Annotated in this window: 91 protein-coding genes, 2 pseudogenes and 1 riboswitch (2 of these 94 cut by a window edge); of the genes and pseudogenes, 74 read left to right on the top strand and 19 right to left on the bottom strand. The window is 47.5% G+C overall.

Annotated elements, in window-relative coordinates:
• Nucleotides 1-859: the 3' portion of a 5'-3' exonuclease gene (locus tag ACQ5BJ_RS20205; RefSeq protein ID WP_289356156.1), read on the top strand. Its footprint begins 32 nt before the window's first position; 859 of the gene's 891 nt are visible here — the last part of the coding sequence; its start codon lies beyond the left edge, outside the window; the stop codon is at nucleotides 857-859.
• A gap of 105 nt (nucleotides 860-964) precedes the next feature.
• On the opposite strand, the gene ACQ5BJ_RS20200 is transcribed toward ACQ5BJ_RS20205, so the two are convergent.
• A complete protein-coding gene (locus tag ACQ5BJ_RS20200) occupies nucleotides 965-1,261 on the bottom strand; it encodes a DUF3055 domain-containing protein (RefSeq protein ID WP_005548491.1) in 297 nt (98 codons plus the stop codon).
• 275 nt (nucleotides 1,262-1,536) lie between these two features.
• Between ACQ5BJ_RS20200 and ACQ5BJ_RS20195 the strand changes: the two genes are divergently transcribed.
• Nucleotides 1,537-2,592 carry an HRDC domain-containing protein gene (locus ACQ5BJ_RS20195; RefSeq protein WP_005548490.1) on the top strand — a complete coding sequence of 352 codons (1,056 nt, stop codon included), beginning with the start codon at nucleotides 1,537-1,539 and terminating at the stop codon, nucleotides 2,590-2,592.
• A 138-nt stretch (nucleotides 2,593-2,730) separates the two neighbouring features.
• On the opposite strand, the pseudogene ACQ5BJ_RS20190 reads toward ACQ5BJ_RS20195, so the two are convergent.
• Nucleotides 2,731-3,825 (bottom strand): annotated as a pseudogene (locus tag ACQ5BJ_RS20190) (LLM class flavin-dependent oxidoreductase).
• A gap of 142 nt (nucleotides 3,826-3,967) precedes the next feature.
• On the opposite strand from ACQ5BJ_RS20190, the gene ACQ5BJ_RS20185 reads away from it, so the two are divergent.
• Both ACQ5BJ_RS20185 and ACQ5BJ_RS20180 read left to right on the top strand, forming a co-directional pair.
• Nucleotides 3,968-4,336, top strand: coding sequence for a winged helix-turn-helix transcriptional regulator (locus ACQ5BJ_RS20185; protein WP_005548487.1), 369 nt, complete (start codon nucleotides 3,968-3,970; stop codon nucleotides 4,334-4,336).
• A 72-nt stretch (nucleotides 4,337-4,408) separates the two neighbouring features.
• The gene (locus tag ACQ5BJ_RS20180) at nucleotides 4,409-5,089 is read left to right on the top strand and encodes a VOC family protein (RefSeq protein WP_430112123.1); all 681 of its coding nucleotides are present in this window, start codon (nucleotides 4,409-4,411) and stop codon (nucleotides 5,087-5,089) included.
• A gap of 134 nt (nucleotides 5,090-5,223) precedes the next feature.
• Here the strand turns inward: ACQ5BJ_RS20180 and corA are convergent, their stop codons facing one another.
• Nucleotides 5,224-6,159: a magnesium/cobalt transporter CorA gene (gene corA, locus ACQ5BJ_RS20175; protein ID WP_005548485.1), complete on the bottom strand. Its 936-nt coding sequence runs from the start codon at nucleotides 6,157-6,159 to the stop codon at nucleotides 5,224-5,226.
• Between the two features lie 549 nt (nucleotides 6,160-6,708).
• Nucleotides 6,709-6,837, top strand: a riboswitch (SAM riboswitch).
• Between the two features lie 164 nt (nucleotides 6,838-7,001).
• On the opposite strand from corA, the gene metA reads away from it, so the two are divergent.
• The 9 genes from metA to ACQ5BJ_RS20130 all read left to right on the top strand — a co-directional run bounded on the left by metA (nucleotide 7,002) and on the right by ACQ5BJ_RS20130 (nucleotide 19,456).
• Nucleotides 7,002-7,946, top strand: a complete 945-nt coding sequence (metA, locus tag ACQ5BJ_RS20170; RefSeq protein WP_268599000.1) for a homoserine O-acetyltransferase MetA — start codon at nucleotides 7,002-7,004, stop codon at nucleotides 7,944-7,946.
• Complete coding sequence (locus ACQ5BJ_RS20165) at nucleotides 7,943-9,136, top strand: aminotransferase class I/II-fold pyridoxal phosphate-dependent enzyme (protein WP_268598999.1); 1,194 nt, start codon at nucleotides 7,943-7,945, stop codon at nucleotides 9,134-9,136. The genes metA and ACQ5BJ_RS20165 overlap by 4 nt, the downstream gene beginning before the upstream one ends.
• A complete protein-coding gene (locus ACQ5BJ_RS20160; RefSeq protein WP_005548482.1) occupies nucleotides 9,129-10,319 on the top strand; it encodes a trans-sulfuration enzyme family protein in 1,191 nt (396 codons plus the stop codon). The genes ACQ5BJ_RS20165 and ACQ5BJ_RS20160 overlap by 8 nt, the downstream gene beginning before the upstream one ends.
• Before the next feature lie 43 nt (nucleotides 10,320-10,362).
• Entirely contained in the window at nucleotides 10,363-10,521 is a 159-nt protein-coding gene (locus ACQ5BJ_RS20155; protein ID WP_430112119.1) for a hypothetical protein, read from the top strand.
• Between the two features lie 20 nt (nucleotides 10,522-10,541).
• On the top strand, nucleotides 10,542-11,681 hold the full coding sequence (gene mqnC, locus ACQ5BJ_RS20150) for a cyclic dehypoxanthinyl futalosine synthase (protein WP_430112259.1): 1,140 nt from the start codon (nucleotides 10,542-10,544) through the stop codon (nucleotides 11,679-11,681).
• 183 nt (nucleotides 11,682-11,864) lie between these two features.
• Entirely contained in the window at nucleotides 11,865-12,788 is a 924-nt protein-coding gene (gene ytxC / locus ACQ5BJ_RS20145) for a putative sporulation protein YtxC (protein WP_005548477.1), read from the top strand.
• A gap of 497 nt (nucleotides 12,789-13,285) precedes the next feature.
• On the top strand, nucleotides 13,286-15,259 hold the full coding sequence (thrS, locus tag ACQ5BJ_RS20140) for a threonine--tRNA ligase (RefSeq protein ID WP_005548475.1): 1,974 nt from the start codon (nucleotides 13,286-13,288) through the stop codon (nucleotides 15,257-15,259).
• Nucleotides 15,260-15,461: 202 nt separating this feature from the next.
• Nucleotides 15,462-17,699: a M1 family metallopeptidase gene (locus tag ACQ5BJ_RS20135; protein ID WP_430112118.1), complete on the top strand. Its 2,238-nt coding sequence runs from the start codon at nucleotides 15,462-15,464 to the stop codon at nucleotides 17,697-17,699.
• Nucleotides 17,700-17,980: 281 nt separating this feature from the next.
• Complete coding sequence (locus ACQ5BJ_RS20130; RefSeq protein ID WP_430112116.1) at nucleotides 17,981-19,456, top strand: ammonium transporter; 1,476 nt, start codon at nucleotides 17,981-17,983, stop codon at nucleotides 19,454-19,456.
• Nucleotides 19,457-19,783: 327 nt separating this feature from the next.
• Here the strand turns inward: ACQ5BJ_RS20130 and ACQ5BJ_RS20125 are convergent, their stop codons facing one another.
• Nucleotides 19,784-20,458, bottom strand: coding sequence for a helix-turn-helix transcriptional regulator (locus ACQ5BJ_RS20125; protein WP_268598995.1), 675 nt, complete (start codon nucleotides 20,456-20,458; stop codon nucleotides 19,784-19,786).
• Nucleotides 20,459-21,058: 600 nt separating this feature from the next.
• Here ACQ5BJ_RS20125 and ACQ5BJ_RS20120 point away from each other — a divergent pair.
• The 33 genes from ACQ5BJ_RS20120 (at nucleotide 21,059) to ACQ5BJ_RS19960 (ending at nucleotide 60,191) form a co-directional block, all read left to right on the top strand.
• The gene (locus tag ACQ5BJ_RS20120; RefSeq protein WP_430112114.1) at nucleotides 21,059-22,120 is read left to right on the top strand and encodes a PTS sugar transporter subunit IIC; all 1,062 of its coding nucleotides are present in this window, start codon (nucleotides 21,059-21,061) and stop codon (nucleotides 22,118-22,120) included.
• Between the two features lie 66 nt (nucleotides 22,121-22,186).
• A complete protein-coding gene (gene sdaAB, locus ACQ5BJ_RS20115; RefSeq protein ID WP_430112112.1) occupies nucleotides 22,187-22,894 on the top strand; it encodes an L-serine ammonia-lyase, iron-sulfur-dependent subunit beta in 708 nt (235 codons plus the stop codon).
• Nucleotides 22,879-23,748, top strand: coding sequence for an L-serine ammonia-lyase, iron-sulfur-dependent, subunit alpha (gene sdaAA, locus ACQ5BJ_RS20110; protein ID WP_005548466.1), 870 nt, complete (start codon nucleotides 22,879-22,881; stop codon nucleotides 23,746-23,748). Before sdaAB ends, sdaAA begins: the two co-directional genes overlap by 16 nt.
• A gap of 272 nt (nucleotides 23,749-24,020) precedes the next feature.
• Complete coding sequence (locus ACQ5BJ_RS20105; protein ID WP_430112110.1) at nucleotides 24,021-27,959, top strand: SdrD B-like domain-containing protein; 3,939 nt, start codon at nucleotides 24,021-24,023, stop codon at nucleotides 27,957-27,959.
• A gap of 169 nt (nucleotides 27,960-28,128) precedes the next feature.
• Nucleotides 28,129-29,661, top strand: coding sequence for an MDR family MFS transporter (locus ACQ5BJ_RS20100; RefSeq protein WP_289356150.1), 1,533 nt, complete (start codon nucleotides 28,129-28,131; stop codon nucleotides 29,659-29,661).
• The gene (locus ACQ5BJ_RS20095) at nucleotides 29,662-30,276 is read left to right on the top strand and encodes a PadR family transcriptional regulator (protein WP_289356149.1); all 615 of its coding nucleotides are present in this window, start codon (nucleotides 29,662-29,664) and stop codon (nucleotides 30,274-30,276) included.
• Nucleotides 30,277-30,565: 289 nt separating this feature from the next.
• Entirely contained in the window at nucleotides 30,566-31,213 is a 648-nt protein-coding gene (locus tag ACQ5BJ_RS20090; protein ID WP_412102513.1) for a 3D domain-containing protein, read from the top strand.
• A gap of 138 nt (nucleotides 31,214-31,351) precedes the next feature.
• Nucleotides 31,352-31,570 (top strand): hypothetical protein, encoded by a 219-nt coding sequence (locus ACQ5BJ_RS20085; RefSeq protein WP_163977745.1) that lies wholly within the window; start codon nucleotides 31,352-31,354, stop codon nucleotides 31,568-31,570.
• A gap of 238 nt (nucleotides 31,571-31,808) precedes the next feature.
• Nucleotides 31,809-32,864 carry a cell wall-active antibiotics response protein LiaF gene (gene liaF, locus ACQ5BJ_RS20080; RefSeq protein ID WP_289356148.1) on the top strand — a complete coding sequence of 352 codons (1,056 nt, stop codon included), beginning with the start codon at nucleotides 31,809-31,811 and terminating at the stop codon, nucleotides 32,862-32,864.
• Between the two features lie 7 nt (nucleotides 32,865-32,871).
• Nucleotides 32,872-33,990 carry a HAMP domain-containing sensor histidine kinase gene (locus ACQ5BJ_RS20075; RefSeq protein ID WP_005548453.1) on the top strand — a complete coding sequence of 373 codons (1,119 nt, stop codon included), beginning with the start codon at nucleotides 32,872-32,874 and terminating at the stop codon, nucleotides 33,988-33,990.
• Nucleotides 33,983-34,648 (top strand): response regulator, encoded by a 666-nt coding sequence (locus ACQ5BJ_RS20070; RefSeq protein WP_005548451.1) that lies wholly within the window; start codon nucleotides 33,983-33,985, stop codon nucleotides 34,646-34,648. The genes ACQ5BJ_RS20075 and ACQ5BJ_RS20070 overlap by 8 nt, the downstream gene beginning before the upstream one ends.
• A gap of 284 nt (nucleotides 34,649-34,932) precedes the next feature.
• Nucleotides 34,933-36,567, top strand: coding sequence for a S1C family serine protease (locus tag ACQ5BJ_RS20065; RefSeq protein ID WP_005548450.1), 1,635 nt, complete (start codon nucleotides 34,933-34,935; stop codon nucleotides 36,565-36,567).
• 179 nt (nucleotides 36,568-36,746) lie between these two features.
• Nucleotides 36,747-37,433 (top strand): response regulator transcription factor, encoded by a 687-nt coding sequence (locus tag ACQ5BJ_RS20060; RefSeq protein WP_040736178.1) that lies wholly within the window; start codon nucleotides 36,747-36,749, stop codon nucleotides 37,431-37,433.
• Between the two features lie 4 nt (nucleotides 37,434-37,437).
• The gene (locus ACQ5BJ_RS20055) at nucleotides 37,438-38,907 is read left to right on the top strand and encodes a sensor histidine kinase (RefSeq protein ID WP_005548446.1); all 1,470 of its coding nucleotides are present in this window, start codon (nucleotides 37,438-37,440) and stop codon (nucleotides 38,905-38,907) included.
• Between the two features lie 81 nt (nucleotides 38,908-38,988).
• Complete coding sequence (locus tag ACQ5BJ_RS20050) at nucleotides 38,989-39,939, top strand: 4-hydroxy-3-methylbut-2-enyl diphosphate reductase (protein WP_430112256.1); 951 nt, start codon at nucleotides 38,989-38,991, stop codon at nucleotides 39,937-39,939.
• A gap of 476 nt (nucleotides 39,940-40,415) precedes the next feature.
• Nucleotides 40,416-40,829 (top strand): hypothetical protein, encoded by a 414-nt coding sequence (locus ACQ5BJ_RS20045; RefSeq protein WP_430112106.1) that lies wholly within the window; start codon nucleotides 40,416-40,418, stop codon nucleotides 40,827-40,829.
• Between the two features lie 19 nt (nucleotides 40,830-40,848).
• Nucleotides 40,849-41,184: a hypothetical protein gene (locus ACQ5BJ_RS20040; RefSeq protein ID WP_430112105.1), complete on the top strand. Its 336-nt coding sequence runs from the start codon at nucleotides 40,849-40,851 to the stop codon at nucleotides 41,182-41,184.
• A 198-nt stretch (nucleotides 41,185-41,382) separates the two neighbouring features.
• The gene (locus ACQ5BJ_RS20035; RefSeq protein WP_262866633.1) at nucleotides 41,383-42,165 is read left to right on the top strand and encodes a hypothetical protein; all 783 of its coding nucleotides are present in this window, start codon (nucleotides 41,383-41,385) and stop codon (nucleotides 42,163-42,165) included.
• Between the two features lie 193 nt (nucleotides 42,166-42,358).
• Entirely contained in the window at nucleotides 42,359-43,123 is a 765-nt protein-coding gene (locus ACQ5BJ_RS20030; protein ID WP_430112103.1) for a hypothetical protein, read from the top strand.
• A gap of 307 nt (nucleotides 43,124-43,430) precedes the next feature.
• Entirely contained in the window at nucleotides 43,431-43,835 is a 405-nt protein-coding gene (locus ACQ5BJ_RS20025; protein WP_197268137.1) for a BlaI/MecI/CopY family transcriptional regulator, read from the top strand.
• A gap of 193 nt (nucleotides 43,836-44,028) precedes the next feature.
• Nucleotides 44,029-44,793 carry a hypothetical protein gene (locus ACQ5BJ_RS20020; RefSeq protein ID WP_430112101.1) on the top strand — a complete coding sequence of 255 codons (765 nt, stop codon included), beginning with the start codon at nucleotides 44,029-44,031 and terminating at the stop codon, nucleotides 44,791-44,793.
• 25 nt (nucleotides 44,794-44,818) lie between these two features.
• Complete coding sequence (locus ACQ5BJ_RS20015) at nucleotides 44,819-45,556, top strand: hypothetical protein (RefSeq protein ID WP_430112100.1); 738 nt, start codon at nucleotides 44,819-44,821, stop codon at nucleotides 45,554-45,556.
• Nucleotides 45,557-45,582: 26 nt separating this feature from the next.
• Complete coding sequence (locus ACQ5BJ_RS20010; RefSeq protein ID WP_430112098.1) at nucleotides 45,583-46,551, top strand: DUF5643 domain-containing protein; 969 nt, start codon at nucleotides 45,583-45,585, stop codon at nucleotides 46,549-46,551.
• A 257-nt stretch (nucleotides 46,552-46,808) separates the two neighbouring features.
• Nucleotides 46,809-47,870: a 3-deoxy-7-phosphoheptulonate synthase gene (gene aroF, locus ACQ5BJ_RS20005; protein ID WP_268598988.1), complete on the top strand. Its 1,062-nt coding sequence runs from the start codon at nucleotides 46,809-46,811 to the stop codon at nucleotides 47,868-47,870.
• 594 nt (nucleotides 47,871-48,464) lie between these two features.
• The gene (gene glnA / locus ACQ5BJ_RS20000; protein ID WP_005548421.1) at nucleotides 48,465-49,889 is read left to right on the top strand and encodes a type I glutamate--ammonia ligase; all 1,425 of its coding nucleotides are present in this window, start codon (nucleotides 48,465-48,467) and stop codon (nucleotides 49,887-49,889) included.
• Between the two features lie 214 nt (nucleotides 49,890-50,103).
• Nucleotides 50,104-51,399 (top strand): maltose ABC transporter substrate-binding protein, encoded by a 1,296-nt coding sequence (locus ACQ5BJ_RS19995; RefSeq protein WP_262866632.1) that lies wholly within the window; start codon nucleotides 50,104-50,106, stop codon nucleotides 51,397-51,399.
• Nucleotides 51,400-51,477: 78 nt separating this feature from the next.
• Nucleotides 51,478-52,794, top strand: a complete 1,317-nt coding sequence (locus ACQ5BJ_RS19990) for an ABC transporter permease subunit (RefSeq protein WP_430112095.1) — start codon at nucleotides 51,478-51,480, stop codon at nucleotides 52,792-52,794.
• The gene (locus ACQ5BJ_RS19985; RefSeq protein WP_430112094.1) at nucleotides 52,795-53,628 is read left to right on the top strand and encodes a sugar ABC transporter permease; all 834 of its coding nucleotides are present in this window, start codon (nucleotides 52,795-52,797) and stop codon (nucleotides 53,626-53,628) included. It abuts the gene before it with no gap.
• A 62-nt stretch (nucleotides 53,629-53,690) separates the two neighbouring features.
• Nucleotides 53,691-55,442 (top strand): glycoside hydrolase family 13 protein, encoded by a 1,752-nt coding sequence (locus ACQ5BJ_RS19980; RefSeq protein WP_430112093.1) that lies wholly within the window; start codon nucleotides 53,691-53,693, stop codon nucleotides 55,440-55,442.
• A 116-nt stretch (nucleotides 55,443-55,558) separates the two neighbouring features.
• Nucleotides 55,559-56,473, top strand: a complete 915-nt coding sequence (locus tag ACQ5BJ_RS19975; RefSeq protein WP_005548411.1) for a LacI family DNA-binding transcriptional regulator — start codon at nucleotides 55,559-55,561, stop codon at nucleotides 56,471-56,473.
• 206 nt (nucleotides 56,474-56,679) lie between these two features.
• The gene (locus ACQ5BJ_RS19970) at nucleotides 56,680-58,026 is read left to right on the top strand and encodes an alpha/beta hydrolase (protein WP_268621621.1); all 1,347 of its coding nucleotides are present in this window, start codon (nucleotides 56,680-56,682) and stop codon (nucleotides 58,024-58,026) included.
• Nucleotides 58,023-59,366 carry an alpha/beta hydrolase gene (locus tag ACQ5BJ_RS19965; protein ID WP_430112091.1) on the top strand — a complete coding sequence of 448 codons (1,344 nt, stop codon included), beginning with the start codon at nucleotides 58,023-58,025 and terminating at the stop codon, nucleotides 59,364-59,366. The genes ACQ5BJ_RS19970 and ACQ5BJ_RS19965 overlap by 4 nt, the downstream gene beginning before the upstream one ends.
• A 27-nt stretch (nucleotides 59,367-59,393) precedes the next feature.
• Nucleotides 59,394-60,191, top strand: coding sequence for a hypothetical protein (locus tag ACQ5BJ_RS19960; RefSeq protein WP_430112090.1), 798 nt, complete (start codon nucleotides 59,394-59,396; stop codon nucleotides 60,189-60,191).
• A gap of 82 nt (nucleotides 60,192-60,273) precedes the next feature.
• Here the strand turns inward: ACQ5BJ_RS19960 and ACQ5BJ_RS19955 are convergent, their stop codons facing one another.
• The gene (locus ACQ5BJ_RS19955; protein ID WP_005548405.1) at nucleotides 60,274-60,420 is read right to left on the bottom strand and encodes a hypothetical protein; all 147 of its coding nucleotides are present in this window, start codon (nucleotides 60,418-60,420) and stop codon (nucleotides 60,274-60,276) included.
• A 143-nt stretch (nucleotides 60,421-60,563) separates the two neighbouring features.
• Between ACQ5BJ_RS19955 and ACQ5BJ_RS19950 the strand changes: the two genes are divergently transcribed.
• From ACQ5BJ_RS19950 to ACQ5BJ_RS19920, 7 genes are read left to right on the top strand one after another with little or no spacing between them, the layout of a single operon-like run.
• A complete protein-coding gene (locus tag ACQ5BJ_RS19950) occupies nucleotides 60,564-61,139 on the top strand; it encodes a sigma-70 family RNA polymerase sigma factor (protein ID WP_268621630.1) in 576 nt (191 codons plus the stop codon).
• Nucleotides 61,129-61,959 (top strand): hypothetical protein, encoded by an 831-nt coding sequence (locus ACQ5BJ_RS19945; protein WP_005548401.1) that lies wholly within the window; start codon nucleotides 61,129-61,131, stop codon nucleotides 61,957-61,959. The genes ACQ5BJ_RS19950 and ACQ5BJ_RS19945 overlap by 11 nt, the downstream gene beginning before the upstream one ends.
• A gap of 29 nt (nucleotides 61,960-61,988) precedes the next feature.
• The gene (locus tag ACQ5BJ_RS19940) at nucleotides 61,989-62,828 is read left to right on the top strand and encodes a carbohydrate ABC transporter permease (protein ID WP_430112088.1); all 840 of its coding nucleotides are present in this window, start codon (nucleotides 61,989-61,991) and stop codon (nucleotides 62,826-62,828) included.
• 13 nt (nucleotides 62,829-62,841) lie between these two features.
• The gene (locus ACQ5BJ_RS19935) at nucleotides 62,842-63,720 is read left to right on the top strand and encodes a carbohydrate ABC transporter permease (RefSeq protein WP_268621632.1); all 879 of its coding nucleotides are present in this window, start codon (nucleotides 62,842-62,844) and stop codon (nucleotides 63,718-63,720) included.
• A 20-nt stretch (nucleotides 63,721-63,740) separates the two neighbouring features.
• Complete coding sequence (locus ACQ5BJ_RS19930; RefSeq protein ID WP_262866631.1) at nucleotides 63,741-64,898, top strand: efflux RND transporter periplasmic adaptor subunit; 1,158 nt, start codon at nucleotides 63,741-63,743, stop codon at nucleotides 64,896-64,898.
• Nucleotides 64,899-64,949: 51 nt separating this feature from the next.
• Nucleotides 64,950-66,278, top strand: a complete 1,329-nt coding sequence (locus tag ACQ5BJ_RS19925; protein WP_430112085.1) for an ABC transporter substrate-binding protein — start codon at nucleotides 64,950-64,952, stop codon at nucleotides 66,276-66,278.
• A 23-nt stretch (nucleotides 66,279-66,301) separates the two neighbouring features.
• The gene (locus ACQ5BJ_RS19920) at nucleotides 66,302-66,958 is read left to right on the top strand and encodes a hypothetical protein (protein ID WP_005548392.1); all 657 of its coding nucleotides are present in this window, start codon (nucleotides 66,302-66,304) and stop codon (nucleotides 66,956-66,958) included.
• A gap of 418 nt (nucleotides 66,959-67,376) precedes the next feature.
• On the opposite strand, the gene ACQ5BJ_RS19915 is transcribed toward ACQ5BJ_RS19920, so the two are convergent.
• Nucleotides 67,377-68,525 (bottom strand): oxalate decarboxylase family bicupin, encoded by a 1,149-nt coding sequence (locus ACQ5BJ_RS19915; RefSeq protein ID WP_430112083.1) that lies wholly within the window; start codon nucleotides 68,523-68,525, stop codon nucleotides 67,377-67,379.
• 468 nt (nucleotides 68,526-68,993) lie between these two features.
• On the opposite strand from ACQ5BJ_RS19915, the gene ACQ5BJ_RS19910 reads away from it, so the two are divergent.
• Both ACQ5BJ_RS19910 and ACQ5BJ_RS19905 read left to right on the top strand, forming a co-directional pair.
• On the top strand, nucleotides 68,994-69,863 hold the full coding sequence (locus tag ACQ5BJ_RS19910; RefSeq protein ID WP_289356128.1) for a lipoate--protein ligase family protein: 870 nt from the start codon (nucleotides 68,994-68,996) through the stop codon (nucleotides 69,861-69,863).
• 143 nt (nucleotides 69,864-70,006) lie between these two features.
• The gene (locus tag ACQ5BJ_RS19905) at nucleotides 70,007-70,699 is read left to right on the top strand and encodes a LysR family transcriptional regulator (RefSeq protein ID WP_430112081.1); all 693 of its coding nucleotides are present in this window, start codon (nucleotides 70,007-70,009) and stop codon (nucleotides 70,697-70,699) included.
• A gap of 276 nt (nucleotides 70,700-70,975) precedes the next feature.
• Here ACQ5BJ_RS19905 and cydB read toward each other — a convergent pair whose 3' ends face one another.
• Complete coding sequence (gene cydB, locus ACQ5BJ_RS19900) at nucleotides 70,976-71,992, bottom strand: cytochrome d ubiquinol oxidase subunit II (RefSeq protein ID WP_005548382.1); 1,017 nt, start codon at nucleotides 71,990-71,992, stop codon at nucleotides 70,976-70,978.
• Nucleotides 71,976-73,384, bottom strand: a pseudogene (locus ACQ5BJ_RS19895) (cytochrome ubiquinol oxidase subunit I). The gene cydB and the pseudogene ACQ5BJ_RS19895 overlap by 17 nt, the downstream one beginning before the upstream one ends.
• 454 nt (nucleotides 73,385-73,838) lie before the next feature.
• Here ACQ5BJ_RS19895 and ACQ5BJ_RS19890 point away from each other — a divergent pair.
• The 4 genes from ACQ5BJ_RS19890 (at nucleotide 73,839) to ACQ5BJ_RS19875 (ending at nucleotide 83,502) form a co-directional block, all read left to right on the top strand.
• On the top strand, nucleotides 73,839-75,287 hold the full coding sequence (locus ACQ5BJ_RS19890; protein WP_430112079.1) for a PLP-dependent aminotransferase family protein: 1,449 nt from the start codon (nucleotides 73,839-73,841) through the stop codon (nucleotides 75,285-75,287).
• 190 nt (nucleotides 75,288-75,477) lie between these two features.
• The gene (locus tag ACQ5BJ_RS19885) at nucleotides 75,478-79,008 is read left to right on the top strand and encodes a discoidin domain-containing protein (protein ID WP_430112077.1); all 3,531 of its coding nucleotides are present in this window, start codon (nucleotides 75,478-75,480) and stop codon (nucleotides 79,006-79,008) included.
• A gap of 347 nt (nucleotides 79,009-79,355) precedes the next feature.
• The gene (locus tag ACQ5BJ_RS19880; protein WP_005552228.1) at nucleotides 79,356-80,396 is read left to right on the top strand and encodes an efflux RND transporter periplasmic adaptor subunit; all 1,041 of its coding nucleotides are present in this window, start codon (nucleotides 79,356-79,358) and stop codon (nucleotides 80,394-80,396) included.
• 1 nt (nucleotide 80,397) lies between these two features.
• The gene (locus tag ACQ5BJ_RS19875; protein ID WP_430112075.1) at nucleotides 80,398-83,502 is read left to right on the top strand and encodes an efflux RND transporter permease subunit; all 3,105 of its coding nucleotides are present in this window, start codon (nucleotides 80,398-80,400) and stop codon (nucleotides 83,500-83,502) included.
• 96 nt (nucleotides 83,503-83,598) lie between these two features.
• On the opposite strand, the gene ACQ5BJ_RS19870 is transcribed toward ACQ5BJ_RS19875, so the two are convergent.
• Complete coding sequence (locus ACQ5BJ_RS19870; protein WP_289356122.1) at nucleotides 83,599-84,516, bottom strand: serine hydrolase domain-containing protein; 918 nt, start codon at nucleotides 84,514-84,516, stop codon at nucleotides 83,599-83,601.
• A 459-nt stretch (nucleotides 84,517-84,975) separates the two neighbouring features.
• Between ACQ5BJ_RS19870 and ACQ5BJ_RS19865 the strand changes: the two genes are divergently transcribed.
• The 9 genes from ACQ5BJ_RS19865 to serC all read left to right on the top strand — a co-directional run bounded on the left by ACQ5BJ_RS19865 (nucleotide 84,976) and on the right by serC (nucleotide 97,980).
• Complete coding sequence (locus ACQ5BJ_RS19865; RefSeq protein WP_005552223.1) at nucleotides 84,976-85,767, top strand: alpha/beta hydrolase; 792 nt, start codon at nucleotides 84,976-84,978, stop codon at nucleotides 85,765-85,767.
• Nucleotides 85,764-86,726, top strand: coding sequence for an ABC transporter permease (locus tag ACQ5BJ_RS19860; protein ID WP_005552222.1), 963 nt, complete (start codon nucleotides 85,764-85,766; stop codon nucleotides 86,724-86,726). The genes ACQ5BJ_RS19865 and ACQ5BJ_RS19860 overlap by 4 nt, the downstream gene beginning before the upstream one ends.
• A 15-nt stretch (nucleotides 86,727-86,741) precedes the next feature.
• Nucleotides 86,742-87,644 (top strand): carbohydrate ABC transporter permease, encoded by a 903-nt coding sequence (locus ACQ5BJ_RS19855; protein WP_005552221.1) that lies wholly within the window; start codon nucleotides 86,742-86,744, stop codon nucleotides 87,642-87,644.
• Between the two features lie 345 nt (nucleotides 87,645-87,989).
• The gene (locus ACQ5BJ_RS19850; RefSeq protein WP_005552220.1) at nucleotides 87,990-89,585 is read left to right on the top strand and encodes an extracellular solute-binding protein; all 1,596 of its coding nucleotides are present in this window, start codon (nucleotides 87,990-87,992) and stop codon (nucleotides 89,583-89,585) included.
• Nucleotides 89,586-89,854: 269 nt separating this feature from the next.
• The gene (gene bglX / locus ACQ5BJ_RS19845; protein ID WP_430112072.1) at nucleotides 89,855-92,020 is read left to right on the top strand and encodes a beta-glucosidase BglX; all 2,166 of its coding nucleotides are present in this window, start codon (nucleotides 89,855-89,857) and stop codon (nucleotides 92,018-92,020) included.
• A gap of 124 nt (nucleotides 92,021-92,144) precedes the next feature.
• Nucleotides 92,145-95,540 (top strand): GH36-type glycosyl hydrolase domain-containing protein, encoded by a 3,396-nt coding sequence (locus tag ACQ5BJ_RS19840; protein WP_430112070.1) that lies wholly within the window; start codon nucleotides 92,145-92,147, stop codon nucleotides 95,538-95,540.
• A 177-nt stretch (nucleotides 95,541-95,717) separates the two neighbouring features.
• Complete coding sequence (locus ACQ5BJ_RS19835) at nucleotides 95,718-96,683, top strand: LacI family DNA-binding transcriptional regulator (RefSeq protein WP_005552215.1); 966 nt, start codon at nucleotides 95,718-95,720, stop codon at nucleotides 96,681-96,683.
• Nucleotides 96,684-96,770: 87 nt separating this feature from the next.
• On the top strand, nucleotides 96,771-96,917 hold the full coding sequence (locus ACQ5BJ_RS19830) for a hypothetical protein (RefSeq protein ID WP_163979111.1): 147 nt from the start codon (nucleotides 96,771-96,773) through the stop codon (nucleotides 96,915-96,917).
• Nucleotides 96,889-97,980: a 3-phosphoserine/phosphohydroxythreonine transaminase gene (gene serC / locus ACQ5BJ_RS19825; RefSeq protein WP_430112067.1), complete on the top strand. Its 1,092-nt coding sequence runs from the start codon at nucleotides 96,889-96,891 to the stop codon at nucleotides 97,978-97,980. The genes ACQ5BJ_RS19830 and serC overlap by 29 nt, the downstream gene beginning before the upstream one ends.
• 103 nt (nucleotides 97,981-98,083) lie before the next feature.
• Here the strand turns inward: serC and ACQ5BJ_RS19820 are convergent, their stop codons facing one another.
• The 4 genes from ACQ5BJ_RS19820 to ACQ5BJ_RS19805 form a co-directional block, all read right to left on the bottom strand.
• Nucleotides 98,084-98,668 carry a DUF3238 domain-containing protein gene (locus ACQ5BJ_RS19820; RefSeq protein WP_430112066.1) on the bottom strand — a complete coding sequence of 195 codons (585 nt, stop codon included), beginning with the start codon at nucleotides 98,666-98,668 and terminating at the stop codon, nucleotides 98,084-98,086.
• Nucleotides 98,669-98,800: 132 nt separating this feature from the next.
• Nucleotides 98,801-99,511, bottom strand: coding sequence for a response regulator transcription factor (locus ACQ5BJ_RS19815; protein WP_005552212.1), 711 nt, complete (start codon nucleotides 99,509-99,511; stop codon nucleotides 98,801-98,803).
• Nucleotides 99,512-99,772: 261 nt separating this feature from the next.
• Complete coding sequence (locus ACQ5BJ_RS19810; RefSeq protein WP_430112064.1) at nucleotides 99,773-102,934, bottom strand: MMPL family transporter; 3,162 nt, start codon at nucleotides 102,932-102,934, stop codon at nucleotides 99,773-99,775.
• Nucleotides 102,931-103,380 carry a MarR family winged helix-turn-helix transcriptional regulator gene (locus tag ACQ5BJ_RS19805; RefSeq protein WP_005552210.1) on the bottom strand — a complete coding sequence of 150 codons (450 nt, stop codon included), beginning with the start codon at nucleotides 103,378-103,380 and terminating at the stop codon, nucleotides 102,931-102,933. Before ACQ5BJ_RS19805 ends, ACQ5BJ_RS19810 begins: the two co-directional genes overlap by 4 nt.
• A gap of 211 nt (nucleotides 103,381-103,591) precedes the next feature.
• Here ACQ5BJ_RS19805 and trmL point away from each other — a divergent pair, with 211 nt between their 5' ends.
• Nucleotides 103,592-104,056, top strand: coding sequence for a tRNA (uridine(34)/cytosine(34)/5-carboxymethylaminomethyluridine(34)-2'-O)-methyltransferase TrmL (gene trmL, locus ACQ5BJ_RS19800; RefSeq protein WP_430112063.1), 465 nt, complete (start codon nucleotides 103,592-103,594; stop codon nucleotides 104,054-104,056).
• 144 nt (nucleotides 104,057-104,200) lie between these two features.
• The gene (locus tag ACQ5BJ_RS19795; RefSeq protein WP_005552205.1) at nucleotides 104,201-104,449 is read left to right on the top strand and encodes an AbrB/MazE/SpoVT family DNA-binding domain-containing protein; all 249 of its coding nucleotides are present in this window, start codon (nucleotides 104,201-104,203) and stop codon (nucleotides 104,447-104,449) included.
• Between the two features lie 187 nt (nucleotides 104,450-104,636).
• Here the strand turns inward: ACQ5BJ_RS19795 and ACQ5BJ_RS19790 are convergent, their stop codons facing one another.
• From ACQ5BJ_RS19790 to ACQ5BJ_RS19775, 4 genes are all read right to left on the bottom strand, one after another.
• Nucleotides 104,637-104,936, bottom strand: a complete 300-nt coding sequence (locus tag ACQ5BJ_RS19790; protein ID WP_005552202.1) for a 50S ribosomal protein L25 — start codon at nucleotides 104,934-104,936, stop codon at nucleotides 104,637-104,639.
• A gap of 37 nt (nucleotides 104,937-104,973) precedes the next feature.
• Nucleotides 104,974-105,183 (bottom strand): sporulation protein Cse60, encoded by a 210-nt coding sequence (locus ACQ5BJ_RS19785; RefSeq protein WP_005552201.1) that lies wholly within the window; start codon nucleotides 105,181-105,183, stop codon nucleotides 104,974-104,976.
• A 427-nt stretch (nucleotides 105,184-105,610) separates the two neighbouring features.
• On the bottom strand, nucleotides 105,611-106,678 hold the full coding sequence (locus ACQ5BJ_RS19780; RefSeq protein WP_268621661.1) for a phosphodiester glycosidase family protein: 1,068 nt from the start codon (nucleotides 106,676-106,678) through the stop codon (nucleotides 105,611-105,613).
• 17 nt (nucleotides 106,679-106,695) lie between these two features.
• Nucleotides 106,696-107,106: a hypothetical protein gene (locus ACQ5BJ_RS19775; protein WP_005552197.1), complete on the bottom strand. Its 411-nt coding sequence runs from the start codon at nucleotides 107,104-107,106 to the stop codon at nucleotides 106,696-106,698.
• A 199-nt stretch (nucleotides 107,107-107,305) separates the two neighbouring features.
• Here ACQ5BJ_RS19775 and ACQ5BJ_RS19770 point away from each other — a divergent pair, with 199 nt between their 5' ends.
• Both ACQ5BJ_RS19770 and ACQ5BJ_RS19765 read left to right on the top strand, forming a co-directional pair.
• Entirely contained in the window at nucleotides 107,306-109,678 is a 2,373-nt protein-coding gene (locus tag ACQ5BJ_RS19770; protein WP_005552196.1) for a sensor histidine kinase, read from the top strand.
• A 452-nt stretch (nucleotides 109,679-110,130) separates the two neighbouring features.
• Nucleotides 110,131-111,342: a PLP-dependent aminotransferase family protein gene (locus ACQ5BJ_RS19765; RefSeq protein WP_005552195.1), complete on the top strand. Its 1,212-nt coding sequence runs from the start codon at nucleotides 110,131-110,133 to the stop codon at nucleotides 111,340-111,342.
• Nucleotides 111,343-111,610: 268 nt separating this feature from the next.
• Here the strand turns inward: ACQ5BJ_RS19765 and ACQ5BJ_RS19760 are convergent, their stop codons facing one another.
• Together ACQ5BJ_RS19760 and ACQ5BJ_RS19755 are read right to left on the bottom strand one after the other, a co-directional pair.
• The gene (locus tag ACQ5BJ_RS19760; protein WP_430112059.1) at nucleotides 111,611-111,790 is read right to left on the bottom strand and encodes a hypothetical protein; all 180 of its coding nucleotides are present in this window, start codon (nucleotides 111,788-111,790) and stop codon (nucleotides 111,611-111,613) included.
• 76 nt (nucleotides 111,791-111,866) lie between these two features.
• Nucleotides 111,867-112,763 carry a DUF2161 family putative PD-(D/E)XK-type phosphodiesterase gene (locus tag ACQ5BJ_RS19755; RefSeq protein WP_268621668.1) on the bottom strand — a complete coding sequence of 299 codons (897 nt, stop codon included), beginning with the start codon at nucleotides 112,761-112,763 and terminating at the stop codon, nucleotides 111,867-111,869.
• A 270-nt stretch (nucleotides 112,764-113,033) separates the two neighbouring features.
• Between ACQ5BJ_RS19755 and ACQ5BJ_RS19750 the strand changes: the two genes are divergently transcribed.
• Together ACQ5BJ_RS19750 and ACQ5BJ_RS19745 are read left to right on the top strand one after the other, a co-directional pair.
• Nucleotides 113,034-114,929 (top strand): PrkA family serine protein kinase, encoded by a 1,896-nt coding sequence (locus ACQ5BJ_RS19750; RefSeq protein WP_289356108.1) that lies wholly within the window; start codon nucleotides 113,034-113,036, stop codon nucleotides 114,927-114,929.
• A 301-nt stretch (nucleotides 114,930-115,230) separates the two neighbouring features.
• Nucleotides 115,231-115,343: the 5' end (the start) of a DUF2199 domain-containing protein gene (locus ACQ5BJ_RS19745; RefSeq protein ID WP_268623034.1), read on the top strand. The gene runs 430 nt beyond the window's last position; the window shows 113 of its 543 coding nt (coding positions 1-113); the start codon lies at nucleotides 115,231-115,233; the stop codon falls past the right edge of the window.

Below are 115,343 nucleotides of genomic sequence, written 5' to 3'. Positions count from 1 at the left end.
GCGCTTACTGCTCGTTGATGGAATGGCGCTCTTATTTCGCGCCTATTTCGCTACAGCATACGGCGGTTCGATTCGCCGAATGAAGGATGGAACACCAACAAATGCGGTGTATGGTTTCATGAGATATTTTTGGGATGCAGTTGAGCGGTTCGAGCCGACGCATATTGCTTGCTGCTGGGATCTCGGAAGTAAAACATTTCGTTCAGAGCAATTCACAGACTATAAAGCAAATCGTCCCGATTGTCCAGAAGATTTAGTGCCTCAATTTCAACTGATTCGGGATGTGATGGATGGATTCGGCATTCCTAATATATCGGCTGAAGGCTATGAGGCAGACGATTGTATCGGAACCTTGGCGCGCCTATTCCGTGAAGATATGCATGTGTATGTATTGACAGGCGATCATGATATGCTGCAACTGGTACATGACAAGACTACGGTTGTCATCATGAAGAAAGGGCACGGTAATTACGCAGTATACTCCCCGTTGTCACTGCTGGAAGAGAGACAGTTGACTCCAGAACAGGTTATTGATGTGAAGGGGCTTATGGGGGATACAGCGGATAATTATCCTGGCGTTCGAGGTATCGGTGAAAAAACTGCACATAAGCTGATTCAACAGTACAGCAGCATTGAAGGGATCTTGGAAAATTTATCGGAGCTGGCGAAGGGTGTGCGAACGAAGATTGAAGCAGACCTTGATATGCTTCACTTGTCGCGTCAGCTTGCACGCATTCAATGCGATGTGCCGGTGGAATGCAAGGTAGATGTATGTGTATTTGCACCAGAACGCGAATCTGTCAGCGAAATATTTGAACGGCTTGAAATGAAGAGTATGATTTCGTATGTTGGCTTGTAGTCAATGGTGTGCAGCGACTAAATGAAAGGGAGGGGCAACGGCTCCTCCCTTTTGGCATATTTGATCCGTATAAAGTGCAAGATACCGAAAATAATTGCGCAAGTCTTAATCTGTAAATTGTGCCTCGCCAATCACCATGTACAGGAAGCCGCGCAGCTCTTCTCCCTCTTCCTCAGACAAACGATAAAAAGATTCCAAGTATCCTTCTTCCTTGAGATCGTCCTGACCAAGTATTGCGGTTAGCCCGCTTTGTAAATCGGTAACGAGCTTCTTGCCGTAAAAACGGCCTGTTGATGTAATCGCGAGGTCAAAGCGGCGATAGCTGTGCCCAACGAAGGTGACGAAGCGAGTCGTTGTCGTCTCTGTGGTGTCTGACAAAAAATCAAGATCGTGCTTGCTCATTTGTTAGCCTCCCTTAACTGCTGTTCCAATAAGAATGACTTTATTATATAGTAGCGTCCAACATTTAGAAATAGAAATACAGGAATTGACACTTGTGAGAAGCATGCTATAATGGTAATAAATTCATAACTAGGACGAGGAAGCACCTCATTGCGATACGTATGTACGTATTGTGATGGGGTGCTTTCTTTTTTTGTCCGAGAAATGAATAGAAGAACACAGCAGTAGAGGATGTTAACTCATTATCGATCCTATTGACTAAGGAGGCGTAGTTAATGCAGATTGTATGGATGGCTAGGCTGGAGCGAATGAAGCTGGAAGGAGTTGATAAGGTTCTGGATAAGAGAGATTCGGGAGATGAGTCTCGTCAGTATAGTACATATGGATTAGTGACTGCAGGAGAGGATGAAGGGAAATGGATTGTCCTCTGGGAACCGGATGGGCAGCCGTCTGAAGTATGGTTTGAGGGAACAGTATGGGCGGAAATGCGTGCGGCGATGCGATGCGGATTGGCGCGTCTGCTCCATTCCGGGTATCGACTGTCGATAGGATTTGTACCGGAAGCTGATATACATGAGCGAAGAATGAAGGAGCGCAATGAGTGGATCGCTTGTTACGCGGATTTGTATGCTCGTTCCGAGGTGTATGAACAGCTTGCGAAATGGCGCAGGGATGTTGCGAGCAAGCTGCGGCGAGCTCCATACTGGATTGCGACTAATCGCATGCTCCGTATGGTTAGCGCTCTGCTACCGCAGACCTTAGAAGAACTGAAACAGCTCCCTGGATTTGGTGAGGCGAAGCTGAACGCCTATGGTGAAGATATTATTGCGATTGCCAAGCAATTCGAACGGACGACGACCTTTCCGCCGGATTGGATATCCACAGTTGTGTCACAAGAGGAGTTCGCGAAGTGGGTATATTCGGAATGGGAGTCGAAGCAGAACCAAGAGCTTTCCAAGCTTACAGATCGGCGCGTATTGCTAGAAGGACTGCAGCAGCAGCTTTCTATTGAGCAATTAATGGAGCGTCTACAGGTGGATCGGCGTGAATTGATCATGCGCATTGAGACGGTAGAGCGTGATGGCTACAATGTGAACAATCTGGCTGAATCAGAGCTCTGTTCGATGCCGGAAGAACAGAGAGCAGTCATTGAGCAGGCTTTTGCTGAACTGGGTGAAGAGTACTTGAAGCCAATTTATGTGCGGGCATTTGGCGAGGAAGCGCTGGATGGTTCCTATACTGAGGTGCAGGCGAACTATGAGCGTATTCGCCTCCTTCGGCTTCTCTATCGCAGTAGAGTGAGGAACAGTACCACGCAGGCAGCGAGCTGAGAGAGCGAATATCGCGTGTTTCAGGCGGCAATCGTTTGATGCTGGATATGTGTTGAATGGAATTACCGTTATGACTTGCAACACCCCGTTCCACAATTTAACATGGAACGGGGTGGATGTATTTTATATAGTTCCGATTCATTGGTGGATATGCGTGGTTGCTCGGCGAATGGCGGGTGCCACCTCAGCGGCCAACAGTTCGATGGCTGCAGCGACTTGTGAGAAAGGGAGGCCGCCGATATCTATCTGGGCAATAAAACGGTTATGGCCGAACAATTCATGCTGATGGAGTATCTTCTCGGTGATTTCTTGTGGGCTTCCTACAAAGAGGCCATGATTTGGAGCGGCAAGTTGCTCGAAGTCGCCAAGGGTTATGATGGACTCGCGGCCGCTGCGTCGCATGAAGTGCTTGCAGTAATTCGCGAAATAAGGATAGAATTCATCTCTTGCCTGCTGTGAGGTCTTGGCGACGTAACTGTGATCTGTTACGGCGATTTGGAGAGTTTGCGGGTTGTGGCCAGCCTTTACCCCTGCTTCTCGATATATTTCCACCAGCGGCTTGAATTTGGCGTATTCGCCCCCTAATATCGCAAGTGCCATATTCGCTCCCAATGTTCCGGCACGTTCGGCACTTTCTGGCGAACCGCCAACGCCGACCCAAATGGGCAGTGCCTGCTGCACTGGACGCGGTGCTATTTCGGCATCGTTAAGAGGCTTGTGAAGTCTGCCGTTCCAAGTAATGCGTTCTTTGTCGTTAAGTTGAAGCAGCAGTTCAATTTTCTCTGCGAACAATTTTTCGTAGTCTGCCTGATCGTAGCCGAACAAAGGAAACGATTCGACGAGCGCTCCTCAACCGGCGATAATTTCGGCCCGTCCGTTCGAAAGTAAATCAAGCGTGGCGTTATCTTCGAACACGAGCACAGGATCTGAACTGCCGAGCACCATGGTTGCGCTCGTCAACCGAATTTGCTCGGTGACGGAGGCAATTGCCCCCAAGACCACCGGTGTAGCGGATACAGCAAAATCCAGCCTATGGTGTTCGCCGACGCCGAACACATCGAGGCCCACCTCGTCAGCTAACTTGGTCGCGGCTACAATCTCCTCAAGACGTTGTCGCGGGCTGATGACGCGTTCGGTCAGCGGATCTTGAATGACGTCCCCAAATGTATACACCCCGATCTCGATACCGGAATGGCTCTTGCTATTTCGCGAGATGTTCTTCTTCAATCCCATTTCACCTCATATGATTTAGTTGAAACTATGCACTGGATTCTGTTCGTTGCAATTCGAATTATGATGTCTCTTGAGGAAATTGAAAAGTAGGCACTATAAAGTGGTATAGTATTGTTGAGGATACCATTGATGGGAAGGAATTGTGATTTTGGAAACAAAAGGGGAGTGTCCCGGAGCCAATTCCGCTATAGATGTTATTACGGGGAAATGGAAACCGAGAATCTTATATCGATTGTCGCAGTCTGATTCCGTGCGCTTTAATGAACTACGACGATTCATACCGGAAATAACGCAGAAAATGTTGACAGCTCACTTGCGAGAGCTTGAAGAGCATGGGGTTGTTAGTCGGGAAATATACCCTGAAGTACCGCCGCGAGTAGAATACTCGCTTACGGAATATGGACAAAGTATTATTCCGATCCTGCAATCGCTCCAGGATTGGGGAATGAATCACTTGTCTCGCTTGCAACAGAACCATGATGGATCGACTGGTACACGTACTCAAATGTAGTGATATGCTTTTTTTATAACAACTGGAACATAGATCGATTGTGATAGGAAACATGAGAGGGAGGGTGAATGCATGCGGATTGCGGAAATCACATTGCAGACGGATCGTCTCCATGAAATGAAGCAGTTTTATAGTGTGGTGTTGGAATTCCCGATTGAGGAAGAAACAACAGAGTCGTTCACTGTGCAAGCTGGACAATCGCGGCTAATCTTCCAGCAATCCTTTTCCAGTAAGGGATTTTATCATTTTGCATTTACGATTCCAGCGAACCAACTCGAAGAGGCAGGACAATGGGTTCAGCGTAAAGGTATTTCCTTGTACACGAAAGATATTAAAAACCAGTATTTTTTTGAAGATTGGAACGCAACGGCCTCTTACTTTTATGATCCTCAAGGCAACTTAGTTGAATTTATAGCGCATCACGCACTGCAAAATGCGGCACAGTCTCCTTTTGGAGCGCACAGCATGATTAGAATTAGCGAAATAGGTCTACCACTCTACCAATTTGAGAAAGGACTTGCGCGCATTTGTGAAGATTTTTCCTTACAGGTATGGCGAGGTGATGGCAAGCAATTTGCTGGAGTGGGTGACGAAGAAGGATTGTTCATCCTGATTGATATGACTCGTCCTTGGTTTCCTGACGGCAGAATGCCTGTTGTGGCTCCTGTAAAAGTCGTTATCGAAGGGAAAGCAAATCATTTCGTAGAGCTTTCCGGTTTGCCTTACCATCTTGGCAGCGCAACAGTCCATTGATAATGAGATAGGCTGCATGAACACTAAGTATAGTTAACTGCTTTGCTAGGAAAATGAGAATATCGATGCATAGAACAAATAAGGGGTGATTCCAAAGCCATCGTTCATGACTTTGGAATCACCCTCGCCAGTTGTTAGATCCAATCTTTTTTGCGGAATAAGTAGAACATAAAAATACCTAATGCAAGCATGAATCCGATCATATACAGGGAGCCATACTCCCAGTCCATAATCGGAATATATCCGAAGTTCATGCCGTAAATACCTGTAATGAGTGTTAGCGGCATGAATATGGTTGTAATGGCTGTGAAGACTCTCATAATATCGTTCGCGCGATTGGCTATGCTAAGCTGATACGATTCCCGCAAGTTTCCCATAAGGTCGCGGAATGTTTCGAATGTCTCTGATACCTTGACGGCATTTTCATAAATATCCTGGAAGTACTTCTGCAGGTCGTCGCCGATCAAGCGCAATTCCTTGCGGTACAGGACAAGAAGTACCTCTTTTTGAGGGCCAAGCCCCTTCTTCAGCCATAGAATTTCACTGCGCAAACTTATGATTTCATTCAGATGTTCTTTCTTTGTGCTCATAATGAGCTCTTCCTCAAGCTTGTCGATCTTCGCTTCAATACGATCCGCTACCGTGAAGTAGTTGTCTACGACCAAGTCAATGAGCAGGTAAAGCATAAGGTCTGGTGTGCTTGCTTGCTGCTCCCACAATACGGGCTTCACCATGCGGAGCTCATTAATCTTCTGCTTCGTTACAGTAATAATGAAATGCTTGCCGAGGAAAATGTTCAATGAGCGTAAAAAGATCTCTTCATCGTCAAAACGGATGCTGTTGAACACGATGAAGTAGTGACCTTCATAAATCTCAATTTTGGGGCGCTGTTCTTCTTCACTCATACAGTCCTCTACAGCTAAATCATGCATGTGGAACAACGGTTGTAGAATAGCTAGATCCTCAACGTCAGCATCGATCCAGTAAAAGCCGTTCTCTGGCGGTGTTAAGGTGACATTGATATCTTCCTCAGTCGTGAAGACGCCCTCATTGACCAGACGGATTTTCATTGCACTCACTCCTTGGCGCTGTCGCCATTGCGACATGCGCATCGTCTAATGTTAGCAGACGATTCGAACAAGGCTGGTGCAGCATGCGCAGTCCGTCGTTCGCGCACGTGATATAAGCCTAGGCACAATGCTGAGCTAGGTTCTCTTCGGAGGCACGAGTCCCGACAGAGGACTGCGAACTTGCCGCTGCCTGTCGAATCGTTATATTCGGTTGTACGTACGTACTACGGAACGACCTCGGGTCGCCATCCATCCGAACTCACCTCAACTTGAATAATTGTACGTGGCATTATGCACCATGCGTCTCGTTAGGGAACCATGAGCTCCCAGCTAATCATAGATGGTTAAGGCTTTGACGCACCTTGTTAAGTATAACGCTCGTACTTGATCCTTTCAAGACTAAATCCATTGGCGGAATTCGTCAGTAATTAGCCTATGCGATGGTGTTTGAATGGTGATTTTTTTTGTTGTGTTCACCCTCTTGACGAACAGCTTCTCTTTGCCGTACATTATTACCAAGGCCAAATCAAATGAATATTCATATAAGCAATCTTATCAAGAGTAGGTGGAGGGACAAGCCCGATGAAGCCCGGCAACCGGCAATGCACACGTATATTACGTGTGACGCACGGTGCTAATTCTTGCAGGACGATGGAAGTCGTTACTGACAGATGAGAGAGGCTCATGGGAACGTACAGCATGACCTTTCTCAAGTCGAGGAAGGTCTTTTTTGCGTCCTCCAATTAGTCAGCTAATGCAAGGCAGGCCGAGTTGCGGAATGGCTCTATGCATTATGTTAGCCATCACCGAGTACATTATCCAATTTCGAGGGGGAGAGCGTCATGCCGATTAAAATTCCGGATCATTTGCCGGCCAAAGAAATATTGACCCAGGAGAATATTTTCGTCATGGACGAAACGAGAGCCTATCATCAGGACATTCGTCCGCTGCGAATCATCATTCTCAACTTGATGCCGACGAAAGAAACGACGGAAACCCAATTGCTCCGATTGGTGGGCAATACGCCATTGCAAGTCGAGGTGACGCTTCTTCATCCAGCGAGCCATACATCCAAAAATACATCTGCTCAGCATTTATCTTCCTTCTACAAAACGTTTGAAGATATCGAGGGAGAGCAGTTTGACGGCATGATTATTACGGGAGCGCCTGTCGAACAGATGAAGTTCGAAGAGGTAAACTATTGGGAAGAGCTGTGCCGCATCATGGATTGGTCCAAGGAAAACGTTACTTCTACGTTCCATATTTGCTGGGCATCCCAAGCGGGTCTCTACCATCACTATGGCATCCCGAAATATGGGCTTGATCAGAAAATATTCGGTGTCTATGAGCACGTGCTGACCAAGGAAAATGTGAATCTGACACGAGGTTTTGATGAGATGTTCCTTGTCCCGCAATCCCGCCATACAGAGGTGCGGAAAGAGGATGTCGAGAAGGCTTCCGAGTTAGAAATATTAGCGGAATCGGAAGAAGCAGGTGTGTATTTGGTTGCGACACATGATGGAAAGCAAATTTTTGTGACCGGCCATTCCGAATATGATCCCTGTACCCTGAAATGGGAGTATGACCGCGATATCGCCAAAGGGATGGAGATGGACATTCCGAAAAACTATTTCCCGAACAACGATCCGTCCCGCAAGCCGTACTCCACTTGGCGTGCACATGCTAGCCTTCTTTTCTCCAATTGGCTGAACTACTACGTATACCAAGAAACACCTTACGAATTGGGCAAAGCCGTACCGCGCAAGGAAGGAGCTCATGAATTATGATCGAACGTAATGAAGAGAACTACCGCATCGAAAGTCAGCTAGCTCAAATTGGATCGGTTCATGAACCGAAGACTGGAGCTATTAATTTCCCTATTTATCAAGCGACCGCATTTAGGCATCCGAGACTTGGCCAAAGCACAGGGTTTGATTATATTCGAACGAAGAGCCCTACGCGGAGCGTGCTTGAGGAAGCGGCTGCAGGATTGGAGCAAGGGGATGCAGGATTTGCTTGCAGCTCGGGGATGGCTGCCTTGCAGACATTGTTTGCGATGTTCGGTCAAGGTGATCATCTGATCGTCTCCTTGGATCTGTATGGCGGAACATATCGTCTGCTGGAGCGGATTATGTCTCGCTTCGGCGTTACGGCTTCCTATGTAGATACGAATGACTTCGATGCGCTTGAGTCTGTTCGTACACCGCGGACCAAGGCTGTTTTCATAGAGACGCCTACCAACCCGCTGATGATGATTACAGATATTGAGAAGGTAGCGTCATGGGCAAAAGTGCATGGTATTCTTACTATCGTTGATAATACACTGCTAACACCATTTTTCCAGCGCCCGATTGAGCTCGGTGCAGATATTGTTGTTCATAGCGCAACGAAGTATTTAGGAGGGCACAATGATGTTCTCGCTGGTCTCATCGTGACAAAAGGCAAGCAGTTATCGGAGGAAATCGCCTTCCTGCACAATTCGATTGGCGCTGTGCTGAGCCCGTCAGACTCCTATCAATTGATGCGCGGCATGAAGACACTCGCTTTGCGCATGGAACGGCATCAATATAATGCGATTAGGATTGCAAATTGGCTTTTGGAACACCCTGCTATAGATACTGTATATTATCCTGCGCTTGAACAGCATCCAGGATACGAAATACAGCGGCGTCAATCAACAGGAAATACAGGGATTTTCTCCTTCCGTTTGAAGAATGCTGCCTATGTAGAACCGATTTTGCGCCACCTGAAGTTAATCGCCTTCGCGGAAAGCTTGGGTGGAGTAGAGTCGCTCATGACGTATCCGGCGGTACAGACTCATGCGGACATTCCGCAGGAAATTCGGGATCAGATTGGTGTTGATGATCGACTGCTCCGATTCTCGGTTGGAATTGAGCATGTTGAGGATCTGATTGCCGATTTGGAGCAAGCGATTCAAGCGGCTAGAGTAGAAGTGGAGGATAAGGGACATGAGTGAACACAATTCGATTCAATCATCGGATGACCATGCTGGCAAGCAATCGCGACGTTTTGCGACGAAGTTGATCCATTTTGGCGGCGAAATCGACGCTGGAACGGGAGCTTCAAGTGTGCCGATCTATCAAGCAACGACGTTCCATCATGAGGATATCTACAACCCTCCTCAATTTGACTACTCCCGTTCAGGAAATCCGACACGTGAGGCATTGGAGCAATATATCACTCTGCTGGAAGGCGGGACAAATGGCTTCGCCTTCGCATCAGGAATGGCGGCTATCTCTTCAACGTTTCTTTTACTGTCAGCAGGCGATCATGTCATCGTAACGGAAGACGTATATGGCGGGACTTATCGACTGTTGACTGCAATTTTAAATCGTTTGAACATTGAATCTACCTTCGTGGATATGACCGATATGGAGCAGGTGAAGGCAGCACTTCGTCCGAATACGAAAGCTGTCTATTTAGAGACGCCGTCCAATCCTACGCTTAAAATTACGGATATTGCAGAGATTACAGTATGGGCGAAGGAGCATGGACTGCTTACGATGCTTGATAATACCTTTATGACTCCATATCACCAGCGCCCGATCGAGCTGGGGGTTGATCTGGTTCTACATAGTGCGACCAAGTTCTTGGGCGGGCACAGCGATGTGCTCGCAGGTCTGGCCGTTACAGCGAATGAGAGCTTGGGTCGCCGTGTGAAGCAACTGCAAAATGGACTGGGCACCGTGCTTGGCGTACAGGACAGCTGGCTGCTGATGCGTGGAATGAAGACATTGGAAGCGCGTATGAATCATAGTGAGCAAAGTGCCCGTCGTCTTGCTCAGTGGCTAAGCGAACGATCGGATATTGCTGCCGTTTATTACCCAGGCTTGGCGAATCACCCTCGCCGTGAAGTGCATGAGAAGCAGTCTCAAGGATACGGAGCAGTGGTGTCGTTCGATGTTGGTTCAGATGAGCGGGCGATGAAAGTGTTGAATAAAGTGTCAATCCCGCTTGTTGCAGTTAGTCTTGGTGCAGTTGAAAGCATCCTGTCTTACCCTGCAATGATGTCTCACGCAGCTATGCCGCGTGACGTCCGCCTGCAGCGCGGGATTACGGACGGGTTGCTTCGCTTCTCTGTAGGCCTTGAACATGTCGAGGATCTGATTGCCGATCTGGAGCAGGCGTTGTTATCATGATCCAATCTACCAGCACCCTTCTCTTGGGAGGGTGCTGTTTTTTATGGGCAAGTTATGTTACGATTATTTAGTGAAGCTGCTTCTTTGGACCGATACAATGGACAGCATTGATGCTGAAGCGGCGTATGCAATAATCCTTACAATTCAACCCTGCCATGCGCAGGGCTACTTCGCTTTATATACGAGCATTAAGGCATTTTGAGAGGGGAAGTGACTGTGACGATGTCACCGATAGACCGCATTTTGGACAAAGCGCTTCGTGGCGAACGAATCAATACAGACGAATGCGTGACCTTGTTCGAATCTGATCAGATCGAGAAAATGGGGGCAGCAGCCGACCAAATCATGAAGAAATGGCATCCGGATCCGATTGCTACATTTGTAATTGGGCGTAATGTCAACTATACGAACATCTGTGATACGTATTGCAGATTTTGCGCCTTTTATCGTGCCCCTGGCTCGAAAGAAGGATATGTGCTCCCAGATGAGGTTATATTTCAAAAAATTCAGGAAACGATAGATGTAGAAGGTACGGAAATTTTGATGCAAGGCGGCACAAATCCAGAGCTTCCGTTCAGCTACTATACGAATCTGCTTCGAGAAATTAAGAAGCGGTTCCCGAATATTACGATGCATTCCTTCTCTCCTGCAGAAATTATGAAGATGAAGGAAGTGTCAGGCGGATTGTCTTTGGAAGAAGTGATCCGTCAAATCCATGAAGCAGGTCTCGATTCGCTGCCAGGCGGCGGCGCTGAAATATTGGATGACCGCACTCGCCGGAAGATCAGCCGCCTGAAAGGCTCTTGGCGTGATTGGATGGATGTAATGCAAACGGCTCATAAGGTCGGCATGAACACAACAGGCACAATGGTTATTGGCTTCGGAGAGTTGCTTGAAGAGCGTGCGCTTCACTTGGAGCGTATTCGCACGGCCCAAGATGAATGCATGCAGAACGGCTATCCTTCCAAGGGTTTCCTTGCGTTCATTCCGTGGACATTCCAACCGGATAATACGAATATGAAGGCAGAGCGTGTATCGCCTGAGGAATATTTGAAGACCCTTGCAATCAGCCGCCTGTTCTTGGATAATATTCCGAATTTCCAAGCATCGTGGGTAACGATGGGGCCGGAAATTGGCAAGAAGACACTCAGCTTCGGCTGCAATGACTTCGGCAGCACGATGATTGAGGAGAATGTCGTATCAGCTGCCGGTGCAACGCATAAGGTCAATATTGGAAGCACACTGCAGCTTATTCGCGAGGCGGGGAAGATTCCTGCGCAGCGTGATACGACATACAATATTTTGCGCGTGTTTGATGATGAGCATGCAACGGTAACCAAAGATTTTGTCATGCAAAATTAGGCGTCAACTATAAAATAGAACGGAGCACCTGTTAGGCCTTCCACTTGGAAGGCAGCAGGTGCTTTTTTATTTTTGATCGTGTTTTCATAAGGATTGCGATCGTCCTCTGTTTTCCAGATTCGTCTTCGTATATCTCCATTCATGACCCCATATACTTAAGAAGGAACAGAAAGGAGTGGGCTCATGGAGTTATTCACGATCTCGTTGCCGCTGCGATCCGAATATGACGCAGTAACGTTGACCGACTTGCTGCAGCAGGAGCTGAGCGATTTACATAAACAGCCGAATGGCGTGGAATTCCAACAATGGTCTGAAGGGCAGACGGCTTGGATTACTTGCCGGGGCATCTTGCCTGGTTTTCAACTTTCTACACAAGGACAAGATGTATGGAATAAGGCTGCTAAGGCGGTAGCGGAATTTATTTTGTCTCATAAAGAGAGGCTGCTTCTTGCTTCATTAATTGAAAAGGATTCGAAATACAATGAGGTGGAACGTCGAAAAATTGAGGAGTACTGCCAGCAGTTGCTCAATGGCGGGGATGAATCGGGGTCAAGTGAGTCCAGGCGGAGACGCAAGGGCAAGTTAACTCGGGCATTGCGTCGTTATTTGGAGGATCATACAGATCTTAACGTTGAAGGGTTCATTCAGTTCCGCTTGCGTCATTATTTGTCTGAGCTGCGTGAAGTGGTCGATTATGCCATTGATGAATATGTGCTTGAGCGGCAGTATCAAGAGTTCATTGGACTATTGAAATACTTCGTATTCATTCAGGAGACGAAAATCCCGCTCGCCCACTTGATGCACAAGGGCGGACATGAGTTTACACTCCTAGACGAAGATCTTCAGCCGCTTGAGCCCAAGCATGTGATGAATGGCATGGTCGTGGAAATGATCGATTATGATATGGAGATGGAGGATATGATTGTGAGCACGCTCATCAATGTATCCCCACAAAACATTATCATTCACACGAGGGAGCCGGATTCGCAGGTCATTAAAACGATTCAGCAAATATTCGAGTCAAGGGTGCATGTATGTGTACTGTGCAATTCCTGTCATGCTGCGCTAGGCGGGGACGGTTGGCATTCGCGAGACTCTTGTACATAAGATGTGCAGGAGGGACAGTCCAAGCTTATCTCTGCGGCATTCTCGTCTGAAGGCAATCGGAATAACTTGACCACCTTGCGAAGATCGCATATAATATGCGGTATTGAGTAATCAATAGCATACACTATGCGATGACAAAGACATGAATAACGGACGGAACCGTTCAGAGAGAGGGATCAAGGCTGCAAGTCCCTTCGGCATACGCTGTTTATTTACCACTTTCGAGCTTTGGATGGGAATACGAGGCTACTCGGTAGTATCATCCAACGAATCATTCCCGTTACCGAATGCTCAAGGACTGCTGTGGTGCAAGAAAGAGTGAGGATGTATCGCAGAGGCGATATTTCAGCATACGATAATGCATTCGTAATTGGTTGGTCAGCAGTTGAATGAGGGTGGAACCACGGGTTAATTAACGTCAACAATAACACTCGTCCCTTTCCAGGGCGGGTGTTTTTTATTTTTATAAGGCTTATATTTACTGGGAGGAATCGCAAATGTCTAACGTAAAAGTAACATTTCCAGACGGTGCTGTTCGTGAATACGAACAAGGCACTACAATCGAAGATGTAGCGGGTTCGATTAGCAGCGGCTTGAAAAAGGCTGCACTCGCAGGAAAACTGAATGGCAAGGTTGTTGACCTGTACACGCCAATTCAGGAAGATGCCAAGATAGAAATTGTAACTGCTGATTCAGAAGAGGGGCTTGAAGTGCTTCGTCACAGTACGGCGCACTTAACAGCACAAGCGATCAAGCGCCTATATAAGGACGCGAATGTGAAGCTCGGTATCGGGCCAGTTATTGAGGATGGATACTACTACGATATCGACCTTGATATCTCGTTGACTCCAGAAGATCTGCCGAAGATCGAGAAGGAAATGCAGCGTATCGTGAATGAGAACTTGCCAATTCAACGCCGTGAAGTATCCCGTGAAGAGGCGCTTCGCATCTACACAGAGATTGGCGATGAATTGAAGCTTGAACTTATTCGTGATTTGCCGGAAGATTCCGTGATCACAATTTATGACCAAGGTGAATTTTTCGATTTGTGCCGCGGACCTCACGTACCATCCACAGGCAAGCTGAAGGTATTCAAGCTTCTGAATTTGGCGGGTGCTTACTGGCGCGGCAACTCGGACAACAAGATGCTGCAGCGCATTTATGGTACAGCCTTCGCGAAGAAGTCACAGCTTGATGAATACTTGCACTTCCTGGAAGAAGCGAAAAAGCGCGATCACCGCAAATTGGGTAAAGAGCTGAAAATCTTCTCCTTCTCGCAAAAAGTTGGACAAGGCTTGCCGCTCTGGCTGCCGAATGGTGCAACGCTGCGTCGTACAATGGAGCGTTATATCGTGGATATAGAAGAGCGCTTGGGATACAGCCACGTATATACACCGGTGCTTGCAAACGTGGAATTGTACAAAACATCCGGTCATTGGGAGCATTACCAGGAGGATATGTTCCCGACAATGGTAATGGATAACGAAGAGCTTGTTCTTCGTCCAATGAACTGTCCGCACCATATGATGGTATACAAGTCTGACATGCGCAGTTATCGCGAATTGCCAATTCGTATTGCAGAACTGGGCACGATGCATCGCTATGAAATGTCAGGGGCGCTGACTGGTTTGCACCGTGTTCGTGCCATGACATTGAACGATGCGCATATCTTCTGCCGTCCGGATCAAATCAAGGAAGAATTCGCGCGAGTTATTAATTTGATCCGTCGCGTATATGATGATTTCGGAATTAAGGATTACCGCTTCCGCTTGTCTTATCGCGATCCGCAGGACACAGAGAAGTACTTCCCAGACGACCATATGTGGGAAATGTCTCAACGCATGCTGCGTGAGGTTGTTGAAGAATTGGGTCTTCCATTCTACGAGGCTGAAGGTGAAGCAGCATTCTACGGACCGAAGCTGGACGTACAAATTAAAACAGCGCTTGGCAAGGAAGAGACATTGTCTACTGCACAGTTGGACTTCTTGCTTCCTGAACGCTTCGAGCTGGAATATGTCGGCGATGACGGTCAAAAGCACCGTCCTGTCGTTATCCACCGCGGCATCATCAGTACGATGGAGCGCATGACTGCATTCTTGCTGGAGAACTTCGCAGGAGCGTTGCCGCTTTGGCTCTCTCCAGTTCAAGCGAAGGTCATTCCGGTATCGCCAAACTACGAAGAGTACGCCAAGGAAGTAACGGAATCCCTGCGTGATGCAGGTATCCGCGCTGAAGCAGATGTGCGCAATGAGAAGCTTGGCTACAAGATTCGTGAGGCACAGTTAGAGAAAATCCCTTACATGCTCGTCGTAGGGGAGAATGAGAAGAACAACGGCGCAGTATCCGTTCGTAAGCGCGGAGAAGGCGACCTTGGCATGAAGCCGGTAGCAGAAGTAGTTGCATTGCTACAGGAAGAGATTCGTACTCGCTCTATTGCACAAGCTGCTCCACAAGAAGATTCGCAAAAATAAGGGGCTTGTTAGAGGCATCCTTCATATAGAGAGGGCACTCGTCATAGACGGGTGCCTTCTTTTTTCTGCAAGACTATCTATCTTATCATTAACCAACATGACAATAATGTAAGGCAATGATAAGGAAAATCGAACGATTCAATGGTCAACGTGCACTATAATTGAATGTATCATCATGTGATGAAACAAAAGGGAGAAAGAAGTGATTGGACGAATGAAGCTTACAGGGAGACAATTGCTACATACAACGGTAGCATGTGCGATGGCATTTACACTGCTTGCAGCTCCGTTGACATCTGGTGGTACAGTCTATGCGCAGGTTTCTGCGGAAGATCAAGGCAAGACGCTTTCCACGGCAGGAACACGATCTCAACAAAGCGAGATTCCACATATTCAATATGATATACAAGCGAAGCTGAATACGGACGATATGACGATTACAGGCAAGCAGACAGTGAAATATCGCAATATGTCCAAGGACAAGTTGAATGATGTTGTATTCCGGCTGTTCGCGGATGCCAACCGCTCGAAGGATACACAATCAGGCATGTTCGTTAGTAAAAACAAGGAAATTGCAAAAGAATACCCAGATAAGAAGCCTGAGGATTTCCTTGGCGGCATTGACATCATCAGCGTAAAGGACGCTTCGTCCGGGACGACTCTCGCTACCAAAAATGAAAAGCAGGCACTGACCGTTCAATTGACTAAGGCATTAAGCAAGGATGAGGAAGTAACATTGGAGCTTGAATACAAGACAAAGATCCCATTCGGCTCGCAGCGGCTCTCGTATTATAAAGACATCATTAATGGGGCACATTGGTTCCCGGTAATGTCTGTGTATGATGAAGCATCGCACAAATGGAACAAGACGCCATACAGCACGACATTTGAAACAGATTACTATGAGGTGGCCGACTATCAAGTTGCATTGAATGTTCCGGAAAAGCTGCAAGTAGCCATGCCCGGACAGATGTCGGAGAAGCCTGCTGAGGCTGGCCGCAAAATTGTAACCACGAAGTCGGACAAGACACGCGAGCTCGTGTTCTTCTCCAGTGAGAAATTCCATAAAGCAAGCAAAACAAAAAACGGCTTAACCATTGAATATGTATATTACAATGATAACAATGACCCAGCAAAGACTGCGGTAATCAATAAGTATATTGACGAGGCGTTTAAAGTTATCGCGTTTTTTGGGGATAAATTCGGCAAATATGAGTATCCGGATTTTCGGATCGTAGAATCCCATGTAGAAGGGGTTGCGGTTGAGTTTGCACGCCTTATCCAAATGGGGCGGGTAAGTCCAAATGCTGTTCCTGAAAAGGATTCTGTCTTTGTTCATGAGATTGCGCATCAATGGTTCCATTCCATTATCGGCAACGATTCTGAAACCGAGTCGTTCTTGGATGAAGGGTTTGCTGATTTTTCCAAGGTGTATTACTATGATGCCCAGGGCGACAAGATGAATGGATTTGATAGTGCCCGCATTGTGACGTTCTCATTGGATCGGGCAATTAATTCCCCGAATGACAAGGCTGGAGATTCCCCAGATGCGCTGTACTATAAAAAAGGTCGCCTTGCGATTTATGAATTGTACCGTACGGTTGGGCAAGAAAAGTTCGATGCCTTTATGAGGGAATATTTTAATCGCTATGCGTATCGCAACGCAACAGTAGCGGGTTTGCTTCAAACGATCGAGGATCAGCTTGGCAAAGCTGTGCGTGACCGAATGGATGATAATCTCAATAAGCCAAATTTTGAACTTAAGCCGGAATTCCAGATGACAGAAGCTGAAATGGCGGAGTATATGCGGTTGTCGATTTTAGAAATGTATGATGGAATTGATCGATCCTATCCTAGTTTGCCGAAAGAGACAATGTACAAAGTGCTTAGCAAGGCGATGCATGGAGAACCGCTGGCGATCATATACAGCAGTCCTGTAAGCGCAGAAGCGAAAAAGCAGCAAGAGCAATTTTTCGAGAATATTTCCAATGTGTTGAACATGGGCGGCGTTAAACCTGTGTTCTTGAGCGAGAAGCAGGCTGTGAAAAAACAGTTGGAGACTTCTCTGGCCAAGAGCAATGTCATTGTAATTGGTAATCCGAAGTCCAATTCATTTATTCAAGCATTAAAGCCGGCTATAATTGCGAAGGCTGAACAAGCGGGCTTCCCTTGGAAAGAAGTCATGAACAAACAAGGACTGCTGGGTGGATACGGAATTAAGCATCCGTACAATAAGGATCGTCTTGTGGTGCATTATTTCTGGACAGATGATCATATGAAGCAGGAGTCGGCAGAACAGTTGCTGACGGGAATTGGTTTTCAGAGCTTGTCGGTTACAAGCAATTTTCAGCAGCATATTGTGAAAAAGGTTGATGGTTCTATTTATAAAGAAAAGCATGTTGAAAATCCGATTGCCAAGTTTTTTGAACAAGCCGAGTAAACTAAGAAATAGTGCTGCATTAGATTAAACAATCCAAGCCAAATGAAGCGAGAATGTAAGACTTAGACTGCAGAATATATTCTGCAGTCTTTTTTATTTATCACCATTTTTATGAATACTATATGTGAGATTATATTACATCAGATTTGTATAACTTGACGCAATTCATGGATTTTATAACAGAACCCATTGATTTGCACAATTTACCTTTATATAATTCCTCTAATAATAAGTTTTAATGTTATATAAACTAACATTAATGAATGAGGAGTGTGGAGGAAATGTGGGAGTACAGAGACAAGAACCTCAATCGGAGTGCTGGCAGGCGTCTCCGTATGGGGGCAGGTTTACTTGGTATTGGATTTGCATGTTTTAACCTCATTCCGGGAGCTGTCAACGCTGCCGGAGAGGCTTCTGTGCAATCATTAGAATCTGGATTGAACGCGTTGTGGATCATGCTGTCGGCTATTTTGGTGCTGCTTATGCAAGCTGGATTCATCCTGCTGGAAGCGGGATCCGCGCGTATGAAAAATGCGGGTCATATTGCCGCAAAGACGGTTGTTACGGTTGGGCTTGGCTCCCTTATATTTTGGGCAGTCGGCTATGGTTTGATTTTTGGCATCAATGGGAATGCGTTTATAGGTTGGGGTGATTTCTTTTTTGCTCCAGCAGCCTCTGCAGGTTTGCCGCCTTCCGTATTTTTTACCTTCCAATTGGCCTTTGCTGCTGTATCACTCTCTATCGTGTGGGGCGGATTTGCTGAGCGTGCGCGATTGTCCGCCTACATTTGGTTTACGATTCTGTTCACAGCATTTATTTACCCAGTTATTGCTCACTGGATATGGGGAGGCGGCTGGCTTGCGATGCACGGCAAGCAGGATTTTGCCGGTTCTACGGTAGTTCATCTGACGGGGGCTATGGCAGCGATGGCAGCGACATTGCTGCTGAAGCCGCGCATGAACAAATACCATCCAGACGGTTCATCTAGGAAAATTAAAGGACACAACCAAGTATATATAACGCTCGGTGTGCTTTTATTGTGGGTGGGATGGTTTGGTTTCAATGCAGGTAGTACGTTGTCGGTTGGAGATGGCTTTTTCGGATATGTTGCCATGAACACACAGCTTGGAGCTTCGGCAGGAGCTGTAGCGGCGCTTGCGATCAGTTGGCTGCGCAGCGGCAGAGCAGATGTGCCTACCATATTGAATGGAATGCTGGCTGGCTTGGTTGCGATCACAGCTTCGTGTGCATTCGTGGAGCCTTGGGCGGCAATCGTAATTGGTTTGGTGGCTGGTATTCTAGTGTATTACAGTGCGCTCTGGTTCGAGCGGCTTCGAATTGATGACCCAGTCTCAGCCTTGTCGGTACATGGGGTGGCAGGGATATGGGGGACACTATCTAATGGGATATTCGCCACTTCGGCATTGGCGGAGAAGGTTGGTGTAGGCCAAGGAGGTTGGCTGGATACTGGCAGTCTGCATCAGCTATGGGTGCAGGCCTATGGAATTCTGGCTGCGGGCGGATTCGCATTTGTCAGTTCTTATGTTCTGCTGTATGCAGGGAAACGGTTGGTCGGCTTGCGCGTTCAAGCGGAGCAAGAATGTATCGGCTTGGATATAAGTGAGCATGGCGAGTATGGCTATCCTGAGCATTTTGAACGTGCTGATTCAGACATGTCAGAACCATTCAGAACTGAATCAGATGAGGAAAACGTGAAGCGAGTGTCCTACTTGCCCCAGACTTTCCATTTAAGATAGATCCATACAGATTGACAGTTATGATTTTGGAAGAATCATGCTTATCGCAAACAGCCTTACACGGTCTTTTTTGCGATGAGCATGACTGCGTACAATCTCGCGAGCCGATACCCGCAGTGTTCCGGAGCTTAAATGAAAGGAATCTCTTGATCCAAAGGGGACTAAACACGAATGGAATCTGTTGAAAGTTGATTGGGAAAGTTTACATGCATCTTTCCCTGAAGGGGAGGCTGGCCTTATAACAGATGTTGTCCGCAAAAAAACAGCGACCGGGCTTAATTGAAAAACCGGTCGCTAATCCTGCTATGATCTTCGTTCATTCTATCTCTATTTCGTTGCTTTTTCGCTTTTGGAAGTGATATTGCGCAAATGCAGATAAACCGTATGCTTTGTGATTTTCAGCGCGTTTGCCACGATGGTGACCGCATCCCTCAGGTTGAATACGCCCCGTTCATGCAGCAGGCCGATAATATGCTTGTTCCGGTTCGCATAAGAGATGTCTGGAGAAGCATCGACCTCTTCAATCGTTCGTTCAATCGTTTCTTGAATCATATCCTCCACGGAGGAAGCAAAATGCTCGGACTGCCCCTTTGAATCCATTTCTGGTTGCGGCAGGAAGGTTTGCAGCACATCGGCAAAAGATTCGTCAATATTCATGTTGATGCAAAGCAGGCCGATAATCTTGTCGCTATCACCCCGAATCGCGATTGTGCTGGACTTCATCAGGCGATTATTCTTGCTTCTCGTAAAATAGCTGAGCGATTGCTTCCCATTGGTTTGTTCAATTTCTTGCAGCATTTGCAAAGCTATATTGGTGATAGGCGCTCCCAGTTCTCTGCCTGTATGATGCCCGTTGGCGATTTTAACAACCGAATGCTGATAATCTTCTAAGCTATGAAGAACAATTTCCGAAGCAGGCCCCAAATATTTGGCCAACCCCTCTACTACTGCATCGTAGGATTGTAAAATTAAATGATCTTGCACTGTAAATTTTGTATTCATTGCATCAAGTCCTTCCTTAGACAACCCGAATTTGACCAGAAGATCTCTTTGTCATTCGAGAAATATTATATTGCTTGATACAAAATAATAATGGCGCTCTGGACAATCTCGTAATCAAAAATAGTTGATCATATAAACTAAAGTTGATTGAATCAACATACAGTAATGATGAATTACTATTATCATAACGCTAACTCCAGCCTCAATCAATCCCCGTTTCTTTTTTTACTACCAAAACCATCCACCGATATTAGTTGTACTGAAGTCCCTATATTAATAGGAAGACACGCTCATTTAAAGGGATTAAAGCGTTTCCCTTTTTGTTTTGCTCCTTTATCCCTTGAATCATTATCCATGGCAAATTGCTTAGTTATGGTAAATTGCGTCAATTTCCGAAAATACGTATAAAAGAATTGTGTAATTGAAAAAAAGTTGATACAATCAAGTTGAAGTTGATAAACTCAATTATTTTTGAGTTAATTAATGATTAATCATTAATTAAAAATTTTATTTAATCAATCATGTAGCAGTAAAAATGCGCCTTAAATGTTTTGTAAGCGGTTACCACTAATATGTACCCATGAAGGAGGAGCTTCACGTATGGACATCGTAATCGGTACAGCCCTACTATTGCTCGTATTGTCCCTTTTCTCCCTTTTCAGCTTTAAAGCGCCTAACGGCATGAAGGCAATGGGGGCCTTGGCAAGTGCGGCAGTTGCCAGTTTTTTGGTAGAAGCATTTCAAAGTTATGTAGGTGGCGATTTGTTTGGCTTCAGTCTTGCCAAAGAGGTTGGGCTCGCTTCCGGCAGTATGGGCGGTGTGGTCGCAGCCGCATTGGTAGCGCTCGCAATGGGCATTTCCCCCGTCTATGCTCTGCTGCTGGGGGCAGCGTGTGCGGGAACAGGATTGCTGCCTGGCTTCATTGCCGGTTATCTTGTATCGTTCCTTGTCAAACTAATCGAGAAGAAAGTTCCGGACGGACTAGATCTGATCGTATGCATCATCGTTGCCGCACCGCTTGTTAGATTTGTAGCAAACATAGCAACGCCAGTAGTCAATGCAACACTGCTTAATATTGGCGGCATCATTACAACGGCAGCAAATGATAACCCAATCGTTATGGGTATCGTGCTCGGTGGAGTTATAACCGTCGTCGCAACCGCACCGCTCAGCTCGATGGCGCTGACTGCCATGCTGGGACTTACAGGCTTGCCGATGGCCATCGGAGCTTTGTCCGTCATGGGATCATCCTTCATGAACTTCGTCTTTTTCCATCGTATGAAGTTTGGTGACCGGAGAGACACGATTGCGGTAGCGATTGAACCATTAACGCAAGCAGACATCATATCAGCCAATCCGATTCCGGTATATGTAACCAACTTCTTGGGAGGAGCGATGGCTGGGGTCGTCGTAGCTTTGTTCAATCTGACGAATAATGCGACAGGTACTGCAACCCCAATTGCGGGACTCATGGTGATGTACGGCTTCAACGATCCGCTGACGGTAACGATTGCGGCAGCCCTTTGCGCACTATGCGGCATCACGGCAGGTTACATCGGCTCGCTGATCTTCAAAAAATGTAAGATCCGCACGGTCGCTGAGATTCGCGGAACCGCGCTTTCTCCTAAGCCTGCAGCCGCAGCCGGCACTGAAGTGGCGTAAACCAGAACAAGATATAACAAAAATAGTCTCAGTCATCCATCAATTCCTTGTAAGGGGGGAATTATTATGCCGTTCACATCTGTATTTGATATTATCGGCCCTATCATGATCGGCCCATCCAGCTCGCATACGGCAGGAGCCAACCGAATTGGACGCGCAGCCCGCAATCTGTTCGGACGACTGCCAGAATCCGTCACAGTTACCTTATACGGTTCATTTGCGAAAACGTACAAAGGCCATGGGACCGATATGGCAATCGTAAGCGGAATCTTGGACTTTGATACGTCAGACGAACGAATTCCGAATGCCCTCAGCATCGCAGAAGAGCAGGGCGTCCGCATTACTTTCGTGACATCGGAGGAGGAGAGCGAGCATCCGAATACGGCACGCCTCACGTTGCGGGACAAGCGCGGCGCGATCGAGGTCGTCGGCGTGTCAATCGGCGGAGGAAGCATGGAAATCCGCGAAGTCGTACAATTGGATCCGAATCCAGCCGGCAGAGTTCCAGCCATGCTCGTCCTGCATGAGGACAAGCAGGGTGCCGTTGCAAATGTAACCTCGCTGCTTGCACAGCATCATATAAATATCGGATATATGGAAGTGTCCCGTTCAGGTAAAGGCGAGAGCGCCTTGATGGCCATCGAGCTTGACCAAGCGGTTGATGTGACAGTGATCAATCGCATGCATGCGCTCCCCCATATAAAAGAAATATGGCAAGTGCAAACCTACCAGCGCACGGGCGCGGAAGGAGGGCAATCATGTTCCATAGCGTAGCAGAGCTTGTCCGGTTGGCCGAAGAGAGGCAGTGTAAAATATCCCGCGTGATGCTGGAGAGAGAAGTATCGCTTCGGCAGCAGACGGAAGAAGAAATCATGAAGGCGATGGATGCCAATCTGACCGTGATGGAGCAGGCCATCGAGAAAGGATTAAAAGGAGTCCGGTCTCTCTCCGGCTTGACCGGAGGGGATGCACTCCTCCTTCAACAATATATAGCCAGTGGCAATGCATTAGCTGGATCCCTCGTACTTGATGCAGTTAGCAAGGCTGTTGCTACCAACGAAGTAAATGCGGCCATGGGCATCATCTGCGCCAATCCGACCGCAGGTTCGGCAGGCGTCGTTCCAGGGGTTTTGTTCGCCGTCAAGGAGAAGCTGAATCCTACGCGGGAGCAAATGCTTGAATTTCTATTTACAGCAGGCGCCTTTGGATTCGTAATCGCGAATAACGCCTGCATCGCGGGCGCGGCTGGCGGCTGCCAAGCAGAGGTTGGATCCGCAACGGGAATGGCTGCTGCGGCTGTCGTAGAAATGGCAGGCGGAACGCCAAAGCAATCGGCAGAAGCGATGGCGATTGCACTCAAGAATATGTTGGGATTAGTATGTGATCCGGTAGCAGGCCTTGTAGAAGTCCCTTGCGTGAAGCGGAACGGAGTCGGTGCCTCATCGGCGGTCGTAGCCGCGGATATGGCTTTAGCCGGCATCAAGAGCAGAATACCGGCCGATGAGGTGATTATGGCCATGTATGAAGTTGGACGTTCCATGCCAAGCGCCTACCGTGAAACTGCTGGAGGCGGTCTGGCCAACACGCCGACCGGCCGCAAGCTGGAAAAGCGTGTGTTGAGCCAATAGCGCAAACGCCAAAATCCCCTGAACGCATGCTTGGTTTATATGCCATGGGATGAAGTTCAGCGTTACTTTCATGTATGGCAATGGCAGGCAATCGCCTGCCTTATTTTTTGTCTTCGCATTTTTCCCCTATCTTTGCATATCGCTTAAGATTCCTCCTCCTTCATTCAGAATTTGTTCAGTGCCATTGATTAGGATAGGAAGGAAGTCGTACGTGTGGATAGATTCCTAAACGGACGGCTCAAATTTATTTACAGAAAGGAGAAGAGATCGATTTGAGGAGGACACTAAGAAGGGCGCAGGCGTCCATATGGGCGCTGTTGCTCATCTTGAACACAGTGCTCCTGCCTGTCACGGCGCATGCGAACGCAACAGGTAACGACTCACGAGGAATTCAATTGCGATTAAGCAGCAGTATGGACACAGTGCTCACAGGAGCGACATTTACCTACACAATTGAGTACAGCCTATCCAGTACGACAGAGGACTATTCCAATGCGGAAATTGTGCTTCCCTTGCCTAAAGGCATCGTGTTCGAGGAAGTGCAGGGTTCTGAACATGTTGTAAGTAAGCATGAGAATATGGACGGCATGGATAAAGTGACGTTTACATTCAAGAATCCTACTTCATCTGGCGCGACGGGAAAACTGCAGGTGAAGGCTTATTTCCCTAATCACACAACGCCTAACGGGGCTGCTGGAACGACAACTGCGACATTTAACCAACGTTCCGGAAGCTTACAGGTCGAATCGAACCCTGTAACCGTTACAGGGAAGGCATCCGCGGACTGGGCACTTACTAAGGAGCGAATCGTACCCGTTGAAGGCGTGAAGCCGCAGCCAGGAAATGAAGTCGTCTATGAAATTATGCTGAAGGACAACAAGAATCCGGCAGACAAAGACGGCAATCTCAACATTGACCATGTAGTGATTACCGACGTTCTGCCGCCTGAAGCCGAATTCTCTAAGGCAGCCCCCGCGCCTGATTCCATACAGGGCCAGACCTTAACATGGAAAATTGATGCGAAGGAGCTCAATAAGGAGAAAATAACGGAGCGTTCCAAAAGTATACTCGTGACGGTTTTGTATCCTAAAGATAAGGTGATTGATCCGAGCACTGGCGATACGAAAACGGTGGTGAATACGGCCAAAGCAACCTATCAACCTTTGGGAGATACGGCCAAGCAGCTGACAGCGAAGACTGAACACGACTTTATTAAGCAACCTGGCGGAGGAATATGGATTTACAAGCAAATATGGAGCGGCCAGGAGAAGGAATTATCGGAAGGCCAGGAAGTCAGCTTTTTTATTGGCGGAGTAGGGAATGCTGCCAATGTCTCTCTGAATCAGGCCGTCATGACAGATATGACGCCGAAGGGCATGAAATTGCAATATATCCGCATTCCGGCCTTCGATGGTGCAGATAAAGATGAGTACGAGATTCAGTATACGTCGAAACGCACACCTGAGGAAAGAGATTGGAAGACTTGGAAGGGACTAAGTTTCAAGACAAAACACGAGCTGTTGGCAGCAGAACTTAACGCTGACATTCAAGGCATCCGCCTTGTTTTGGGCGACGTCCCTGTTGCGTTCCGTCCGCAAGACGTTTTAGAACTTCGTTATCAATTAACGTCTTATGATAGCGTCAAACATGATGATTATAAGTATGGCGATTTTCCCCGCCTGACAGAAAAGTATCCAAAAGACGACTTTACCTATCTGGATAAAAATAACGGACTTCCTACAAACGAAGAAGCCAAGCAGCACCCGAAGCAGTGGAAACAAACGATTAACTATGCAAGCATGGAATACAGCTTCAACGGCGAGAAGACCGAGTATTTAACGGGGGTTAAGGTATTAGCGGTAGATAAGCGTCCGCTGTTGGAAGTGGATAAAACGGTTGTACGTGGAAAAAGTACTTCTCCAGGAGGTACGGTTACCTATAAGATTGTTGCAACCAATGCCAGCCCAATAGATGTTCCGTTTCACGATCCGGTTGTTACCGACCTGCTGCCGAAAGAATTGGAATATGTGCCGGATAGTTTAAAGCTGGAGCCAATTAACGGCAAGCAGGTGCCTGCTCCTGCGTTCTCAGAAGCGAAGGAGGATCAGCAAGGGCGCACGCCGATTACATGGGCATGGGGCATGAACGGCAACAACTCCTTGACGCTGCAGAAGGGCGAGGCGCTCACCTTTACCTTCGAAGCGAGAGTGAAGCCGGATACCCCGACAGGCGAAGTTTACAATGAAGTCGAGGTCACTTCAGAACGGCACAACTATATTAACGGGCTGACCAACTTTAAGAACCAGCGATACAAGCAAGAGGACGGCAAGTGGTATGTATATAACGGAGATAAAATTGATGTGAACGGCATCGATAGCTTGGTCTCGGAAAAATGGGTTCTAGGGGATTTAGATAACGGGCAATGGTCAAAATATCCAAATATCGGAAATGCTGCGCCGGGTGGAGAAATTAAGTATAAAATCTCCATAACGAACCGGGGATCAATTGGTGTCAAAAACCTTTTGATCGTAGATGCGCTTCCGCATATCGGTGATCACGGAGTCATCGATAAAACGCCGCGAAGCAGTAAGTGGACCCCGATTCTGAAGGAGCCGATATTGCCTTCGAACGGTGTAACGGTATATTACAGCATCGATGAAGCGGTATCGATGTCAGGCGGCAACTGGGATAAGGAGCCCCCGCAAGATATTTCGAAGGTACGAGCCTTAAAGTTCGAATTCGCCAGTGATGTTATACTGGCTCCCGGACAATCCAAGGAATTGACATGGACAATGCGTGCGCCGGTTGACGCGCCTACAGGCGGCGATCAGATTGCATGGAATTCCTTCGGATATACCGCGACTTCAGTCATTAGCGACATAGCTATGCTCCCGGCTGAACCGCTTAAGGTCGGTATTAAGATTAAGGGCGATCCAAAGGGAGAGATTGGGGACTACGTCTGGTACGATGAAAACGGAAACGGGATTCAAGATGAAGGTCAGGATCATGGCGTTAACGGCGTTCGCGTCGACTTGCATCGCGAGAGTGACGGCAAGGTGATACAAACCACTGTAACCGGCAATAATCACGAAGGGCAACCTGGATACTATCTGTTTACTGGATTGGATGCGGGCAAATACTACGTTACGTTCCACTTGCCGGAAGGCTATGATGCATTTACGGTGAAGGATGCGATAACGAATCTAGGGCGGAACTCCAAGGCTAACGTGGAAGGCAGAACGGACGTCATTACGCTAGGACAAGGCGGTAAAAATCATGACATTGACGCAGGTCTGATTAAGAAGGATATCCCGTCTATTCCGGGCAAGGGAGCCATCGGCAAATATGTATGGATCGACACGAATGGCAATGGAATTCAGGACGAGAATGGAACTGGTTTGAATGGAGTTGTGGTCGAATTATATAACTACAACAATGCAAAGCTGGCTACGACGGTCACTCATTCCGTGTATTACAGCTCGGTGACAAATTCGGTCTATGATCCGACTGTCACGGGATCGGTCTATGATCCTGGTGTGACCGATTACGTGTATCAGCCTGGCTATTACTTATTTAATGATCTGGATGTAAGCACTTATAAGGTTCGATTCATTGCGCCAGAGGGGTATTCGTTCACAAAACGACATCAGGGAGACAATCGCGTGCTCGATTCTGATGCGGATTCAAATGGTTGGTCAGACAACATCGTACTTACGGCGGAACGTCCACGGGATCTTACGATTGATGCGGGGCTTATTGTAAGAACGGTCAATCCAAATCCAGATCCGGAACCAGGAACGGGCGGGTCAACTAATCCCGGCGGATCTACCAATCCCGGGTCGCCTATAGAGTCAGGTAAACCGGGTATTCAGGAACCGACGACGATTCCGGGCACAATCGTGGAACCTAGACCTGGGAATCCAGATGGCGAGACGAATCCTAACCCAGGCGAAGCGACAGAGCCGGATGACGATACAAAGCCGGATAAGGGTCAAGGTACTGATGAAAAGCCGGATGAAGGAACGAATGAGGAGGAAGCGGACGGTACTGAATTGGGCGGGAAGCACGACGTTGATCAGCAGCCGAATCGTCCGGGCGTCTTGCCTCAGACTGGAGAGCAAGCGCCAATTGAACCGATCATCGGTATGTTCTTGTGCATCGCCGCTGTCATCATGTGGGGATTGCGAAAAAAAGCGGCAGCAGATCGCTAACGAATCGGCCGTCGGGGAGTAAAGCTCCTCGACGGCTTTTGTTATGCATAGATGGACGAACTCGATTACAAATTTCCAAAATAGCGAGAAAAAGATTGCTTTATATTCTAATTTGAATATAATGAACTTGTGTTCACAATATTCAAATTAGAATATAGGGGTGGTTAAAATGAGCGCTTCTACTCGTGCTCGCATAACGGTTATTGGTCTTCTGCTTGGGCTGTTGATCGTATCGTTGGATCAGACGATATTATCGACAGCCGTGCCGACGATTGTTGCAAAGCTTGGCGGCTTCGAACAATACGTGTGGTTGTTCTCGGCTTATCTGATTGCGAGCGTGGCGAGTATGCCGCTGTTCGGCAAATTATCCGATATGTTCGGGCGCAAGCGTTTTTTTCTAATGGGGATCGCCTTATTTATGTTAGGTTCGGCATTATGTGGATTGGCAGGTTCGATGAACGAATTGATTTGGTTTCGCGCAATTCAAGGCGTTGGCGGCGGAGCGCTTATGCCGGTTGTATTTACGATTCTGTTCGATATATTTCCAGAGGGGAAACGAGCAAAGATGACAGGGATGTTTGGGGCAGTGTTCGGCCTGTCCAGTGTGTTTGGGCCCATGGCAGGAGCATTTTTTTCCGACCACTTGCACTGGCGCTGGATTTTCTACGTGAATCTTCCGTTAGGACTGATTGCCCTTCTTCTTGTTATGGTCGGCTATCGGGAGACACTTTGCTTCCAGAAGCAGCGGATTGATTGGATGGGCACATTTACGCTGGTTGTTGCGATATTGTGTTTCATGTTCGGGTTGGAAATGGGCGGCAAGGATTATGCATGGTTTTCTCCAACGATCATAGCGTTATTTGCAGGGGCGCTCATCATGCTTGTTCTGTTTATCATTGTCGAGATGAAGGTGGCAGAGCCAGTCGTCCCGCTTGGCTTGTTCAAGAATAAGTTGTTTACCGCAAGCATGGGGGCAGGAATGCTCATTGGAATGCTGTTGATGGCAGGAGCAACTTTCATTCCTTTATTCATTCAGGGAGTTGCGGGCGGCTCCGCAACGAATGCCAGTACGGTACTCACGCCGATGATGCTAGCACTCGTATGCAGTACAGTTACAGCAGGATTTCTGTTAAGAAGAATGTCTTTCCGCAACATTATGCTAATATCGGGAATATTGCTGCTGCTGTCTGTTGTGCTGTTATCACAGGTAACGCCTGACACCTCCATGTCTACAATGGTTGTCTATATGATCATGATGGGCTTTGGGATAGGTGCTTCCTTCCCTGTCACTTCGCTCGCGGCACAATATAAGGTGGATTATCAGCAGCGGGGCACGGTTAATTCGCTAGTGCGGTTCTTTCAAACGCTTGGCAACACACTGGGGATTAGTATTTTAGGAAGTATTCAGACCTCCTATTTACGGGATCGATTCAGCGATGTGTTGACTGATCCGAAGCTTGTGGAACAGCTTGGCAATCCTCAGATTCTATTGCAGGAACAAGTGCGGTCATCCATTCCAGAGCCGATTTTGAAGCAACTGACTAGTGGGCTGTCTGATTCCATTGCCCAAGTGTTTGTCTGGTCTATTCCATTTGCGGTGCTTTCGCTGTTGTTCATTTTGCTAATGGGACGTGTTACAATGATGACTAAACACTCTCATGGGCGTGCGGCAGCCGCTGAGCAGGGAGGAGAACCTGCATGATTGCGAAAGGGCTGTCGTTTCATGAAGGAAGAGGTGGAACGCATGTCGATGAAGCTGGCCATACTTGGTTTGCTTATGGAGCAAGATCGCCATCCTTATGAGATGAGTCAGGCTATGAAAGAACGCGAAATGCATAATTATATGAAAATTCAATACGGGTCATTGTATTACGCGATTGACCAGTTAAACAAAGGCGAGTTTATAGAAAAAGCCGAGTTCGTGAGCGGCGGTTCTCGCCCGGATAAGACGATTTATCGCATTACGGAAAAGGGAAAGCGAGAGCTTAAAGGACTGCTCATCGAAGAAATGAAAAAGCTGCCTCATTTGAATCATCCTTTTTATGCGGCGCTGTCCTTTGTGAAGTATGCGGATCAGGCAATCGTTATGGAGATTATTGAGAATCGCATTTCTTACTATGAGCAGGAAGCGGAACGAATGTGGGCCTTGTATGAAGAGCATATCTCATACGCTCCTCGTTCTGTTCTTTATATGCTGTACGGAGGCTATAAATATACAGTAACGGAACTGAATTGGTTGAAAAGCCTGTACGAAGATGCGCAGGCTGGCCAATTGGGCAGCGTGGGAGAAGCTTTGCCCGTCCAGAAGCTGCATTAGAGGAAAGCTGTCGAAAGAATATCTCGATCTGTCGGGGATGTTCTTTTTTTGTTGAATATGAATAAAAGGGAACTGAGCAGGACATCCTTCCCACTAAGGGAGGGGTAACCATATGTTTACAATATCGACTATAAGTTCGGAACGGAAGGGAAACATGACATCAAGATCGGATAAGCGCGCTATCGTATTCGCAAGGTTGTCGTTAGGAATTGCTGGAGCAGTGTTGTGTGCAGCAGCAGGTTTGCTCCTATCTCCAGTCTCTGCCCATGCATGGTTGACGGAAACAGGTATGTATCAACATGGAGCTTTGACACAAGCATCGTGGATCAAGCATGCTTCCTTACAGGTGCAATCGAAGAAATTGACCTGGACCTCGAGTGCTGTAAATGAAGCGCTGCCACTCGTGTATGTGCAGCCTTTGCCAGCGGCTAAAGGGCAAAAGGCAAAAGAAGGACAGGAAAGCCCTAATGTTGCGGTTGCGGCGGCCAAGCTTACATTTACGGCTGCTGAGCTCGCTCCCCAGAAGGAGCATGTGATTCGGTCAATGAAGGTAGTGGCTACTGGCTATACAGCAGGAGCAGAATCAACCGGCAAGGAGCCGGGGCATCCGGAGTATGGGGTTACCTATTCGGGTGTTAAGGTGCGTCGTGATTATGTCTCCACGATTGCGGCTGATTTGTCTGTTTTTCCGTTAGGAAGTATCCTGTATATTCCGGGATATGGGTACGGTGTTGTATCGGATATTGGCTCTAAAATTAAAGGTAAGAAGCTTGATTTATTCTTCCATACAACGAAGCAGGTATACGGGCAATGGGGGAAAAAAGAAGTGGAAATCAAGCTAATTAAACGCGGAAATGGAAAAGTATCGGAGCAGATGCTCGATGAATTGAACGCTGCGGTGTTTAAAAATAAAGGAATTCCGGGCTCGATGCTGTAATTGAGGCTTATTCGTTGCTGGAATGCGAGCTGTTGAACCCGAATAATCGAATGCCGCACTAAGCATAATATCTCCTGTAGAAACGCAATGTTTCTGAACATGACCCGCCATTAGCGGGGATGCAGGAGGTGAATAGTGATGGTGAAGAACAACAAAGCGAACCGTATGCACCCAGCAAACTCAAAGTATACTTCTACTGAATTCGCAGCAGAAAATACTGCTGCTGATACAGAATTCGGTCAAGAGGCTGCAGGTACAGTTGGTGCTGCAGGTACAGCTGGCGCTGTAGGCGCTGCTGGTGTAACAGGAGCACAAAAAGGCATCGTGCAAAAGGTGCAGGAAGCTGACCAAAAATAATACACCAAGATGCATTGGCAAGTGACAGACTCGGCCTGGCATTGGATTGAATGGCTGCCCTTGAGGCAGCCATTTTCATTTGACCCGGGAATCAAGAGGACAAAATAGTAATTCACTTCCAGTCCCTCGGTCTTGAGACTGAGGCGAACTTCCTTCCTCCGGCGCTGGTAGTTGGACATGGTATCCCTTACAATGAGTACATAATTAATGACATGTGTATGGAAATGGAGGGAACCTAATGAATAATCAGCGTGGTAGATGGTCGGGCGGATTGTTTCTGATTGCTATCGGTGCTTTTTTTATGCTTAACCAGCTTGGATATATTGATATGGATTTGAGTGAGCTAATACGAACCTTCTGGCCAGTTATTCTCATATTAATAGGATTTAATGCCCTAATTCACGGAGCATTATGGGGGCTTATTCTATTGGGAATCGGTGGATACTTCCAGTTATCAACCTTAGGTATCTTGACGACGTCTGTAGGATCAGATATGAGACTGCTCGTTCCGTTCATCCTCATTATGATTGGTGTAGGCATGTTGATCCGTCCACGGAAGGATCGGCATAGAGATAAATACCGGGATCGTCGAGACCGCAATCACTGGGATGAAGGGCATTGGCATGAACAGGGCTCGCAAACTGACAGATCGTATCGCGAGCCTCGCCCGCTTGATGATGATTTTGATCAAACTTTTAACAAGCACTTCAAGCAAGACGGGGTGTCGGGCATGCCTCCCGGATATAATGAAGATGGCTCAGGACAGAAATGGGATGGGGGCAAGCGTCAACAAGACGACTTCAGCCAAAGCCAAGATCGGTCGTCGGATTATGATCCCTTTAAGTATGCAGGCTCGGTTCCACCTCCACCTCCACCTCCGCCACCACCTCCGATGGGAGATGGATCGAGGGGCGGTACGATGAACAAGGCGGGATTTATCGGTGATATTCATCTTGGCAGTGACTATTGGGAATTGAAGCCGATGAACATCTCGCATTTTATTGGAGATACCGTCATCGACTTGACGAAGGCGCAGGTTCCATATGGCGATACAAAGATCAATATCTCCTCCTTTATCGGAGATGTGAAGGTGTATGTACCGAATGATATGGATCTTGGCGTGATCGTGAATTCAAGCTCCTTCCTTGGTGATGTAAGAGTGTTCAATCAAGAGAAGGAAGGATTCATGAACAACCTGCAAGTGGAGACGCCCTACTTTTATGAAGCGGGCAAGAAGGTGCGGATTACCGTCAGTACCTTCATTGGAGATGTCAAAGTCATGAAAGTGGGGTAATGCAATCATGGTGTCACGGTGGTTTCGCCGCACGAAAAGTGTAAAGTGGGAACTGCTTCTCACCTTTGTGATTTCTGGCTGCATTATCATGAGCGTGTTCTGGATTGGGTTTGTCTATGGCGGATCCTGGTACACGGGTATGAACTGGTGGCTGTTCGGCATCATTACCGTCATTATAGTATCGGTTATTATGGGCTATGTCGCAGGCGTGCGCCTTCAGCGCCGCCTCGATGTGCTGCATGAGAGCATGATGCAGGTAATGAAGGGGAATTGGTCGGAGCGGATTCCGCTCGGTGATGAGGAGTCATTCGCGCGCTTATATGAGGATTTTAATACGATGGTAAGCGGGATGGAGCAGAAGCTTCGGCTGTTGCAAAAAATGTCCGAGCAGCAAGTGATGGATCGGGAGCGGGAATGTGAGGCTGTCGTGCTGGAAGAGCGGAGACGGCTCGCTAGGGATTTGCATGATACAGTCAGCCAGCAGCTGTTCGCGCTTCATATGGCCTCCTCGTCCTTGACGAAGGTGATGGACATGGATCTGGAGCGAGCGAAGAAGGTGGTCGGTCATCTTGTCGAAATGTCCCATACCGCACAGCGTCAAATGCGCGGATTAATCGCACAGCTGCGGCCTCTGGAGCTCGACGGAAAGACGCTGCAGGAAGCGTTGGAACGCTGGTTCCCAGATTATTGCAGACAGAATGGATTGCAGGGTAAAATTGATATTGAGCTGAATAGCGGACTGTCGGAGGCAAAGGAACATCAATGCTTCCTTATGATACAAGAGGCAATGGCGAATGTCGTCAAGCATGCCAAGGCGAGGAAGGTGACCTTGACGCTGCAGGAAACGCCGAATCAAATCATTCTTGCTGTCGCGGATGATGGTCAAGGATTCGATCTGCAGGGGGCATCATTTAAGGCTGGAAGTTATGGATTGACGACAATGCGCGAGCGTGTGGATAAGCTGGGAGGTCATATGGATCTGATTAGCCGCCCCGGTGCAGGGACGACGATTCGTGTGCACATCCCTAGATTTGAGGAGACGAAAGAACGGTTAGCTGATAGCAGCACTTCAGATGAAGGGCGTACGAACAGCGGCGAAAGAACGGGAGAGGATTCGGATGAGTGATCGGACAACGGTATTTCTCGTAGATGACCATGAAATGGTACGGCTAGGATTGCAAACCTACTTAATGCTCGATCCGGAAATTGAGGTCGTTGGTGAAGCAAGTGGAGGGAGAGAGGCAATAGCTGCGATTCAGGCGATGGGCAATAACAATGAGCCGCTCCCAGACTTGCTGCTAATGGATTTGATGATGCCGGATATGAATGGTGTGGACACAACGAGAGAGCTTATTGCACAATATCCGGACTTGAGAATTGTGATGCTTACCAGCTTCATGGAGGATGATCAGGTTGTAGAGGCGATTCAAGCAGGGGCGGTGAGCTACGTGCTCAAAACCGTGTCGGCTGAAGAACTGGTATATGCGATCCGTGGCGCGCTGCAGGGCAGACCCGTTATGAGCGGTGAAGTATCTCAGGCATTAACTCGAGGCTTGCGCAAGCGCGCAGCTCAGCCGGATGACGAGGGACTGACTGAACGGGAAAAAGAAGTGCTTCTGCTTATTGCTGACGGCAAGACGAACAAGGATATCGCAGATGAGCTCCATATCAGCATTAAGACCGTTAAGACGCATGTATCGAATCTCCTCATGAAATGCGAGCTTCAGGATCGTACTCAGCTTGCTGTGTTCGCGCACCGCAAAGGGTGGGTTAAAAGCGGATAAATTCGTCTATCCTATTCATAGATGCAATGGTACGAATGAACAGCTTCTAGTTGATGGATATGTCAAATGTGTGCGTCTGCTCGTCCAATTTCCAGTTTTTATTCTATAGAGCAGCAGGAGTTGCAAAACAGGCCGAATGGCCTGTTTTTTTGTCGAACTTTAGTCGTATTATCTTTTATGGTGTTTTATAATGATTTTAAGCTAGGATTAAGGTTTATCATCCATTATATAAACATATCATTATGAAACTTCATCGATACGAGTTAACTTAGGAGGTAGGCAAAATGGACGAACAAAAACGCAATTTATTTCGTGCATCCGACAAGGATTCTCATACATCTGAATTAGACGACAACGCTCGACAAGAGCGCGAGGGACGTCTGGACGAAGCTCAGGAGCATGGTGAGCACAATGAACGTTATTATTACGCCTACGGCCCTTATCAATCGGTAAAGCAAGAAGAGCCTTCGCGAACTACAACATCAATAGATCCGGCTGGCCGCATGAATGATGTGCAGGTTACACCGCCAAATCCGGTGAAGCCCCTGCCGTTCTCCAGTGTTACACAACAAGGATCGGCTCAAGCTAATGGTGTTGCCGCTCCAAATCGTGGAGATGGCGGAGGACAATCCGCTCCGCCGCAAGGTGGTTGGAACTTCAAGGAGTCAAAGCGCAAGGGTGGAACATCGTTTAAGGCTATGTTCGCCTCCTTCATGGCAGGGGCCTTAGTTATAACGGCACTTATGGTTACAGCTGACAAGGCGAATCTGTTCACGGGCGGCACCGCGCTTGCTGGTGAAGGAGCGGGAAGCAGCGCAGCGAATGCAGTCCAAACGAATGGTCCGGGAACTACGCTGCCTAACGGCTCGAACAGTGTGGCCGACGTATTTAAGAAGGCGAGTCCAGCTGTAGTGAAGATTGAAACATTTGCTACTACAAGCGGCCAGAGCGGGGGCAACAACCCATGGATGAACGATCCGTTCTTCCGCCAATTCTTTGGAGACAGCTACGGCAATGACAATTCCCGTCAAGATGTGAAGCCGAAGCTTCAGCCTCTTGGAATCGGTACAGGATTCATTTTCGATAAAGAGGGATATATTTTGACGAATCAGCACGTTATTGAAGGTGCGGAGACCATTCAAGTACAGGTTGAAGGGAGCAAGGAGCCGCTTAAGGCGGAATTGCTGGGGCAGAGCAAGGATTTGGACTTGGCTGTATTGAAAATTAAAAGCAATGGCGATCTTCCGACCGTTAGCCTTGGCAATTCCGATGCAACGCAAATTGGAGACTGGCTCGTTGCGATTGGCAACCCGTCCGGATTTGATCATACGGTAACCGTTGGTGTTCTGAGTGCGCGTGAACGCAAAATCAATGTTGACGATAACGGCAGCGCGCGTGAATACCAGCACTTGCTTCAGACGGATGCATCCATTAATCCAGGTAACTCTGGAGGACCGCTGTTGAATATGCAAGGTGAAGTTATCGGCATGAATGTGGCGGTAAGCCGTCAAGCGCAAGGAATTGGCTTTGCCATTCCATCCAATGTAATCAGCAAAGTTGTGGAAGACTTGAAGAACAAGCGCGAGATTCCAAAGGAGCCTCTTCCATTTATCGGCGCAACATTGATTACGATGACAGATGATATTGCAGATCGATTGGGTATGAATTTGATTAAAGGTTCTCTCGTAAGTGAAGTGTTGTTCGGCTCGCCTGCATATGAGGCAGACCTGCGTGCTTACGATATCATTACTGGCATGGATGGCGCTAAATTTACAACCAAGGAAGAGCTAATTGAGCAAATTAGTAAGAAAAAGGTTGGAGATACGGCTAAGCTTCAAGTTGTACGCAATGGCAAGTCCATTGATGTAAGTGTGAAGATTGGCGATAAGAATAAATTTGCAAAACAATTACAGCAATAAGGGGAAGGGAGTGCGTCTCGACATGAACAATGACACATGAAGGGCGCATCCCCTTAAAGTATAAGGATAGGAAGCACAGAATGGCTACGGCGATTACTGGCTTCCTTTTCGCTTTAATTGGAAGAATGGAAAATGATTTGCAATATTTGATGAAAATAGGAATTAGGAGTTGAGAAATGATGCGATCGACGATATTGGTCATTGATGATGATGAGAAAATTACCTCGATGCTTCGAAGAGGGTTAGTATTTGAAGGCTTCGAGGTGCGAACGGCTTCGAATGGAGCAGAAGGACTTCGGGATATGATGCTGCATGAACCGGATATGGTTATTTTGGATGTTATGATGCCGGAAGTCGATGGTTGGGAAGTATGCCGTCGTATGCGTGAAGGCGGCAGCTCAGTGCCTGTACTTATGTTGACGGCTAAGGATGAAGTGCAGGATCGCGTGAAGGGATTGGATAATGGGGCGGATGATTACTTGGTGAAGCCCTTTGCGCTTGAAGAGCTTCTTGCGCGTGTACGTGCCTTGCTGAGGCGTCGCAGTGACAATGAGGGTGGATCGCATCGATTGACGTTCGAGGATGTTGTGCTCGACTTGCATACACGCGAGGTGCAGCGGGACGGCAAGGCAATCGAGCTGACAGCGAAGGAATTCGAATTGCTCCATCTGTTCATGCAAAATCCGAAGCGGGTGCTGCCGCGTGATATGATTATGGAGAAAATATGGGGATACGACTACAGCGGTGAATCCAATGTACTGGAAGTATACATTGCAATGCTTCGCCAGAAGACGGAAGAGCATGGAGGCAAACGCATCATACTAACGATTCGCGGGACGGGCTATGTATTGAGAGGGGACAGCTAAATCAATGTCGATTCGATTGCGGCTTACAGTTTGGTATTCAGCGTTGCTTGCCTTTACCTTGTTTTTGTTCGGCATCGCGATTTATACATTTGTCGATTACAACCTTTATCGGGATGTTAAGGCGCGTATTACGAATCAAATGGATCAATTGTACATCTACCCGACTATCGACTGGGAACGTTCACAGCTAAATTGGGATGTTCAGAAATCCAATCGGTTAAACAATGAAGAAGTGTTCTTCCAAACGATTAATTTCAGTTCAGGCAAGCTTATTCGTTCTGATAATTTGAAGTCGTTAGGTTTGAAGCTGCCGGTTCCGACGAATGTCAATCAGATTCAAGCAGGCATTCGCAAGGTTGAGGTGCAGTCGCTTCAATTTCTCGTATATGAACAGCCGATTAGATTAGAGAATAACGATTCAATTATCGGGGCGGTGCAAGTTGCTGCATATACCGGACATGAATCTAGATTTATGCGTGAATTGCGGAGCATTCTGATTGTGGCCTCCATGGTTACGGTGGTGCTGGCATTCTCGCTAGGGCTGTTCCTGGCGCAGAAATCACTTCGCCCGATTGGGAACATCATTAGAGCGACCGATCGGATTCAGAAAGGCGCGGATCTAAGCGTGAGAATTCCGCGTGTAGGGCCGCCGGATGATGAGATTGGCCAATTGACCGACAGGATTAACAGTATGCTTGGGCGCATGGAGGCTTTTTACAATGAGCTTGACGAAGCCTATCGGGCTCAGCGCAGATTCGTATCTGATGCCTCGCATGAGCTGCGTACACCGCTGACGACGATACGCGGAAATGTGGATCTGCTTGCAAAGATGTGGCTCCAGGAGGGAGGCTCTCTTGCCCTTACGGAAGCTGACAAGCAGCAGATGTCCATGGAGGCGCTGAGTGATATTTCTGATGAATCGCGCCGGATGAGCAGGCTCGTCAATGATATGCTGTCCTTGGCTCGTGCGGATGCGGGCTATGTGATGGAGAAGTCCATACTCGAATTGAAGCCGCTTGTGGAAGAGGTGGTGCGCAGGGCGCAGTTCCTGCCGCGCAAGGCAGAGTGGATACTTGGAGATATTTCGGCAATCGAGGATCGAGTGGTGTGGGGAAACAAAGATTATTTGCAGCAGATGCTGTTTATATTTATCGAAAATGCCTTTAAATACACGGATAGCGGATTTGTTCGTCTTGATGCTATTTTACAAGATGATCAGATTGGCTTGAAGGTGCAGGATACAGGCATGGGCATGAATCAGAAGGAAGTTCCGTATATTTTTGAACGATTCTATCGTGCAGACGTATCTCGCGGCGTGACTTCGGGTACAGGGCTCGGTCTGTCGATTGCAAAGTGGATTATTGATGAGCATCGCGGTTCTGTAGAAGTGGTTACGAAGCCTGGAGAAGGAACGACGTTCATCATTTGGCTGCCGCTTACCTCGGTCGACGCGAGTGAGGAAATTCCGGTATAATGGAGATGCCGGATGCTCGCAGCGGGTGTAGACACAGCTCTGCCAGCAAACGAAGCGATTGGAAGGGAAGCAGGTGTACTTGTGGAAGTAAAGAAAATAACACCGCGCGGTTATTGCTATGGCGTTGTTGATGCAATGGTCATTGCGCAGCAAACAGCACGCAATTTGGATTTGCCGCGGCCTATTTATATATTGGGCATGATTGTGCATAACAGTCATGTGACAAACGCATTTGAGGATGAAGGAATTATTACGCTTGATGGCCCGAACCGGATGGAAATACTGGATCAGGTGGAATCTGGGACAATTATCTTCACGGCACATGGCGTGTCGCCAGAAGTTCGACGCAAGGCTCGCGAGAAGGGGCTTACTACGGTCGACGCTACTTGTCCGGATGTAACGCGTACTCATGATTTAATTCGAGAGAAGACGGCCGACGGCTACGCGGTTATTTACATCGGGAAGAAAGGGCATCCGGAGCCTGAAGGGGCGATAGGTGTCGCACCGGACAAGGTACACTTGATCGAACGAGAAGAAGAAGTTCCGACGCTTCAATTGGCGACAGACAAAATTATTATTACGAATCAGACGACGATGAGCCAGTGGGATATTAAGCATATTATGAATCGGCTGGTTGAGAAATTCCCGACGGCCGAAATCCATAACGAAATTTGTATGGCGACACAGGTTCGGCAAGCTGCAGTTGCTGAACAAGCGGGAGAATGCGATCTCGTTATCGTCGTCGGCGACCCTCGCAGCAATAACTCGAATCGTCTTGCTCAGGTGTCGGAGGAGATTGGCGGAACGAAGGCATACCGCATTGGCGATCTGTCCGAGCTGGATGTGGAATGGCTGCGTGGCGTTAAGAAGATCGGTGTAACCTCCGGCGCTTCGACGCCGACGCCAATTACGAAGGAAGTCATTGCGTATTTGGAGCAGTTCGACGAGGCGAACCCGGAAACATGGGAGAAGAAGCGTACCGTGAATATGAAGAAGCTGCTTCCTCCTGTTCGAACGAAGTCAAAATCGTAAAGATGAAACAAAGGGACTAGCTGGTACGTAGAAATATAGAAGAACAGGGGCTCAGTGAATCCCGTTGCAGAAGCGGGCTTCGATCCAAAGTAATGTAACTTCATATCATAAAGTCTGCATGTGTAACATGTAAAGGCAAATGAGCACGGCTCCCTCAAAGGAACTTACATGCTAAGTATTCCTTTGTAGGGAGTTTTTTGTGTCTGGAATTGCTGGAAGTCTGTCGAAAAATGGGTTGTGGAGATTGTTATGCATAGGGGGACGTGCCCATATTCGCACGAAGAAAGGTTTCGCAATCTGACGAAATATATCGAGCAATCCCCGGAGAAGCCGTGAAAGGTTAGCAGTTTTTCTGGGGGTTATTTTTTGTACAAAGTAATTTTTAGTTTATGTCACAAACAAAAGTTTTATGTTGTTAAGTAGGTAAAGTGGAAATTAGCTCTGCGATATGAAAAACAGAGAGGAGAACTATCAATATGAAGACGACAATGAAAATGACGATTGCGACGCTTAGTGGAATTTTATTTATAAGTTCCGTGCATTTTACGGCTTTGGCTGCGCCGTCTCTTGCTCCAAGCGAAATGATGATGAAGATAGCGGCTGCTAATAAGAAGAATGAAAGTAAGGCGGAGAAGCTAGAAAAAGAAGAAACTGCTAAAATTGACAAGTTGCTGGCTAAAAATCCAGAGGATCTGTATGCGGTATATGTCAGTAATGAATTAACGAAAACAAAAGGAATAGAGGTGTTCTTCAAGGGCAATGTTTGGCCAAAATATGACAGTTATAAGGACTATCTTAAGAAGGCGTCTACTTTAAAAGACGGCGTGCTGCAGCAACCGGCAGATCTGCCGGAAGGATATTGTAAAGGCAGCAATGAAGGGACCAAATAGCGGGGAGTATTTTGCTGAAATGAAGGCTGAAGCTAAAAAGCTTGGAAAGCAGGTTTACTCCAAAAAGATTAACTGGGTGCACGCGAGAGGAATCGAACTAGAGTATGCGAATGGGGAGCATAAACTAATATTAGGCTATATGCGTCTGGATCCTAATGAGGTTGTAAATCAAAAAGGCTACGTCTATCAGACTGCTGAGGAGTTAAGTAAGAAAAATAAAGTGTATGAGAAAGACCCCAAAAATATGCTCATTTGGTTTGAAAAAGGAAAACAATTCAAGATTGAAACGGATCCGGGAAACCCCTTAACAAAAGAAGACCTGATCAAGCTTGCAAAGACAATGGTCAAAAAATAAAAAAGATTTCATTTTACGGTGAATAACAGTAGTTACTTTGATATAAACGACCCTCAGGGAAGACGTAGAGAGAATGTCTTAATCTGAGGGTTGTTTTTGTTTCATGGACTACTGAAAATGATGTCACAAATGGCATACTGAAAATTGTTATATAAATAGATACTATTCCACGTTAAAACAAGAAGGGAGTAATTTGAAATGAAAATGACGATGAAAATAGCAATCGCAACAATAAGCGGGATTTTATTAATCGGTTCGATGAATCTCGCAGCAGAGGCAGCATCTTCTCGTTCGATAAGCGATATTACGCTGAAGACGGCAGCAGCTAAACCAAAGACCATGACTGAAGGTGAAAAGCTGGAGAAAGCAGAACAGGATAGAATTACCAAATTGCTTGAAAAAAATCCGGATGATACCTATATTGTGTATGTAAGTAAAGAATTGACAAAAGTCAAAGGCAGTGTGGAAGTCTACATGATGGGCAACACCAGGCCGAAATTTAATAAATATGAAGACTATCTGAAGAAAGCAGCCAGTTTGAAGGAGGCAACGCTGCAACAACCTGCTAACTTGCCTAAGGGATATGTCTTCTCCGAGGCAGAGATGATAGGACCATACAGCACAGATTATTCTGCGCAATTGAAAGCAGAAGCGAAAAAATTAAAAAAACAGATTTACTCTAAAAAGCTTAACTGGACAATCACAAATGAAACCAAATTAGAATTCAAAAATGGAGACAATTTTATCAAAATAAGCAGTAGGAAGCCTGATGCGGTGGATAAGAAAAATTTTAGTCAAGAGTATACCTATACAAGCGCGGAAAAAATGAAAAAAGATAATCCATATGTAGACGAGAAATATCTAGTAAATTCGTTGGTTTGGATCCAACACGGCAAGTTGCTTTCCGTTCATACGAATCCAAAGAATCCAATGACGAAGGAAGATATGATCAAGTTGGCAAAAACGATGGTCAAAAAGTAAGAAGCCTCCTGTTATTGATACGAAACGTAAGATAGTCCGATATTGAACACCCTCAGGGAAGACGTGGATCAGCATGTCTAACCTGGGGGTATTTGCGTTTCTTCGATTGAAAGTCATGTCACAAATCAAATGGTTGAAATTGTTATATAAATGGTAGATATTACATACTAATACAGGAAAGGTGCGATTTTATATGAATACGAAGATGAAAATAGCAATTGCTTCACTATGCAGCATTCTATTGTTCGGATCCATGCACCTCATGTCAGGCACAGCGTCAGATCATGCTATAAGCGGCATCAACTTGAAGTCAGCAGCAACGAAACCAATGGCTGCAAGTGAAGGCGAGAAGTTGGAGCAAGCAGAGAAGGCTAAACTTGACAAACTGTTGGAAAAAAATCCGTGTGATATGTATCTAATATACAGCAGTTTTCAGCCAAAGGGATTTGAGGTTTTTGGTTATGGCAACTTTAATCCACGATATGAGAGATACGAGGACTATGAGAAGTTATTGCGTGTTATGAAAGAGCCGGCTCCACAGAAGCCTGCTGACCTGTCGAAGAGCTATACGTACGACGGGGTTATTGTTGTAGGGCCGTATACAAATGAGTATGCGGCAGCCGTAATGTCTGAGGCTAAAAAGCTCGGTAAAAAGGTGTATTCAAAGAAGCTTGAGTGGAAGGATACGAATATGATCCAGTTACGTTTCGCAAACGGAAAGGATTATATACAGTTCTCGAGTTATCGGATTGAAGAAATGGATAAGAAAGAAAAAGGATTTGTCTACAAAATTGCTGCGGATGTGAAAAAGGAAAATCCAAAACTTGATTCAAAATTTATTAGTAACACATTAAGTTGGTATGAACAGGGTAAAGGGTTCTCGATTTCAACCAATCCTGACAATCCGCTGACAAAGGAAGACCTGATCAAGCTTGCAAAGACGATGGTTAAGAAATAAATACATTTTCTGTTGATTACAAATACAGTATTTCCACTTCATCAAATATGTCTAAAAAAAGAGAATCGAAATTTTGAAAGCAGCGGTAAAAAAATAATAGGTTGAACAATTAGCTTAGGTTTTGTAAATTAGGCCCACGCAGTCCTTGGAACGGGATTGCATGGGTTCTTTTTATTGATTATCATTCCTGCAGCAACAGCAACTAACCCGTTCTGTACAAAAGAGGTTGACATTATAAAAGTACAATTATAGCATGAGTATAACTACATACGTGGTTCTTGAGTGATTGAGTTTGGAGGTTTCTTGAATGAATAAAATACCGCCTATTACGGATGCTGAGCTGGAGATTATGCGCGTATTGTGGGCGCGTCCGGATTGTCCTTCCAGTGAGGTTGTAAATCAAATGACGGATTTGATGGAGTGGAGCCCGAATACGACTCGGACGCTCCTGAGCCGATTGGTTCAGAAAGAAGCGGCCGGAGCAAAGCTGGAGAAGGGGTCGAAACGAAACTATCTGTATTACCCGCTCATCAGCGAGCAGGAGTATCTGCAATCCGAAACCAAATCCTTTATGAAAAAGCTGTATGGCGGAGCTTTAAAGCCGATGCTGGCCAACTTTTTACAGGATAAAAAGCTAAATGCGCAGGAAATTGAAGATCTAAAATCGTTATTTGATGAGAACCGTGATGACGATAAAGCAAAAAAAGAATAACACGTGTAACCTATAATGGTCTACATCCCTCGGAGAAGACGGCAATAACGCCAGTCTTATTTCGAGGGATTTTTTTTAGATTTATAACATAAAAAAGTCGATCCGTGTCACAAATCTCGTTTTTCAGTTGTTCATATAGATGAAAATAAAACTTCCATAAGAAAAAAAGTACAAAGTGAGGTAAATAGTCTTTATGAAAATGACGTCGAAACTAGCAATTGCAGCAATATGCGGAATGCTAATGTTCAGTTGTATGAACAATGCCGCGGAGGCTGCGCCAGCCAAAAGCGAAATAGACTATACCGTGAGAGACCCTTCGGGAGAGCCAAAGGTTCTTGAAGATGAGTTGGCAAGACTAAATAAATTGATTGAGAAAAATCCAGGCGAGTCTTATGGCATATTTATTGACAATGAAAAGACAAAAAGCAAGGGTCCGGAAGTCATCTTCACCGGACATGTCGCACCTTCCTATGAAATCTATGAGGATTATTTGAAGAAGGCTGCTGATTTAAAAGGAGTCATATTAGTAGAGCCTATAAATCTGCCAGAAGGATATTCCTTTACGAAAGCAGAACTTTTGTGTCCATTTAGTCCGCAATTCAAGAACGAATTGCGAGCAGAGGCCAAGCAGAAAGGTGCAGCTGTGTTGTCGAAGAAATATGAGTGGACAGAAGCTGGTCAACTTATTTTGGAATATAAGAATGGTGAGGATAAGTTGCTTTTGGAATATATTGCACGGGATTCGAAAGCATCCTCTGCCCAGAAAGGGTATCATTATCAAACTGCTGATGAGAAAAGGCAAAAGTTAAAACCAGAATTTCGGAATAGCCCGCAGCAAAACACACTTCTATGGACGGAACAAGGCAGGCAATTTCGGATTATAACCAATGAAGGAAATACTTTGACGAAGGCAGACTTGATCAAACTTGCGGAAACGATGGTCAGAATTAATAGATGAGGCTGAAAGAGAGGAGAATATATTTATGAAAATGACATCCAAACTAGCAATTGCAGCGGTGTGCGGTATGCTGCTATTCAGCTCCGTGAACTTTACAGTGGAGGCAGCGGCTAAAAAAAGCGCAATTGATTATACAATGAAAGGCGCTTCGGGAGAATCAAAGGTCTTGGAGGAAGAGCTGGCAAGATTGGATAAAGAGGTACAAAAAAACGGCGGTACTTATTGCGTATTCGTAGATAACAAAAAGACGAAGTCCAAAGGGCCGGAGGTGTTCTGGTATGGGAATGTAAAGCAACAATTTCAAAATTATGACGACTATATGAAGAAAGTCGCTGGATTAAAGGGAGTAGCATTGCAGCGACCGACAGACCTGCCGGAAGAGTACGCCTTTGTTGAGGCAGGATTTCTGCCTTATTTGGATCAGAATTTTAAGGCGAATTTGAGGGAAGAGGCGCAAAAATCAGGAAAAGTGGTGCTTTCGAAAAAATATAATTGGAATAAATCAGAATCGATGACACTCAAATTTGCAAATGATAAAAATTATGTGAAGTTGAACTTTTATGATATGGGAACGAAGCATGCGACGAACAAGAAAGAATACACTTATTACCCTGCGAAAAAAGGCAGTGGCAATAAAGCGGGAGAGAACCAACTAATTTGGGTCGACAAAGCGTTGAGCTGCAATATTTATACGAACGCTGATAACCCGATGACGAAGGAAGACTTAATTACACTTGCGGAATCGATGATTGTCAGAAAATAATCAAGAATGAAGGAGGAAATGTGGAAATGAGTACATATAAACAATCATTATTGAAGAAGATGATAGCGGTAACGTGTTTGGCGGCTGTATTGGGCACAGGAGCAGGAGCGGCTAGCATTGATTTGCCTGCCGCAAGTGCGGCGGCATCCGGATCAAGTATGTTTCAGGAGTGGGGAGACTCTGGGTTAAAGGCAGCCAGTAAAAAAGGCTTGACGACAATGAAAGATGCTAAGGCAACAAAAGATGGAGTTACGTTAAGCGTGCCTGAGCTTATGTTCGACGGTCTTCGCTTGGTCATGGTGTTGAAGTCCGAAGGCGGAGAGAACCCGCTATTTGCTAGTAAGAGCTATATGGTAAACGGACAGCCGCTTCAGGTGGACAAGCTATCGATGATGGCTAGTTCGGTTCCTGTGGAAAAAGGAAAAGAGAATAATATGTGCATGATTGAGTTTACAAATGCCATCGATCCGAAAACGGGAGAGCCTATTCTTCCGAATGAATTTGAGTTGACGATTAATGCGAAATTTGAGGCAGCGGAGGTGTCTCTTGTCATTCCAGTGAAAAACATCTCCAAACGGGATATAAACATACAGCCGAATACAAAGAAAAGTACGCAGAAATTCAATTACGAGGTAACAAGTTTGCGAATGACTGACGCAACAACATTGCTGCAAATTCACAGCAAGGGAGAAATTCCAAGCAGCAGCACGAAGCGACCGAATGGGTATCATCAATCCAAAATGTATTATGAAATCGTAGACGATAAAGGTAAAGTATTGGAGCAATCCATGCTGAGCATATACGCAAAAAAACCAGAGAAGGAATATAACGAAAAAATATTGTATGCTCCATCGGCTTCTGCGACAAAATTTATTATTGTGAAGCCATATACTCTTTTTGTCAATAAGAACGGGATGCCTTTGGAGGATAAAAAACGAAACATGATAAAGGATTACCATAAAGCGCTAGAAATAAAGATTCCGGTTACCTCATAAGACGTGAAATAATAATTTAGGGATGAAAAGAAGTCGTGCGTTATGCAGGGCTTCTTTTGTTATTTTTCTGAAAATTATTGTAACAAAGGGTTGACGATCAGTGGTTTGTTCTGTATAGTTTCTTTAATAGTTAAAAGCATAAAAGCTTATATGTATTAAAGCATTAAAATATTAAAGTGAAATGAAAAGTGTCGTAGGTAAACGCATTTCTGCTTTAAGGGGTTAACTGGCACTGCGCATAGAAAGGGTGTACAATCATGATTGTTATTGTAAATAATGAGGCATCTGAAGAACAGATTGCAAATATAGCCAGCATCATTGAAGGGCAAGGCAATCAGGTTCATATATCCCGCGGCACTGCTCATACTGTGATCGGGATTATTGGACATGCGGAGCCGAAGCTGGCAGAACATCTTAGACAAATGAAGGGCGTAGAGAACGTGGTTAAAATTACGAAATCATACAAGTTGGCAAGCCGTGACTTCCACCCGGAGGATACGGTAATTGAAATACGCGGCGTGAAAATCGGCGGCGGCAATTTGGTAGTTATGGGAGGGCCGTGTGCGGTTGAATCGCCTGCTCAAATTAATGAGATTGCGCGATTAGTGAAGGCGGCAGGCGGGCAAATTCTGCGTGGGGGAGCGTTCAAGCCGCGTACTGGGCCATACAGCTTCCAAGGCATTGGCGTAGAAGGGCTTGAGATGATGAAGGAAGCGGGCGAGAAGCACGGCCTTCTTACCATTACAGAAGTGATGACGCCAGAGTATGTGGATATTTGTGCGGAGCATGCGGATATTTTGCAGGTAGGCACACGGAATATGCAGAACTTTGATCTGCTGCGCAAGCTTGGAGAGTGCGGCAAGCCGGTGCTGCTTAAGCGGGGCTTCAGCGCAACCTATGACGAGTGGCTTAATGCCGCGGAATATATATTGGCTGGCGGCAATCCGAATGTCATGCTGTGTGAGCGCGGTATCCGCACATTTGAGACGTATACACGGAACACGTTTGATTTAACAGCTATTCCGGTTATGAAGCAGCTTAGTCATTTGCCGGTCATTGCGGATCCGAGCCATGCGACAGGACGACGCGAGCTGGTAGAGACGATGTCGAAGGCGTCTGTGGCTGCCGGTGCGGATGGTCTTATTATTGAAATGCATACCGATCCAGACAATTCGATGACAGGCGATGGGGTGCAGTCTCTCTTCCCGGATCAATTCGCTGGCCTGCTGCGTGAATTGGAGCAGCTTGCTCCATTGTGCGGCAAGTCGTTTGATACGAAGAAAATGGAGCAATCCTTTTTTCATACATGGGAAAAATAAGTGCAGTGTGATGTGCTGAACTGATCTCATTAATATAGAACTGGTTTCCTTAGCGGGAGACCAGTTCTTTTTTTGTTTCCTGATACCTTAGATTGTGTAAATGCAGCTTCGCTGCTTCTTTGCTCCACTCTCCCCTTGGCTCAGTCCTTCCGTTAAAGCAAGGTAGCAAGGGTGAGCGGGGAGTTTGATGTAGATTGTACGGAAAAACGGAAAAAAGATGAAATTTTGTACATGAATATTAGGATTGGAAAAGGTGTGGAATCTACAGTTTGAGCTATTTATATGTTTAATAGTGCAAAATATATATTGGATATGTTATGTACCATTCTGATCACTATCGATATAAATATGGCCATGCCAACAGTGTGATTCAAGAAAATGAAGGACTGAAATAAGTAGGAATGAATGATAACGACAAAAACGGAACTGGAAAACCTGATTTAATGTAAACATACCTAACATGAAATAAAAAAATACCTTACATCAGTATTGACGAAGGAGTATCCTCCTACATATAATGATTTCAACAAATAATACAAATTGAACATTAAGATGAGAATAAATATGAAATGTTCGGATTGGGGAGGAATCGAGATGTCAGTCAATACCGTATTGGAGTTAATGAAAGAGAAGCAAATTGAGTATGTGGATTTTCGCTTTATTGATCTGTTAGGTCGTGCGCATCATATCAGCTTGCCTGCATCCGAAGTGGATGAGAGCACGTTCGAGAACGGCGTTGCGTTTGACGGCTCCTCGATTACTGGTTTCCGTGGAATTGAAGAATCTGATATGGTCATGATGCCGGATACGGAGAGCAGCTATGTCGATCCATTTACAGCACGTCCGACGCTCATTATCATGTGCAACATCTTCACGCCTGACGGCGAGCGTTATGAGCGTGATCCACGAAGCATTGCACAGAAGGCGGAAGAGTATCTGGCAACGACAGGAGTAGGCACGGATGCATACTTTGCGCCAGAATCTGAATTTTTCATCTTCGATGATGTTCGTTATGAGAATACAATGAATAGTTCTTCCTTCTTCGTCGATTCCGAAGAGGCTTCTTGGAACACGAACCGCAAGGAAGAGGGCGGAAACCTTGGCTTCAAGATTCATACAAAAGGTGGATATGTGCCTGTAGCGCCAATCGATACACAACAAGACTTGCGCAGTGAAATGTGCAGCCTGTTGCAAGAGGCAGGACTTCGCATTGAACGTCACCACCATGAAGTTGCGACGGCAGGGCAAGGGGAAATCAACTTCCGCTTTGATTCACTGACACGTACTGCAGATAACCTGATGAAGTATAAATATATCGTACACAACACGGCACGCCGCTTCGGCAAAGTAGCGACCTTCATGCCGAAGCCGCTGTTCGGGGATAACGGAAGCGGGATGCATGTGCATCAATCGATCTTTAACGGTGATACACCGCTATTCTATGAAAAGGGCGGCTATGCGAACTTGAGTGAAATGGCGCTGCATTATATCGGCGGAATTTTGCACCATGCGCCAGCACTTATCGCATTGACGAATCCGAGCACAAACTCCTTTAAGCGACTCGTGCCGGGATATGAAGCGCCTGTAAATCTCGTATTCTCGAAAGGCAATCGTTCTGCGGCTGTACGTATTCCGGTAGCGGCGGTTACACCGAAGGGCTGTCGGATTGAGTTCCGTACGCCGGATTCTACGGCGAATCCATACCTTGCCTTCGCTGCGATGCTGATGGCGGGGCTCGATGGAATCAAGCGCAAGCTGGATCCTACAGAGCTTGGTTATGGGCCGTATGACCGCAATATTTACGAACTGTCGGATACGGAGAAACGTGAGATTCGCAGCGTTCCAGCGACGATGGAAGAATCGCTTGATGCGCTTGAAGCTGACTATGAATTCTTGCTTGAAGGCGGCGTATTTACAAAGGCATTTATCGAAAATTATTTGCATATCAAACGCAAGGAAGCCAAATCTGTAGCGATCCGTATCCATCCGCAAGAATACAGCCTCTATTTTGATTGCTAATATTCATATTCCTATATTCATCTTCATCACCCTCGTGTCCCTAGTGGATACGGGGGTTTCGTTTTGGAATCATCTAGAAACATCTGCTTATTTTCTTTATGTTGTCCCTGACTCTGCAATTTTTATTTGACGGCACGGGGCACTTGAAGGTATCATGTTACTGAAATTACTTAAACGTTTAAGTTAACAACAACCAATAGATGGGGGGGAGAACGTGTCTAAACGCTTCTTCATTTCAATGTTGATGCTCTCATTGTGCATCATGATGCTGCTCTCGGCTTGCGGCGTACAGCATGCGATCTCAACATCTTCGGAAGCTGGAGGGAAGAATGCACATCAGGGAGAAGGACAAGCTGGATTGCAGCCGGAGAAGGGGGCTCATTTGCTCGTATGGGAATCGAAGGGGCCTGAACTGGATTTTTTGAAAGCGGTCGCAGAAGATTTCGAACAGGAATATGGGATTGGTGTAAAAGTAGTGGCGGTTCCGTCAATCGACGCTGTCACGAAGCTGACGACGGATGGACCTGCTGGAATCGGGGCTGATGTGTTCTCCGCGCCGCATGATCATTTGGGGAATGCAGTCATGGCAGGACTCGTGCTGCAAAATGATGTATACGACGAGCAAATGAAACATCAAATTATGGATTCCGCCCTAGAGGGTGTCAGCTATGATGGGGTGTTCTACGGTTTTCCAACCGCGATTGATACGTATGCGCTGTACTACAATAAAAAACTGCTGAATAAAGCTCCTGCCACTTATCAAGAGCTCATTCGGTTCGCTGAAACGTATAACGATCCAAAAAACAAACAGTACGCCTTTATGTGGAATGTAGGTCAGTTATATCAGTCTTACTCGTTTCTGGCAGGCTACGGGGGATACATATTTGGCAACGGAGGGAAGGATGCTGACGATATTGGCTTGAGCAATGCGGAATCGATCGCCGGAGCCGAGTTCTTTCGATCGCTGAACAAAATACTGCCTGTCAATAGCAACGATATGAACGACAATATCATTACCGGATTTTTCATGGAAGGGAAAACAGCTGCTATTATAGGCGGGCCTTGGCTTATGACGGACGTGAAGAGCGCGGGAATCGATTTCGGAGTGGCTCCGCTTCCCCTGCTGCCTAACGGAGAACATCCTCAAAGCATGTCCGGCATCCGGGCGCTGTATGTCAGTTCCTATACCGAATATCCGGTTGCAGCGAAGCTGTTCGCGCGTTATGCGACCTCTCGCAAAAATCTCGTCAAGCGATATGAAATGACAACACAACTGCCGCCGAGACAAGACATGATGGAGGAGCCGATCATCAAGGGGAACGCGAATGCACTTGCATTCCTAGAACAAACGAAGCATTCTGCTCCAATGCCGTCCATCCCGGAAATGGGCAACGTTTGGGTACCGGCAGGTGCTGCTCTTGCTGCAATATGGAATGACAATCAACAACCGGGAGATGTCTTAAAGAAGGCAGTCGAGCAGATCAAAACAGCGATCCAGACAAAAAAATAGCTACATCCTGAATCACATCGTGATCAAAATCAGACTTTGTGAACTACATCTAAAAAATCGACGAAGGCGGTCTTCCGAATGGAACTGACAACAGATGCCCGTCGGCATCGGACGAAAGCGGCTGTATTCTCCGCTGTATGTATCGGGTTAGGCCAGCTGTACAACAAGCAGTATATGAAGGGCTTGCTGTGGATGATCGCGGCACAGTTGTTCTTTTGGAACTACTATCCGATTGCTTATCGAGGAATAAGAGGATTGATAACGTTAGGCGACGCGCCTACGAAGGTGGTTGCCGGGCAAGTGACCAAAGGCGATCATTCTATTTTCATGATGATTGAAGGACTTATTACATTGGTGCTCATTCTCTTGTTCGCCGGGTGCTATGTCCTGAATATTTATGATGCAAAGAAAAACGGGGCGCTGCGGGATGAAGGTTGGCCTGCTCCGGGGTTCATCGAATCCATCAAGCAGACGAAGCTTCGGCGCTTCCCATATTTGCTTCTGTTGCCTTCCATCTGCTTTGTGCTGTTCGTAACGGTAGTGCCGCTCATCTTCAATGTGCTGATTGCCTTCACGAACTATTCGGCTCCGAACCATATTCCCGACCGGAACTTAGTAGATTGGACGGGGCTCAGCTCGTTTTATGACTTATTTGCACAAGAGGCGTGGCGCAACACCTTCTTCGGCATTTCGGTGTGGAACGTCATCTGGGCTGCGGCCTCTACGGTGTCCGTCTTTTTTAGCGGGCTGTTGCTAGCATTGATGGTGAACCATCCAAAAGTGAAATTCAAAAAATTTTGGCGTACGATGTTCATTTTGCCGTGGGCGGTTCCGCAATTCATATCGATTCTGGTATTCAGGGTGCTGCTAAACGGTTCGTTCGGGCCCGTGAACGATATGATCACCAAGCTCGGCTTCGCGCCAGTACCTTGGTTGTCTGATCCGACGATGGCCAAGTTTACGATTCTGCTTGTGAACTTGTGGTTCTCCACTCCGTTCCTGATGGCATTGATGTCAGGGGTATTAACGACCATGCCGCGGGATTTGTACGAAGCTGCTGCTGTTGATGGAGCAACGGGAACGCAGAGATTCGTCAAGCTGACGCTTCCGTTGGTGCTGGCGGCGACGGCACCAATTTTAATCATGCAATTTGCTTTTAACTTCAATAACTTCAATTTAATCTATATGCTAACGGACGGCAATCCGAACCAGCCTGATTATTATTACGCGGGCAGCACGGATATTTTAATCTCTTGGATATTCAAGATGACGTTGAATCAAAGCCAGTTCAATATGGCCTCTGCCGTCTCGATCATTATGTTCGTCTTTATCACCGTATTCTCCTTATGGAACTATCGGCGGATGAAGATAACTCAAGAAGAGGATATGGTCTAAATGTCTAAATTGCTGAACAACTTGGTCGTGGCGGGCATTTACGCGGTGTTTGCCGTGCTGCTCCTAACGACGGTATATCCGTTGATTTGGGTGATCGGAACATCGCTTAACCCAGGAAATTCCTTAATGGTAAGCCGAATGTTTCCTGATCAGCCCACGCTCGCACATTATACAGAACTGATTCGGAATACGGATTTCGTGCTATGGTTTTCGAACACCGTCACGATCGCTCTTGCGAATGCGGCATTGTCAACGACATTGGTGGCAGCGACAGCCTACGCATTTTCCCGTTTTCGATTCATAGGCAGAAAGCAAGGGCTAATGACATTGCTCATTCTTCAAATGTTTCCGGGCTTTCTGTCCATCATGGCGATCTTCGTGCTGCTGATGCAGACGAAGCTGCTCGATACGCATTTGGGTCTCATTCTCATCTATGCGGGCGGTTCTATCTCGATGGGGACATGGGTCATGAAGGGGCATTTCGATACCATTCCCAAAAGCCTGGAGGAAGCGGCCTATATCGATGGCGCAGGCCCTTTGGAGACAATGTTCAAAATCATATTACCGCTGTCTTTGCCCGCAATTACGTTTGTTGCATTGAACAGCTTCATTATGCCATTCATGGATTTTATCCTGCCGCAAATCGTGCTTCGATCATCTGAGAAGATGACGCTGGCGCAAGGATTGTACAACATGGTAGCGAACGAGACCAATTCAAGCTTTACGACCTTTGCTGCCGGCGCCGTTCTTGTAGCGCTGCCGATTACGCTCCTGTATATGTATTTCCAGAAGTATCTCATTCACGGCATGACGGCAGGTGCGGACAAAGGCTAACGACTAATAAGGATACATCCTGAATACTCTTCGTGATCAAAAGCGACAAAAAGGAGTTTGTTATGTTACTGGAAGCGATCTACCACAGACCTGGAAATTCATATTGCTATTCATACGATAACGACACGATCCATATCCGGCTGCGCGCGAAGAAAGGCGATCTTCGATCAGTCACTGCGTTGTATGGCGATAAATACGATTGGGACAAGACCGTAAAGGAAGCTGCCATGTTCATCATGGGCAGCGACGAGATGTTCGATTATTGGCATGTGGAGGTAGCTCCTCCGCACAAGCGGCTCCGTTATGCCTTCGAATTAGCTGCGGGCGAGCAGACGTTATGGTATACGGAAAAGGGATTCGTTGCCGAAAAGCCAGCGGATCCACTGACGTTTTTCGACTATCCTTTCTTATGGTCAAGCGAGGTGCTGCAGCCGCCGTCGTGGGTGAAGGATGCCGTATTCTATCAGATTTTCCCTGATCGGTTTGCTAACGGGAACCCTGACAATGATCCTGAACAGGTACGGCCGTGGACAGCCGACGATCCGGGTCAGCAAGATTTTTACGGCGGTGACCTTCAGGGCGTACTGGATCGTTTGGATTACATTAGTGAGCTTGGCGTTAATGCGATTTACTTTACCCCACTGTTCGAGGCAAAGACGAATCATAAATACGACACGACGGATTATTTGAAGGTGGATCCGCAGTTTGGCGATGTGGTTCTGTTGAAGAAGCTGGTGAAGGCCTGTCACGACCGCGGGATTCGGGTTATCTTGGATGCGGTATTCAATCATTGCGGCTATTGGTTCGCTCCGTTCCAAGACGTCGTGAAGCATGGGGAAGCATCACGATTTCGAGACTGGTTCCATATTGAGCGATTTCCGCTCGTGCGCGAGCCGAGAGCATCTTACCGCTGCTTCGCCTTCGAATCCCATATGCCGAAGCTGAATACAGTCAATCCTGAAGTTAAAGCCTACTTGCTTGAAGTCGCTCAATATTGGATTCGGGAATGTGATATCGATGGCTGGAGATTGGATGTTGCGAATGAGATCGACCATGATTTCTGGCGGGAGTTTCGCAAAACATGCAAAGGATTGAAGCCGGACTTTTATATTTTGGGTGAGATATGGCATGATGCGATGCCTTGGCTGCGCGGTGATCAGTTTGACGCGGTTATGAATTATCCGGCTACGGAGGCCATTCTTGATTTCTTTGCAAAAGGGGTAATCGATGCAAAACAGTTCTCTTATCAAGTGAACAGGTTGTTGGCTGACTATCCCCAGCAAGTGGGTGAAGCTACCTTCACGATATTGGGCAGCCATGATACGCCGCGTTTGTTAACAATGGCTCAAGATGAACGCAAGATGAAGCTTGCGGCGCTGTTCCAGTTCGCCTTTCTTGGCGCACCATGCATATATTATGGAGACGAAGTGGGCATGACGGGCGGGCCGGATCCGGATTGCCGGAAACCAATGGTATGGGAAGAGGAGAAGCAGAATAGCGGATTGCTGCATTTTTATCGGAAACTGATCGCTTTGCGTACCGCCTATCCTGCGTTGCGACAGGGTTCATTCCGATTCGTTTATGCATCCGGAGATCACTTGGTCATCCGAAGACAGCGCGCTGGCGAGCAGATGTATATTTGCTTCAATAATAGTGAGCGGGCAGGAGCCTTCACCTTTGCGTTTGAACAGAAAGATACGCTGCCATTATCCCCTTCTATGATCGGATCCGGAACATTTGTATTAGAGAATGACAACGTTACGATTAGCTTGCCTGCGTATGGCTGGATGGTATTGATGGCTGAATCAAGTTAAAGAGAAGCTGCTGCTAGATATGGATTACGGGAGATTAGGGCTAAATTGACACCATTTGGGCGGTATGCTTTAATTGGCTTAAACGTTTAAGTCTAAACCAAGTGAGGTCGGATAAGATGAAGAAAACAACGATAAAAGATATCGCCCAAGCAGCGGGTGTATCCATTGCTACTGTGTCCTATATATTGAATGACGTTAAGAATCAATCCATTTCGAATGAGACGCGCGTCAAGGTGTTAAAAATCGCGCAGCAGCTCAAATACGTGCCGAACCGTACTGCCCGGTCTTTAAAAGTAAAGAAGTCGGGCTTGATTGGAATTCTGGTATTCAAGGACGATCAACAAAGCTTTGGGTCAAATTTGAAGTACGCCAAAACGATAAGCAAAATCGAACAGCAGTGCAGTGCGCTCGGCTATCATGTTATTTATATGCAAATCGACGATACGGAGCCGTCATACAAGGTTATTATGGAACGGAATTTGGACGGCGTATTTTTAATCAATGTGGATCAGGAGCGATTTGCGACGATTACGCCCTACTTTGGCTTCGGTATTCCCGTGTTTGTCGTGGACAGTTATATTGAAGACTCGCTTTTTCATAAAATTATGCCTGATGTGGAAGCGGGCTTTCAACGATCCCGTGATTTGCTGAATGAAGCTCCGCAATTTCTGATCATGGATCGCTATAACAATAACCAATGGTCGGATGTCATCAAGCGGGCATCGGGTTTGCCGGAAGAACGGATTCATATATATGAACACTGCCAGGGGATGGAGTCTTTTTTAGCCAAGTTCGATGGTCAACCGGGCATCGTATTGAACGAATTTATTGCCAACGAAGCTTCCAAAGTCCATCCCAACTTGATTGCATGGTGCACCTGCCATTGTCCCGAAATTCTCGGCCAAGATACGGAGAGAGTCACCTTCGACTTGAGTAGATACGATTCATTTGTAGGCGTTATGAACAGCTTTATTGATGATGTGGAGTATGAGCACGAGGAGAAGTTCTTGAAATTGCCAGTCTCCTCGTAGATCAATATATGTGCGAGTTCAAAAGGGCCGCTTTTCAGCACCGAGAAGGTTGCAAGAACTCGAAGAAGGAAGAACGGAGTGTAGGCAGGACTACATGAGTACTGGACTTCGAGAGTGAAAGCAAGATTCGATGCCGAATGGCTTCTTATGTTGCTTCGTGATCAAAAGCGGTTTTTTTGAACAACCTCTATAAGGAGAAATGCGTAGTGGATTCATCACGTCTTATTCAGATCGACGAGTTTTATTCGAGGATCTTATCTAATAGAAGAAAAGTATTTATTTACTTGCCTCCGAGCTATCGAGTGAACGAACAGAAGCGGTATCCCGTGCTCTATTTGCATGATGGGCAGCATGCATTTTTTGCGGATCAGAAGGGAGACTCCTGGGACGTCCATCTTACGGTTGATCGTCTTGTCGCCGAAGGCAGGATGAAGGAAATCATCGTGGTTGCCATTTCCCATATCGAAGATGCACGGATTGCGGAGTACATGCATGCCAATCCGGATGGGCACAACCTATTCAACACAGCGAATCAAGGTGAGCGGTATGAGCAGTTTCTCGTAGAGGAAGTGAAGCCTTATATCGATCGAGAATACCGGACACTTCCAGGCAAGGAGCATACGGCCTTGATGGGGTCATCCGCTGGTGGCTTGGTGTCCTACAATATCGGATTTCGCCAATCCGATACATTCGGCATGATTGGGGCATTATGTCCGTTCGTCGTCAGCGTAAATCCAGATACGATGGAGGATCGCTGGCTAAGTCATATCTATACGGAAAAGAAGGATCTCAAGATCTGGATGGATGTCGGTGATGCAGAGGGCTTCACCGTTATGGAGAAGCATGTGCGGCAGGTCGTAGACACGCTCGTTCGCATCGGGTATGAGCCGGGGAATGATCTGATGTACTACTATGCCGTCGGTTCCGGACACGCGCAGAAGGATTGGGCCGCAAGGGTTCATGCACCGCTCCTTTATTTCTTCGGAGATATCGGCATGCCTGTACATGTTGAACTGCATGGTTCCCGCGTAGTAGGGATTCAGGGGCCGACGCAGAGGTTCAATGCGGTCGTTCATTACGATAGCGGCTTTGTCATGACGGATTTGAACGCTCGGTACGAAGTGTCCGATCCTTGCATCCTAGAGGTAACCGTGGATGGAACACTCACTCCGAAGCGGTCGGGCAAGACGCGCGTCATCTATCATCATGATGAGCTCACAGCGCATGCAGAGATTACAGTTATTCCGCGTCTTTCGGAGACAGCTACAGTTACGTTGGTCGTAAAGGTACCCGAAAATACGCCGCCTACCGAAAGGCTGTATGCAGGGATCGAACTGCCGATGATCGATGAAGGGCAATATGGAGGCACGTTCGAGGTGCCACGGGATATGGCGTTCGAGTTCCGGATTTCCCGTGGCTTGGGCAAACATGAAACGGATCGTTACGGTCAAGAAGTGCCGTATCGCAAATTTACGGTTATCGATGGTTTGGAGCTGCATTACGAAGTCGAGAATTGGATCGATCTAATGGCGGAAAGGGTGGAGAAGCGATGAGCACGAAGTACGGATCAAGCATCCTGCGCATTGAAACATTTCACTCGGAATATCTGAATAACGATAGAGAGCTGTTCATTTATCTTCCTCCGAGCTACCAACAAGACCTGAACAAGCGCTATCCGGTCTTATACATGCATGACGGTCAAAATATTTTCCATCCGGCCTTCAACGGCTATTCATGGAACGTGCACGCTGCCGCCGATAAGCTGATTGTCGAACAGCGTATGAAAGAAATCATCATTGTCGGCATTCCGAATATGGGGATGGAGCGGGCAAATGAGTTCACGCATGACTTGGAGGGCGTTCGTTATCAAGACGACAAGTTTGCGGTCGAACCAAGAGGCCACCAGTATGAGCAATTCCTTATTGATGAGGTTAAGCCTTATATAGATGCCTTGTTCCGCACGCAATCGGAGCCAGAGCATACGGCCTTGATGGGCTCGTCAAGGGGCGGGCAGGTGACGTACCATATTGGGCTGCGGCGTCCCGACGTGTTCAGCATGCTGGGGATTATCTCTCCTTACTTGTATTGCGTTTATCCCGACACCTTGGAAGAAGTGCCCTTGTACCATACCTTTACCACGAAGCAGTCCATTAAGAAAATATGGATCGATCTCGGCAGCCGTGAAGGGCTGCTGGTCATGGAAAAGCATGTGCGCGAGGCAGCAGAACAATTGCTTAGCATAGGCTACAAAGCCGATGATGAGCTTGTCTACCTCTATGAGCCCGGAGCGGCGCATGTGGAGAAGGACTGGGCAGCCAGAGTGTCTGCGCCGCTTCTTCACTTCTTCGGCAAGCGCGGCAAGGCTTGCTCTCTTACGCTGCATGGCGATCAGGAGGTTGGGATCACAGGGCCACCGTGCCGGCTGAATCCGATTATCGAGTTCGATTCCGGCTTCAAGATGTCAGCGCTTCGTGCTGCGTACCGCGTAGAAGATGAGCATATCGCGCAGGTTCGGGACGATGGCACGGTCTTTCCTCGTCACCCGGGCGTTACGGAAGTAACGGTGCAATTCGAGGGATGGGAAGCCTCGATGCCTCTCCGAATCGTGGAGGAGCTCCGTACGCATGTTAATTTGGAGATCATTGTTTATGTTCCGCCTAATACGCCGCAGGATCTCAAGCTGTACGCTTGGTTCCCGTTGACGTACGATCCGAACAAGGATTTATATGCAACACGCCTGCGCATCCCGTTGCATACAGATTGGCTGTTCCAAGTGAGTCGAGAAGACGGAATCGTCGAAGTTGATGGAGCGGGGGCTCGCGTCGAACGTAGCTATAAGGCAGAGCAGGACAAAACCTTAGAGATACATGTTGAGAGATGGAGCGGGCAATAAGGATCATCGGATGGAAGCATGATGTGAATGAACGTAATAATGAGTGATACACGAATCGGGATCGGAAGAAGAAAGAGACGAGAGGAACGATACAGCATGAAGAAATGGAAAACAGGCTTCCTATGCGGCGCTATCTTGTTCACGGGAATCGCATTCGGTACTTCGGCGATAATCGCCAATGCTGAGAAGCACGGTCTTGATGAGGAAGGAAAGAAACTGTCGACCAACAAGCCTGTATCGATAGTTGATCATCTTCCAGTGCGAGAGCTGTCCGGAGAAATGGGCGGTCGAACGATCATGGTGACGCCGATGGATAAAGATATCTCTAAGAATGCAAGTGCAGACGTTATCGATCATGGCGACATGACGAAGGACGAGAATCGCAATTATACGAAGCCGGGAGTGAATTCTAGCAGCAGTGACAAGAAGATAGGCAAGCTGCCTGTAACCCATACCGTGAATGATGTAGAGGTTACGGTTCATTCGATTCGGGTTACGGAAAAGGCTACGGACTTCGAAGTGACGATTACAAACAATTCGGATAAAGACAAGGTTACACTTGATATGCAAAAAGTAATAACCAAAGCGAACATCGGTGTTAAAGGGAGAACTGCAGAAGCGGTCGAGATTGCATCGGATAATCCGGACTTTGCGAGCAAAACAATTCGTCCGAAGAAGGAGTTGCATGGCTGGATTCGCAATCAAGGCTTGAAGGATCGCGATATTGTCAATTTGAAGTTCGCCCTATCCGTAAAAGGAGCCAAAGAGACAAGAGCGTATTCGTTCCTTATTGATTGCACGAAGCTGAGGTTTCGTACCCTATAATCGGTGCGGTGACTGATGCTGAAGTGAACAAGGCGTGTGTGAGAAGAGATTTCTCATTCACGCCTTTTTGCTTATGTTTTTGCTATACTCCGTCCGTGTACACACTAAGCACGATGAAAACATCCCAATGTGTTATTTTCTTACGCTCTGCTGCTTTTGAACCGTGTGAATGCCGATGACGACGCAGGGCTTCATTAGAGATATAATCGAATACAAAGATGTTTTTCAATTCGTCTTATCTCTCCTTATAATAGCCGATCCTTTCGTTTGTCTTGAATGATCTGATATTTTAAAAAAGTTAAAAAGAACCGAACCTTTTCGGGTGAATGAGGCAATATAGGTTGTAAGCTTACCAAGGAGGGCCCTTTTTTCATGAAAGATATCAATATCGAGCACTGGATTGAACGGATGAAGGAAGGGGATTCGTCTGCATTCCAAGTGATCTATGATTGGTCATTCCCCGAAATCTACCGCTCCGCTGTCTTTTTGATGACGGAAAAAAATGAGATAGAGGATGTCATGAACGAGATTTATTTTCAGCTGTGGCGATCCATCGGCAATTACGATGCGAATCGTCCCTTCCGATTTTGGATGCATGGCATTGTGCTGAAGCAAATACAAAAGTGGAGAACAAAAAGCTGGAGAAGGTTCCGAATCTTCGAGAAGAAGAGGCTCTTAGAGAGGGAAGAGCATCTGTTCACGGATCGCCAGATCTTGGAGGCCGAAACCCATCGGGAGATGTTGACCATGGTTCATCAACTATCCTACAAGCTTCGGGCGGTGATTATTCTGCGCTATTATCACGAATATACCTTCGATGAAATCGCTGAATTGCTGGACATTCCCGTGGGCACGGTCAAATCCAGGCATCATGCTGCACTAGGGAAGCTTCGCGAGCTCAGCTCGTATCTAGAATCAGCAAAGGAGCAGGAACTTTATGTCCATTGAACAACAACTGCGCGATAAGCTTCAGGATTGTGCGGAAGCAATGGAAAATCCATCTGACATGCAGAAGCGCATTCAAGAAGCTTCTTACGAGCGATATCGCAATGAAAAAAATAATGAAACATCAAAATCAAATCTGAACATTCGCATGGTAGCCTGTGTGCTTGCGGTTGTACTCCTCGCGCCAATTATCATTTATACCGGTCCTACCGTAGCGGCACAGATTCGCACCTTGCTCAATCTATCTGGGACAGAAGATGCGCGCAACTTCGTCACGAAGGATGCGGATTCAGATTATGTCATTACGAACTTATATGCGGATGAGATTAGCGGCAATAAGACGGCGCAAGAAGTGCTTGCGCGCATTTACCGTGGGTTCCCTGAGACGAAGAACTTCGACATCGCAAACGCGCAAATTACCAAGGGAATCAGGGCCGGTGAAAAGATCCATATCTTTAATATCATGTTAATGGAAAAAGGAAAGACATTTGCGGAGCCGCATCAAGAGATTGTAGTCAATGCTGATGTGGATACAGGGCAGATTCATTTTGTGCAAACGACTGGCTTAGAGCCATACGCTCCGCATGTTGCGAAATTGCAGGAATCGGAAGCGATTGCTATCGCCAATGCATTCTTGAAGCAATTGGATGTGCCTATTGATGGATATGAGCCTGAAGTGTCAGGAACCCAGCCAGGTAAAGCACAAGGAATCGGTCAATTCATCGTTATCTACAAGCGTGCAGAGGATGGCAAGAAGCTGTTCCAAGTGAACCTCCAAGATGGAGGCATAAGTGTAGCATTCTCCCCTTCAGATAAGTCATGAGGCGAAATCGTATCAGCAGAAGAGAGAGCATGGTGGCTCTAACGTTCTTGTTGCCGAGCGCCATTGGCTTTGCCTTGTTCTATCTCATTCCGTTTGGGATGGGGTTTGTCTACTCGGTATTGGATCGAACGGTTGGCGGTTCATTTGTTGGACTCTCGAATTATCAGGAACTGCTCAGCAGCGATTCCTTTCGCAAAGCCGCCTTGAATTCCTTCTGGTTCACGGCAATGAATGTCCCGCTAATGTTAGTGCTGTCACTTGGAATCGCGCTCGTGCTGAACCGAAATCTCTATCTGCGTCAATTTTTTCGAATGGCTTATGTCCTGCCGCTGGTCGTGCCCGTTGCCTCCGTCGTAATGGTGTGGCAAGTGCTGTTTGATTGGAATGGATCACTTAACGCCTGGATGCATGCTGCCGGGCTTGAACAAATAGATTGGATGAAATCGGACTGGGCGAGAGGCGTTATTTCCGTATTCTACCTATGGAAGCATATCGGCTACAACATCATCTTATTCCTTGCAGGACTGCAGAGCATCCCGCGAGATTACTATGAGACGGCTGAATTGGAGGGGGCGGGCAAGTGGTTTCAATGTTATGGAATTACACTTGTCTACTTGACCCCAACGATGGTCTTCGTCGTTCTGATGTCGATTATGAATACGTTCAAGATATTCCGCGAAACGTACCTGATCGCAGGAGATTACCCGCATGACAGCATCTATACACTTCAGCACTACATGAACAACATGTTCCTCGGGATGGATGTACAGAAGCTGTCTGCGGCTGCGACGCTTATGGTGATAGTTATCTTTATCATTGTGACGATTCTGCTTCGGATAGAAAAACGATTTACACAATTTATGGAATGATACGGGAGGGAGAATGAAGAACAGGGGGGCCATTCGGAACCTGTCGTTCACGCTAGTGATGGCATGCATCGGGCTCATCATGTTATTCCCAATTGTGATTACTTTCACAAATTCACTGATGACGGAGCATGAAATTCGCGGGAATTACGGTCTAGTGGGTCAAATGCCAGTCGTTACGCAAGGGGAGCCTGCTGTATTCGTGAATCTGAAGCTTATTCCGGATTGGCTGTCCTTCGAGCAGTACGGGAGAGTCTTGCTAGAAACGCCCACGTATTTGTTCATGCTATGGAATTCCATCGCGATGGTCGTGGCGATTATTGCGGGACAGACCGTTGTCAGTGCACTGGCTGCGTACGCATTTGCCAAGCTCCGGTTCAGAGGGAGAGAAGGCTGGTTTCGGGTGTACTTGCTGACGATGCTGATGCCTTTCCAAGTGACCTTGGTTCCGAATTATATTATTGCTGACAAGTTGGGACTGATGAATACAGCAAGCGCGATTATTTTGCCAGGGATATTCGCGGCATTCGGTGTGTTCATGCTGAGGCAATTTATGCTCTCGATTCCCTATGCGCTGGTTGAAGCGGCTCAGATGGATGGCGCGGGTCATTACCGCATTTTCTATCAGATTATGCTGCCTCTGATGAAGCCGGGGATTGCGGCGCTGATCGTCTTGCTGTTCGTCGATTATTGGAATATGGTCGAGCAGCCGCTGATTTTCCTCGAGGATGCATTCAAGCAGCCATTATCGCTCTATTTATCCAGAATTCATAAGGAAGCCCAAGGCATCGGCTTTGCCGCGTCGATAATCTATATGACGCCCATGGTTCTCCTGTTTTTGTATGCGGAGTCTTATTTTATCGAAGGCATTCAAATGTCGGGGATCAAAGGGTAGCTCATGAGAGGAGGGATAGGATGGCTATAGGGTTCACAGCAGCGCTGGATGCAAGAAAAAAACGAAAAATAGTATGGCTCTCCGGCCTGTTCTTCAGCTTGCTCCTTTTCCTTACCCTGGCGAGCAATACATTGCTGACGTTACATTTGCCGAAGGTGCGCACCGAACAAGGGAGGGAAGGAGCGCTAGTAACCACGTGGCGTGGTACGGCCCGATTAATACCTCGGCAGCATATCGATTTATCGAACAGGGCGGAGTGGTCAATCAAAAAGGTTTATGTAAAAGAGGGAGATCGTGTAGTTAAGGGGCAGACGTTAATCACCTATGAGAATCCTGCTGCTGTTCAGGAAATATTGGATGTACAGGCGGGCCTTGCAGGGCAGCGGCTAACATTAGTTGACTTGCAGGATGATTATATTGAAGCCGTACAAAATAACGACGGTATGCGAGCGCGCAGCACAAAGCGGGAGATAGAACGTGTGCGAATAGCTATAGGAGTTCAGGAGCGAAAAGTGACCACGATGCAGTCGGAGGCGAATGATCGTAGACGAATCATCGCGCCCTTTGACGGTGTTGTGACACAAGTACGTGCGACGCCGCAGCTTCCTTCAGGAAGCGGCGGCCCAGATGTTAGTGTAGCGAATAGGCAGCAAGGGTATCAATTCGAAATTGTCATCCCGGATGCCTTCGGCCGGGAATTGCGTACCGGGGAAAAGATACGCGTGCATATCGAGCATGAGGAGGCAAATGTTCCGGTTGAAGGGAGCATTACCGACATTCGACCGATGGCAGGCGTTGATGGAGGGGCTTCCCTCCAAGAGGAAGCAGAATGGAGTGCATCGCAGACAAATTCGAGTCAACGGGTCATTGTGAAGGTTCAACATCCGAATATTCAAGCGAATGAGCTCGTAAGCGTGGAATTGACACAAACGAAGAAGAGCGATGGCGGCATGCTCGTATCAAACCAAGCGATTCGTCAGGCAGGGAAGGACAGCTATGTGCTTATTATCGAAGAGCGTTCCGGCCCATTGGGCAATATTTTTATTGCTAGCAAGGTTTCCGTTCGATTAGGGGGGACGAATGGCCAAGAAACGCTGGTGCAAGGGGTATACGCGAAAGCCCAGATTATTGTCGAGAGCAGTGAGCCAGTAACAGATGGTCAACGTGTAAGGATCTAATGCGTTTGAGCGCGCAACGATCCCATGAAGAATGGAGAGGAGCGATTCAGGGTGAAAAAAAGGAGTGTACGCAGTCTGGTCGTTGCATTAACGATAGCGATGACATTGGCAGCATGTGCCGGCAAACAGGCTGGTGAGGCGAAGCAAGAAGAGCAGCAGGGACAGGACGGGAAGAAAGTCGTTGTCTTGTCCGTATTGGGAGCGGATCCTGTGTATGCTCAGGCTGAGAAAATGTATGAAGCGAAGCATCCCAATGTGGATATTCAAATCAAAGAATACAGCCTAGGGGGAGGCTCCAATCAAGAAGGAAGTGCCGAGAAGTATGTGAATACCACTACTACAGAGCTATTGTCCGGTAAAGGGGCCGATTTGATCGACTTGAATGTGAGCGGCCTGCCAATTGGGAAATACGTAGACAAGCAAGCGCTGGTGGACTTGAGCGAGCTGATGAAGCAGGATCCTGCCTTTGACTCTAATTCGTACGAGATGAACATTCTGGACGGGGCCAAGATGAGAGGAGGTCTCTATGCGCTGCCTCTGCGGTTTTCCTTGGACAGTCTTATGGGCGATGCGAAGGCAATTCAGCAATCCGGCGTCACATTCGATGACAACGCATGGACATGGGGAGAGTTTACGGAAGTAGGCAAACGTTTGGCAGCGTCCGGCGGGCACACGTATTCGCTGGGGAATACGCCGCCAGAGCGGATGTTGAACATTCTGTTCGCTGATAACTATGCTCGCGTTGTCAATGAGGAGCAGCGCCCAGCCAGCTTCGATGCCAATGCATTTGTCGGATTGATGGAGCAAGTGAAGACGATGTATGTAGATAAGGTAGCGACGGATGCGACAGTGAGCGCAGGAGATTACTTTTTTGCACCTAATTTGATTACTTCGCCGGAAGATTACTTCAGTACGCCAGCAATGTTCTATGAGCAAGGGAAGATTTATCGCAAGCCGCTCGCGGCTGGGCAACAGGCCGGCGGCACCTTCGTGACATCTAACAAATTAGGGATGAATCGGAATTCGAAGGTGCAGGCCGAAGCATGGGATTTCATGAAGTTCTTATTGTCTGAGGAAATACAGACCATGCCTGGACTGCGAGGGTTCTCTGTCAATAAAAAGGTAAACGAGCAGACGCTCAAGGCGCTTGAGGACAAAGGCACTGTCGAATCGCCAACGGGATCCGCAATCCAGATTCAGAAGGCAGACATTGACATGGTCAAGCAGATGCTGGCCGATGCGAACACCGCAATAATGGATAATTCAAAAGTTCAATCGATTATCGAGGAGGAAGCGAAGGCTTACTATAACGGTCAAAAATCGGCACAAGCGGTTTCGGATTTGATCGCAAACCGTGTGACGACCTATTTAAATGAATAGACACGGAAGGGGGGGAGGCACAAATGCGAAGTGATAGGGATGGAAGCAGGTTGAAAAAGTGGATGGTTCTATTGGCACTTTCGGCAGCGGTCAGCATTTCTGCTTGCAGCTTCTCAGGCAGCGAGGAGAAGATTGCTGATGAGACCAAGAACGTCTCTTTGACTCCGCAGCAGGAGGAGAGTGAGCAAGGGAGAGCAGAACAAGAGAATAAGACTGCGGAAACGGAGGCTCCTGAGCAAGGAAGAATTCACGTGTTCTCGAATTTGATGTCACTGAAGCTCCCGCAGGGATTAGAGGCGCAAACGAATGAGACATCGAACTCGAAGCTTGTTTACACGGATAGCAGCAAGAAAGTTAAGCTTGAGATACAGCATGATCCAGAACAGCTCGTGACCGATGCTGGAATCGATGAGGGTCGAATAAAGATGAAGGGAATTTTGGAACAAGACAGTGGAGGAGAAAAGCTAGAGTGGTTGAAAAATGAAACGCTGCTCGTTCATGGGAAGCACATTGCAGTCAATGAAGTTATTATGCCTTCTCAGAAGGGAGACACTTATCGTCTCGTCGGCTGGGCGGAACTAAATGGGGCACATCTTGAAATTCAATTTAGCGCTCCAGCTATTGAGCAAGGGGAATGGCAGAAGGCCGTTCATGAAATGATTGAATCGATTCAGATGTAGAAAATCAAGAACAATGACAGATCTACAAGGCCTACTAATTTCATTGATGGAAATAAGATAAACGTTGTTCTTTATTTGGACATGAAAAATGCTCCCCTTACGGTTAACAGGTTTCACCTGTCTATCGTTTGGGGAGCATATTATATCCCACCTACGGGCAGCCTTTTTCTGCACATGTTTAGCATTGCCTAGCTTCATCCATAAAAGCTTCGGGCTTATGCTGCCAGCTCCAAGTTTGTAAGAACAAGCGGGGCCATAGACTTGGTACCGCCCCTGCAGGATTTCTTAGGCCAATAACTAGATGACCTAAGTCGTGTTAGATTGCCACGACTAAAGCCGCTGCGTTCCTGTTCCTCGCTATATACCCCGTACCGAGCAAAAAGCATTTCGATAAGGATTGAGAGACGCAGCTAAAGCTTTAATTTTTAATCACAGGTCGTTTATCATTATGCAAAGTCTTGATGAACTTATCATCAATGTTGAGTGTCTCTTTGAGCAAATTAGGAGGCGTCTGTGACATCCATTGGTTCAGCGAGACATCTGCAAAGCGGTCGCTTTTGAACATCTCAAGGAAGATCAGCGGCTCTTCCCCCGTATTTTGGACATAGTGTCCATAAGCAAAAGGCACATATCCAACGTCCCCGGCTTGATAGTCAAAAGTGCGGGCATGTCCTTCCGAGGCAAATACAGTCATTCGGCCTTTGCCCTGAATGTAATACTGCCATTCCGCCGCATTAGGATGCCAATGCAGTTCGCGCATACCGCCCGGTTCGATTTCAACAAGGGCCGATGCAATGGTTTTTGCAGCCGTGAAGTTGGTGGAATCAGCAATGCGGACTTTGCCTCCATTTGTAATTATAGGTTCTTGGTTGAGTAAATGGTAACTGAAAGAATGCGCAACCCCGCCATTTGTTTGATGTGGGCGTTCCTTTGCAATGGGGCCCGGCACCGTTCCTTGAAACATATATCTTTCTTCTGGAGGAATATTCTTGAGAGCTTCTTCCGGTACGCTGAAATTGGCGCTTAATACATCTTTGGGTGTATGGGAGAACCAATCTGAAATAGCAAAGGTACTATTTTCAGAGAATGAACCGTCATCGAAAACCAGGAGGAATTCACAGCCTTCCTTAAGGCCGGTAATGGAATGGGGGATGCCTGATGGGAAATACCACAAATCACCTTCACTTACATCGTCAATGAATTCTCGCCCATTCTCATCAACAGCTGTAATGCGTGCTCTTCCGCCTAACATGTAGGCCCACTCGGCTTCTTTATGCCAATGAAGTTCACGGACACCCCCTGGAGTCAATCGCATATTCACAGCGGCAAGCGTCGTCGAGACCGGCAATTCGCGTACTGTCACTTCACGGGACCAGCCGCCGCGTTCAATACGAACATGGGTATCAGAAAAAGAGAATTTCAAATTCGGAATTGTGCCTGAATCGGTTACCGGTGGAACAAGCAAATCCGGATTTTGAAGATCGCGTTCAATATTTCTTGGGCCTTCATCAGTTGCTCCTTGATCGCCTCTAATTGGTTGTGGAATCTTATTTTTCAGCTGTTCCATTGTAAACGTCTCCCTTCATTTCAGATGAACTGATTTGCTTTCGTGGAAAAACGAAAATGGGAACACCTCACAACAGGCGCAGTATTTAGATCCGGCGGCAACGGTAACTCCGAGACCAACGGCCTAAACAGGAGTGAACTGATTCCTTCGACGTTTCATCAATAAAAATTGATGCTTGAAATCAATCATTATGATGCCCTCCCCTTTACTGGTTATTTATGCCAGATTCGTGGTGGCTGTCTCTATCATAGCAGAGGCAATATCAAATATCAAAACATGGTAGAATTGGTGAAAAAAACATATAGGACGGAAGGTTGCTAGCTGATGTAACAGATACGAACGTTATCAGCGGCGAGACTTCTTATTTTTCCATACGGACTCATTCCGTGTTAAGCTACATATAGTTTGGCGGAATCCGATTATAATAAAGGTTTGGCAGGTTTTGATGATTTAAAGGGGGATGCAGAAATGGCGGATTGTACGACTTCATTAACGAAGGGAGAAGGACTGGACAATATTTTATTGCTGGATCGCACGCAGCATCTGGAGGAGCCCGACATTTTGTATCCTTTTGCATTGGACGAGCTGCTGTGCAGACATACGGGCAAGGGAGGACCCGCTGTATGTCATCTGTGGCGTCATCCGCGAGGCTTTGTGATGGGGCTGCGCGACAGCAGACTGCCGCATGCCGCAGAAGCGCAGCAATGGCTGGAGTCGCTTGGCTACTCGACGGCTGTCCGCAGCACGGGCGGGGCTGCCGTACCGCTCGATTTGGGCGTTGTGAACATTTCATTGATCCTGCCAAAGGAAGGGCTGGGCGACAAATGCTTCCGCTCGGACTATGAGCGCATGTATCAGTTGATTAAGCTTGCTCTGCGGAACACGGGCTATACGGTCGACAAGGGTGAAATCGATGGCGCATACTGCCCTGGCGATTATGATCTCAGCATAGGCGGCATCAAATTTTGCGGCATTGCGCAGCGGCGTCAAGCTCATGCCTTTGTCGTGCAGGCATTCGTCATATGCGAAGGTTCGGGCAAAGTGAGCGCTGAGCTCGTCCGCTCCTTCTATGAGCGTGCTGCGTTGGGCGTGTTGCAAGCGGATCATCCTGTTGTGACGGAAGATAAGACAGGCAGTCTCGAAGAGCTGGCTTCGCTCGGCAGCAATGTTGGGATAGGGGCGGCGCAAGTCTTTATAGATGCTGTGAAGAAAGTAGTGCAGGAACGCCAGTCAGAGCGTTGTCTCGAACAAGCGGCTTCAGGATTGTGGCTCCCAGAGTCAGAGCAAGTGCATAACGTCATCCATACATTGCGTGAACGTTACGGAATCAAAGCTTGAGCGTAAATAGGTAAGAGTGGAATCCTCCACATCTAAGGAGACCATTTGGAAAAGGGGCGCAGGAATGGACATACGCAAATTGCATTACTTTATTGCTGTAGCGGAAGAGCTTTCATTTTAACCGTGCAGCGGAAAAATTGAATATGTCACAGCCTCCCCTCAGCCAACAAATTCAAGCTCTTGAAAAAGAAATTGGCGTAAAACGATTGGAACGCAATACCAGGCAAGTTCGTCTTACGCCTGCGGGCGGACTAATGATTGATCTTATACAAGCATTTCGGGGGCGTTTCCCACAAATACAGCTTACTTTGCGTGAGATGACCTCTGCCCAGCAAGGGCAGGCTTTGCTCGATGGAACTATTCACATCGGATTTCTTCGCTCCATCGAGTGTGCAAAGCCTATTGATTATCGAACCTTCACCAGTGAATCTCTTATTGCCATACTTCCCGAACAGCATCCCTTGGCTAGTCAGCAGATTTTGTCCGTCAGCTCGTTAAAATTGGAGCCGTTCATCTTGCCTCCGCGTCATCTTGGCGTTCCTTTTCACGATATCATCATGGGCTTTTGCGCACAACATGGCGTTTATCCGAATGTTGTACAGGAAGCGATTCAAATGTATACCATTGTAAATTTGGTGGCTGCGAATTTCGGCGTTTCCATCGCACCTACTTCGGTTGCCGTATTCCAGCGCAGTGGTGTTGGATTCCGGCCATTTGAAGAAAGTGTACCGTCGGTTCCCCTTATTGCCGCTTGGAGAACCGATACGGATAAGGGGGCCTTGTCCGCCTTTCTTGAGACTATGGAAGACATAAGTCCAGCAGCTACAAATGAATAATCCGTGATTAGCCGGTTTTACCCGGATCGCGTTCAATAAGCCCGTCAAGTATAAGGTCGATTTGCTAATGTACACAAGCATGCGCTGTCTGATCGTCCACTTGCGCGCCGTGAGTAATCCAATTTCCCAAAGCAATCTCGCTTACGGATAATCCGCTTGTACCAAGCTTTCGCGAATTCATTCTAACCCCTCCTTTTCAGGTAACGGTTCGAGTATAGCAAGCTTATATTAATTGGTGAAATACTCATTATTTTGCGTATTGATTCGAAAATCCTATTAATATTCCAGATGTTCCTTATCATCGATCCGCTTGCGGAAGACGTAGTAGCTCCAAATTTGATATCCAAGCACAAACGGCAGAATTGTCAACGAGATATACGTCATCACCTTTAGCGAGTAAGCGCCGGAAGCGGCGTTCATAATCGTCAGATGGAACTGAGGGCTGATCGAGCTGACCATAACCCGCGGGAACAATCCAATGAACATGCTCACGGCTGATAGAATGATAACGGCACCCGTCATGGCGAACGCCAAGCCATCCCGTTCCCGTCTAATGAGCAACATGGCTAGAAGCAACGCGCAACCAGCTAACAGAGGCAGGATAATCCATACGCTGCCATGCACCGTATAAATATCGGTGCTGACATACGTCATCATGGCGAACAGCAGCAGGAGGACGACAACTGCCGGGCTGACATCGCGTGCTGCCTTCCGTGCCCGCTCCCGCAGCTCGCCAGTGGTTCGCAGTGTAATGAAGACGAGCCCGTGCAGGATGCACACCATGACTACGGCCACACCGCCAGCGAGGGAATATCCGTTCAGCAGATCAAGCACACTCCCGACCATTTCCTTGCTGCCGTCAATCGGCACACCGCGAATCATATTGGCAAATACGACGCCGAACAGGAACGGAGGCAGCAGACTCCCGATGAATATCGCGGCATCCCAAGCTTTTTTCCAAGCGCCATAATCCATCTTACCTCGAAATTCGAATGCTACTCCGCGCGCGATAAGCGCCAACAGCAGCACGACGAATGGAATATAGAAGCCGCTGAACAACGTGGCATACCATTCTGGAAAGGCAGCGAACATAGCTCCTCCAGCCGTAATTAACCATACCTCGTTTGCGTCCCAATACGGGCCGATTGTGTTGATGATGATGCGCCGCTCATGATCCGTCTTCCCGAGGAACCTAGCGACCATGCCTACCCCGAAGTCAAATCCTTCAAGGAAGAAAAATCCGACGAATAAGATGGCAACGAGTATGAACCATAACTCATTTAGCGATAGCATGTGCTTCCTCCTTATCAAGTGGATCGTAATTCTTCATATCTTCTTTCTCCGGTTTTTCCATCTGCTCATCTTTACGAATTACCTTGACGAATAGAACAGCGTCGATAATGGCCAGTACCGCATAAATGGTCGTAAAAGCAATGAGTGAGAAGAGCAGCTCTTCCGCCGTAACGGTCGGCGATATGGCGTCCTCTGTGCGCATGACTCCGAACACAACCCACGGCTGACGACCCATCTCGGCCATAAGCCATCCCGCCGAATTGGCGAGGAACGGAAAGGCGATCATGCCGACCATCAGCTTCAAGAACCAGGGGCGCTGCTCTAGCATCTTTTTGCGGGAAAATAGGAGTCCGAGGATGCCGACAAGGCACATGAGCCCTCCTGCTACGACCATCATGCGGAAGCTCCAGAACGTCATTTTGACCGATGGAATATAATTTCCTGGTCCGTACTTCTGTTCATAGCGCGCTTGAATTTGATTCATCCCTTCCACGCTGCCGCTAAGCTTGTTATACGATAGCAGACTGAGCATATAGGGGACTTGGATATCGAACGAGTTCTCTTTCTTTTCCGTATCTATGTTGGCAAATAGAGTGAACGGTGCTGGATCCTCGCTTGTATCCCAGAGCGCCTCGGCTGCTGCCATCTTCATCGGCTGAAAAGCGAGCAGATGCTGCGCCTGTGCATGCCCAATGTAGGCAACGAGGACGGATGAAATCAAGGCAACGGTAATCGAGACACGGAACGAACGGCGGAACATGTCCAGATTGTGTCCACGCAGCAGCTTCCATGCACTGACGCCTGTCATAAAGAAGGCGCCGGTTGCGAATGCAGCGAATAGCGTATGCGGAAATTGCAGCCATAATTGCGGATTCGTAATAAGCGCAAAGAAGTCGCTCATCTCTGCCCGGCCGTTTTTGAATTCATATCCGACTGGCGCATGCATGAATGAGTTGGCCGTCAAGATCCAGAACGCGGACAATACGGTGCCGATCGAGACGATCCAAATGCAAGCGAGATGAACGCGCTTCGATAAGCGCTCCCAGCCGAACACCCACAAGCCAATGAAGGTGGATTCCATAAAGAAGGCAGCAGCCCTTCAATGGCAAGCGATGGCCCGAACACGTCTCCGACGAAACGGGAATAATTGGACCAGTTCATCCCGAACTGGAACTCCTGCAAAATGCCGGTGACGACGCCGACTGCGAAGTTAATCAGAAATAATTTGCTCCAGAATAAGGCAGCTTGCTTGTAAATCCCCTTACCCTTGAGGACATACAGCGTCTCTAATACAGCGATTAAGAACGCCAGTCCGATCGTCATCGGGACGAAGATGTAGTGGAATAGCGTTGTTGAAGCAAATTGAATTCGCGCGAGAATGACTTGATCCATAGAGGCCTCCTATTGGCAAAAAGCGATGTTCGTTCGTGTAGGATGGGTTGCGTGCTTGAAATAAACAATGTGAATAACTTCACGTTATGGGATGCTCTGTGTGCTGACAATGGTTGTCATCGGTTTGAATGTGTTGGGCAATTCATCTAAATATGATGTAGGTGCTGTAGGTGCATCGCAATAAGGTGCATCGCGATTTCCTGACTCATAGCGCTGTTATGCGGTATGAGTGGGCTGATTTAGATACATTCACATGTTCAGCCTTATCATAGAGCAGAGTGGATGGGATGTCGCCATCCATTTCAGCAGGGGGAGATCATCCATGTTCAAGAGACTGACACAGAGTTGACAACGTTTCGATGAAATCAAGCCATGGGGGAACGGTGAGGGTAATGATATACTTAGTTAAATGTGATAAAAATCACAGACTACGAAAGCGAGAGGTGTATTTTCCATGTGGAAACCGGATCGCTCCAGCAAACAACCGCTTTATCAGCAGATTGCCGCATATATCGAGCGCAGCATTTATAACGGTGAATTTTCTCCGGGAAGCATCCTACCATCGGAACGTAAATTTGCCGAGCAAATACATGTGAACCGAAGCACTGTCGTTCAAGCCTATGAGGAGCTGCGTGCTGCAGGCATTATCGAAAGCATGGTCGGCAGTGGTACCCGAGTAAGTAAGTCGATGTGGGGAACGGGTTCTCAGCAAACGCCAGATTGGCATCAGTATTTAGATGGATGCAAGGTGGTCCAGCCTGATCCGCTGTACTCACAAATTATTCGTTCCGCATTGGATTCGGGCAGCAGCTGCATTGACTTTGCCAGCGGGGAACTGTCCCCCGATTTGTCGCCAAATGAAGAAATGCGGATGCTTTTGAGCGAGCATCCGCTGCACGAGGATATGAGTTATGACCATTCGCAGGGCTATATGCCGCTGCGGGAGGTTTTGTCCTCCTTTTTGCATCATTACCGCGGCATTCGAACGACGGAATCATCGATTTTGGTTACGTCAGGATCTCATCAATCGCTGTATTTAATCACCCACCGTTTGCTTCAGCCAGGGGATGCGATTGCGATTGAGGATCCTTCCTACTATAATTCTCTGCCTATGTTCCACGCGGCTGGCTTGCGCTTGTTTCGGCTGCCTGTAGATGAGAAGGGGATATGTCCGGATGGGATATTGTCCTTGTATCGGGAGCACAACATACGGATGATATTTGTGAATCCGAATTATCATAATCCAACGGGCCGTGTGCTTGATCCTTCTAGACGGGAACAGTTGCTTGAGATTTGCGGCAGCTTAGGCATTCCGATAGTGGAGGATGATCCGTTCAGCCTGACCTCCTTTACAGGCAATCCGCCGCCGACACTTAAATCGCTAGATACGAATAATACCGTCATTTACATTGGTTCATTATCCAAAATTGTAGCCTCTGGCCTGCGGATTGGTTGGATGGTTGCCCCGCAGTCAGTCATCACTCGGCTTGCTGCTGAACGTCAGCAAATCGACTTCGGGATGAGTGTGCTGCCACAGCGAATCGCTGCACGCTTGCTGTCAGAAGCTTATTTTGACCAGCACTTGGTGCGGCTGCGGCAGGAGCTTCTCAAGAAGCGGAATTTGCTTATCGATGCTTTGCAGCGCGAACTTCCGGGGGAGGTGGCGTATTCGCTTCCGCAAGGAGGGCTGCACTTATGGTGTAAAGTGAACCCCCCATTCCATGATACATTATTGCTAGAAGAAAGCGTAAAGCAAGGGGTATTATATTATCCCGGAACGGTTTACGGCTCAAAAGCCGGGTATGTCCGGTTTACGTATGCAAGACCGCATGAGGATGAAATTGACTTAGGGATAGCGCGATTTGCCCAAGCGTTAAAAGCATCCCGGCAGCGTATGAAATGATACATGTTGGAGAAAAAATTCAAAAAAAGAGATGCAGTTGGAAAGTTTCCCCTTTCTGATTGCATTTTTTTGTAATATGATGGAGAGGCAAGATTAAAGTAAGCGTTTACGAAGCAGAGCGCAGTTGAGTGGAGGGATGAGGAAAAAGCGAACATACATTTTTGATAACGAGAAGAGATGGAGGGAAATAATGAAACGATCCATTTATTTGAAAGCGATTTCTATGCTGCTCAGTTTGATGGTTGTCTTGACTTCTGCACTTACAGTAGTTCAGCCTGCCAAGGCGCTTGCTCAATCAAATGAGCAGGATGGCGTGAAAGTGGAATATAAAACGGATGGCCCTGTTATATCCGTACCAGATAAGGCGGATGGTACTCCACCCAGTGTAACTGATGTCGTTTATGATAAGGATGGCAATATCATTCCAGATCCAAATGGGGATGCAAATGAGGAAGCCGCCCGCCTTCTCGCAACTGCTACATTTAACAGAACGAATCTAGCGCTGCATAAGCCGGCGTTTTCCTCTGGCAATGAAGTGGATTATTTAGGACCTGATCTGGCTGTAGACGGTAAAGGGAATACAAGATGGTCTTCAGCAAAAGAAGATGAACAATGGTTTTATGTAGATTTAGGTGAGAAGAAATCGTTCGATCGAGTGGTTATCCGTTGGCAAACTCCGGCTGATACATACAAGATTTTTGTATCGGATGATGCCAAGACATGGACGAATGTGAAAGAAAATGACGGCATTATTCCATGCAAGGGCGGTGTGGAAATCGTTGATTTTCCTGTCCGCGAAGCACGTTATGTGAAGTTCCAGGGCGTCAAGCGCGCGCCTGTTGAAGGTACACTGTACGGCTATTCTTTCTATGAATTTGAGGTGTATCAATTGTCTGATCTGCAATCGGTCATTGATAAGGTGACGGCTGCGCTAACCGTACGGGCCGGACAGACGAAGCTTGACTGGACCGCTGCAGGAGTGCCCGAAGGATACAATGTGAGCGTATTTGGCAGCGACAGACTTCCGGTCATTGATCGCGATGGCAACATCCATACACCGCTTGTAGATGCCAAGGTGAATTTGATTATCCAAGTGGTGGAGCAGAACAATCCAGATCGGAAGCTGCTGTCAGGTAGTGTACCTGTAATCGTTCCGGGCTTGCATAAGCAGACGCCGGATCGCAATGCTGAGCCGGAAGTGATTCCTTCTCTGCGAGAATGGTATGGGGATTCAGGAAATTATACATTAACTGCATCTTCGCGGATTGTCGTTAATCCGAAGGATGAATCACAGTTGCGCAAAGCGGCGGAGATTACTCGTGATGACCTGCTGGATATGATAGGCTATACGCTAGAAGTGGCAGTAGGACAGCCGCAAGCAGGCGACATTTATTTGGCTATTGACCCATCCTTGTCTTTGCTCGGAAATGAGGGCAATGTGTTCAAGGTAGCCGAGTACGTATCGATTACCTCTTCATCGGCAACAGGGGCATTTTACGGCACACGAACGGCGCTGCAAATTATGAAGCAGCATGAGGATCATACGATTCCGCGCGGGGAAGCAAGGGATTATCCAAAGTATGAGAAGCGCGGACTCATGATTGACGTAGCACGCAAATTTTTCACGATTGATTTCCTTCAGGATTATGTGAAACTGTTGTCCTGGTACAAGATGAATATGTTCCAAATTCATTTGAATGATGATGTTGGTGAACCGTTCGCAGATGGCATGCGTGCAGCCTATCGCTTGGAAAGCACGACGTATCCGGGGCTTGCAAGCGGCAGCGGCCATTATACGAAGCAGGAATTCAAGGATTTGCAGCTCATGGGCATGGAGTACGGCATCAATATTGTACCGGAAATCGACACGCCAGGACATTCTCGCGCATTCACGACCTACAATTCGGCGCTTGGAGATGACTCCCACTTGGATATCTCTAAGCCGGAAACAGTTGAATTCATCAAGAACTTATTCAATGAGTACTTGGATGGAAGTGATCCGACCTTCGTTGGGCCGGAAGTGCATATCGGTACGGACGAATATTGGGGATCGGATATTGAGCGGTTCCGATGGTACATGGATACGCTCGTGAAGCATATTAACAGCAAGGGGAAGCATCCGCACATGTGGGGTGGCTTGACGCAATATAACGGAACGACGCCAATCAGCAACGAGGCAACGATGGGCATCTGGTATGAGCCATACGGCGCGCCGCAGCAGGCGGTGGATCTCGGCTATGATGTCATCAACTCTCAGAATGTATACATGTACATCGTGCCTACCCTTTATGGCAACTATTTGAATTCACAATTTCTGTATGATGAATGGGAGCCGAACAAATGGGAGAATACGACACTGCCGCTTGGACATCCGCGTGTAAAGGGCGGCATGTTCTCCATGTGGAATGACGTATCGGAAGCGAATGGCTTGTCGATGGACGATGCGCATATTCGATTGCTGCCAGGCATACAGGTAGTGGCAGAGAAGATGTGGACGGGAACGCGTGATGATAAGTCTTTCGCGCAATTTAACAATCGTACGAAGGTGATCGGCGATGCGCCGAATGCCGATCGTTCTCACAAAATTACCGTGGGGAATCCAGATAATCTTGTTATGGAATACCTGTTTGAGCAAGAATTCAAAGATAGTTCTGGCAATGGCTTTGATGGCAAGGCAGTTAATGTGGATATTGCGGAAGGCAAGTATGAGCAGGGGGCGCGCTTCAACGGAGGAAAGAGCTACATCGAGACACCGGTCGATGCGATTGGGTTCGGTTGGACTGCATCGATGTGGATCAAGCCTGACAAGGACAATCCAGAAGATGCTGTGTTGATGGAATCGCCTGTTGGTGCGCTGAAATTGAAGCAAGGCAAGACAGGCAAGCTTGGGTTTAGTAAAGAACATTATAACAGTACTTTCAATTATGTCGTTCCAGAGGACAAGTGGACACATATTTTGTTGAAGGGCGATGACAAGGGTGTATCGCTGTTCGTCAATATTGATGAGTATGTCGAACGTCTGGAAATGCAGTATCCGAAAATGCACACGCTCGTCTTGCCGTCGCTTCGCATCGGCAGCGAGACCAACGCATTCAAGGGCACCTTGGATAATGTGGTCATCTACAACAAAGCGATCGAACTGCTCAGCACGGAAAATTTGGCGCTAAATAAGGCTACAGAATCTTCTGAGCCAGAGTTCCCGTATTATTCTTCTGATAAGGCCGTGGATGGAAATGAGTCCACACGCTGGTCAAGCAAGTATGTGGATGATGCCTGGTTCCTCGTTGATTTGGGAGAGGACAAGGACATCAATAAGATTGTGATTAAGTGGCAAGGTGCATATGCAGAAAAATATCAAATTTTGGTTTCGAATGACAAAGCAAACTGGCGCAACATTTCCGGAGAAGGCGGAGTCCTTGATTCCAAGGGTACATTAGACATTCTTGAATTTGATACAACGCAAGCTAGATATGTGAAGTTCCAAGGTGTAAAGCGGGCAACCGTCTTCGGCAACTCGTTCTTCGAGTTCGAGGTATACTCGCCAGGGCAAATTCCGGAGTACAAGCGTTTAATTGAAATGGTGGAAAACCTTCTGCCGAAGGTAAACGGCAATGAGAAGCTGCGCCAACTGATGCTGCAAGTATTGAATCGCTATCCATATGATGCGAACCGACCAATTGATCCGATAAAGACGCTCGCCTCGCAGCTTCAGCAGAAATAGGAAGGTCAGGCCTCGCTTCCTTGCCGGAGGCGAGGTTTTTGTGTGATCTATTCAATTTCTTGTTTACGGCTCATGGTAAGGGAGCTAGTGAAAGTTTCCTATGTTATCGAGAAAACGATTCTGATAATGGAGTCATAGAGATATCGTATGACAAATCAACATCACGTAATCTTCACATGTTTATCCATTCTACTGAATGACCCGTTATTCATTTTCGTGTTATCATTAAGGGGAGCAGCTGATATTTTACGTCTAAACCATATTAAGCAGAACTTTAGTAAAAAGGCTGCGTTGAAATGCTAGAGGGATTATTTCATAAATATAGACAAAAGGGGAGTGGGACAGTAATGGCAGTGAGAAGACGTTGGCTGATTACGGGCAGTATTTTGCTTATGCTCGGAGCCGCGACGGGATGTGGAAGCCTAGAGGAAGAACAGCCAATGCAGGGGGCACAGGAGAAGGAGACGCCTGTTCAGGTGGCAGCCGTGCAGAAGGGGGCACTGAATCAGACCAATGAAATGATTGGATCGGCGAGTGCAAGCCGGTCTGTCGAGGTGATTCCGAAGCTGAGTGGAGAACTGAAAAGTGTGCATGTGAAGAAGGGTGATACTGTCAGCAAAGGCGCCACTTTGGCAAGCGTAAAGGCGGACGATCTCGACATTCAGCTCCGCTTGGAGCAGCTAGGCTTGGAACAAGCGCAGGATCAATATAAAACGCTGCACAATGCTCAGGCGTCCGAGCTTGAATTGGATCAGGCGAAGCGCAGTATCGAACAGGCAGAGCTCCGTATTCAGCAAGCGAACAACCGTAAAGCAGACGCATCCATCAAGGCGCCGATCAGTGGTCAGGTGGTGCGTGTAGCGGCGGAGCAAGGGGAGCTTGCGGCAGGCACTTCGCCGTTGTTCACGATCGTGTCAACCAATCCGATCAAGTTCACGGCGAATGTGAGTGCGAACCAGATGCTGCTTCTGCAAAATCGGAAGGAAGTCAAGGTGGAGCTGCCGGATCTAGGCAAAACCATCAATGCGCGCATTACCTTTTTATCGCCTGTTGCGAACGAATCAGGATTTTACGCACTGGAAACACAGGCAGAGAACAAGAAGGACGAGATTAAGCCAGGTATGACGGCCAAATTCTTGGTTGATCAGCAAGTGCTAAAGGATGCTTTGCTCGTGCCGACAGAAGCAATCGTCGAGAAAAATGGCGCTTCGCACGTATTCGTCATTCGCGATGGACAAGCTGTCGAGGAAGCGGTAGAAGTGCTTGAGGCGCAGTCCAAGCTGACGGCGGTGAAGGGCAAGCTTCAGCCGAACGATCAGGTTGTTGTCAAAGGACAACTGACACTGACAAACGGCAATAAAGTCAAAATTGTCGAGGGGGCACGCTAACGTGAAAGTAATCGATGTCTCCGTTAAGCGTCCTATCGGCGTAATGATGCTCGTGCTGGCGATTCTGGCACTGGGTTTATTCAGTCTGCGGAGTCTTGCTATCGACCTTTTCCCGAAAATCGATGTGCCGATTGCAGTGGTCGCAACCTCCTATCAAGGGGCTGCTCCAGAAGAAATTGAGAAGCTGATCTCCAGACCGTTGGAGTCTTCTCTCAGCACGATTCAAGGGATTAACACGCTGTCGTCTCAATCACAGGCGAATTCCTCGCTGGTCATGTTGCAATTCAAGACCGGCACGAATATGGATAACGCCCTGATCGATGTCCGGGAGAAGGTCGATCAAGTGAAGGGGATGCTTCCCGACGATGCCAATGATCCGACCGTGCTTCGTTTCGACCCGAACCAGATGCCGATCATTACGCTTGGCTTAACTGGCGCAGCTCCAGAGAAGCTTCAAGAATATGCAGACAAGACCATAATTCCAACCTTGGAACGAGAACGTGGGGTTGCATCTGTATCTGTTGCTGGGGGCAAAACGCGAGAAATTCTCGTTGAGCTCAATCGTGCAAGCTTGTCGCGATACGGTATTACGCCAGCTCAAGTCGTACAGGCGATCAATGCAGAGAATAAATCTCAGGCAGCGGGCTCTGTGCCGAAAGGCGTGCAGGAGCTGCAAATCCGCGTGAAGGGCGAATACAGCTCCGTAGATGAAATCAAGCAGACTATCATTCATTTGCCGCGTGGAGGACAAATACAGGTCAGTGACGTAGCTGTTGTCAAGGATACGTTCAAGAAGCAAACCTCGCTGACGCTAGTAGATGGCAGCCCTGCTCTTGTCCTGTCGGTGCAGAAGCAATCGGATGCGAATACCGTTGCGGTTGCGGATAACATCGACAAGGGACTTAGCAAGATGAAGGACGTATTGCCGCAAAGCATTGAATTGAAAAAAGTGTCAGATACATCGACCTTCATTCGTCAATCCATTGATAGCGTCATCGGCAATATGTTGAGCGGCGGCGCATTGGCCGTCGTGATCCTGTTGCTCTTCTTGCGCAGTGTACGCTCGACCTTCGTTATTGCGCTGTCCATGCCGATTGCGATTATTTCGACGTTTACGCTCATGTATTTTACGGGGCAGACGCTCAATATCATTTCGATGGGCGGGCTTGCGCTCGGCATCGGGATGATGGTCGATAACTCTATCGTTATATTGGAAAATATCTTTACCTACAGGCAGCAGGGCATGTCCATGAAGGAGGCTGCCGTGAAGGGGGCATCTGAGCTCGCTTCTGCGGTTATCGCCTCAACAATGACAACACTCGTCGTGTTCCTGCCGATCGTGTTCATTCAAGGCTTGACTGCCGATATCTTCCGGCCGCTCGCACTGACGGTGTGCTTCTCGCTTATTGCATCGCTCGTCGTGGCGATTACACTCATTCCGATGCTGGCATCGAAAATCGTATCCGAGAAGAAGATCATGCAGCAGGAGAAGAAGGGCTGGTATTTGCGCTTCTTCGGCGGGTTTGTTGCAGGATATAAAAAGATATTGAAATGGGCGCTCGGACATCGCAAAACGACGGTGTTTGCCACGATTGCTTTACTAGTAGGGAGCTTCTTCCTCGTACCGTTCATCGGCATGGAATTTATGCCTGGCGGGGATCAAGGGCAAATTCAGATCAGGGTTCAGACGCCTAGCGGCACAAGTTTGGAGGAGACGAAGAAGACCGCTGACGAAGTGGCAGCACTGCTCAGGCCTTATGAGGGCATCATCGAGACGGCTTCCCAATCGATTGGCGGCGGTGGAGGATTCGGCGGAGGCGGAACAAATTCCGCTACGTTCACCATTCAATTGGTTCGGGCTTCGGAGCGGGATATGAAGACCAAGGAACTGATGCAGAAATTAACGGATGCGACAGGCAATATTGCAGGGGCAGACATTACCGTGTCTGCACAGGAGTCAGGCCTTAGTGCAGGCGCTCCGATCCAGATCAAGTTGAACGGCCAAGATCAACAGATATTGGAGGAAGTGGCGAATCAAGTGGTGTGGATGATCTCTGACGTGCAAGGGGTATACAATGCAGAGTCATCCGCCGCGGAAGGTAATGCGGAGTTGAACATTATCGTCGATCGCAGCTTGGCGGCTTCCTATGGCATCTCGTATCAACAAATATTGAGCGAGATTTCGCTTGCCATGAATGGGCAGACGGCTACGCAATATCGAGAAGACGGCAATGAGTATAATGTGAAAGTCATTATGCCAGAGGAGGAGCGCAACAGTATCGCTGCATTGAATGCCTTAACGATTCAATCTCAGAATGGCCAGTTAATTCCGCTATCTGCTGTTGCGAAATTCAATCAGCTCCAAGGGCCTGTCATGATTCAGCGCGAGAATCAACAGCGTCAAATTAATGTTATGGCTGATATTGCGGGCAGAGATCTGGGCAGCATATCGAAGGATATTGAACAATCGTTGAAGAAAATGAACTTCCCAGAAGGGTATTCGTACTCCATGGGCGGAGCGAGTGAAGATATGGTGGAAGCGTTCGGGGATCTTGGAATTGCACTCGTATTCTCCATCTTCCTCGTCTATGTCGTCATGGCGGTTCAATTCGAATCGCTTCTGTATCCGTTCATAATTATGTTTGCGATGCCTACGACGTTCATTGGGGTTATTGGTGGATTGTTCATTACGGGCACACCGCTGAGCGTAACAGCGATAATCGGTGTCATTATGCTCGCCGGAATCGTCGTAAACAACGCGATCATATTGGTGGATTACATTAACATCCAACGCCGTAGCGGATTAGATCGTCATGAGGCAATCATGCAAGGTGCGCCGAGCCGGATTCGCCCGATCTTCATGACGACGTTAACAACGGTGCTCGGCTTGCTGCCGCTTGCACTCGGCATCGGGGAAGGGGCGGAAATGCAGGCACCTTTGGCGGTAGTCGTTATATTCGGACTTTCCTGCTCAACCATCTTCACGCTGCTGCTGGTGCCAGTCATGTACACGTATATGGATGATTTCTCGAACTGGATGAAGCGCTTGTTCACACGCAAAACGAAAGTGGAGAACGTGAGCGAAGCAACGGTATCCCATTCATGATGCCAATTTCCAATATCAAAGAAATGTTGGTATAAAGACGCTCCCGCGAACGAATATAGTCGTTTGTGGGAGCTTTTTTATGGAGAGGCAATTTTGCTATAATAACGGCCAAATCTTTGCCCACACCGCATCCAAAATGTCCTGCAGCCGATCTTCCTGACTGTTGATAGCGATCACGGCACCCTTATCGGGCATGATAATACAGAACTGTCCATATGCGCCATCAGCGCGATAGGCATTATGGGAGCACATCCAGAATTGATAGCCGTAGCCCTGGCACCAGTCAAAGCTGCCTTCATTGTCGATCTGCTTACTCGTTGCAAGCCGAATCCAATCGGCAGGGACAAGCTGTGACCCGTTCCACATTCCCTGCTGCAGAAGCAACTGACCAAAGCGGCTCAGTTCTTCGTTCGTAAGTGCAAGCCCGGCACAGCCAAGCGTTACGCCGAGCGGCGAGGTATCCCACGTCTCTTTCGTAATCCCAAGTGGCTCGAACAGCCTTGGGCGCAAGTAGTCGTGCACCGTCAGTCCGACAGCTGCTTGCACCATTGCCGATATCATGAAGGTATCACCACTGCTGTATGTGAATCGCTCACCTGGCACCCTATCTAGAGGCAGCGACATGTAGTAGCGAACCCAGTCCTTTTCCTGCAGGGAAGCTCGTTCCTCTGCCCAGAGCGGGGGAGAGTCATGCCCGGAAGACATGCGGAGCAGCTCGCTCAGTTTGATGCCTGCGGGGCGAAGCAGGGGATTGGGCTCCGTATGCATATGAGCGTACTGCGGGAAAAAATCTCCCAGCGTCGTGTCCAAGGCCAGCTTGCCTTCCTCGATGGCGAGACCGACGGCCATGCACGTGAACGATTTGCTGATTGAGTGCTGCAGGCGCCGGCTGTCTCCGTTCTGATCCCATTTTCCAATCAACTCCCCGCCTTGACGAACCCGCACAGAGGCGATCTGCAATTGTTCAGCCGTAATCCGATTCACGAATTCGGTTAGGCGTGAGGGTCTCATCATCTCTATTTCTCCTTTCCCGATGAGCGGTATGTTCTATATTCCCCCAGTCCATTTCGTGTACATTCTATTTCGAATATAAATATTGCCGTATATATCATAGATGGACTCGGTAGAAACGTATCCAAATCACTTCATGAAAATCGTGAAATCACGCGTCATCATTGAATAGAAACGTTTCGGTAAATGGTGATGAAATCTATAATGCAAGTATGTCATTGATTCTAGTACGTTGTCAATGAGTCTATAGTAATCGCTTTCTTTTTATTTTATGTATCAAAAACTGGGTAATTATCAATAAAATGTAGTCATAGTTTCCCTGTTGATCAATTTCATCAAAAAAAGGATTGACAGATTAAAGATCAGAGATCTATGATTGTGTCGAAACGATTCGAATAAATCGCTTACATTACGTAGGACAGAACTATAATTTCAAAAATCCTAAAATGAAAGGGATTACATATGGCGCATGTCACGATAGAAACTGGGTCGAACATTTTACGAATGAACACGAGCGTTCACGTCATTTATCCCTTGGAATCGCACATTCCTCCAAGCAGTACGCTCTATTTGCTGCATGGTGCTGGTGACAATGCGAGCACATGGCAGCGGCTGACGACGATTGAGCAATATGCGCAGCGGCACAATTGTACGGTAATTATGCCAGAGGCGAATCGCAGCTATTACACAGACATGGCGTACGGACTCGACTATTTTACATTTATCACCGAAGAGCTTCCCGACTTGTGCAGCAAGCTGCTCCAGTTGAATGTTGAGCCAGAGCATACATACGTTGCGGGCTTGTCGATGGGAGGATATGGCGCTTTGAAATGCGCACTTACCTATCCCGAGCGCTACGCCAAGGCAGTATCGTTGTCTGGGGTAACAGATCTACAGCGACGCCTCCGCGATCCCGATATGCCCCAAGGAATGGTAAAAGAAATGCAGGCGGTGTTTGGCGTGGATTTACTTGTGAAGCCCGAGCAGGATCTATATGCGCTGGCTGCCAAGAGGATGGATGCGGGAAGCTTGATGCCGCACATTTTGTGCTGCTGCGGCTCGGAAGACCCCTTCATTGAAATGAATCGAGCGTTTGCTGCGCACATGAATGCCGCTTCCTCATCCGGGTTCCACTTTCGCTATGTAGAAGATTCAGGCACCCATGACTGGGTATTTTGGGAGAAGCATTTGAGGACAGTCTTTGACTTTCTTTTTGACAACAAGAAGCGAATTGAGAGGGGAAATGCAATGTGAAATCTGCAGCCTTGCAAGGGCCTGACGGCAAGCTGAAGAGTCGATCGAAGCTGGGAGCGCTATTCAGTGATATATGGAAGCATCGAATGGTATATACGCTGCTCCTTCCTGGGCTGATCTGGCTTCTACTATTTGCGTATTTGCCGATGGGCGGCTTATCGCTCGCCTTCAAGGATTATAAGGCGAACCTGGGCATTTGGGGCAGTCCATGGGTCGGATTCGAAAATTTCAAGTACGTGTTCCGTGATCCCGCCTTTCTCGATGCGCTCTGGCGGACGTTGTACATCAACATCATTAAGCTGGTTATTCAATTCCCATTCCCGATCCTGCTGGCACTCATGCTTAACGAGCTCCGAATGAAGCGCGCGAAAAAAGTATTTCAAACCGTGCTGACGTTTCCCCATTTCTTGTCATGGATAATCGTGTCAGGGGTTGTCATTAATGTACTGGCCTATGATGGACTTGTGAACAGCGCGCTAGCGCTGCTTGGATTGCCAACGATAAATTTCCTTGGGTCAGAGAGCACGTTTGTTCCGATGCTGCTGCTTACGGACATTTGGAAGTCGACCGGATGGGGAGCCATTATCTATTTGGCTGCCATCTCGGGAATCGATCAGGATCAATTCGAATCTGCCCAGATTGACGGGGCGTCACGGATGCAGCAGGTGTTCCGCATTACATTGCCCAACATTATGCCTACCGTCACGGTCATGTTCATTCTGTCCGTGGGCGGACTGATGTCCTCGGGCTTTGATCAAATTTTCAACTTGGCAAATGCAGCTACGAAAAATGTGTCCGAGGTGCTGGATGTGTACATTTACCGGATCACCTTCCAATCTTCAACCGACTTTTCGTTCTCAACGGCGGTCAGCTTGTTCCGATCTCTGGTGAATATGATCCTGCTGCTTGCTGCGGATCGAGTAGCGAAAATGCTGGGCGGAGACGGGCTATTCCGATAAGGAGGGAATGCAACAATGAGCAAGAAAACGGCAAGGCGGTCAGCGTTCCGCAGGGAGAAGATGACTGCCCTCGACTACATCTTATTTCTCATTCTACTTGGTATTGCACTGTTGATTCTCATTCCATTCTGGAATGTCATTATGATTTCATTCTCGACACCGAAGGAGTACGCCGACAATCCGTTCATGCTGTTCCCGAAAAATCCGACGCTGGCCTCCTACAAGGCGCTTTTCATGGACGGAAGTATTCTTATGGGATACTGGAACACCTTCAAGCTGCTTATTGTCGGTTTGCCGTTAAGCCTGTTCCTGACGAGCAGCATGGCTTATGGACTTAGCAGAAGCAAGTTTCCGGGCAAACGGATTATCTTCTTTCTCGTGCTGTTCACGATGATCTTTAACGGTGGCATCGTCCCGCTGTACCTGATCATGAAATCCCTGCATCTGACCGGGACATTATGGTCTGTCATTTTTGCCGGCAGCTTCAGCGCCTTCAATATGATCCTGATGATGAACTATTTCTACAGTCTTCCAGAATCGCTGATGGAATCCGCGCGCTTGGACGGAGCGGGCGAATGGAGAATTATGTTCTCAGTCGTGCTTCCGCTGGCCGCTCCCATTATGGCAACCATTACGCTGTTCTATGGCGTCGCATATTGGAACAGTTGGTATGATGCGATGATCTTCCTGCGCAAGGCAGAGCAGCTTCCGCTGCAGAACGTGCTTCGCACCATTATTGTGGAATCGACGACGAACGCATCCAATGCTTCAAGCGTAAGTGCTGTCGGCAAGCAAGCTTTTTCAACGGGGATGAAGATGGCTGCAGTGTTCGTCACGATGGTGCCTATCATGTGCTTCTTCCCTCTGCTTCAGAAGCATTTCGCTAAAGGGGTGTTAACAGGGGCAATTAAGACCTGATGATACACATAGATTTTTGTTATTTTGCATGATGGTATGACGGCAATATGCATCAAAAATCTAAAGGGGTAGTTTAAATAGGTCGCTTTTGATCACGAAGAAAATAATGTACAGGAAGTGAATCGGCGTCGAATCTTGCATTCACTCTCGAAGAGCGTATGCTTTCGAAGTATGTTTCTTTCAGAAACATTTTAGCTGCTCATGTAGTCTTGCCTACATTCCGCTGCTCCTTACAAGCTTTGCGCAGCAAAGCTCACTTCGGAAGCATAAGCTTCGAGTTCTTGCAACCTTCTCGGTGCTGAAAAGTGACCTATTGAACTCGATCTTAAAAAGGGGCGACAAAACATGAAAGCAGACAAAAAGCTGTCGGTAAGATCCATTCTTCTCCTCTCGCTATGTCTGGTAGTGCTGCTGGCTACAGCATGCTCGAAGGAGGGGGCGCAAGGGGGCAACGAGAAAGATGAAAACGGAAATTACAAGGATAAGCTCAAAATTTCCGTGGCAAGCACCATTAATCTGAAGGACGGACAATTGAACAATGAGTTCCACAAATTCTGGATGGATAAATTCAATCTGGAGTGGGACTACAACTTCATTGAATGGGATTCATGGGCGGAAAAGCTGCGGCTGTGGGTCAGCTCCGGCGATCTTCCTGACGTGGCTACATGGAACTATATTCACGGCGACGCGGTGAACTATATCGACCAAGGGCTTCTGTACAAGTTCCCGGACGATTGGAAGGAGCGCTGGCCGAACGTGGCTACTGCCTACAAGCTGACTGGGCTTGGCGAGAAGCTGGAAGAGCTGAAGGGCGGCACTTATCTGCTGCCGCGTCCCGTGTACTACGAGAACAAGCCTGCTGATCCGCTTGTCAACCAAAACGGCGTTATTGTCCTGCGCAAGGACTGGGCAAAGGCTGTCGGCTTTGAATTAAAGGATGCCTATACGACAAGTGAATTAATGACGTTTGCCAAGCTGGTGAAGGAGAAGGATCCGGGCAAGGTCGGCGCGAATCTGGTCCCTCTTTCCTTCAATGCAGGAGATGCATTGGTGAACATCATTATGCCGAACAGTGAGCATTCCCGTGTGGAGTCTGCCTTCTATAAAGGAGAGGATGGAAAATATCACTGGGGGCCAGCGGATCCAGAAACGCTTGTCGGCTTGAAGCTGATGCAGCAGGCATACAAGGAAGGACTGTTGAATCCTGAGTTCTATACATGGAAAAACAGCGAGGGAGGCGATAACTTCCGCGTGAAAGGCGCAGCGGCAGTAGCCGGCCTTGGCGGTCTGGCTTCCTTTAGACAAGACGTGGATAAGGATATGCAGAAAAATCTGGGCGTGAGCAGCGACGATCTTGTTCATACTGCGATCGTGCTTGGCGACGACGGCAAATATCGAAATCTGGAGCAGGCAAATTTCTGGTCGGCACTCATTTTCTCGCCGAACATCAGTAAAGAGAAGTTTGAACGAGTTATGGACTTATTGGATTATTCGACTAGCACAGAAGGGCAAATGATATTGAACATGGGCTTCGAGGGCAAGGATTGGAAATACGGCGACAACAAGGAGCTTGTAAGCCTGCTGCCGGAAGGAACATCGCTTGAGGACAAATATCCAAGCCGCTTTGAAGGGCTGTATTTATTAGGAGACGACTTCAGCATCATTAACCCGGCGATTAAGAAGGAATATCGCGACCGCTCCGTTCTGCATTATCAGAACAAGGCGAAGCTGGGCAAAGAGGGCGGTAAGCTGGCCGCCTATGACTGGACGGTTCAATTGCACGATTCCAAGGTGAAGAACCAGGCAACTTTCACTTACGAGACGGAGTACACGAATCTTATTTTGCAGAGTGGTGATCTGGAATCGAACTGGAAAAAGTGGGTGGAGAGCAAAATGTCACTCGTACAGCCGGCTCTGGATGAGTTGAACAATTTGAAATAGGTACGATTTGTTTGAATGAACCCGGTATGCCAATTGAGGACAGGGATTGCTGCCGCCGGGTTCCTTTTCCACAATATTGTTCTTCTCAATGAGGAATTTGCACAATCGATGATTGCTGCTCTTTGGCGCACGTACAACGGAGTCAAGTATTGCGCAAGTCCCTGAGGAAGGAGAAGCACTATTTAAGGAAATGAAAAATGAACATCCCTTCGAATGATGACCAGTCAATGATCTTTCATACGAGAAATTCGAACCGTGGAGGAACTACTATGGATAATCAACAACTTAAAGCGCTTGTACAACAGATGACATTGGAAGAGAAGATTGCCCAACTGCTGCAGCTTACGGGACATTTCCATGAAGGCTCAGACAGCGAAGGACAGGTAACGGGGCCGATGGAAGAAATGGGCATAACCGAGCAGATGGTTGCAGCGAGCGGCTCTGTGCTTGGCTTGTCCGGGGCGCAGGCTGTAATCGATGTGCAGCAGAATTATATGAAGAAAAGCCGTCTTGGCATTCCGCTTCTGTTCATGGCCGATGTCGTTCACGGCTTCAAGACCATTTTCCCGATCCCGCTCGCGATCGGCTGCTCGTGGAATACGGAGCTCGCAGAACAGAGCGCGGCAATCGCAGCGCGAGAGTCGGCAGTTTCAGGCATTCATGTGACGTTCGCACCAATGGTCGATCTGGTGCGTGATCCGCGCTGGGGAAGAGTGATGGAAACGACGGGCGAGGATCCGCATCTGAACAGTTTATTCGCGCGGGCGTTTGTGCGCGGCTATCAAGGCAGCGATATAAAGGGAGATTCGGAGCGGCTGGCTGCATGCGTGAAGCATTTTGCCGCTTATGGGGCACCGGAAGGAGGCCGCGAGTACAACACGGTTGATATGTCGGAAAGGGCTCTGCGCGAATATTACTTGCCTGCGTACAAGGCAGCGCTGGAGGAAGGCTGCGAGATGGTCATGTCTTCCTTCAATACCGTCGACGGTATACCGGCGACAGGCAATCAGAAGCTGCTGCGCGGCATTCTGCGCGAGGAATGGGGCTTCGGCGGAGTTGTGATTTCGGACTGGGCTTCCATACGGGAAATGATTGCTCACGGTGCGGCTGAGGATGATCGCGAGGCAGCTCTCCGTGCTATAAGAGCGGGCGTGGACATCGAGATGATGACGCCGTGCTATGTACATCATTTGCCGGGGCTTATCCGCGAAGGCAAGGTAGATGAGGCGCTTGTCGATGAAGCGGTGCTGCGTATTCTGCGTCTTAAGGACAAGCTGGGCCTATTTGAGAATCCGCTGCGCGGCGCGAATCCGGAACGGGAGCGCGAGATTCTTTTTTGCGCGGAGCATCGCAAGGCATCCTACGAACTGGCAGCCAAATCCTGCGTACTGTTGAAAAATAACGGCATGCTGCCACTGCAGCCTAATACCAAGGTTGCACTCATTGGGCCATTCGCTCAGAGTGAGGACGTGTTAGGCTGGTGGTCCTGTGTCGGTGCGAAGGAGGATGCAGTGAAACTGGGTGATGCCTTGACGGAGCGGCTGCCAAGCGGTCATCTGAGCATCGCGGCTGGATGCGGCATCGAGTGTATGACAACGGCTCAGTTGAAGGAAGCGCTCAATACGGCTGCTGCCGCGGATGTCATTGTGCTTGCGCTGGGCGAGGAATCCGCGATGAGCGGTGAAGGCGCCTCCCGTACGGATCTTCGTCTGCCGGAAGTGCAGCTAGATCTAGTGAAACAGCTGAAGACGCTTGGCAAGCCGATGGCTGCTGTCTTGTTCAACGGACGCCCGCTTGATCTGCATGGTGTCATCGAATCAGCGGATGCTGTATTGGAGGCATGGTTCCCTGGCAGTGAGGGCGGAGCAGCTGTTGCGGACATCTTGCTTGGCAAGGTGAATCCGTCAGGCCGGCTTACGATGTCATTCCCGCAATCGGTTGGGCAGGTGCCGGTTTATTACAATCATTTCAATACAGGACGGCCGCTGAATCCAAGCAAGACGGATGAACGCTATGTCTCGAAATATATCGACTGCTCGAATGATCCGCTGCTTCCGTTCGGCTACGGATTGTCCTATACATCGTTCGCCTACAGCAATCTGGAGCTTTCCAGCAGCGAGATAACAGATGAGGAGAAGCTTGAAATCCGCCTAACCGTTACGAACACAGGAGCGATAGCAGGTGTGGAAACGGTGCAGCTGTATATCCGCGACATATCCGGCGAGGTTGTTCGTCCGCTGCGCGAGCTGAAGGACTATGTGCAGATTGAGTTGGAATCAGGAGAAAGCAAGGAAATCCGCTTCCACTTAACCGAGGAGCAGCTAAGATATCACCATTCCGATCTTCGCTTGGCAAGCGATGAAGGAATGTTCCAGGTACATGTTGGATCGAACAGCCGTGATACATTGCAGGACTCTTTCCGACTCGTTCGCTGATGCTGATTTAGGAATAAAAAGATGAACGACCAAAAAGGTATAGCCTTACTAGAATAACTACTAGAACTAGATTTATAGAAACAAAAGAAGACTTGCTATGACTGGGATAGGAGGAAGGGCAGACATGACGACAATAGAGAGATCAACGCAGTCGAAGTTTACGATTCAAGCCGGCGAATTGTACTTTTCGTTTTGGTCGAGCGGTGATTTGCATCAAGCAGTTAGCGGGCAGATCATGCTCAATCAGTTGGTAACGAGTCCGCTTGATGGCTCGCTCAACAATTTATATTTACGGATTCACGACGATTCGGGTATCCGTTTCTATCCGCTGCTCGGGATTCGCTCGCGAAGTGCCGTGCGGACGGAAGGAAATCAGGTAGTATGGGAAGGAGCCGTTGAGGGAGCGGCGTATAAGGTAACCTTTGCACTTATGAGAGAGGGCATTTGGTTCTGGGATGTTGCTGTACGTGGGGAGGGGATAACCGTCGATATCCTGTATGGTCAAGATCTTGGCATTGCTTCAATAGGTGCGGTACGAAGCAACGAGGCGTATCTGTCGCAATATATTGATCATGCTGTCTTCGAGGATGAAGAGATCGGCTGTGTTGTCTGCTCACGCCAGAATCAACCGCAAGGCGGAGCATTCCCATATATGCAGCAGGGAGCGCTCAGCCGCGCAATTGGCTACTCGACCGACGGATTTCAATTTTTTGGATTGTCCTATAAGGAAACCAACATACCGGCGAGTGTGAGCAAACCTTGTCTTTCCAATGAAGTGTATCAGTATGAATTTGCCTATACTGCGCTGCAATCGGAGCGAGTTACGCTTCATGGGGAAGAGCGATTTGTATTTTATGGTCTGTACAGAGCAGACCATGCAGCCGCAATAACGGAACTGGAGTATCGGGACGAGGTGGGGCAGGCATGGGAAGCTTACTTGTCCGAGTCAAGTCATATAGCTGCGAACGAAAAAAATGCAGCATCGAATCCGTTAAATCCTGTCCAATTCAATGCCGATATGGCTGAACCCCTGCGGACGCTTTCGATGACAGAAGCAGAAGTAGAGGCACTTTTCCCGGAACGATATCAGGAAGAGCGCATGGATGGCAAGCTGTTGTCCTTTTTCACAGACACCTACGAGCATGTCGTGCTAAAGGAAAAGGAGCTTCTCGTCGAACGTCCGCATGGACATATCGTAATGAGCGGAAACAGCGTGAAATTGGGCGCGCAGGTCATGACGACGACTGCTTATATGTACGGCATATTCAACTCGCATGTGGTGGTTGGCAACACCAATTTCAATAAAATGATGAGCAATGCTCGCAACCCGCTGAACGTGCCAAAGACGGCGGGACAACGCGTCTACGTGCACATGAACGGAGAGTATCGGCTGCTCGCAATGCCATCCATGTTCGAGATGGGCTTCAACTACGCACGCTGGTATTACAAGACAGACGACGACATGCTGATTGTGACGAACTACACGGCAACGGATGCGCCTGAGATCCACTTGGACGTCCGCTCTGTGAGTGGAACGGCCTACAAGTATGTGGTAACCAATCAAGTGACGATGAATGTCAACGAGTACGAGCTTCCAGTTCACATGAAGCAGGAGGGCGGTACGCTGATTTTCCATGCCAATAAGGAATCGCTTAGCGCTAAGGTGTGCCCGAATCTTGAATATCGCATGTGGGTGGAAGGGGCGCCAGTGACGATCGGTGATGAGACGATGCTGGCAAGCGGGATCCAATCCGGTGACGCTTCGCTTGTTGTCATGCAGCTTGATGCGACTCAGGAATGGACGTTAACGATCCACGGATTGCTGGATGGACGAGAGCGTGCAGCGAATTTGGAGCACTCCCCGACGATACGTGATATCCAAACTGAAATGGATGAATACCGTGCCTTTTTGAAAAGCTTGATGAACGAATTCCATCTTTCGTACGGAGTGGGACAGTCCGATGAACTGTTCAAGATGAATGCCTTGGCGTGGTGGTACACCCACAACATGCTCGTTCATTATGCAGTACCGCACGGACTAGAACAGTATGGCGGAGCGGCTTGGGGAACGCGGGACGTATGCCAGGGGCCGGTTGAATATTTCATGGCTACTCACAAGTACGAGCAAGTGCGGGATATTGTGAAAATGGTCTATTCCCATCAATATGAGGACGATGGAAACTGGCCGCAATGGTTTATGTTCGATGAGTATGTTACGGTGCAGCAGGAGGAGAGCCACGGAGATATTATCGTATGGCCGCTCAAAGTGCTGGGCGATTATTTGACGGCAACCGGGGATTACAGTATTTTGAAGGAAAAGGTTCCTTATACCATGAAGCAGCGTTTTAACTTCACGTCGGATAAGGCGACCATACTGGAGCACGCCATCAAGGAAATCTCTTATATTCGTAAGCATTTCCTTCACGATACGCATTTATCGTCTTATGGCGATGGAGATTGGGATGATACGCTGCAGCCGGCGAATGCGCAGTTGAAGAAATATATGATTAGTAGTTGGACCGTAGCGCTTACGTATCAAGCAATGAAGCAATTTGCTGATGTGCTGCTTGCAGCAAACGAGAAGCTGGCTGAGGAATTGCAAGAGATCGCATCTGGCATTGAACAGGACTACAAACGCTACATGCTGCACACGGAGGTCATTCCCGGCTTCATCTATATGGAAGATCCAGCGCATGCCAAGCTGATGCTGCATCCGACGGATACGGAGACAGGTATTCAATACCGGCTTCTGCCAATGACGCGCAGTATTATTGCCGAACTGGTAGATGAGAAGCAGGCACGCATTAATTATCGTTTGATTCAGGATCATCTGTCGTTCCCGGATGGTGTACGGCTAATGAATCGACCGGCTCAATATGCAGGCGGCGTCAGCACGCATTTCAAGCGGGCTGAGCAGGCTTCGAACTTCGGACGCGAGGTAGGACTGCAGTATGTGCATGCGCATATTCGCTATGTTGAAGCGATGGCGAAGCTTGGGTGTGCGGACGATGCTTGGCGCGGATTGGAGACGATTAATCCCGTTGGCATTTGTGAGGTCGTCCCTAATGCGGGGCTGCGTCAAAGCAATGCCTACTTCAGCAGTTCAGACGGGAAGTTCAATACCCGATATGAGGCGCAGGAGAATATGGACGCGCTTCGCAGCGGAGCGGTGCAGGTGAAGGGCGGATGGAGAATCTATTCCAGCGGTCCAGGAATCTATATGAATCAACTGATTGCGAATGTGCTTGGCATTCGGCAGGCTGAAGGCGATTTGGTCATTGATCCTGTACTTCCGAACACGATGAACGGGCTGCATTTTGACTACCATTTTGACGGAAGACAGGTTACCTTCATTTATCATATTGCAGGCGGTGGCGTGAGCCGCGTAGCGATAAATGGGATGCAGGTGAATGCGGAGAGGTTGAATAACCCGTATCGGCGAGGTGGCATACAGATTGCCAGTGCGGATGTGGAGCGCGAATTGAAAAGCAGTGCAAATCGGATTGAAATATGGATGTAAGGAAGGCAAAGGCGATCTTTTCCGGATCGTCCTTTTCTCTATAATGCTACAATAGGGAAAGGACATCTGAAGAGCGTGAACGGACATCGGCACATCTCAGTAAGACAAAGCGGCATCCGAACGGATGCAACATCATAAGGAAGAAGGATTGGTTACCAAACGGAGGATTGAGGACAAGTGGTCAGTATTAAGGATATCGCCAAAAAAGCAGGAGTGTCGATTTCTACGGTATCTTATGCCCTGAACGGCAGCAGCAAGGTGACGGATGAGACAAGCTCAAGAATATTGGCTATTGCCAGAGAATTGAACTATGTACCAAATGCTGCTGCCCGCAATTTGAAAAAGAGAGAAACAAAGATCATCGGAGCCTTTTTAACGGACTTCAAGGGCGAAGTATATGGCGAATTGCTGGACGGCATGAAGAAGGTATGCAATGCGCAAGGCTATGATCTGATCGTATGCAGCGGGAAGCAGTCACACCGCATGCTGCCGGAACGAATGATAGACGGGGCCGTCATTCTCGATCAGACGTTCACGAGCGAGGAATTGCTTATGTACGCTGATCGCAACCATAAGATCGTGGTACTGGATCGGGAATTGGATCATCCGAACATTAATCAGGTGCTGTTGGACAACAAGGCGGGCGCCTCCTTGGCGACGGAATATTTGGTGGAGCAGGGGCACCAGAAGATTTATATTGTGACAGGCCCGCCCGGATCGTTTGATTCCGAGCAGCGGATGAAGGCCGTGAAGCTCGTGTCGGATCGAGCAGCGAATGTGGAGTGGATTGAAATCGTCGGCGATTTCAACAAAAGCGGCGGTGAGAGGGCTGCTGAGCAAATCTTGCAGGAGTACAACAGGCCGGCTGCTGTATTCTGCTTAAACGATGAAATGGCGGTGGGGCTGTGCAATCGTATTTCGGATACAGAACTTCGTATCGGCGAGCATATTCATGTCGTCGGGTTCGACAATATTGAGCTGACTCGTTATATGCAGCCGCGCCTCGCAACCATCGATTATTCTAAACATAAGTGGGGCGCGCTCGCATGTGAACAACTGCTAAAAATGATTGCTGATGAGAAGGTCGAGCATGAACGCGTCTACGTTACCCTTGTTAAGGGGGAATCCGTAGGCAAAGCATAAAAGAATGAGCCCTATTATGCCTCTCTGTCTATGAGAATCGTTCGACATCCATGTCAATCAACTGCAAAACGTTTGGATTGCTCCTTGATGGCGAACTCAAATACTGCTATCATTATCGATAAAATATCGCTAGCAGAAGACGTTCGGATCATTTCATGGGCGCCTATGAACATGCTAGTCATGGAGACAAAGGTGGGAGAAACCGATGGGACAACATCGCGCGTACAATTTTAATGCAGGGCCGGCTGCGCTGCCGCTGGCTGTATTGGAGCGGGCACAAGCCGAATTCGTGGATTTTCAAGAGCAAGGCATGTCCATTATGGAAATGTCGCACCGCGGAGCGGTATATGAACAGGTTCACAATGAAGCGAAACAATTGCTGAAAGAGCTGCTGGGCATTCCTTCTGGGTACGATGTATTGTTCCTGCAGGGCGGAGCAAGCACGCAATTCGCGATGGTGCCGATGAATTTGCTCTCTGAAGGTAAAGTAGGCGCATATGTACATACCGGAAGCTGGGCGGAAAAAGCAATTAAAGAAGCCGAGCTGATTGGTGCAACTCGCGTTATTGCTTCGACAGAAGCGGATCGCTTTATGCGCGTTCCGGCGCCTGAAGAGGTTGTTGTACCGGAGGATGCGGCCTACGTGCATATTACTTCGAATGAAACGATTGGCGGAACGCAGTATTCAGCCTATCCAGACAGCGGGTCTGTACCGATAATTGCGGATATGTCCAGTGATATTCTGTGCCGTCCAGTAGATGTATCCAAGTTCGGTATGATCTACGCAGGCGCTCAGAAGAATCTGGGGCCGTCCGGAGTTACCGTTGTCATTGCGAAAGAAGACCTGATCGCGAGCAGCCCGAAGACGATTCCATCCATGCTTCGATACAGCACGCATTATAAAAATAATTCCTTGTACAATACACCACCTTCCTTCTCCATCTACATGGTCAATTTGGTGCTGCAATGGCTGAAGGAGCGCGGCGGCCTTGAACAGGTTGAACGCGATAACCTTGCTAAGGCAGAGCTCTTGTACAGCACGATTGATGCTAGCGGAGAGTTCTATCGCGGCTGCGCGGAGCGCGGAAGCCGCTCCCTCATGAACGTGACTTTCCGCTTGGCGGACGAAGAGCTTGAGAAGGCATTCATTAAGCAAGCTGGCGAAGCAGGATTCATAGGTCTGAAAGGACACCGCAGCGTTGGCGGGCTTCGCGCTTCCATCTATAATGCGGTGCCATACGAGAGTTGTGAGGCGCTTGCGCAGTTCATGAAGCACTTCCAACAACGCAACGGCTAAAGGGAAAAGTGAAATCATTGTTCTTATAAGTAACAACGAGTTAGTGGGAAGTTGCTCCTGCTAACTCGTTTTTTTGTATGCCTATATAGAGCGCAAATTGTAGTTATAACACTTTTTTGAAATGGTACTCCATTTCCCCGGCCAGAGCTTGAGCGGTATCTCCGGTTTCTCTGAAATCATGAATATAGATTTGTTCAAATGATCCAAAGTCTACTTGCTTATAAAATTCAAAACATGGGAATCCATCATGGCTGCCCTCAACTTCAACGGCACCATTTTCTGTAACTCGTATGCGTAATAAATAATCAACAGGAGGCGCAAGTGCTAGTAATGGATTACTGGCACTTGCACGCATTTGAAACATGACTTCATTAGAGCCCCAACGAATATGGCTACACAAAATCCCCTCTGTACTGGCTTTGCCGGTTCTTTTATTCACAGAACCATCTGGCCGAGTCACTTTTTCTGTTGTTATGCCGGTATTCGAATAGGAGAATACTTCCTTTTTATACAAATCAACAACAACTTCTTGCTCAACCCTGGAACGCATTGTATTTACGGCATAAGGTGTAAATTCGCGGGTGTCGCCTTCGTATTGAATGATATTTCCCGTATCCGACTCTTGCTTCGGCTCCGTCCAAGACATAGGTATAAAAATACTTGCTCGAATTTTGACAATGTTCGCCATAGCAACCTCCATGGTCTGTAATTGTGTTCGTTCATTCATAATAGCCCAATGCGCTGATTATGCAGGGACAACATATAAAAACCCCGCCTGCTCGGGGAAACAGGCGGGGTTATATCGGAAATGAGGAATAAGTTAGGCTAAGTGACGCTTTGTCGGTTCTGTAAGCTTGTAGCCTACATTACGAATCGTCATGATATATTCAGGGCTGCGTGCGTTTTTCTCCAGCTTATCGCGCAGGTGGCTAATATGCACATCGACGATGCGTGTATCGCCGAGGAAGTGATAGTCCCATACGCCGTGCAGCAGCTGTTGGCGGCTCAATACCTTGCCGCGATGACGGCATAGGAAGACGAGCAGTTCGAACTCCTTCGGAGTTAACTCCACATCCCGGCCTTCCAGCTTCACTTCACGCTGATCCGCCATGACGTGCAGACTGCCGATTTGGTACACCTGTCCTTCATCTACAAGAGGGAGGGAACGGATGCGGCGCATGACAGCCTGAATGCGGGAGATGAGCTCCTGCGGGGAGAACGGCTTCGTCATATAATCGTCAGCGCCATTATCTAATCCATCAATTTTGTCACCTATTTCCTGCATCGCTGTCAGCATAATAACAGGCACCATATTGTTCGCCACGCGCAGCTTGCGGCATACTTCCAATCCATCGCTCTTCGGCAGCATGCGGTCAAGGATAATCAAATCTGGACGGAAAGTGGATAGAACATCAAATACAGCTTCCCCATCATAGACACACAGAACGTCATAGCCAGCCAGCTTCAAATTATATTCAATGAGGGTAGAGATTGAAGGTTCGTCATCGACAACTAAAATTTTGGATTTCAAAATAGTCCCTCCCACAATTCATTTAGTAAGTAATCGGTTGAACGAATTCCTGCATTCGATATCGTACGCCAAATTGTTTACCGATCGAATGTCATATACCAACATTATGAAGGATATTCGTCAGCGGCATATTAAGCAAACGTAAACTGGGTGTAAAAAATAGAGGAACCGATGCTCGGTTCCTCTTCAACATTGCGGATGTATTTCATGCGATCAATGGAGTTTCAATGGATTAATACTCACGTGACGTAGAAAAGCAGCTTAGGCACTTACTTGCTGTTTCGCTTTCTCGTCCTGCTGCTTATGGAAGAACGGCCACCAGTTGGCAGAACCGAACGTCTTGACCATGACGGGTACGAAGAACGGCAGGATGAGGAACGTATACAGTGTAAGTCCGGATAATACGACGGTTGCAATTTGCATCATGGACAGTACGCCTGATGGATAGAAGGAAGCAAATGTTCCTCCTAAGATGATTACGGCAGAAATAATAACCGTCCCCATATTTTTCATCGCGTATAGGATTGCATCCTTCACATCCAGATGCTTATTCTCATTGAAGCGTTCCATCAAGAAGATGCTGTAATCGACGCCAAGTGCCATCAGCATAACAAAGCCGAAGAATGGAGCTGCCCATGTAACCCCGGAGTAATCCAGCATCTTCGTAAAGATCACTTCCGTAATTCCCATCGAAGTGAAGAAGGTAAGCAGCAAGGATGCTACGATATACAGCGGCATAATGATGGATCGGAACAGGACAATCAGGATGAGTAATATACCGATGATCATGTACGTTACGGTTCTCATATAATCTTCACCAGACATTTGCTTCAAGTCGGCAAACGTGCTCGATACACCGCCAACTGCGATCGTCGCCTTTTCCAAGGAAGTTCCCTTCACGCTGCGATCTACAGCTGCTTTCACAGCGTCGATTCGATCAATAGCCGGGGTTCCATATGGATTATCAGCAAAGATGACGTCTAAGGTCATTACACTGTGATCCTCGGATAAGTACATATCGAGCGCCTTGCGGAAGGCGTCATTCGATAATACCTCATCAGGGACGAACCAGCCGCCAAGCTCTTTATCGGGCGCTGTACTTACATTTTGCAAATATCCCTGAGCAGAGTTAAGCCCATCCGATACTTGCGTCAATCCATCGGCTCCATCCTTCAAGCCGGTCGTCAGCTTGCCAATCTGATCCGATAATTGCGAGAAGCCGTCTCCGATCTGTTTTTGGCCAGCTTGAAGTTTATCAAGTCCTGTTATGATGCCAGGTACTTTGCTAATGATTTGGCCTTGGCCATTGGCTGCCTGCTTCAGACCTGACTCTAGCTGCGAGATGCCTGCAATGAGCTGATCGAACCCTGATGCCAGCGCCTTCTGGCCGGTAGTGGCTTGCTCGTAGCCTTGGTTCGCCTGAGCCATGCCTCCGTTTACTTTCGCTAATGTAGATTGCATCTGTCCAAGAGCGCCGGATAATTGGGCTGCCCCTTGCCCAGCAGCGGTTACGGTACCGCGAATTGTCATATAATCAGCGTCTTTCAACAAATCCGGGAAGCGTTCCTCCAAGCTTGCGAATCGGCCCGTTAACGATTGCAGCGACTTGGTCAATTCGCTGAACTGTGTATTCATTAGGCCAACGCCGCTTGTTATTTCAGTAAGACCTTGCCCAATCTGCTTATAGGTATCGAGCAGCTTCTGATGCGCTTGGGCCAGCTTTTGCGCACTCTCCTTGGCCTGCTTCAGACCTTGCTGCAGTTGGCCGGCACCGGCAGAACCATCGCGAATGCCGGATTCAATGCGGCCAAGTCCGTCATTCAACTGCTTGATTCCGGATTTCAGTTCTTGTGTTCCCGCGGTAAGCTGTGCTGCTCCGCTAGCTGCCTCTTTGAGCTTAGGCTCGTTTTTGCTTAATTCGTTGCTTGCTTCGGACAATCCATCTTTAATTTTGGATAATCCGTCATTTCCCTTGGACAGGCCGCTGTCAAGTGTCTTGACCTGTTCGGTAATTTGGAAGTCCTTGATTTCATCGCCTGCAGGTCGGCTAAGGCTGCGAACGCCCGATACACCATCTACCTTAATTAGCTCTCGGCTCATTTTCTCGGCTACGGCCATATATTCGCCCACCTGAAGCGGGGAATAGCTCTTGATGACGACTTGGGTCGGCATGGATTCGCCAGGCTCGAAGCTGTCTGCAATAATATTAAAGGCTTTGACGGAATCGTATTTATCTCCGATTTCCTCCAAGCTGTTAAACGATACTTCACCTTCATAGGATATTAGGAACGGAACAGTGACGGCTGCAACCACGAGCATCGCTGCCAGCGGTCGGCGCAGTGAGAATGAGCCAATGGCACCCCACGAACGGCTTTCTTTATGCTCAATCGATTTCTTCGCTGGCCAGAACAGCTTCTTGCCGAGCACGGCCATGAAGAACGGTACGACCGTTACTAACGCGAGCAGCATGATCGCAATTCCAATGGCAACTGCAACGGCAGAACGATACAAATTGAATTCGGAAAATCCAATCACGGAAAAACCGACAAGTACGGCGATTCCGGAGAAGAGGACTGTTTTGCCGGCAGTACGGTACGTGGCGGCAATCGCATCCCATAGATCGTCGTGCTTAGCGAGCTCTTCCTTATACCGACTGAGGAGCAGGATGCAGTAATCCGTTCCAATTCCGAATAAGACAGCCACCATAAAGATTTGCGTGAACGTCGATAACGGGAATTGGGTGCTTTCGACAAGAAATGCGACAATGGATTGTGAAATGATATAGCTCAGACCGACTGTTAGCAGCGGAATGAAGGCTGCGACGATTGAGCGGAAGACGAAAAATAGGATGGCTAGAATGAATACAACGGTAATCAGTTCCGACTTCTTCAAGCCCTCTTGTGAGCTGACGAGTTGGTCATTTTCAATCAGCTTTTGACCTGTAATGTAGTGCTCAACAGAAGTAGAAGCGAGTTCTTTATTGATTTGATCACGAATCTCTACGGGATTCGCTGTCTCGGTGCTGACTAATAGGGAGGTGAGTACAGTTTTGTTGTCTTTGGAAATTAATTTAGCCTTTAATTCCGACTGTCCGTATGGTTCGAGCATGGAGACGATATGAAGGCTGTTTTTGTTTTGATTGAGCTGTTGAATAGCTTGCTGAATGTCTTTGGTGTCCTTATCAGTCATTCCATTTGGATTATGGAAGACCAGTGCCATACTCGTTTCATGCACATTGCCTTTCGCATTGGACACTTCATCCATGATGCGGATCGCTTCTGCAGAGGAGTAGCCGTCAGGTACGCCAATCGTACCATGCTCCTTCACGAGCTCACTAAGCGACGGTGCTGCTATTGCAAGAATAACAGCAACCGCAATCCAGGCTGCCAATACAGCCCATTTTGCTCTCAGTATCATTCTCATTTTTGATTTTTCCCTTCTTTCATCAAGCGGGCGAGCTTCTCGTACGCTCCGATGAAGGCTTCAACTTCCGTTTCGCTGAAATGAATCAGATAAGAGGCGACAATATCCTGCACCTTTTTGTCCGCATGCTCTAATACAGTTCGTCCTTCCTCCGTTAAGGACAGTACGATTACACGCCGATCCTCCTCAGCAGGCGTCCGTTCAACGTATCCGCGATCGACAAGTCGATTAATAATGGCAGTAATAGAGCTCTTTACGACCTTGAATACTTCAGCCAGATCGGTGGAGGTGCATTGGCCTCGCTGATGGAGTACACACATGATCTGGTATTGGTCGATCGTTAGATGATCTGGAATCGCCTCTCCAATCTCATTAAATAAATGCTTTATTACAGTAAATTCTGCAGCAATATACCGTTCAATAATGGTTTTGGCATCTCGATTCATGAAAATAACTCCCTTGTCATTTATTATGGTTCGATAGTCGAACCATTCGATTGTAGAACTATAATAATTCATGCTAAATTCAGTGTCAATTCGATCGATGTAAATATTGTGTAAAGGTAACTTCGATCCTGATGCGATGGAAGAGGAAGCAAAGCAATAGGCTTGCCTTCTTGGTGTATAATAAAACAATGAAATGTGAGGTGAACATCAGATGGCATTCAACATCGTATTAGTTGAACCAGAAATACCAGCAAACACAGGAAATATTGCGCGTACTTGCGCTGCAACGGGCACCCATCTGCACTTGGTTCGTCCACTCGGGTTCCGAACGGATGATGCAACCTTGAAGCGTGCGGGGCTCGATTATTGGTATGCAGTTACGATTCATTACTATGATTCGTTCCAGGAGCTGCAGGAGAAATATAAGGATGGACGTTTCTTCTACGCGACGAAAAAAGCAGATAACTGCTACAGTTACTTTTCCTTCCAGGATGGGGACTTTTTCGTGTTCGGCAAAGAAACGAAAGGACTTCCTCAGGAAATTATTGATGCGAATCCAGAGACATGCATGCGCATGCCAATGACAGACAAGGTTCGATCGCTCAACTTGTCTAATGCGGCGGCAATTGTCGTGTATGAAGCACTGCGTCAGGCAGACTTCATGAATTTGAGGTAATTAGCACCTAATTACAAGAATTGAATAAAAACGAATTGAATTGACAAATTTCAGCAGGATTTTGGATCGGAGCATCGAAGTAGTAGGGGCAGTAGTTTCGAGGGTAAACAAGAGAGAAGAGTATATACAAGAGAGGTGGAACTGATGAAACCTGCCGGTGTTGTCCGTAAAGTCGATCAATTGGGACGCATTGTACTGCCTAAGTCGCTTAGGAAGCGTTACCAGATGAACGAGGGGGATCCTGTTGAAATTTTAGTTCAAGGAGATCATATTATTCTCGAGCGCTATCGTCCGAAGTGCGTATTCTGCGGTTCAATGGACGGGGTAGCGGATTTTAAGGATCGTTACATATGCACGCAATGCATGCACGAAATGACCCACTTGGCAAGATAGAGAGAAACATGGAAGCGAAGCATCACATTCGGTGGTGCTTCTTTTTTATGGGTTATTTCTATTGTACAAAGATGCTCATGCGTTCACATGTCGGAAGCTTGTCCGCAGGAGTAGAGCATATGATGAAAAAGCCAAGGATAGGGAATTCCCTATCCTTGACATTATGGCTTCCGTTCTGAGCCTTGTTCTATGCAAGTGCAGTAGATTGGCATGCTAGCAGATCAACATGCAGAATATCATTCGTTACAGGGTGACGTTGTATCTCTTGAACCTGTGCCGTAATTGGATTTGCCCCATCAATACTCAACTCCAGCTGGTTGTGAGCCGCATCTCTAACCCATAGGGCGAACGCTTTGGCATCCATGTGAAGGTTCACACTGGCTTGTTGTTGAAGGAGAACGCATGGAATTCTCCCTTCAGAGCGAAGCTGCCGGACTTCGCTTCGTTTTTCAATATTCCGTGTCACTGCTTGAAACTGCTGCATCATCTTTTATACTCTCCCTTATCGCAATTTGTGAGGGCAGCTATGGTTCGTGCTTCCCAGCAGGAACGCTAGCTGTCCGATAAACAACCAATATACAGCTTCTTTGCTCGGAGATATCGCGATTCAAGCGATACCCAGCCGAGTATTTAATCTCAATCACCTGCTCTTCCAGCAGCGTGGCCAAAAAATCATTAGCCTTTTCTTCTGCTGTTGCAGCACTTACATCCACAAACTCTTTAACCTGGATCATTGCATCATTCCTTTCTTCTGCAGACCATTAAATGTAAAAAACCTTACATATGCACGAAGGCACCTCGCCCCATCGGGGGCGAAATGCCTCGTTATTCCTACTGTATCAAGATAGGTAACGGGTGTCAATCGAACCTGAAGTATCCAGATTTAGAAATCGTACATAAAGTCTCATCTTACATAAAGCATTCCAAGAATAAAGCATAAAAAAAGAAGCCTTCCGGATTCGGAAAGCCTCTTCTTCTTACAAGCCGCTCGTCTTATCCTCATTGTAGCCAGCAGTCAGCATAGCCGTAATGAACATGGCGAATACGAGCATAATAATCCAAAATGTTACGGACATGATATGCACACCCCCAATGGATGCTTTTATTATACCCAAAACATACCAAAATGAAAATATGAAAAGCAGGTTGTTGCGCAAGTTGTCACTTAAAGAATAAGAAATGAGTAGGAAGAGAGCGCATCTCACCATCAGATGGCGTATTCACAACCCGGCCATTGAACACAAGTGTCGATGATCCGCCGCCATCCAGGTTGTATGCATCCCTGATACCAAGATTGGCCAGCTTCCGCTGTAATTCTTCCAAGGTTGCTCCTGAACTTCCGCTTTCATTATATCCGTCCACAACTAAAATGAGCAGTTGATCATCCTTGTAATTGCCGATAACCGTGCGCGGGGCCCGTGCAGGAGATGTCTTCCACTTATCAGGGATCGTGAGACTTGCACCATTTTTGAGCAAGGCAGGAACGAACGTTGCCCCATACTTTGGCTGGAGCTTGTCCAATTCTTCCTTCTGATAAAATTTTCCCCCGATCAATCGAGAGTTAACATCCATCCCAACGAAGGACAAATTTTTGAAGCTCGGCTCAAAGGAAGAGATATACTTGCCATTCATGACGGTGGTTCCGAGCGGATAACGCTTGCCTTTGCTTTCTGCATAACCGCCAGCATTAATGCCAGCAACCGCGTTATAGCGCTTCACGGCCTGCATGGTTGTCTCCGAGCCGCCATATTCATCATGGCCAAGTGTCATTCGCATCGCTTTAGGATCCTTCAACTTGACCTTCATTGCATATCCGCGATAGGTTGGCTGATTAATGATATATAGCTCCGCACGCAGCTTCTCACTGTCGATGCGTTCCTGAGGAGTGCCCAGCCGAGCTGTAATCCGTTGATCATAGATTCGCTCCGGACGCTTAGCCTGTTGGCTTGCCGTTAGGACGATGTCATTCATCGTGGTCGTCGTTTGCTTATACAAGGTAGAAATATGACGCACGGATTCAACGGTGTGGACAGCTATCTCCTTAGCCTTATCTAATTGTGAGGATACTCGGGACTGCTTTTCATTGAATGATGCCGGCTCAGCAAGCGGCGCAGTCTCTAATTGAAGCGACACACTTTGCGAAGAAATCAGCATCCATATCATCATGCCAAGAAAGGGTGCGGTAATCATCATGAACATTCGGTTGACTACTTTAACTTGCAACTTCATAAAAACCGCCTCGCTTGTTATTTCAACAAATCCATCTTCTTCTGCAGCGCTGCCAGCTGCTTTTTCACTTCGTTCAATTGAGTATACAGCTTGTTGCTGTTGTCTGTTTTGTTCGAAGTATTATCTTTCGTAAACGTAAGTAGTTCATTGAACGATTGAACTTTGCTTTGCATGGCGTCCATCTTCTTATTTAACTCGCCAAGCTGCTTTTCATAGTCTAATTTGACTTGCTGCAGCTGGGCTTGGGTTTGCACTTGGAGTTCCTGAAGCATCGATTTCTTCATATGGGTGCTGTAGAAGTAGGTAGCAGTTACTCCAATGCCGATCATAATGACCCAGAAAAGGAGAAACCATTTGGCGCTAGCTCCGCTCGTCTTCGTTCGGGAGCGACGTGCACTGTCGCGTTCTGTCTGTGCTGTTGGTTGCATTGAATCACCTCGAAAGAAGTCGAATGGTAAGATAAAAACAATACTCATTCTAGCATGAATTCTATCATTTTTGGTGGTGAAAATGCAAAATTCATACAAATCCTGCATTGAAGTTACAGGAGGGGTTCGATAGAATAAAGGAGGGTTTATGATGAAAAATGTCGATAAATGATACTTCCGTCAGGGGTAAAGAAAAGGGATGGAAAAAATAGATATCATATCAAAATACTTGAAAACGTTTACAAAAATAGGATTAATTGTATTGCTTCTATTACAATGCTGGTTTGTTTTTATTACGGTTCGATATCCGTACCTAGGGCTTCGCGTAGAGATTGAGCAGGGAGAATGGAAAATTGCTGAATTTTCCAATGGCCAATTTGCGAAGCGTCAGCAACTAGAGGTTGGAGATCGCATTGTAAGCATTAACGGCAAGCCGCCGCAAGAGCATCCGACCGTACGTCGATGGCACACCGTTGAACAAGCTGAATATATCGTTATCGATCATCTCGGGCATAGCAGGTTAATCGATATGGCGAATGAACCGCGCCATCCATTTTCCGGTGTGCTGCCTTTCGCAAGTGAATTCATTTTTATTGTGCTTGCAGGATACATATGGTGGAAGAAACGTTCTGCTTTATCCATGAGGATGCTGTGCTGCTTGCTGCTCATTATGATCATCATTTATATGAGTATGGGGGCTACCTTCCGTGGAGATCTGATTGGGCAAATCATTATTTGGTCTGCTGTTGCCTTAATGCCGATCGTACTACTGCACTTCATTGCACAATTTTTCTATGAGAAGGCTGGGATTACATACTCGCGTCGAGGCATTTATTTGTTCTATGGAATCGTCGGCATGTATTTCGTATTGAAATCAACATTCTTGTTGACCGATTATGTGTATGATGTATATCAAATCGATAATTTTGTTGCAGATTGGCTCTTTTTGAGCGGTGTCGCTTACAACTTCTATTGGGTTGCGTCGACCTATTATCGCAATCGTCAAGGTTCCCCTCATATTGCAGCGGTCATTCGTTATGTATGGATATGGATGGGGATTGCGTTTGCACCAATTCTTTTATTGACCTATGTTCCAATGCTGTTCCGGCAGGATCCGCTTGTATCGCCGCTGCTGACGGGGTGGTTCACGCTGCTGATGCCGTTAAGCTTTGTGTACTTGAATCAGTTCCATAAATTATCCGACCTCGAGATCGTAATCAAACGTGTAGTGGCGCTTGTCCTTATTGCGATGGTTCCTGGAGCGCTCGTGGTTGGACTAAATGCGATCATTTTCGTTGAATCGCATACGATTGTACAGCATGTGTTCAGCTTTGGTTTTATTGTTATTTTACTGTCTGTAGTGTTGTACAGCTTCCCTTACTTCAATCGGAAGCTCACGACAGCGATTTTTCCTAGCGATGAGCGGCTGAAGGAGTCTCTGCAATTGATTACGGGTCAATTAACGGCACTTGATACGATGCAGGAATGGGGGAAGGCTATCCTTTATTCCATTATTCAAAATTTGAACGTTCGAGGAGCGGCGCTCGTCATCAAGAACCCTCACAATGATGTGGAACTCTATATTGATGGTGCACTGGATGCAACGGAAGTGGAGCGTCGGGTTCGCTCGGGTCAATTTTCTTCGGAATCGGCTTATTGGTTCGAGGTTGAGCGGCATGATGTGTATATTGCTTATTTGGTAGTCGCACATCGTGAAGATGGGTCAGAGCTGAACATGGAAGAGCAAGAGTGGATTCGCCAATTGATCCGCTATATGAATATCGGCATGAAAAAAGTAATGATGATTCATATGCTGAATACGCAAATCGAACAATTAAAGCAGGAAACCGAGCGGCAGCCTGTGACCCTCCAGTCCTTAACAACAGGACCATGGGTAATCGAGAAAATGTTTGGTTCCATAGAGAAGGATAAAGGGAAGCTGTCTAACATGCTGCAGCATACCGTTATGCGACGTTTGCATGATATTGGGATTCAGCTTGATGCGATCCGAATGAGCACGGAAGCGGATGATGCACGGCAGCAGGCAGTCGAAATTGAAAAGCAGCTGACCGATGTAAATATGAAGCTGCGGCATACCTGCTTGGCACTCGATCCTCAGCTTATGCACACGGCGGGATTCGCCAATGCGGTACGGCAATTTATCGAAGGAGAATGTTCAGAGTGGGCGGAACGGGTGCAGTTCCAGGTTGATCCTGAAGCAGGGATAGACGCACTGTACCCCGTTATGAAGCTCCATGTATTCCGGATGGTGCAGGAGCTGCTGTATAATTCTTTTTACCATGCTTATGCACGCTCGATTGAGCTTCAATTGTACAAGGTAGATGGGCAAATTGTTATTTTGTATGAAGATGATGGAGTCGGCTTTGAAGCGGCAACTGTGTTCAATGAGCGTGCCAAGGTGCGGGGGCTGAAGCTTCTCCGTGCACGTGTATTGCTGGTAAATGGCAGTATGACATGGAAGGCTTCCCCTGGAGAGGGTGTCTGCATTATTATTTCGATTCCATTCCGAACGATAAATGGTTTGCTTCACAGTGGAGAGCCGACTGTTTAGAATGGGTGGATATACCAGAAAAAACATATTCGTGTTGATCGCATAAGGAGTGCCTAATCATCTTATTTATAGTGGTAGGGCACTCCTTATTGTTCGAAATGAGTTATACACATACGTATGATGGCAAGTTAAATGTTACAGTAGCAAGCATAAAGGCATACAAGAATACAAGCATGGAAGGAGATAATGCACGAAAGTTTGCTGTTCCTTAATCGATAGCTAACTAACATGTATTGGGGCATAGATTTCGCTTTCGCTTAAACATATAATTGAAGTAGTGAAACAGCCTGTACGGGTGCTTACACAATGAGAACGATCACTATATAATGTAATTATGATGCCGGATACGCTTACACAGGTGACAAGATTGTGATGACTGCAAATCATACTGACCGTTGCATTAATAATGCGTTGGGTGTATCATTTTTGGAAATAGGAAGGGATGATACGTTATGCAATATAATTTTTCTGCTCGTGTGCGCTCTGTAGAGAGTTCGGTAGTACGCGATATACTTAAACTGACACAAGGCAAGTCGATAATCTCATTTGCTGGTGGATTGCCTGCAGACGAATTGTTCCCGATCGATGCGATTCGTGAAGCTTCTGGGCGTGTATTTAGCCAAGGTCCCCAAGCCTTGCAGTACGGATTGACTGAAGGGGCCGTTGTGCTGCGCGAGAGACTGGCAGCTCGTATGAAGGCGAATCGTGGCATTCAAGCAGAAGTGGATGAGATTCTAGTTACATCAGGCTCTCAGCAAGCGATAGATTTATTCGCAAGAGCGTTGTTGGATCCAGGTGATGTTGTTCTGGTGGAGAACCCAACATATCTTGCATGCCTGCAGGTGCTTGGTTCCTATAATGCCCGCATCATTCCGGTGGAAAGCGATAGCAACGGCATGGTGCCAGAAGATTTGGCTGCTAAGCTGAAAGAGCACAATCCGAAGTTTGTCTATATCGTACCAACGTTCAGCAACCCAACAGGGCGGGTATGGAGCTTGGAACGCAGACAAGCGCTGTTGAATCTGTGCCTTGAGCACGAGGTTCTCGTATTGGAAGATGATCCGTATGGCGACTTGAAGTTTACAGACAATAACGTACCGAATATTGCTTCCTTAGAAGGCAAACCGGAGGAGCGAATCGTTGCATATACGAGCACATTCAGTAAAACGGTTGCCCCAGGTCTGCGTACAGGATGGATCGTTGCTGACAAGCAGGTGATTCGCATGATGGCAAGAGCGAAGCAATCTGCGGATCTTCACTCCAGTGTCCTGGATCAGCTGATCCTAGGCGAGATGCTTCTTCCTGAAGTGTTTGATCTGGATGGACATATTCGCAAGCTGTCTGGAGTATATAAGGAACGCATGGAAACAATGGCGTCCGAGCTGCAGCAAGAAATGTGGAAAGACGCGAAATGGAATACTCCGCAAGGTGGCATGTTCTTCTGGGTAGAGCTTCCAGAAGGTTTGGACGCGCAAGCATTGTTGAAGGTTGCAGTAGAGAAGGGTGTTGCATTTGTTCCGGGAACTTCCTTCTACGCTGGGGAGCCAAATCGCAATACGATGCGTCTCAACTATTCATTCGCGGAGCCTAGCGTAATTCGTACCGGTATGGAGCGCCTGACAGATGCTGCATCCGAATTCCTTGGCCGCTATTCTGGTGTATAAGTCAGTATACTGAAAATTGAATCTTTCGCAGTTGCACAGAAGTGCAGGTGGAAGCAATGGAATAGATAAAAACAAGCATCCCTTTTGAGGTGCTTGTTTTTTTATGGAGTCAGGATAGCGGCTATTTGATACAGAAAGTAAGTGGAATAGGATACTGTCATCAGAATTTGCAACTGTTTTTGATTCTGTTTCTATTTCTGCTCCTGTTCCTGCTTCTGTCCTCGCCCCTTTTCTCTCTTCCGCTGCTTTGGTACACTCTCCCCTTCGCTCAGTTACTGTGGATCGTTGCTGCGATTCCGAATCGTTGTTCTGCGAATTGATCTACTGAGAATTGCTGTTCTGCGAATCGTTGTTGTTCGAATTGATTTACTGTGAATTGCTGTTCTGTAATCGCCGTACTTCGAATTGTTGTACTGCGAATCGTTGTCCCGCAATCGTCGTACCACAAGTCAACTGACCCAAGGGGATAGTGGAACAAAGGGAGGAAAGGACTACATACGTGCTGAAATCATCCATTTATCTTATTACTGAGATAGTCCGGGCAGCTTCGCGATAATGTTTGCATACTGCGTGACGGCCGTTGTCCCTTCAGGTGTAAGTGTGTAAATACCACGGCTTTGGCGCTCGAACCAACCGTAATAGTTTCGTTGCAGTATGCTCGCCGCATCACCAACTCCCGCTCTGCTGCGCACAACAGCAGCTCGAAGAGGGCCCTCCTGCAAGACATTCGCCACGCGCAGTGCCTTCTCGCGATAGGCCGTGACGAGTGGCTGCTTCGTCGTACCGCCAACATTATAGTCACCGCTCCGCGCATGGAATTCACGAACGAGCCGGGATGTTCTGGCCTTGACCGTTTTAACTGGTTTAGGCTTATATAAGCTCCCTTGCTCTGTGCTTGTCCAGCCAGGAGGATGGCATATAGCCTCTACAAATGGCGCCTTGCGTTTGTAGAAGGTGACGAGAAGGAAGCCTATCCCAAGGCGTTCGCACAACTGACGAAGTCCATGAATAGAGTGGCTGCTTCGGGTTGCTTTTTTTTTGGCAACAGCAACGTATACTGTCGAGGACAATTTCATTCGATCTAAGGCCTGCAGCAGCAGTGTAACATTAAAGGAAGATTTCAGTTCTATAATAATGGGCTCTGCTTCTGGTGCACCTGGGCGGATGGCAACCATATCGCAATGGCGAACCTCGCCGCGAACTTGATATCCAATCGCTTCGAAGTATGCCTTTATAGGGGCATACAGCTCTGATTCCTTGCGGATTGCCCTCGAAAGCTCTGCTTGCTGCTCCTGTTGCTCAAGCCGCCCAGACGACAATGGTTGATTGATGATTAGCTCTGCACTTGACGCTTCGGTCTGCAGATTCTCAGATTTTTTTGCTCTACCGATTCGGGTAGTTGATGCTGTTGATTTGCCCATACCCAAGATATACTCCTTTCCCGATGAAAAAAAGGGGAGCTAAACATCATTATGACTCCTCCTCCCCCTAATTTCCTACTGCTCATTGCTCCATTATATCACGCTCGAGATCTACCTGAGGTTCGGAAGTATATGCAGTAAATTTTCGTGATATTCATAGGCTTGTTCCGCATAGTTATGTAGTACACTAATTTTTTCTCTAAAGTGAGACAGACGCAAAGCGGCGATAATGGCTGAGTTGCAAATCGGGAGCAATGGAGGTTTAAAGGGATGGACATATTCAAACGGATTTCAGAACATCGCGCCGAAAGTGAACAATTGGCCTGGACCGGAACATTCAAACAATATGTCGAGATGCTGCGTCGTGACCCCGCTCCGGCGATGACGGCACATGCGCGCGTGTATGAAATGATTGCGTCGTATGGTGTGGAAGAGGTTAACGGGCAGAAGAGATATAAGTTTTTCGATAAAGAGATTTTCGGTCTCGACCGTGCCATTGAGAAACTGGTGGAAGAATATTTCCACTCAGCTGCCAAGCGGCTTGATGTGCGGAAGCGGATATTGCTCTTGATGGGGCCTGTTAGCGGAGGGAAATCAACGTTGGTCACGATGCTGAAGCGAGGCATGGAGCAGTTCTCCCGAACCGAGCGGGGAGCTATTTATGCAATTAAGGGCTGCCCTATGCATGAAGAGCCGCTGCATTTGATACCGAATGAGCTTCGATCTGAGGTGGAGCGTGAACTGGGCGTCCGCATTGAAGGGAATCTTTGCCCGTCGTGCCAACTGAAATTGAAAACGGAATATGACAATGACATCGAGCAAGTGCTGGTGGAGCGGGTAATTGTATCCGAGGAGAATCGGATCGGGATCGGAACGTTCAGTCCATCAGATCCAAAGTCGCAGGATATAGCGGATTTGACCGGGAGTATTGACTTCTCCACGATAACGGAATACGGTTCCGAATCCGATCCGAGAGCATATCGGTTCGATGGAGAACTGAACAAGGCGAATCGTGGGCTGATGGAATTCCAGGAGATGTTGAAGTGTGATGAGAAGTTTCTATGGAATTTGCTGTCACTTACACAAGAGGGGAATTTTAAGGCGGGGAGATTTGCGTTAATTTCGGCGGACGAACTCATTATCGCACACACGAATGAGGCCGAGTATAAAGGTTTTATCGCCAATAAGAAAAATGAGGCGCTGCAATCTCGTATGATTGTCATGCCGATTCCGTATAACTTGAAGGTATCGCAGGAAGAGCGTATCTATTCCAAGCTGATCGGTCAGAGCGACATGGGGCATGTTCATATAGCACCTCATGCCTTGAAGGCAGCCGCCATTTTCTCTATTTTGACCCGTTTGAAGGAAAGCAAGAAGCAGGGTATGGATTTGGTGAAGAAGATGCGAATGTACGACGGTGAAGAGGTGGAAGGCTATAAGGAAAATGATCTGAAGGAAATGCAAAGTGAATTCACCGAAGAAGGAATGTCAGGCGTAGATCCTCGGTATGTCATTAATCGGATATCGAGTGCGCTTATTAAGCAGAACCTTCAATGCATTAACGCATTAGATGTATTGCGTGCCCTAAAGGATGGATTGGATCAGCATGCTTCAATTACCAAGGAAGAGCGGGAACGCTACCTCAACTACATCTCGATTGCTCGCAAAGAATATGACAGTCTTGCGAAGAAGGAAGTGCAGAAGGCATTCGTCTATTCGTTCGAGGAGTCGGCGAAAACACTGTTCGAGAATTATTTGGACAATATTGAGGCGTTCTGCAATTGGAAGAAGTTACGTGATCCGCTTACAGACGAGGAGCTGGATCCGGATGAGCGGCTGATGCGTTCCATCGAGGAGCAGATTGGCGTATCGGAAAATGCAAAAAAAGCGTTCCGTGAGGAAATTCTCATACGGTTGTCCTCATACTCTCGCAAAGGACGCAAGTTCGACTATAACAGTCATGACCGGCTGCGCGAAGCCGTGGAGAAGAAGCTATTCTCTGATTTGAAGGACATTGTCAAAATTACGACGTCCACGAAAACGCCGGATGAAACGCAGCTGAAACGCATTAATGAGGTCTCGGCCAGACTGATGGAGGAGCACGGCTACTGCCCGGTCTGTGCAAATGAATTGCTTCGTTATGTGGGGAGCTTGCTTAATCGCTAATTTAATGAATAACTGTAACTTTAACCTGCAGCTTAATGCTTGCAGGTTTTTTTATGAGTTCGACTGAGGCAAGAACTGTAAGGCAATGACGAGTGAGGGATGCCGAATTGCACTGTAAATCGAATCTACGAATTGAATAAAACGGTAAAAAGTAGGGTGAAAGGCGAAATTACACTTCTTTCGACATGAATAGACATCTTATTTGTTGTACTTTGTAGAATAATGTTGAAAAATGTTCACAAATATCCTCTTTCATTTCTCTTATTTTCGCGTAAAAAATAAGTAGAAGGAGTGGAGAGATATGGAAGAGAGAGAAACTAGAGCAGGATTGCAATGGAAGAGGCGGAGACACCGCGCACGATTTAGAAAGCCAAGCGATGCCCCATTGCTCAGTGTGTATACGGATTGTTCCGC

This window comes from Paenibacillus sp. B1-35 (assembly GCF_050474385.1).
In the GTDB taxonomy this organism is placed as follows: Bacteria; Bacillota; Bacilli; order Paenibacillales; family Paenibacillaceae; genus Paenibacillus_B; species Paenibacillus_B alvei.
This window is presented reverse-complemented; position numbering and strand designations above follow the sequence as displayed.

Excerpts from the sequence above, each read along its gene's own strand:
- ACQ5BJ_RS19945 (WP_005548401.1), top strand. The coding sequence starts at position 61,129 with ATGTCCATTGAACAACAACTGCGCGATAAGCTTCAGGATTGTGCGGAA.
- ACQ5BJ_RS19985 (WP_430112094.1), top strand. The coding sequence starts at position 52,795 with ATGTCTAAATTGCTGAACAACTTGGTCGTGGCGGGCATTTACGCGGTG.
- ACQ5BJ_RS20030 (WP_430112103.1), top strand. The coding sequence starts at position 42,359 with ATGAATACGAAGATGAAAATAGCAATTGCTTCACTATGCAGCATTCTA.
- ACQ5BJ_RS19790 (WP_005552202.1), bottom strand. The coding sequence starts at position 104,936 with ATGATGCAGCAGTTTCAAGCAGTGACACGGAATATTGAAAAACGAAGC.
- ACQ5BJ_RS20195 (WP_005548490.1), top strand. The coding sequence starts at position 1,537 with ATGCAGATTGTATGGATGGCTAGGCTGGAGCGAATGAAGCTGGAAGGA.
- ytxC (WP_005548477.1), top strand. The coding sequence starts at position 11,865 with ATGGAGTTATTCACGATCTCGTTGCCGCTGCGATCCGAATATGACGCA.
- serC (WP_430112067.1), top strand. The coding sequence starts at position 96,889 with ATGGGACAACATCGCGCGTACAATTTTAATGCAGGGCCGGCTGCGCTG.
- ACQ5BJ_RS20160 (WP_005548482.1), top strand. The coding sequence starts at position 9,129 with ATGAGTGAACACAATTCGATTCAATCATCGGATGACCATGCTGGCAAG.
- ACQ5BJ_RS19965 (WP_430112091.1), top strand. The coding sequence starts at position 58,023 with ATGAGCACGAAGTACGGATCAAGCATCCTGCGCATTGAAACATTTCAC.
- sdaAA (WP_005548466.1), top strand. The coding sequence starts at position 22,879 with ATGTTCCATAGCGTAGCAGAGCTTGTCCGGTTGGCCGAAGAGAGGCAG.
- ACQ5BJ_RS19795 (WP_005552205.1), top strand. The coding sequence starts at position 104,201 with ATGAAACCTGCCGGTGTTGTCCGTAAAGTCGATCAATTGGGACGCATT.
- ACQ5BJ_RS19865 (WP_005552223.1), top strand. The coding sequence starts at position 84,976 with ATGGCGCATGTCACGATAGAAACTGGGTCGAACATTTTACGAATGAAC.
- ACQ5BJ_RS20045 (WP_430112106.1), top strand. The coding sequence starts at position 40,416 with ATGAAGACGACAATGAAAATGACGATTGCGACGCTTAGTGGAATTTTA.
- ACQ5BJ_RS20070 (WP_005548451.1), top strand. The coding sequence starts at position 33,983 with ATGAGTGATCGGACAACGGTATTTCTCGTAGATGACCATGAAATGGTA.
- ACQ5BJ_RS19880 (WP_005552228.1), top strand. The coding sequence starts at position 79,356 with ATGGCAGTGAGAAGACGTTGGCTGATTACGGGCAGTATTTTGCTTATG.
- sdaAB (WP_430112112.1), top strand. The coding sequence starts at position 22,187 with ATGCCGTTCACATCTGTATTTGATATTATCGGCCCTATCATGATCGGC.
- ACQ5BJ_RS20065 (WP_005548450.1), top strand. The coding sequence starts at position 34,933 with ATGGACGAACAAAAACGCAATTTATTTCGTGCATCCGACAAGGATTCT.
- glnA (WP_005548421.1), top strand. The coding sequence starts at position 48,465 with ATGTCAGTCAATACCGTATTGGAGTTAATGAAAGAGAAGCAAATTGAG.
- ACQ5BJ_RS19755 (WP_268621668.1), bottom strand. The coding sequence starts at position 112,763 with ATGGGCAAATCAACAGCATCAACTACCCGAATCGGTAGAGCAAAAAAA.
- ACQ5BJ_RS20055 (WP_005548446.1), top strand. The coding sequence starts at position 37,438 with ATGTCGATTCGATTGCGGCTTACAGTTTGGTATTCAGCGTTGCTTGCC.
- ACQ5BJ_RS19910 (WP_289356128.1), top strand. The coding sequence starts at position 68,994 with ATGGCGGATTGTACGACTTCATTAACGAAGGGAGAAGGACTGGACAAT.
- ACQ5BJ_RS20180 (WP_430112123.1), top strand. The coding sequence starts at position 4,409 with ATGCGGATTGCGGAAATCACATTGCAGACGGATCGTCTCCATGAAATG.
- mqnC (WP_430112259.1), top strand. The coding sequence starts at position 10,542 with ATGTCACCGATAGACCGCATTTTGGACAAAGCGCTTCGTGGCGAACGA.
- ACQ5BJ_RS20040 (WP_430112105.1), top strand. The coding sequence starts at position 40,849 with ATGAAGGCTGAAGCTAAAAAGCTTGGAAAGCAGGTTTACTCCAAAAAG.
- ACQ5BJ_RS20015 (WP_430112100.1), top strand. The coding sequence starts at position 44,819 with ATGAAAATGACATCCAAACTAGCAATTGCAGCGGTGTGCGGTATGCTG.
- bglX (WP_430112072.1), top strand. The coding sequence starts at position 89,855 with ATGGATAATCAACAACTTAAAGCGCTTGTACAACAGATGACATTGGAA.
- ACQ5BJ_RS20200 (WP_005548491.1), bottom strand. The coding sequence starts at position 1,261 with ATGAGCAAGCACGATCTTGATTTTTTGTCAGACACCACAGAGACGACA.
- ACQ5BJ_RS20010 (WP_430112098.1), top strand. The coding sequence starts at position 45,583 with ATGAGTACATATAAACAATCATTATTGAAGAAGATGATAGCGGTAACG.
- ACQ5BJ_RS19905 (WP_430112081.1), top strand. The coding sequence starts at position 70,007 with ATGTCACAGCCTCCCCTCAGCCAACAAATTCAAGCTCTTGAAAAAGAA.
- ACQ5BJ_RS19840 (WP_430112070.1), top strand. The coding sequence starts at position 92,145 with ATGACGACAATAGAGAGATCAACGCAGTCGAAGTTTACGATTCAAGCC.
- ACQ5BJ_RS19930 (WP_262866631.1), top strand. The coding sequence starts at position 63,741 with ATGGCTATAGGGTTCACAGCAGCGCTGGATGCAAGAAAAAAACGAAAA.
- ACQ5BJ_RS19830 (WP_163979111.1), top strand. The coding sequence starts at position 96,771 with ATGGCGAACTCAAATACTGCTATCATTATCGATAAAATATCGCTAGCA.
- ACQ5BJ_RS20130 (WP_430112116.1), top strand. The coding sequence starts at position 17,981 with ATGTGGGAGTACAGAGACAAGAACCTCAATCGGAGTGCTGGCAGGCGT.
- ACQ5BJ_RS19950 (WP_268621630.1), top strand. The coding sequence starts at position 60,564 with ATGAAAGATATCAATATCGAGCACTGGATTGAACGGATGAAGGAAGGG.
- ACQ5BJ_RS19960 (WP_430112090.1), top strand. The coding sequence starts at position 59,394 with ATGAACGTAATAATGAGTGATACACGAATCGGGATCGGAAGAAGAAAG.
- cydB (WP_005548382.1), bottom strand. The coding sequence starts at position 71,992 with ATGCTATCGCTAAATGAGTTATGGTTCATACTCGTTGCCATCTTATTC.
- ACQ5BJ_RS20035 (WP_262866633.1), top strand. The coding sequence starts at position 41,383 with ATGAAAATGACGATGAAAATAGCAATCGCAACAATAAGCGGGATTTTA.
- ACQ5BJ_RS20155 (WP_430112119.1), top strand. The coding sequence starts at position 10,363 with ATGGGCAAGTTATGTTACGATTATTTAGTGAAGCTGCTTCTTTGGACC.
- ACQ5BJ_RS20025 (WP_197268137.1), top strand. The coding sequence starts at position 43,431 with ATGAATAAAATACCGCCTATTACGGATGCTGAGCTGGAGATTATGCGC.
- ACQ5BJ_RS19820 (WP_430112066.1), bottom strand. The coding sequence starts at position 98,668 with ATGGCGAACATTGTCAAAATTCGAGCAAGTATTTTTATACCTATGTCT.
- ACQ5BJ_RS19890 (WP_430112079.1), top strand. The coding sequence starts at position 73,839 with ATGTGGAAACCGGATCGCTCCAGCAAACAACCGCTTTATCAGCAGATT.
- ACQ5BJ_RS20060 (WP_040736178.1), top strand. The coding sequence starts at position 36,747 with ATGCGATCGACGATATTGGTCATTGATGATGATGAGAAAATTACCTCG.
- ACQ5BJ_RS19870 (WP_289356122.1), bottom strand. The coding sequence starts at position 84,516 with ATGATGAGACCCTCACGCCTAACCGAATTCGTGAATCGGATTACGGCT.
- ACQ5BJ_RS20075 (WP_005548453.1), top strand. The coding sequence starts at position 32,872 with ATGGTGTCACGGTGGTTTCGCCGCACGAAAAGTGTAAAGTGGGAACTG.
- ACQ5BJ_RS19805 (WP_005552210.1), bottom strand. The coding sequence starts at position 103,380 with ATGAATCGAGATGCCAAAACCATTATTGAACGGTATATTGCTGCAGAA.
- ACQ5BJ_RS19975 (WP_005548411.1), top strand. The coding sequence starts at position 55,559 with ATGAAGAAAACAACGATAAAAGATATCGCCCAAGCAGCGGGTGTATCC.
- ACQ5BJ_RS20165 (WP_268598999.1), top strand. The coding sequence starts at position 7,943 with ATGATCGAACGTAATGAAGAGAACTACCGCATCGAAAGTCAGCTAGCT.
- ACQ5BJ_RS20120 (WP_430112114.1), top strand. The coding sequence starts at position 21,059 with ATGGACATCGTAATCGGTACAGCCCTACTATTGCTCGTATTGTCCCTT.
- ACQ5BJ_RS19850 (WP_005552220.1), top strand. The coding sequence starts at position 87,990 with ATGAAAGCAGACAAAAAGCTGTCGGTAAGATCCATTCTTCTCCTCTCG.
- liaF (WP_289356148.1), top strand. The coding sequence starts at position 31,809 with ATGAATAATCAGCGTGGTAGATGGTCGGGCGGATTGTTTCTGATTGCT.
- aroF (WP_268598988.1), top strand. The coding sequence starts at position 46,809 with ATGATTGTTATTGTAAATAATGAGGCATCTGAAGAACAGATTGCAAAT.
- ACQ5BJ_RS19765 (WP_005552195.1), top strand. The coding sequence starts at position 110,131 with ATGCAATATAATTTTTCTGCTCGTGTGCGCTCTGTAGAGAGTTCGGTA.
- ACQ5BJ_RS19980 (WP_430112093.1), top strand. The coding sequence starts at position 53,691 with ATGTTACTGGAAGCGATCTACCACAGACCTGGAAATTCATATTGCTAT.
- thrS (WP_005548475.1), top strand. The coding sequence starts at position 13,286 with ATGTCTAACGTAAAAGTAACATTTCCAGACGGTGCTGTTCGTGAATAC.
- ACQ5BJ_RS19750 (WP_289356108.1), top strand. The coding sequence starts at position 113,034 with ATGGACATATTCAAACGGATTTCAGAACATCGCGCCGAAAGTGAACAA.
- ACQ5BJ_RS19770 (WP_005552196.1), top strand. The coding sequence starts at position 107,306 with ATGGAAAAAATAGATATCATATCAAAATACTTGAAAACGTTTACAAAA.
- trmL (WP_430112063.1), top strand. The coding sequence starts at position 103,592 with ATGGCATTCAACATCGTATTAGTTGAACCAGAAATACCAGCAAACACA.
- ACQ5BJ_RS20020 (WP_430112101.1), top strand. The coding sequence starts at position 44,029 with ATGAAAATGACGTCGAAACTAGCAATTGCAGCAATATGCGGAATGCTA.
- ACQ5BJ_RS19775 (WP_005552197.1), bottom strand. The coding sequence starts at position 107,106 with ATGCAACCAACAGCACAGACAGAACGCGACAGTGCACGTCGCTCCCGA.
- ACQ5BJ_RS20125 (WP_268598995.1), bottom strand. The coding sequence starts at position 20,458 with ATGAATACAAAATTTACAGTGCAAGATCATTTAATTTTACAATCCTAC.
- ACQ5BJ_RS19810 (WP_430112064.1), bottom strand. The coding sequence starts at position 102,934 with ATGAGAATGATACTGAGAGCAAAATGGGCTGTATTGGCAGCCTGGATT.
- ACQ5BJ_RS19785 (WP_005552201.1), bottom strand. The coding sequence starts at position 105,183 with ATGATCCAGGTTAAAGAGTTTGTGGATGTAAGTGCTGCAACAGCAGAA.
- ACQ5BJ_RS19855 (WP_005552221.1), top strand. The coding sequence starts at position 86,742 with ATGAGCAAGAAAACGGCAAGGCGGTCAGCGTTCCGCAGGGAGAAGATG.
- corA (WP_005548485.1), bottom strand. The coding sequence starts at position 6,159 with ATGAAAATCCGTCTGGTCAATGAGGGCGTCTTCACGACTGAGGAAGAT.
- ACQ5BJ_RS19915 (WP_430112083.1), bottom strand. The coding sequence starts at position 68,525 with ATGGAACAGCTGAAAAATAAGATTCCACAACCAATTAGAGGCGATCAA.
- ACQ5BJ_RS20085 (WP_163977745.1), top strand. The coding sequence starts at position 31,352 with ATGGTGAAGAACAACAAAGCGAACCGTATGCACCCAGCAAACTCAAAG.
- metA (WP_268599000.1), top strand. The coding sequence starts at position 7,002 with ATGCCGATTAAAATTCCGGATCATTTGCCGGCCAAAGAAATATTGACC.
- ACQ5BJ_RS19935 (WP_268621632.1), top strand. The coding sequence starts at position 62,842 with ATGAAGAACAGGGGGGCCATTCGGAACCTGTCGTTCACGCTAGTGATG.
- ACQ5BJ_RS19885 (WP_430112077.1), top strand. The coding sequence starts at position 75,478 with ATGAAACGATCCATTTATTTGAAAGCGATTTCTATGCTGCTCAGTTTG.
- ACQ5BJ_RS19780 (WP_268621661.1), bottom strand. The coding sequence starts at position 106,678 with ATGAAGTTGCAAGTTAAAGTAGTCAACCGAATGTTCATGATGATTACC.
- ACQ5BJ_RS19990 (WP_430112095.1), top strand. The coding sequence starts at position 51,478 with ATGGAACTGACAACAGATGCCCGTCGGCATCGGACGAAAGCGGCTGTA.
- ACQ5BJ_RS19920 (WP_005548392.1), top strand. The coding sequence starts at position 66,302 with ATGCGAAGTGATAGGGATGGAAGCAGGTTGAAAAAGTGGATGGTTCTA.
- ACQ5BJ_RS19940 (WP_430112088.1), top strand. The coding sequence starts at position 61,989 with ATGGTGGCTCTAACGTTCTTGTTGCCGAGCGCCATTGGCTTTGCCTTG.
- ACQ5BJ_RS20100 (WP_289356150.1), top strand. The coding sequence starts at position 28,129 with ATGAGCGCTTCTACTCGTGCTCGCATAACGGTTATTGGTCTTCTGCTT.
- ACQ5BJ_RS20090 (WP_412102513.1), top strand. The coding sequence starts at position 30,566 with ATGTATCAACATGGAGCTTTGACACAAGCATCGTGGATCAAGCATGCT.